The organism is Weissella sp. ESL1156 (assembly GCF_058505625.1).
Window position 1 is genome coordinate 173,015 of record NZ_CP196372.1, and the last position, 115,343, is coordinate 288,357.

105 protein-coding genes and 2 riboswitches (2 of these 107 running past the window's edge) are annotated in these 115,343 nt (G+C 37.1%); of the genes, 95 read left to right on the top strand and 10 right to left on the bottom strand.

Features of this window, described 5'->3' with window-relative positions; genetic code table 11:
- From ACSKY2_RS00910 to ACSKY2_RS01055, 30 genes are all read left to right on the top strand, one after another.
- Nucleotides 1-1,436, top strand: partial view of a beta-glucoside-specific PTS transporter subunit IIABC gene (locus tag ACSKY2_RS00910; protein ID WP_489877763.1) — the 3' portion only. 490 nt of this gene lie to the left of the window's left edge; 1,436 of the gene's 1,926 nt are visible here — the last part of the coding sequence; its start codon lies off the left edge, out of view; its stop codon occupies nt 1,434-1,436.
- A 23-nt stretch (nt 1,437-1,459) separates the two neighbouring features.
- Nucleotides 1,460-2,926, top strand: a complete 1,467-nt coding sequence (locus tag ACSKY2_RS00915) for a glycoside hydrolase family 1 protein (protein WP_489877764.1) — start codon at nt 1,460-1,462, stop codon at nt 2,924-2,926.
- Nucleotides 2,927-3,123: 197 nt separating this feature from the next.
- A complete protein-coding gene (locus tag ACSKY2_RS00920) occupies nt 3,124-3,459 on the top strand; it encodes a hypothetical protein (RefSeq protein ID WP_489877765.1) in 336 nt (111 codons plus the stop codon).
- A 275-nt stretch (nt 3,460-3,734) separates the two neighbouring features.
- Nucleotides 3,735-4,019 carry a hypothetical protein gene (locus ACSKY2_RS00925; protein WP_489877766.1) on the top strand — a complete coding sequence of 95 codons (285 nt, stop codon included), beginning with the start codon at nt 3,735-3,737 and terminating at the stop codon, nt 4,017-4,019.
- 68 nt (nt 4,020-4,087) lie between these two features.
- Nucleotides 4,088-4,492, top strand: a complete 405-nt coding sequence (locus ACSKY2_RS00930) for a hypothetical protein (protein WP_489877767.1) — start codon at nt 4,088-4,090, stop codon at nt 4,490-4,492.
- 114 nt (nt 4,493-4,606) lie between these two features.
- On the top strand, nt 4,607-5,206 hold the full coding sequence (locus tag ACSKY2_RS00935; protein WP_489877768.1) for a hypothetical protein: 600 nt from the start codon (nt 4,607-4,609) through the stop codon (nt 5,204-5,206).
- An 87-nt stretch (nt 5,207-5,293) separates the two neighbouring features.
- The gene (locus ACSKY2_RS00940; RefSeq protein WP_489877769.1) at nt 5,294-6,439 is read left to right on the top strand and encodes a CDP-glycerol glycerophosphotransferase family protein; all 1,146 of its coding nucleotides are present in this window, start codon (nt 5,294-5,296) and stop codon (nt 6,437-6,439) included.
- A 93-nt stretch (nt 6,440-6,532) separates the two neighbouring features.
- Nucleotides 6,533-8,272, top strand: a complete 1,740-nt coding sequence (locus ACSKY2_RS00945) for a hypothetical protein (protein ID WP_489877770.1) — start codon at nt 6,533-6,535, stop codon at nt 8,270-8,272.
- Between the two features lie 108 nt (nt 8,273-8,380).
- Nucleotides 8,381-9,727, top strand: coding sequence for a GH25 family lysozyme (locus ACSKY2_RS00950; protein WP_491737198.1), 1,347 nt, complete (start codon nt 8,381-8,383; stop codon nt 9,725-9,727).
- A 136-nt stretch (nt 9,728-9,863) separates the two neighbouring features.
- A complete protein-coding gene (map, locus tag ACSKY2_RS00955) occupies nt 9,864-10,646 on the top strand; it encodes a type I methionyl aminopeptidase (RefSeq protein ID WP_489877772.1) in 783 nt (260 codons plus the stop codon).
- A gap of 29 nt (nt 10,647-10,675) precedes the next feature.
- Nucleotides 10,676-11,299, top strand: coding sequence for a sugar transferase (locus ACSKY2_RS00960; protein ID WP_489839769.1), 624 nt, complete (start codon nt 10,676-10,678; stop codon nt 11,297-11,299).
- A 130-nt stretch (nt 11,300-11,429) separates the two neighbouring features.
- On the top strand, nt 11,430-12,062 hold the full coding sequence (locus ACSKY2_RS00965; RefSeq protein WP_489877773.1) for a YveK family protein: 633 nt from the start codon (nt 11,430-11,432) through the stop codon (nt 12,060-12,062).
- 13 nt (nt 12,063-12,075) lie between these two features.
- Nucleotides 12,076-13,467 carry a hypothetical protein gene (locus ACSKY2_RS00970; RefSeq protein ID WP_489877774.1) on the top strand — a complete coding sequence of 464 codons (1,392 nt, stop codon included), beginning with the start codon at nt 12,076-12,078 and terminating at the stop codon, nt 13,465-13,467.
- Nucleotides 13,442-14,215: a DUF4422 domain-containing protein gene (locus tag ACSKY2_RS00975; RefSeq protein ID WP_489877775.1), complete on the top strand. Its 774-nt coding sequence runs from the start codon at nt 13,442-13,444 to the stop codon at nt 14,213-14,215. Before ACSKY2_RS00970 ends, ACSKY2_RS00975 begins: the two co-directional genes overlap by 26 nt.
- A gap of 73 nt (nt 14,216-14,288) precedes the next feature.
- Complete coding sequence (gene glf / locus ACSKY2_RS00980; protein ID WP_489839765.1) at nt 14,289-15,467, top strand: UDP-galactopyranose mutase; 1,179 nt, start codon at nt 14,289-14,291, stop codon at nt 15,465-15,467.
- A 305-nt stretch (nt 15,468-15,772) separates the two neighbouring features.
- The gene (locus tag ACSKY2_RS00985) at nt 15,773-17,227 is read left to right on the top strand and encodes a flippase (RefSeq protein WP_489839764.1); all 1,455 of its coding nucleotides are present in this window, start codon (nt 15,773-15,775) and stop codon (nt 17,225-17,227) included.
- Between the two features lie 56 nt (nt 17,228-17,283).
- Nucleotides 17,284-18,213, top strand: a complete 930-nt coding sequence (locus ACSKY2_RS00990) for a glycosyltransferase family 2 protein (RefSeq protein WP_489877776.1) — start codon at nt 17,284-17,286, stop codon at nt 18,211-18,213.
- Nucleotides 18,214-18,308: 95 nt separating this feature from the next.
- Entirely contained in the window at nt 18,309-19,211 is a 903-nt protein-coding gene (locus ACSKY2_RS00995; RefSeq protein ID WP_489839762.1) for a glycosyltransferase family 2 protein, read from the top strand.
- A gap of 135 nt (nt 19,212-19,346) precedes the next feature.
- Entirely contained in the window at nt 19,347-21,026 is a 1,680-nt protein-coding gene (locus ACSKY2_RS01000) for a YfhO family protein (protein WP_489877777.1), read from the top strand.
- A gap of 194 nt (nt 21,027-21,220) precedes the next feature.
- A complete protein-coding gene (gene hrcA, locus ACSKY2_RS01005; protein WP_489877778.1) occupies nt 21,221-22,246 on the top strand; it encodes a heat-inducible transcriptional repressor HrcA in 1,026 nt (341 codons plus the stop codon).
- 15 nt (nt 22,247-22,261) lie between these two features.
- Nucleotides 22,262-22,828: a nucleotide exchange factor GrpE gene (gene grpE / locus ACSKY2_RS01010; RefSeq protein WP_489877779.1), complete on the top strand. Its 567-nt coding sequence runs from the start codon at nt 22,262-22,264 to the stop codon at nt 22,826-22,828.
- 64 nt (nt 22,829-22,892) lie between these two features.
- Entirely contained in the window at nt 22,893-24,737 is a 1,845-nt protein-coding gene (gene dnaK, locus ACSKY2_RS01015; RefSeq protein WP_489877780.1) for a molecular chaperone DnaK, read from the top strand.
- Nucleotides 24,738-24,841: 104 nt separating this feature from the next.
- Entirely contained in the window at nt 24,842-25,762 is a 921-nt protein-coding gene (locus ACSKY2_RS01020; protein WP_489877781.1) for a DnaJ C-terminal domain-containing protein, read from the top strand.
- 79 nt (nt 25,763-25,841) lie between these two features.
- Nucleotides 25,842-26,117, top strand: coding sequence for a hypothetical protein (locus ACSKY2_RS01025; protein ID WP_489877782.1), 276 nt, complete (start codon nt 25,842-25,844; stop codon nt 26,115-26,117).
- Nucleotides 26,118-26,134: 17 nt separating this feature from the next.
- A complete protein-coding gene (locus ACSKY2_RS01030) occupies nt 26,135-26,878 on the top strand; it encodes a hypothetical protein (protein ID WP_489839755.1) in 744 nt (247 codons plus the stop codon).
- Between the two features lie 142 nt (nt 26,879-27,020).
- A complete protein-coding gene (gene rnz, locus ACSKY2_RS01035) occupies nt 27,021-28,001 on the top strand; it encodes a ribonuclease Z (protein ID WP_489877783.1) in 981 nt (326 codons plus the stop codon).
- A gap of 16 nt (nt 28,002-28,017) precedes the next feature.
- A complete protein-coding gene (gene recJ, locus ACSKY2_RS01040; RefSeq protein ID WP_489877784.1) occupies nt 28,018-30,345 on the top strand; it encodes a single-stranded-DNA-specific exonuclease RecJ in 2,328 nt (775 codons plus the stop codon).
- Nucleotides 30,326-30,844, top strand: a complete 519-nt coding sequence (locus tag ACSKY2_RS01045) for an adenine phosphoribosyltransferase (protein WP_489840594.1) — start codon at nt 30,326-30,328, stop codon at nt 30,842-30,844. Before recJ ends, ACSKY2_RS01045 begins: the two co-directional genes overlap by 20 nt.
- 149 nt (nt 30,845-30,993) lie before the next feature.
- Complete coding sequence (locus ACSKY2_RS01050; protein ID WP_489877785.1) at nt 30,994-32,031, top strand: hypothetical protein; 1,038 nt, start codon at nt 30,994-30,996, stop codon at nt 32,029-32,031.
- On the top strand, nt 32,012-33,988 hold the full coding sequence (locus tag ACSKY2_RS01055) for an LTA synthase family protein (protein WP_489877786.1): 1,977 nt from the start codon (nt 32,012-32,014) through the stop codon (nt 33,986-33,988). Before ACSKY2_RS01050 ends, ACSKY2_RS01055 begins: the two co-directional genes overlap by 20 nt.
- Nucleotides 33,989-34,070: 82 nt before the next feature.
- Here the strand turns inward: ACSKY2_RS01055 and ACSKY2_RS01060 are convergent, their stop codons facing one another.
- Entirely contained in the window at nt 34,071-35,147 is a 1,077-nt protein-coding gene (locus ACSKY2_RS01060) for an acyltransferase family protein (RefSeq protein ID WP_489877787.1), read from the bottom strand.
- 129 nt (nt 35,148-35,276) lie between these two features.
- Between ACSKY2_RS01060 and ACSKY2_RS01065 the strand changes: the two genes are divergently transcribed.
- Nucleotides 35,277-35,897: a sugar O-acetyltransferase gene (locus tag ACSKY2_RS01065; protein ID WP_489877788.1), complete on the top strand. Its 621-nt coding sequence runs from the start codon at nt 35,277-35,279 to the stop codon at nt 35,895-35,897.
- Between the two features lie 274 nt (nt 35,898-36,171).
- On the opposite strand, the gene lexA is transcribed toward ACSKY2_RS01065, so the two are convergent.
- On the bottom strand, nt 36,172-36,768 hold the full coding sequence (gene lexA / locus ACSKY2_RS01070) for a transcriptional repressor LexA (RefSeq protein WP_489877789.1): 597 nt from the start codon (nt 36,766-36,768) through the stop codon (nt 36,172-36,174).
- Nucleotides 36,769-36,898: 130 nt separating this feature from the next.
- Here lexA and ACSKY2_RS01075 point away from each other — a divergent pair, with 130 nt between their 5' ends.
- Nucleotides 36,899-37,153, top strand: a complete 255-nt coding sequence (locus ACSKY2_RS01075; protein ID WP_489839747.1) for a DUF896 domain-containing protein — start codon at nt 36,899-36,901, stop codon at nt 37,151-37,153.
- Between the two features lie 72 nt (nt 37,154-37,225).
- The gene (locus ACSKY2_RS01080) at nt 37,226-37,462 is read left to right on the top strand and encodes a YneF family protein (RefSeq protein ID WP_489839746.1); all 237 of its coding nucleotides are present in this window, start codon (nt 37,226-37,228) and stop codon (nt 37,460-37,462) included.
- A 102-nt stretch (nt 37,463-37,564) separates the two neighbouring features.
- Here ACSKY2_RS01080 and ACSKY2_RS01085 read toward each other — a convergent pair whose 3' ends face one another.
- Nucleotides 37,565-38,197 (bottom strand): lysophospholipid acyltransferase family protein, encoded by a 633-nt coding sequence (locus ACSKY2_RS01085; RefSeq protein WP_489877790.1) that lies wholly within the window; start codon nt 38,195-38,197, stop codon nt 37,565-37,567.
- A gap of 89 nt (nt 38,198-38,286) precedes the next feature.
- Here ACSKY2_RS01085 and ACSKY2_RS01090 point away from each other — a divergent pair, with 89 nt between their 5' ends.
- The 19 genes from ACSKY2_RS01090 (at nt 38,287) to ACSKY2_RS01180 (ending at nt 60,416) form a co-directional block, all read left to right on the top strand.
- On the top strand, nt 38,287-39,051 hold the full coding sequence (locus ACSKY2_RS01090; RefSeq protein ID WP_489877791.1) for a tRNA1(Val) (adenine(37)-N6)-methyltransferase: 765 nt from the start codon (nt 38,287-38,289) through the stop codon (nt 39,049-39,051).
- The gene (locus tag ACSKY2_RS01095; RefSeq protein WP_489839743.1) at nt 39,044-39,325 is read left to right on the top strand and encodes a GIY-YIG nuclease family protein; all 282 of its coding nucleotides are present in this window, start codon (nt 39,044-39,046) and stop codon (nt 39,323-39,325) included. The genes ACSKY2_RS01090 and ACSKY2_RS01095 overlap by 8 nt, the downstream gene beginning before the upstream one ends.
- Nucleotides 39,326-39,480: 155 nt before the next feature.
- A complete protein-coding gene (gene rpsB, locus ACSKY2_RS01100) occupies nt 39,481-40,257 on the top strand; it encodes a 30S ribosomal protein S2 (protein WP_489839742.1) in 777 nt (258 codons plus the stop codon).
- 177 nt (nt 40,258-40,434) lie between these two features.
- Nucleotides 40,435-41,316, top strand: coding sequence for a translation elongation factor Ts (gene tsf, locus ACSKY2_RS01105; protein WP_489877792.1), 882 nt, complete (start codon nt 40,435-40,437; stop codon nt 41,314-41,316).
- Between the two features lie 19 nt (nt 41,317-41,335).
- Nucleotides 41,336-42,058, top strand: a complete 723-nt coding sequence (gene pyrH, locus ACSKY2_RS01110; protein ID WP_489840593.1) for a UMP kinase — start codon at nt 41,336-41,338, stop codon at nt 42,056-42,058.
- 4 nt (nt 42,059-42,062) lie between these two features.
- The gene (gene frr / locus ACSKY2_RS01115) at nt 42,063-42,620 is read left to right on the top strand and encodes a ribosome recycling factor (RefSeq protein WP_489877793.1); all 558 of its coding nucleotides are present in this window, start codon (nt 42,063-42,065) and stop codon (nt 42,618-42,620) included.
- 201 nt (nt 42,621-42,821) lie between these two features.
- Entirely contained in the window at nt 42,822-43,931 is a 1,110-nt protein-coding gene (locus tag ACSKY2_RS01120; RefSeq protein ID WP_489877794.1) for an LCP family protein, read from the top strand.
- Between the two features lie 244 nt (nt 43,932-44,175).
- A complete protein-coding gene (locus ACSKY2_RS01125) occupies nt 44,176-45,360 on the top strand; it encodes an ammonium transporter (protein WP_489878213.1) in 1,185 nt (394 codons plus the stop codon).
- A 593-nt stretch (nt 45,361-45,953) separates the two neighbouring features.
- Nucleotides 45,954-47,771, top strand: a complete 1,818-nt coding sequence (glmS, locus tag ACSKY2_RS01130; RefSeq protein ID WP_489877795.1) for a glutamine--fructose-6-phosphate transaminase (isomerizing) — start codon at nt 45,954-45,956, stop codon at nt 47,769-47,771.
- Between the two features lie 114 nt (nt 47,772-47,885).
- The gene (locus ACSKY2_RS01135; protein ID WP_489877796.1) at nt 47,886-48,707 is read left to right on the top strand and encodes an MYG1 family protein; all 822 of its coding nucleotides are present in this window, start codon (nt 47,886-47,888) and stop codon (nt 48,705-48,707) included.
- A gap of 115 nt (nt 48,708-48,822) precedes the next feature.
- On the top strand, nt 48,823-50,040 hold the full coding sequence (locus tag ACSKY2_RS01140) for a CCA tRNA nucleotidyltransferase (protein WP_489877797.1): 1,218 nt from the start codon (nt 48,823-48,825) through the stop codon (nt 50,038-50,040).
- Nucleotides 50,041-50,045: 5 nt separating this feature from the next.
- Complete coding sequence (locus tag ACSKY2_RS01145; protein WP_489877798.1) at nt 50,046-51,941, top strand: ABC-F family ATP-binding cassette domain-containing protein; 1,896 nt, start codon at nt 50,046-50,048, stop codon at nt 51,939-51,941.
- Nucleotides 51,941-52,435, top strand: a complete 495-nt coding sequence (locus ACSKY2_RS01150; RefSeq protein ID WP_489877799.1) for a dihydrofolate reductase — start codon at nt 51,941-51,943, stop codon at nt 52,433-52,435. Before ACSKY2_RS01145 ends, ACSKY2_RS01150 begins: the two co-directional genes overlap by 1 nt.
- Nucleotides 52,436-52,534: 99 nt before the next feature.
- The gene (locus ACSKY2_RS01155; protein WP_489877800.1) at nt 52,535-52,723 is read left to right on the top strand and encodes a YjzD family protein; all 189 of its coding nucleotides are present in this window, start codon (nt 52,535-52,537) and stop codon (nt 52,721-52,723) included.
- A gap of 127 nt (nt 52,724-52,850) precedes the next feature.
- Nucleotides 52,851-56,216 carry a DNA polymerase III subunit alpha gene (locus ACSKY2_RS01160; RefSeq protein ID WP_489877801.1) on the top strand — a complete coding sequence of 1,122 codons (3,366 nt, stop codon included), beginning with the start codon at nt 52,851-52,853 and terminating at the stop codon, nt 56,214-56,216.
- 157 nt (nt 56,217-56,373) lie between these two features.
- Nucleotides 56,374-58,605: a RelA/SpoT family protein gene (locus ACSKY2_RS01165; RefSeq protein ID WP_489877802.1), complete on the top strand. Its 2,232-nt coding sequence runs from the start codon at nt 56,374-56,376 to the stop codon at nt 58,603-58,605.
- Nucleotides 58,605-59,051, top strand: a complete 447-nt coding sequence (gene dtd / locus ACSKY2_RS01170) for a D-aminoacyl-tRNA deacylase (RefSeq protein WP_489839729.1) — start codon at nt 58,605-58,607, stop codon at nt 59,049-59,051. The genes ACSKY2_RS01165 and dtd overlap by 1 nt, the downstream gene beginning before the upstream one ends.
- A gap of 138 nt (nt 59,052-59,189) precedes the next feature.
- Nucleotides 59,190-59,366: a type II toxin-antitoxin system RelB/DinJ family antitoxin gene (locus tag ACSKY2_RS01175; RefSeq protein ID WP_489839728.1), complete on the top strand. Its 177-nt coding sequence runs from the start codon at nt 59,190-59,192 to the stop codon at nt 59,364-59,366.
- A gap of 84 nt (nt 59,367-59,450) precedes the next feature.
- On the top strand, nt 59,451-60,416 hold the full coding sequence (locus ACSKY2_RS01180) for a cation:proton antiporter (RefSeq protein WP_489877803.1): 966 nt from the start codon (nt 59,451-59,453) through the stop codon (nt 60,414-60,416).
- A gap of 113 nt (nt 60,417-60,529) precedes the next feature.
- On the opposite strand, the gene ACSKY2_RS01185 is transcribed toward ACSKY2_RS01180, so the two are convergent.
- Nucleotides 60,530-61,081 carry a hypothetical protein gene (locus tag ACSKY2_RS01185; RefSeq protein ID WP_489877804.1) on the bottom strand — a complete coding sequence of 184 codons (552 nt, stop codon included), beginning with the start codon at nt 61,079-61,081 and terminating at the stop codon, nt 60,530-60,532.
- A gap of 240 nt (nt 61,082-61,321) precedes the next feature.
- On the opposite strand from ACSKY2_RS01185, the gene ACSKY2_RS01190 reads away from it, so the two are divergent.
- The 18 genes from ACSKY2_RS01190 (at nt 61,322) to ACSKY2_RS01275 (ending at nt 79,831) form a co-directional block, all read left to right on the top strand.
- Nucleotides 61,322-62,194 (top strand): CvfB family protein, encoded by an 873-nt coding sequence (locus ACSKY2_RS01190; protein ID WP_489839725.1) that lies wholly within the window; start codon nt 61,322-61,324, stop codon nt 62,192-62,194.
- 1 nt (nt 62,195) lies between these two features.
- The gene (gene xerD, locus ACSKY2_RS01195; protein WP_489877805.1) at nt 62,196-63,104 is read left to right on the top strand and encodes a site-specific tyrosine recombinase XerD; all 909 of its coding nucleotides are present in this window, start codon (nt 62,196-62,198) and stop codon (nt 63,102-63,104) included.
- A 22-nt stretch (nt 63,105-63,126) separates the two neighbouring features.
- Nucleotides 63,127-63,492: a reductase gene (locus tag ACSKY2_RS01200; protein ID WP_489839723.1), complete on the top strand. Its 366-nt coding sequence runs from the start codon at nt 63,127-63,129 to the stop codon at nt 63,490-63,492.
- Entirely contained in the window at nt 63,489-64,277 is a 789-nt protein-coding gene (locus tag ACSKY2_RS01205) for a segregation and condensation protein A (protein WP_489839722.1), read from the top strand. The genes ACSKY2_RS01200 and ACSKY2_RS01205 overlap by 4 nt, the downstream gene beginning before the upstream one ends.
- Nucleotides 64,267-64,908 (top strand): SMC-Scp complex subunit ScpB, encoded by a 642-nt coding sequence (scpB, locus tag ACSKY2_RS01210; RefSeq protein WP_489877806.1) that lies wholly within the window; start codon nt 64,267-64,269, stop codon nt 64,906-64,908. The genes ACSKY2_RS01205 and scpB overlap by 11 nt, the downstream gene beginning before the upstream one ends.
- Nucleotides 64,908-65,675, top strand: coding sequence for a pseudouridine synthase (locus tag ACSKY2_RS01215; RefSeq protein WP_489877807.1), 768 nt, complete (start codon nt 64,908-64,910; stop codon nt 65,673-65,675). The genes scpB and ACSKY2_RS01215 overlap by 1 nt, the downstream gene beginning before the upstream one ends.
- A 59-nt stretch (nt 65,676-65,734) precedes the next feature.
- Nucleotides 65,735-65,869, top strand: a riboswitch (FMN riboswitch).
- A gap of 92 nt (nt 65,870-65,961) precedes the next feature.
- A complete protein-coding gene (locus tag ACSKY2_RS01220; RefSeq protein WP_489877808.1) occupies nt 65,962-66,540 on the top strand; it encodes an ECF transporter S component in 579 nt (192 codons plus the stop codon).
- 71 nt (nt 66,541-66,611) lie between these two features.
- Complete coding sequence (locus tag ACSKY2_RS01225; RefSeq protein ID WP_489877809.1) at nt 66,612-67,688, top strand: helix-turn-helix domain-containing protein; 1,077 nt, start codon at nt 66,612-66,614, stop codon at nt 67,686-67,688.
- Nucleotides 67,675-69,117 (top strand): RecQ family ATP-dependent DNA helicase, encoded by a 1,443-nt coding sequence (locus tag ACSKY2_RS01230; RefSeq protein WP_489877810.1) that lies wholly within the window; start codon nt 67,675-67,677, stop codon nt 69,115-69,117. Before ACSKY2_RS01225 ends, ACSKY2_RS01230 begins: the two co-directional genes overlap by 14 nt.
- An 85-nt stretch (nt 69,118-69,202) precedes the next feature.
- Nucleotides 69,203-69,796, top strand: coding sequence for a LysM domain-containing protein (locus tag ACSKY2_RS01235; RefSeq protein WP_489877811.1), 594 nt, complete (start codon nt 69,203-69,205; stop codon nt 69,794-69,796).
- 193 nt (nt 69,797-69,989) lie between these two features.
- A complete protein-coding gene (cmk, locus tag ACSKY2_RS01240; protein WP_489877812.1) occupies nt 69,990-70,664 on the top strand; it encodes a (d)CMP kinase in 675 nt (224 codons plus the stop codon).
- 96 nt (nt 70,665-70,760) lie between these two features.
- On the top strand, nt 70,761-71,978 hold the full coding sequence (gene rpsA, locus ACSKY2_RS01245; protein WP_489839714.1) for a 30S ribosomal protein S1: 1,218 nt from the start codon (nt 70,761-70,763) through the stop codon (nt 71,976-71,978).
- A gap of 153 nt (nt 71,979-72,131) precedes the next feature.
- The gene (gene der, locus ACSKY2_RS01250) at nt 72,132-73,442 is read left to right on the top strand and encodes a ribosome biogenesis GTPase Der (protein WP_489877813.1); all 1,311 of its coding nucleotides are present in this window, start codon (nt 72,132-72,134) and stop codon (nt 73,440-73,442) included.
- A 206-nt stretch (nt 73,443-73,648) separates the two neighbouring features.
- Nucleotides 73,649-73,924 (top strand): HU family DNA-binding protein, encoded by a 276-nt coding sequence (locus ACSKY2_RS01255; protein WP_042493879.1) that lies wholly within the window; start codon nt 73,649-73,651, stop codon nt 73,922-73,924.
- 136 nt (nt 73,925-74,060) lie between these two features.
- A complete protein-coding gene (locus tag ACSKY2_RS01260; protein WP_489877814.1) occupies nt 74,061-74,882 on the top strand; it encodes a bifunctional hydroxymethylpyrimidine kinase/phosphomethylpyrimidine kinase in 822 nt (273 codons plus the stop codon).
- The gene (locus ACSKY2_RS01265) at nt 74,872-75,378 is read left to right on the top strand and encodes an ECF transporter S component (protein WP_489877815.1); all 507 of its coding nucleotides are present in this window, start codon (nt 74,872-74,874) and stop codon (nt 75,376-75,378) included. The genes ACSKY2_RS01260 and ACSKY2_RS01265 overlap by 11 nt, the downstream gene beginning before the upstream one ends.
- A 75-nt stretch (nt 75,379-75,453) precedes the next feature.
- The gene (locus ACSKY2_RS01270) at nt 75,454-76,626 is read left to right on the top strand and encodes an exonuclease SbcCD subunit D (RefSeq protein ID WP_489877816.1); all 1,173 of its coding nucleotides are present in this window, start codon (nt 75,454-75,456) and stop codon (nt 76,624-76,626) included.
- 1 nt (nt 76,627) lies between these two features.
- A complete protein-coding gene (locus tag ACSKY2_RS01275; RefSeq protein WP_489877817.1) occupies nt 76,628-79,831 on the top strand; it encodes an AAA family ATPase in 3,204 nt (1,067 codons plus the stop codon).
- Between the two features lie 70 nt (nt 79,832-79,901).
- Here the strand turns inward: ACSKY2_RS01275 and ACSKY2_RS01280 are convergent, their stop codons facing one another.
- Nucleotides 79,902-80,378, bottom strand: a complete 477-nt coding sequence (locus ACSKY2_RS01280; RefSeq protein ID WP_489877818.1) for an NUDIX hydrolase — start codon at nt 80,376-80,378, stop codon at nt 79,902-79,904.
- 111 nt (nt 80,379-80,489) lie between these two features.
- On the opposite strand from ACSKY2_RS01280, the gene ACSKY2_RS01285 reads away from it, so the two are divergent.
- From ACSKY2_RS01285 to ACSKY2_RS01345, 13 genes are all read left to right on the top strand, one after another.
- Entirely contained in the window at nt 80,490-82,193 is a 1,704-nt protein-coding gene (locus ACSKY2_RS01285) for a hypothetical protein (RefSeq protein WP_489877819.1), read from the top strand.
- A 21-nt stretch (nt 82,194-82,214) separates the two neighbouring features.
- Nucleotides 82,215-82,355 carry a hypothetical protein gene (locus ACSKY2_RS01290; protein WP_489839706.1) on the top strand — a complete coding sequence of 47 codons (141 nt, stop codon included), beginning with the start codon at nt 82,215-82,217 and terminating at the stop codon, nt 82,353-82,355.
- A gap of 19 nt (nt 82,356-82,374) precedes the next feature.
- A complete protein-coding gene (locus ACSKY2_RS01295; protein WP_489877820.1) occupies nt 82,375-83,655 on the top strand; it encodes a tetratricopeptide repeat protein in 1,281 nt (426 codons plus the stop codon).
- Between the two features lie 154 nt (nt 83,656-83,809).
- The gene (locus tag ACSKY2_RS01300; protein WP_489877821.1) at nt 83,810-84,511 is read left to right on the top strand and encodes a tRNA (adenine(22)-N(1))-methyltransferase; all 702 of its coding nucleotides are present in this window, start codon (nt 83,810-83,812) and stop codon (nt 84,509-84,511) included.
- A complete protein-coding gene (locus ACSKY2_RS01305) occupies nt 84,498-85,295 on the top strand; it encodes a Nif3-like dinuclear metal center hexameric protein (protein ID WP_489877822.1) in 798 nt (265 codons plus the stop codon). Before ACSKY2_RS01300 ends, ACSKY2_RS01305 begins: the two co-directional genes overlap by 14 nt.
- Before the next feature lie 14 nt (nt 85,296-85,309).
- Nucleotides 85,310-86,545 carry a peptidase T gene (gene pepT, locus ACSKY2_RS01310; protein ID WP_489877823.1) on the top strand — a complete coding sequence of 412 codons (1,236 nt, stop codon included), beginning with the start codon at nt 85,310-85,312 and terminating at the stop codon, nt 86,543-86,545.
- A 60-nt stretch (nt 86,546-86,605) separates the two neighbouring features.
- A complete protein-coding gene (locus ACSKY2_RS01315) occupies nt 86,606-86,779 on the top strand; it encodes a hypothetical protein (RefSeq protein WP_489877824.1) in 174 nt (57 codons plus the stop codon).
- 181 nt (nt 86,780-86,960) lie between these two features.
- Nucleotides 86,961-90,398 carry a pyruvate carboxylase gene (locus tag ACSKY2_RS01320; protein WP_489877825.1) on the top strand — a complete coding sequence of 1,146 codons (3,438 nt, stop codon included), beginning with the start codon at nt 86,961-86,963 and terminating at the stop codon, nt 90,396-90,398.
- A 145-nt stretch (nt 90,399-90,543) separates the two neighbouring features.
- The gene (locus ACSKY2_RS01325) at nt 90,544-91,176 is read left to right on the top strand and encodes a hypothetical protein (protein WP_489877826.1); all 633 of its coding nucleotides are present in this window, start codon (nt 90,544-90,546) and stop codon (nt 91,174-91,176) included.
- Nucleotides 91,177-91,369: 193 nt separating this feature from the next.
- Entirely contained in the window at nt 91,370-91,519 is a 150-nt protein-coding gene (rpmG, locus tag ACSKY2_RS01330; RefSeq protein WP_002827335.1) for a 50S ribosomal protein L33, read from the top strand.
- 2 nt (nt 91,520-91,521) lie between these two features.
- Nucleotides 91,522-91,791: a 30S ribosomal protein S14 gene (gene rpsN / locus ACSKY2_RS01335; RefSeq protein WP_042493910.1), complete on the top strand. Its 270-nt coding sequence runs from the start codon at nt 91,522-91,524 to the stop codon at nt 91,789-91,791.
- A gap of 144 nt (nt 91,792-91,935) precedes the next feature.
- Entirely contained in the window at nt 91,936-93,126 is a 1,191-nt protein-coding gene (locus tag ACSKY2_RS01340) for a class I SAM-dependent methyltransferase (RefSeq protein WP_489877827.1), read from the top strand.
- A gap of 155 nt (nt 93,127-93,281) precedes the next feature.
- Nucleotides 93,282-94,388: an SLC13 family permease gene (locus ACSKY2_RS01345; protein ID WP_489877828.1), complete on the top strand. Its 1,107-nt coding sequence runs from the start codon at nt 93,282-93,284 to the stop codon at nt 94,386-94,388.
- A 264-nt stretch (nt 94,389-94,652) separates the two neighbouring features.
- Here ACSKY2_RS01345 and ACSKY2_RS01350 read toward each other — a convergent pair whose 3' ends face one another.
- Nucleotides 94,653-95,309 (bottom strand): NAD(P)H-binding protein, encoded by a 657-nt coding sequence (locus ACSKY2_RS01350; RefSeq protein WP_489877829.1) that lies wholly within the window; start codon nt 95,307-95,309, stop codon nt 94,653-94,655.
- Nucleotides 95,310-95,468: 159 nt separating this feature from the next.
- Here ACSKY2_RS01350 and ACSKY2_RS01355 point away from each other — a divergent pair, with 159 nt between their 5' ends.
- From ACSKY2_RS01355 to ACSKY2_RS01380, 6 genes are all read left to right on the top strand, one after another.
- The gene (locus ACSKY2_RS01355) at nt 95,469-96,284 is read left to right on the top strand and encodes an AraC family transcriptional regulator (protein WP_489877830.1); all 816 of its coding nucleotides are present in this window, start codon (nt 95,469-95,471) and stop codon (nt 96,282-96,284) included.
- A gap of 168 nt (nt 96,285-96,452) precedes the next feature.
- Entirely contained in the window at nt 96,453-97,853 is a 1,401-nt protein-coding gene (locus tag ACSKY2_RS01360; protein ID WP_489877831.1) for a glycoside-pentoside-hexuronide (GPH):cation symporter, read from the top strand.
- 29 nt (nt 97,854-97,882) lie between these two features.
- A complete protein-coding gene (locus ACSKY2_RS01365; RefSeq protein WP_489877832.1) occupies nt 97,883-99,049 on the top strand; it encodes a galactokinase in 1,167 nt (388 codons plus the stop codon).
- 17 nt (nt 99,050-99,066) lie between these two features.
- Nucleotides 99,067-100,578, top strand: coding sequence for a UDP-glucose--hexose-1-phosphate uridylyltransferase (locus ACSKY2_RS01370; RefSeq protein WP_489877833.1), 1,512 nt, complete (start codon nt 99,067-99,069; stop codon nt 100,576-100,578).
- A 79-nt stretch (nt 100,579-100,657) separates the two neighbouring features.
- Nucleotides 100,658-101,230, top strand: a complete 573-nt coding sequence (locus ACSKY2_RS01375; protein WP_489877834.1) for a TetR/AcrR family transcriptional regulator — start codon at nt 100,658-100,660, stop codon at nt 101,228-101,230.
- A gap of 130 nt (nt 101,231-101,360) precedes the next feature.
- Nucleotides 101,361-102,695 (top strand): dihydrolipoyl dehydrogenase family protein, encoded by a 1,335-nt coding sequence (locus ACSKY2_RS01380; RefSeq protein WP_489877835.1) that lies wholly within the window; start codon nt 101,361-101,363, stop codon nt 102,693-102,695.
- Nucleotides 102,696-102,852: 157 nt separating this feature from the next.
- Here the strand turns inward: ACSKY2_RS01380 and ACSKY2_RS01385 are convergent, their stop codons facing one another.
- Nucleotides 102,853-104,574, bottom strand: coding sequence for a hypothetical protein (locus ACSKY2_RS01385; protein ID WP_489877836.1), 1,722 nt, complete (start codon nt 104,572-104,574; stop codon nt 102,853-102,855).
- Between the two features lie 106 nt (nt 104,575-104,680).
- Here ACSKY2_RS01385 and ACSKY2_RS01390 point away from each other — a divergent pair, with 106 nt between their 5' ends.
- Both ACSKY2_RS01390 and ACSKY2_RS01395 read left to right on the top strand, forming a co-directional pair.
- On the top strand, nt 104,681-105,319 hold the full coding sequence (locus ACSKY2_RS01390) for a pyridoxamine 5'-phosphate oxidase family protein (protein ID WP_489877837.1): 639 nt from the start codon (nt 104,681-104,683) through the stop codon (nt 105,317-105,319).
- Between the two features lie 35 nt (nt 105,320-105,354).
- Nucleotides 105,355-105,399, top strand: a riboswitch (PreQ1 riboswitch).
- 8 nt (nt 105,400-105,407) lie between these two features.
- Nucleotides 105,408-105,908: a QueT transporter family protein gene (locus tag ACSKY2_RS01395; RefSeq protein WP_489877838.1), complete on the top strand. Its 501-nt coding sequence runs from the start codon at nt 105,408-105,410 to the stop codon at nt 105,906-105,908.
- A 71-nt stretch (nt 105,909-105,979) separates the two neighbouring features.
- Here ACSKY2_RS01395 and lepA read toward each other — a convergent pair whose 3' ends face one another.
- Nucleotides 105,980-107,761, bottom strand: a complete 1,782-nt coding sequence (gene lepA, locus ACSKY2_RS01400; protein WP_489877839.1) for a translation elongation factor 4 — start codon at nt 107,759-107,761, stop codon at nt 105,980-105,982.
- Nucleotides 107,762-108,019: 258 nt separating this feature from the next.
- Here lepA and ACSKY2_RS01405 point away from each other — a divergent pair, with 258 nt between their 5' ends.
- Complete coding sequence (locus tag ACSKY2_RS01405; protein ID WP_489839685.1) at nt 108,020-108,289, top strand: helix-turn-helix domain-containing protein; 270 nt, start codon at nt 108,020-108,022, stop codon at nt 108,287-108,289.
- Nucleotides 108,290-108,394: 105 nt separating this feature from the next.
- Here the strand turns inward: ACSKY2_RS01405 and ACSKY2_RS01410 are convergent, their stop codons facing one another.
- Entirely contained in the window at nt 108,395-110,329 is a 1,935-nt protein-coding gene (locus tag ACSKY2_RS01410; RefSeq protein WP_489839684.1) for a glycoside-pentoside-hexuronide (GPH):cation symporter, read from the bottom strand.
- 190 nt (nt 110,330-110,519) lie between these two features.
- Between ACSKY2_RS01410 and ACSKY2_RS01415 the strand changes: the two genes are divergently transcribed.
- Entirely contained in the window at nt 110,520-112,736 is a 2,217-nt protein-coding gene (locus ACSKY2_RS01415; protein WP_489877840.1) for an alpha-galactosidase, read from the top strand.
- Nucleotides 112,737-112,826: 90 nt separating this feature from the next.
- Entirely contained in the window at nt 112,827-113,780 is a 954-nt protein-coding gene (locus ACSKY2_RS01420) for a Dyp-type peroxidase (RefSeq protein ID WP_489877841.1), read from the top strand.
- Between the two features lie 74 nt (nt 113,781-113,854).
- Here the strand turns inward: ACSKY2_RS01420 and ACSKY2_RS01425 are convergent, their stop codons facing one another.
- Nucleotides 113,855-114,511: a DUF3862 domain-containing protein gene (locus tag ACSKY2_RS01425; RefSeq protein ID WP_489877842.1), complete on the bottom strand. Its 657-nt coding sequence runs from the start codon at nt 114,509-114,511 to the stop codon at nt 113,855-113,857.
- A 199-nt stretch (nt 114,512-114,710) separates the two neighbouring features.
- On the opposite strand from ACSKY2_RS01425, the gene ACSKY2_RS01430 reads away from it, so the two are divergent.
- Nucleotides 114,711-115,343: the 5' portion of a YdcF family protein gene (locus tag ACSKY2_RS01430; RefSeq protein WP_489877843.1), read on the top strand. The gene runs 447 nt beyond the window's last position; 633 of the gene's 1,080 nt are visible here — the first part of the coding sequence; its start codon is at nt 114,711-114,713; the stop codon falls past the right edge of the window.

Here is a 115,343-nt window from a genome sequence, read left to right on the forward strand (position 1 = left end):
TTTCAGCAGCTAAAAAGTTTAAAGTAGATGAATATATTGGTGCCTTGATTGGGGCAGCCTTGGTGTATCCCGATATTGTTGGAATTATGAATAGCAAAACAACATTGTATACACTATTTTCTGGCTCATTTTTGGCATCACCGGTGCATATCACTTTCTTAAAATTACCAGTTATTATGATGAATTATACATCATCAGTGATTCCAATTATTTTGGCATGTTGGTTTGCTTCTAAGGTACAAAAAGTTGCTAAACGCTATATTCCAACGGTTGTTAAGACCTTCTTAGTACCACTAGCAATCTTATTAGTAACAGTGCCAGTCACATTTTTGATTATTGGACCAGTGGCAACTTGGTTAAGTAATGGTATTTCTGCATTAGTTGTCGCAATTTATAACTTCAGTCCCGTCCTAGCGGGTGTACTGATGGGTGCTTTCTGGCAAGTGTTTGTTATTTTTGGTGTTCACTGGGGCTTTGTGGCTGTCATGATGGCCAATATTGCTGCAACAGGTTTTGATCCGTTGGTAGCACTATCATTAGCGGCCTCATTTGCACAAACTGGTGTTGTGGGTGCCATGATTATGCAGACTAAGAGTGCAAAAACACGTGCCATTGCTATTCCAGCATTTGTATCAGGTATTTTCGGGGTAACTGAACCTGCGATTTATGGATTGACGTTGCCGCGTAAGCGACCATTTATTCTGAGTTGTATTGCTTCAGGTATTGGTGGTGGTATGATTGGTTGGTTTGGGACCAAGTTGTTTATGATGGCTGGCATGGGCATTTTTTCAATTCCTGGTGCGATTGGAAAAGGTGGTATGAACATGTCTGTTTGGGGCTTGATTATTGCCATGATTGTTGCAACGATCCTTGGTTTTCTATTACAACTACTGTTTGGTAAGCAAAGTGTCGATGCTGAAGAAGTGACAACGGAAAATGATACGACCACTGCATCAGAACAAGCAGTGTCAACCAAAAAGGTGACGACAACGTTACTAGCACCATTAACTGGTGACGTTGTACCTTTGCAAGATATAAAAGATGAAGTTTTTGCTTCAGGTTCAATGGGACAAGGTGTGGCAATCCAACCAACAAAGGGTGAAGTTGTTGCACCAGCAGATGGTGAAATCATGTTGGTCTTTCCGACTGGTCATGCTGTTGGTATGAGAACAGCTGATGGTGCTGAGGTACTGATCCATATTGGGATGGATACTGTCGCACTAGATGGTCAAGGTTTCCAGATTCATGTTGAAAAAGGACAACACGTGCAAGCTGGTGAGGTGTTAGTTAACTTTGATATGGCATTTATTCAGGAAAAGGGTTACGAGATAACCACACCAATCATTGTTACGAATTCAACGGATTATCAGGCGGTTAATGTTTTGGTAGCGGGTTCAGTAACAGAACAAACGCCATTATTGTCATTAGAAGTTTAATTGATTAAGCGAGGAGAAATAAAATGTATTCAAAGAATGTTCCAACAGGATTTAAAGATGGTTTTTTGTGGGGTGGTGCAACTGCTGCCAACCAAATTGAGGGTGCCTTTAATGTTGATGGTAAGGGGATTACCACAGCAGAAGTTGTTAAAAAAGCTGAGGATCGTCGTAACTCAATGGCGATGAATGAAGTGACTAAGGAATCATTAGCGGAAGCCATTGCTGATCCTTCTGATACGCATTATCCAAAACGTCGGGGGAATGATTTTTATCATCGTTATCAAGAAGATATTAAGTTAATGGCAGAAATGGGCTTTAAAGCTTTCCGAATGTCGATTGCCTGGGGCAGAATTTTCCCAAATGGTGACGATGCCGAACCTAATGCAGCTGGGCTAGCTTTTTATGATCGTGTTTTCGACGAATGTGCCAAGTACGGTATTGAACCGGTGGTCACGTTATCACATTATGAGATGCCCATTGCATTAACGATGAAGCAAAATGGGTGGGCCAGCCGACAAACAATTGCTGCGTTTACAAAGTATACAGAAACTGTGTTCAAGCGTTATCAACATAAGGTAAAGTACTGGATGACGTTTAATGAAATTAATGCGGGTACTTGGGGCTTTAACGCAACGGGTGCGTTAGAAGATGGCTTAACTGAAGATGAAAAAATACAATTACATTATCAAGCTTTACATCATCAATTTGTTGCAAGTGCCATCGCTGTAAAACAAATTCATGAAATTGACCCAGATGCACAAATTGGTTGCATGTTAGCTCGCATGCAAAACTATCCCAATACACCAAATCCAGCGGATGTTTTAGAAACCCAAAAGCAAGATGAAATGAATTTGTTCTTTACTGACGTGCAAGTGCGTGGTGAGTATCCCGAATTTATGAATCGCTATTTTGCTGATCATCATGTCGTGATTGATATGGCTGCTGGTGATGAAGACTTGTTGCGTGAAGGAACTGTCGATTACCTATCATTTAGTTATTATATGTCAATGGTTGCTTCAGCTGATACAGATTTTGAAAAGACAAGTGGTAACTTAACATTTGGAGGCAAGAATCCTTATTTGGCATCAAGTGACTGGGGTTGGCAAATCGATCCTGTTGGTTTGCGTATTACATTAAACGAATTCTGGAGTCGTTACCATGTCCCATTGTTTGTTGTTGAGAATGGTCTAGGAGCACAAGATGAGATTGCTGCAGATGGACACATTCATGATGATTATCGCATTGATTATTTACGTCAACACATCATGCAAATGAAAGAAGCCGTTAAAGATGGCGTTGATTTGATGGGGTACACAACATGGGGACCAATCGACTTAATTAGTGCAGGCACTTCAGAGATGTCAAAGCGCTATGGTTTTGTCTATGTTGATCAAGATGATGCAGGACATGGTACGCTAGATCGAATGCCAAAAGATTCATTTTATTGGTACAAGCAAGTTATTGCGACAAATGGTGCGCAGCTTGATTAGTTGATTGTTTTTTAAATAATGTTGAACGGTTCGTGAGTCACTGGCTTCATGAGCCGTTTTTTGTGCTAATATCGTGGCTTATTAAAATGAGATATGAATAAGTTCTTACTATATAAATAGTGCCTTTTTATGTATGGCGAACAGCTGCAAGGTTGTTTTATGATATACTAAAATTAGTTAATTGGGGGCTATTTTTAATGAAACAAAATAAACAAAAGACAACAATTGTTAAGCAGCCTAAAAAAATGAAGCATTCTTGTTATTGGGGGAGTGTTTTATGGTTATTGGGTATTGTTGGCAGAAATCTTATTCATCGGCAACAGACAAAACAGTTGGTGATAAATGATGTTTTTACAGTTAGTAAGAAAATCCAAATCTCACGGAACAGGGCATTGGAACCTGGTGTTAACTATTTTGTTTGTGATGTTGATCGCATGACCTATACGTTGATGATGCTTGATCGTGCAGATTATTCGCCATTTCAAGTCACTAAAAAGGCTGTGAAAAAGGCCTTGATTCGGAAAGACCTTTGATAAAGGGTCTGCGCAAATTTGACTAATCATGATGAGATAATGAAATGATTTGAAAGAAAGGCTGAGACATAAGTCGTTATGATCAGCTGAAAAAGGCGCTAATCTATCAATTTTGATTGGTAGATTTAGCGCCTTTAAATGTTTTCCAAAAGACTGAAGTCGATTGTAACACCCTCATTTTTGTTATGAAGCGTCATTAGTAATGCTTGTGATAGAGTGTGATAAAATGAGAAAGATATTTATTAGCATTATTTGTGAGGTGATGGCAACAAGATATGAAATTTTTAAAGTATGCATTCATTCTAATTTTTGTCTGTACATTGAGTGTTGATGTGCCAATGCCTATTGTTCATGGACAAACAAATGCATTAGATCATATTAATTTAAAGCAAAATGTACAATTACAAGTTGGTAGTAACCAAGTTAAAGGGGCGATTTTGGATTCACAAATAGATCGCACAACAGCATATACGCTAGTAATAAAGAGTAAACAAGAACAATTATTAAAAAAAGTGATTATTTTGAATCAATCATTTACGGCAACCTTAGTCGAAAGTTAAACAAGCACGATCAAATAACGATACAGTTACAGAATAAATCTGGGCAGGTGGTGACGAAAACTGTCTCGATGACACTTGCAAAATGGCAAGTATTGGGTAAACCATCATTAAAAATTAAGATGGCTAATTGGTCAAATGTTTTTCAAAATAGTTGTGTGGCATTAAAAAAATATCGCGTTGTCCAAGCGCCCAAAACAGGTTTGTCTTATCTAAAAAAGCCGACGTACATATCAGCAAAAAATAAATTATCAGTTATTCGGGCGAATAAACAATCTGTTGATCCAATTGCTGGTTACCAAACAGCGTTGCTTTTGCCCACTATTTCAACAAGATTAGTCAATTGGCAGTTACCACAAGGAAGTGTCATGCATGGTCATTATTTGTATGTCATGTATGGATCGCAACAACATAAGAGTTATGGTCGGATCGTCCGCTACGATATTCAAAAATTAAAGGCGTTACATGTTTGGTAATCAAGCAGTGACGATGATTTACGTCAATTAGAAAACAGAATTAATAATCATTATTTTGCCACAAATCATGATGAACAATTAATACAAAGCGTCAAAATTGGACCAGAGTTTTATATGGGACATGGACAAGCGATTGCATATAATGCGCAAGATCATCATATATGGCTTGTGGCTTTAGCACGGCACTCAAGACAACAGCAATTGATTGATACATTGTATCCTACTGATCAACATAAATTTATATTTAGAGATATTAAAAACAAGCAATCATTTCATGGTGAACAAAATTTGAGTATTGATGCAGATGGTAATGTTGCCGTGGTTACAATGATTTCTAAGCAAACGAAACATTCATTGACTGCAAAAAATATCCAAGTGGGAGATGTCATGTTATACCATGGGAATATTAGGCATGGTCAGTTAAGAATGAGGGCATCGCAAACAATTATTCGCCAAAAGCCAGGTTATTTTGGGCAATTTTTATCTGTCAATCAACAAACGGATCAACTATTTTATTTGACTGATGGTGCTTATTATGCGATACCTGCTACGAAGTGGATTAGTGACAATTTACAATCATCTGATATGAAAAGTGGTGTTTATGCCACAAAGAAACAGGGCACTAGAGAATTCGAGTCACAATTTTGGGACGAACATGGGAAATCATACCTAATCGTTAATCGTGGCGCAGAAATCATGCACGAAATGCAATAAACGGCTAATTGTCAGATAATTGCAAAATATGAATGCCATATTTTTGTTATACTTAGAATATCTTGTTTAGGGGTAAAGGGTAATACTATGGGACGAACACAAAAAATAAAAAATCGTATAAAAAATTCAGGCTTTTTTGGTATGATGTATCTGGCAAGTGTAGGTGCCTTTATAAAGGTATTACAATTATTCATTAGACCAAATGAAAAACAAATTTTATTTATATCATATAGTGGTCGTCAATATTTAGGCACTCCAAAAGAAGCGTACAATATGCTTCGTGAAGATCCTGATTTTGCAGAATATGATCTGGTATGGGCATTTAATAAGCCCAAAATTTTTGTTCAGCCAGAATTAGGACGGAAAATATCAGCGAATTCACCATTATTTTTTTATCATTTACTGAAATCAAAATATTGGATTGCAAATTCTAGTATTGATCGTTTAATTCCATTTCACCACAAAAGACATATTTATATTCAATTTTGGCATGGTATTCCGCTAAAAACGTTAGGTCATGCTGAAATTGGACTGTCACGTTTAGTACAGTATTGGTATGATCATGTGCAATTTGATTTTATGTTTACCTACAGTGATTATGACTTAGAAAAGTTTAAGGACGTCTTTCCAAAAACGAAGCGTTTTGTAGAGCAGGGGCAGTTACGTAAAAATATTGTGATGCGCTATCAGAAAAATATGACACCAGCTCGCATTAAATATCAATTGGGTATTAAATCAGATAAACCTATTTTATTGTATGTTCCGACATTTCGAGGATATCAGCCAAAAGAGCAAACAAACCTGACGTCGGCAACGTTAGAAAAATTATCACAGACATACACGGTTGTTTATCGTGGTCATTATTTTTCTGAGGGAGTCAAACAAGGGCGCATTATTACAGCAGATAAATATTCGTTATATAAATTATTCATTGTTGCAGATACATTAATTACAGATTTTTCAAGTGTCTTTTTTGATTTTGCAATTTATGGTAAGAAAATTTGTATTTTTCAACCGGATGTGAATGAATATTGTGTTCGTCGCGGTATTTATTTGGATGCTAAAAAAGATTTAAATCTACCAGTTGCTTATTCTGAAACAGAATTGATGGCTCTACTACGTACTGATCATTATGATTACGATGTATTAGCAAATATTAGCAATACATATAACCCACATGCAGGAAAAGATGCAGCGTTGGCATTAAAAAATATTTTGATGCATTTGTCATGATACAATAATAAAGGCTTTATATCGCAAGCTAAAATTACGAGTATCATTTAGATAAGTGAACATATACATAAAAATATCATTAAGGAGTTTGTTATGAACGCTGGCGTAGTCAAAAAGATCAGCCATTATTTGATACCTGGATTAGCTTTTGCTTTAATTCTAGGTTATGTTGGCCGATTTGGATTCTTATATTCAGGTGCGGATCTACAATTTCATGCTAATCGAATTTATGAATTTTATCAGCATTTAAAGAATGGTAACTTGATACCGGTTATTTCGACATATTCGGCTAACCAAATCGGCAGTATTGTGCCAACAATGTATCCTTCTTTACCAGTATATATTGGGGCTGTCTTACAGTTTATTTTTCCACCAGTAACGGCAATGTATGTGTTGATGTGGTTACAACTGATGACGCAGTTTAGTATTGCAAAGTGGGTTGGTAAAGAATTGGGGATGGCTAGTTTTGAAAGTACAACCATGGCGTTTATTTACACTGTGGCTGTGCCAACATTATCACAAGTTATTCAGCAATGGCTGTTTGGAGAAGTCTGGGCAATGTCATTTATGCCGCTAATCGTCTTGGGGTTAGTTCGACTATCGAAAACAACGACCGATACAACAGTTAAACTTGATAAGAAAACAATTAATTTGTTAGCCATTGGGTTTACACTAATCGTCTTGTCACACGTCTTGTCGTTTGCAATTGTTCTAGGTTATGCCTTATTATATGTTGTTTATTTATTAGTATTTAAGAAAAATCGTTTAAATGTTTTCATAAACTTGTTTGTTGCTGGTGTCATTGCGGTGTTACTGTCATTAGTATTTCTCTTACCATTTATTGTTGCTATGCTAGGGAATCATCTTGTCACACCTGCAGCCACAGAATTGAGTATTTGGTCAGCACCAGATATTCATGAGTTTTTAAAAGCAACATTTGCTATCCAACCTGACGCACGGTTCAAGACAGATACGATTGGTGTGATTGCTTTCTTAGCAATTTTTGGGGTGTTGTTTACGTGGCGTAAACAAGATCACTTCACAAAGGCAGCAACCCTGATTGGAATCTTGGTTACTTTTAGCGGAATGCACTATATTTGGCAATACCTGTATGGTACGAAATTAGGTGTGATTCAATTCCCACATCGTGTTTTCATTATTGCAATTTTTTTGTTAAGTTTAGCAGCTGTCTTCGCAATTAAAAATGTTGTCCCTTCAAATCGTTTACGGCAAAGTATCTATATAATGCTCATGCTGTTTTCATTTGGATTTGCCGTCCTTAACGTGAAATATGGTTTTGTTGACCGTGTCAATGCTTCTGCAGTCCGGACAAGTCAACGATCAACGGTGAAGCAACCAGTTAGTTATACGCCAATGGCCAACTTTAAAATAAAAAATAATGATTTTTCTAACATAATGGGCTATTGGGTGACATATGGGGCGTTTGATTATATGCCTGAAAATGTTACTTTTAATAAGAATTTGCAGAATAAAAAAATTGTTCAAGATGGTAAACCAGTTAAAACCGCTGCAACGTCATTACCTAATGGTATGCAATATAAAGGCAGTTTAAAAACGAACCAATTAACGACATTACCAATGGTTGGTTATGATAGTTTACGATATGATATTACTGATCAAAATAATAAGCATTATGCTTATCGCATCAATCACAACCAGCAATTGCAAATCAAGTCAGGTAATCAACACCCTAAGGTGATAACGGTTTATGCTAAGACGCCAGTAACGACTGTCGTTGCTTGGTGTATTAGCATTGCGACAGCAATTATATTAAGCTTGTATCATTTTGTTAGTTATCGACGCAGATACTGACCAATTTTTTTGGCTTTGATAAATAACCATTCATTTTTAACTTATTAAATATAGTAAGATTATCAAGCACTTGAGAAGTGTAATCATACAATATGAGGTAAGTTTAAGATGTCTTATTTTAAACAGGTTCTGACGGTTTTGATCATTGGAATGTTGAGCACTGTCATAGCGGTAAAATGTATTTCAGCGAATGGCGTGCCGAATATATCAGCTGGTCAATCAAATATGCCTAGGATTGATTTTGTAGATGTTTCTTCGTGGAATGGTCAATTATCAGTAAATGACTTCAATAAGATGAAGGCATACGGTGTCAAAGGTGTCATTGTTAAATTAACTGAAGGCCAATATTACTTAAATCCAAATGCACGAACACAGATTAATGCTGCTCGGCAAGCTGGATTAAAAGTTGCTGTTTATCATTATTCAAAGTTCAATTCACGACTAGCCGCAAATAAAGAAGCGGATTATTTTCTGAATCAGATTAAACATTTAGGTTTATCGACTGACACAGTCTTAGTGGATGATTTAGAAGATACGGTTACTCAAAATGGCAGGGTGACTGAAAATGCGATAGCATTTCGAGATTATTTATCAGCAGCGGGTTATCATCAGCAGATGCTTTATACGTCGCCAAATTTTATCGCAGTAACGAAACTTAATGTACAAGCATTTGGCAATCGAAATATTTGGATGGCATCATATCCATATCAACCAACAAGTTATAATTTATGGCATACCCAGTATGGTGCTTGGCAATGGAATTCAAAAACGACTTTTCCAGGTGTAACAGGTTTATTCGATGTTAGTGTGGATTATGGATCGGCTTTCTTACAGCAACCGCAATCAGTTGAGATACAAAGTGCCAATATACATGGATTGCAAAATAATAAGCTGTTAACTGGTTATTATCATGATGGTACCGGCTGGTATTGGTTTGAAAACGGGCAACGTTATACTGGTTTCCGTTATTATATGGGAACGTATTATTGGTTTACGGATGGTGTCCGTCAAAACGACCAATGGCAAACTGCCTGGGGTTATCGTTACTATGTTGACAATAATGGTCGTGCTGTCCAAAAAATAAAACGAATTGGTGAGCACCTGTATTATTTTGGTGACAATGGCACGTATTTCTTACGCACGAACCAATTTATAACCGTGGATCAACAAACATATTATGCAAATGAACAAGGTATCCTGTCACCTTGGCGAGGATATATTAATGTTGGCGCAGGTTGGCGTTGGTATGAAAAAGGTCAGTTATATACTGGTTTCCGATATCACATGGGCGCTTTTTATTGGTTTGACCAAGGTGTTCGTCAGGAAAACCAATGGCGTTCCGCTTGGGGTCATCAATATTATGTTGGTCATGACGGTCGTGCAGTGCAAGGTTATCAAAAAATAGGACGTCGTTATTATTATTTTGGTAATAACGGCACATATTATCTACGTTAACAACTGAATTTTTGAGGCTGTTCTTACGAAAAATGAGAATAGCCTTTTTAGTTAATCAGAAAAATTGACAAGAATTATGTGAATAAGCGTATAATGTTTACTAGTTATATCGAATAAGAAAAGCAGGTTAAAATTAATGATTACAATTAAGTCACAACGTGAAATCGAAGGCATGAAGAAATCTGGTGAAATTATTGCCGGTATGCACAAGGGGTTACGTGAATTAATCAAGCCAGGTATTTCAACTTGGGAAATCGAAGAATTTAGTCGCAACTACATCGAGAGTCATGGTGGACGCGCAGCTCAAATTGGTTTTGAAGGTTTCAAATATGCGACAACCGTTTCGGTTAATAATGAAGTCGCACATGCTTTTCCACGAAAAAAATTGTTTTTAAAAAATGGCGATTTAGTCAAGGTAGACACTGTTGTTGATTTAGATGGCTATTATTCAGATTCTGCTTGGTCTTATGCTGTTGGTGAAGTTTCTGACGAAGTAAAGCGTTTGATGGCAGTGACTAAAAAGGCCTTGTATCTTGGTATTGATCAAGCACAAGTTGGCAATCGTATTGGTGATATCGGTGCAGCAATCGATAAATATGTGACAGATGAAAACGGTTATGGTAATGTACGTGAATATATTGGACATGGCATTCAACCAACAATGCATGAAGAACCAGCTGTACCACATTATGGTAAAGTCGGCCATGGATTACGTCTAAAAGCAGGGATGACCATTACGATTGAACCAATGGTGAATATTGGTGGTTGGAAAGTTAATACATCATCAGAAGATGGTTGGACAGTAACAACTGCTGACGGTTCTTGGTCGGCACAATATGAACATGTTGTGGCGATTACTAACAATGGTCCTAAAATTTTGACGTCACAAGATCCAATATTTGACGCAAAATATCTATAAAAATTAGCAAACAAGAAGGAAGTTTCAAAATGTCAGAAACCGGATACTTATTTACAAAACGATTTTTAGATATTTCTGTCTCACTATTTGCGTTAATCATTTTATCGCCAGTGTTTTTAATTGTTTCGATTTTTTACTTTTTTGGTGATAATCGTGGTCCTATTTTTTATCAACAAAAACGAATCGGGCAAAATCATAAAGAATTTGGTATTTACAAATTTCGGTCAATGGTTGTAGGCGCTGAGGAAAAATTGTACGCGAATAAAGATTTATACGCAAAGTTTGTCGAGAACGGTTATAAATTACCAACAGAAGAAGATCCACGTATTACGAAGTTTGGTGCTTTCTTACGTAAAACTTCTATTGATGAATTACCGCAATTTATTAATATTTTAAAAGGTGAAATGAGCATTGTTGGTCCACGACCAGTTGTCGAAAAAGAGTTGGTTGAATATGGGGAAGATGTTGATAAATTTTTATCAGTCAAACCAGGTGCAATGGGATTATGGCAAGCCAGTGGACGAAGCGAAATACAATATCCCGAACGTGCACAATTGGAGATTGCCTATGTTGATAAAGCAGACTTATGGTTTGATTTTAAAATATTATTTATGACTGTTATTGCCGTCTTTAAAGGTGAAGGGGCAATGTAAAAGTTTAAAAATTTGTGATAAAACTATAAAACTCGCGACATCTCCTGTATACTGAGATGTAGCGAGTTTTCGCATCTAACTGATTGATATTGATATCAGAATTTTTTAGACTAAGAGGAAATAGTGTACAATGGAAAATCAATTTACTATGACTGATTTAATTAAGCATATGATTCGCAATGCTTGGTGGATTATCATTTTGGGTATTATTGGTGGTGTTGCGATGTATTTTATGAATAAGCAACCAACAGCAACGAGCTTTAGTGCATCGCGAACAATGTATGTTGGGAAAAATGATAGTAATGTCAAAGATCCGAATTCACGTGTGATGGGAAATTCTTGGATGTTAAAAACCTATCGTGCAATCGGTAAGGATAGTCAAATTATCGATCCAGCAGTGAAACAACTTAAAAAAGAACATGTGAAAATTACAGCAAATGAGCTCCGTCAATCAGTTGATTTAACATCACCCGATAGTACGTTGTTAATTAATGCAAAAGTGCATGATGTGAAAAACGATCGACAAGCCGTTAAAATGGTGAAGGCTTATACAGATTCATATGCGGTTAATGCGCCAAAATTAATTTCAAATATGCCTAAACCAGAATTGATGTCAGCACCTAAGAAGGCGCATATTGCAACAATCGTTGCCGGGTCTCCTAAGAAAGCGGCCGCATTTGGTCTCGTTGCAGGGGTTGTCATTGGCATTGTCTTAGCATTTTTTACAGGTATATTTAAAAATTTTAAAACAATAAAAGCATAAAAAGGAGTGACATATGGTTAGTTGGTTAATGCCTTTTGCAATTTTGCCAAAAACTTATACCTTCTTTTTCTTTGATTTATTTTCACAAATAGCAGTATTAGTATTTGGATTATTTATCCTAGTGAAACTTTATTTACAACCGACACAACTTAACGAAATTTTACCTAAAACAAATACATTGCGTATCTGGGGTGTTTTTATTGTTGTGCAATTGATTATAATGACACACCAGTCGTTTACGGTTGGCGCAACAACGCGTGTTTATGGCTTGTTGCACGGATTAATGATGTTCATTCAAATGATTTTAGTAATTTGGATGGTCTATACGATTCAAAAGATGGTCATTCAAAATTATAATGATGTGGCAAAGTTTGTAAAATCATTAGTAATCACTTTGGCTATATATTTAATTCTTATCGTTGTACCGCAAATATTGTATTTATTTGGCATGACGCAATTAGAGCATTGGATTAATCCGATTGCCCATTTGTTTGAGCGTCATTGGCAAGGTAGAGAATTTTATGCGAATGGTAGTTATGTGACAACATCTAAACGTGTTAATGGCTTTGAGCCTGAAGCTGCCTATCTTGCATTACTAGTTGGTATCGCATTCAGTCCAATGTTGTTGATGCTGATTCAGGAACCAATTAAAAACTTCAAAAAACGTTGGGTATACTGGGCAGTATTGGGCTTGAGTTTAATGAGTATGCTGGTTTTGCTACTTGCAAAGACAACGACTGGATTTTTGTTAATTGCAGTGATTGCAGTCGTTTATTGGTTAGCTGCACCAAAACAACAAAAAATTGGCTTATTTATCCTAGGTATATTTGGCTTTTTCGGTATTGTTGCTGCTTACTACGTCATACCAAGTATTCATAGTTTGCTTAATACTTGGATCTTTGAAAAGGGTGGTACTGATAATCGTCTTGGTGGCACAATTGCGTTGATTAAAACTTGGTTGCAACATCCGTTATTTGGTGTTGGGTATGGTTACGAAGGACAATATATCATAGATAACTTGCCAGCATGGTCAAAGGATAATTTTGAATTCCAAGAAGTTTATACAAAGCAAGCTTATCCAATCTTAAATGATTTGTTTGGTTGGCTTTCTAGATATGGTGTTATTTTCTTGCTGATCTTCGTGTGGTTATTGATGGGGCTTATTAAGCGGTCTTTGATTGTTTTAAAGTCACTGCGTGGTAAGAATGACCAGCATAGTGTCCTTTATCGTGTGTCGATTAAAGCGTTCTATATGACGATTATTACAATCACCATTGTGAGTGCAGTAACACCATCAAATGTCCTTTCATGGCCGATCTTATTAATGTTATTCTTTTATTGGCGTGTTATTCATATTGCAGAGGAGGAAATGTTGAACAATGAAAATCCTAATTGCAACACATAAAAAGTACGATATTCCTCAAATGCCTGGTTATCAGCCTATTATGGTAGGATCTGCTTTAAGAGATGAAATTCCAACGACGTATTTGCGAGATGATACTGGCAAGAATATTTCAGAGTTGAACCCTTTTTTTAATGAATTAACAGCGTTATATTGGGCGAAATATAATTTAAAAGATGAGGAAATTATCGGATTAGATCATTATCGTCGTTATCTTGGGATTACTTCAGGACATGATTTGAAAAATGTGCTTAACCAGCAACAAATTGATGATGCATTATCAAAAGTAGATGTTCTTTTACCAAAACAACGTAATTATTATATTGAGTCACAAAAAGATCATTACTTGAATGCACATCAACATGAACCATATTTTGAAATGCAACGGGTGATTAAAGAAAATTTTCCAAAATATTTACCAGCATTTGAAAAAATGGAGAAGAGTAAAAAGGCGCATTTATTTAATATGAGTGTGATGAAACAGGCTGATTTTCAGTCTTATACAGACTTTTTGTTTGGTGTTTTAAATCAAGTTGCTCAAAATATTCCTTATGAGACTTATGAAGGACAAGAACGACGCGTCTTCGGCTTTTTATCTGAAAGATTGATGGACACATGGTTATATACTGAGGGAAAAACTTTCCTTGAATTTCCGGTTATTACAACAGAAAAAACAAATTGGTTAGATAAAGGGACACAGTTTTTAAAGCGTAAATTTTTAAAAAATACTAACAAGAAGGTCCACTTTTAAAACACAATATCCTGAATTTATGGTAAAGTAAATTCAGGATATTTTTATAGATATATATAGAGGAAATTAATCAATGACTTTAAACGATAAAAATTATGACTATCTCGTAGTAGGAGCTGGTCCATTTGGTGCAATTTTTGCTTATGAGGCTGCAAAGCGTGGTAAGCGTTCACTTATCATTGAAAAGCGACCACATATTGCGGGTAATACTTATACCCATACAGACCATGGCATTACGGTTCATGATTTTGGTGCGCATATTTTCCATACAGATAACAAAGAGGTCTGGGAATATATTAACCAATTTGCTGAGTTTAACGGTTATCAAAATCAAGTAGTGGCAAACTACAAGGGTGAACTTTATAATTTGCCATTCAACATGAATACCTTTTATGAGATGTGGGGAACGAAGACGCCAGCTGAAGCACAAGCTAAGATTGAAGAACAAAAAAAAGCCGCGCTCGCTGAATTAGGTGATCGTGAGCCACGCAACCTAGAGGAACAAGCAATCTCATTAATTGGTACGGATATTTATCAAAAATTAGTTAAGGGATATACTGAAAAGCAATGGGGACGCAAGGCAACGGAATTACCAGCTTTCATTATTAAGCGGCTACCCGTCCGTTTTATTTATGATAATAATTACTTTAACCACCGTTACCAAGGTATTCCGGTTGGCGGTTATACGCAAATCTTTGAAAAGATGCTGGATAATGAGTTGATCGATGTGCGTGTCAATGAAGATTTCTTTGATCACAAGGCAGAATATATTGCTGAATTCCCACGCATTGTTTATACGGGTATGATCGATCAATTCTTTGATTATAAGTATGGTGAATTAGAATACCGTTCAGTTCGTTTTGAATCAGAATTGAAGCACACGGATAATTATCAAGGTAATTCAGTCATCAATTATACAGATGCGGAGACACCTTATACACGTGTGATGGAATGGAAGCATTTTGATGGCTTATCAGATGATGGCGTAACGATTATTACCAAGGAATATCCACAGGAATGGGATCGTTCAAAGGAAGCATATTATCCTGTTAATGATGAGAAAAACACGAATTTGTATAAGCAATATGCAAAGGAAGCACGTCAACATAAAGACCAATTTATTTTTGGCGGTCGTCTAGGACAATATCGTTACTATGACATGGATCAAGTGTTTAATGCAGCATTTAATACTGTTAAGAAAGAATTTGATATCCCAGCAGATTTCAACTTTGCTCATGATGAGGAACACTAAAACATTGTTAATATAACCTGTTAATGAGGTACAATCATCCGATGAAAAGGTGCGTTGTGCCTTATTTTTCTAAGAACTTAATACTTAGATGATAAATTATTTAAGAATGGTATGGGGTATTTCAGTGGCAATAGGCATTGCTATTCAAATTTTAGTTTACTTTTTATAACTGAAATAAGCCTGACTAATTCATCTATTGGCTTTATCTCAGATAACTGAGATAATTTGTTAAGTAAAAATACCAACTATAAATAAAATCATGTCATAATAGAACTTGATTTTATTTATATATAAGGGAAGAGAACATGCAAGTTGTAAAAAATTATTTATATAATGTCTTTTATCAGTTATTAGTGGTATTAGCACCATTGATAACAATGACGTATTTGTCACATGTACTTGGTGCTAACGGTATGGGAATACAAGCATGGACAAATTCAATTGTGAGTTATTTTCTATTATTTGCGACATTAGGTATTACACTATATGGTCAACGAGAAATTGCTTATGTTCGCGATGATATTGAACTACGCAATCGACGATTCTGGGAAATTCAGATTCTACACACGCTCGTCAGTTTACTTGCTATTTTTGCCTATTTGCTTTTTGTTTATTTGATGCGCAATGTTTCGGGTGAATTTAATCAAAATACACACCAATTATATTTACAAACTTGGGTCATTGTTTCAGGTTTGCTAGATATTTCTTGGTATTTCATGGGCTTAGAAGACTTTAAAAAGACGGTTATTCGAAATTCACTAGTCAAAATAGCGATGGTCGTCCTCATCTTTTTGGTTGTGAAATCACCTGATGACGTTAACAATTATATTTTGTTACTAGCATTGACACAGGTTTTAGGTAATTTATCAATGTGGTTTTATATACCCGGACAAGTTAAATTGCCAAAGATTAAAACATTACGTTTGAAACAACATCTGATACCAACGTTAGCATTGTTTATGCCGACAATTGCAACGCAAATTTACTTACAGTTAAATAAAACAATGCTGCCTCTTTTTCAACCCGATTCAATTGGTTTGTCTGCATTCTATGAAAATGCTGACAAGATTATTAAGGTGTCATTAGCGCTTGTGACCGCATTAGGGACGGTGATGCTACCACGTGTTGCAAATTATTTTGTTAAAGGTAATTTATCAGCAGTGAATAAGGCAATTTATAAGTCAATGGATTTTGTGACCGCATTATCTGTACCATTAATGTTTGGTATGATGGCCTTGGGACCGAAAACATCTATTTGGTATATGGGTTGGTCATTTTTACCAGCCGGTTGGACAATATCAATATTATCGCCTATCATTGTTTTGATTGCTTGGAGTAATGTGCTAGGAACACAATATTTGATGCCAGTCAGCCGTACGAAGGACTACACGATGTCTGTGACGATTGGAGCAATTTTAAATGTTATTTTAAATTTCATTGCAATTCCAATGTGGAGTCTTTACGGTGCAGCAGTTGCAACAGTATTATCTGAAGCAGCAGTGACGATTTATCAATTAATTGTTGTGAGGCATGATTTATCTATTACAAGACTGTTTACTGGTGTTTGGAAGTATTTTGTTGCGGGCATAATTATGTTTGCGATCCTGATACCAATGACGTTGAAGTTACAACCTAATCCGAGTGGCACTGTTGTCAGTATAGCGGTTGGTACCGTCGTTTATTTTGCGGTGGTGATATTGCTACGTGCGAATATCGTGACAGAAGGGCTAACTTTTGTAAAAAAATTTTTTAAAAAATAAGAAATAAGGAAAATTTTGCTATAATAGAATGCAGTAAGTTTTTAAAAGGGGAAGACATGGCAAAGCTATCTTTGATTGTACCGGTTTTTAACGAACAAGATACCGTAAATTTGTTTTATAACGCAATAGAAGAAGAACACAAAAATTTTTCCGAATATGAATTGGAATATTGGTTCATTGATGATGGCTCTTCTGATAAGACAATGGCTGTCGTGGAGGAATTAATTGCAAAAGATGATCATGTGCATACAGTGTCATTTTCTAGAAATTTTGGTAAGGAATCGGCATTATACGCTGGCTTAGAACATGCAACCGGTGATTACGTTGCTGTCATGGACGTCGATTTACAAGATCCACCAGCAATGTTACCAGAAATGTTAGCCGGCGTGTCATCTGGTGAATGGGATGCTGTCGGTGCACGTCGTACGAATCGACAGGGAGAACCAATTATTCGTTCATGGTTCTCAAAGCTATTTTATAAATTGATCAATGCAATGTCCGATACACATATCGTTGAAGGTGCACGAGACTTTCGTGTCATGAGTCGACAAATGGTGGATGCTATTTTAAGCATGCAAGAATATAATCGGTTTTCAAAAGGTATTTTTTCGTGGGTAGGATTTAAACAGAAGTACTTAGACTATGAAAATAAAGATCGGGTTGCTGGACAAACATCATGGTCTTTTTGGGGATTGTTCAAATACTCTATTGAAGGCTTTATTGATTTCTCACGAGCTCCTTTGTTATTGGTTTCTTTGTTAGGTGGTTTGGCATTTCTCCTGGCAATTATTGGTGCAATTATTGTCTTTATTCGAGCAATTTTGTATCCAAGTACATCCGTATTTGGTTGGCCGTCAATGGTTGTTATCATTTTGGCTCTTGGTGGTGTACAACTGTTAAGTATTGGTATTGTTGGTCGTTATATTTCAAATATTTATTTGGAAGTTAAAAAACGACCAATTTATGTGGCTAAAAAGGTGAAATAATCTAAGCCTCTTTTTAGGTCAAATCTGTATAAGTAAGTCTGAGTAATGTTAATTAACTCAAAAATAAAGAATGAAATAGTTGGGAGACTATAAAAATGACTGTGAGTGCGGTTGTGGTAACATATAATCGACTACCTATGTTAAAAGAGGTCGTTGAGGCCTTACAAAATTCTGAAACTAAGGTAGATAATATTATTATTGTTGATAATAATAGTGAAAAAGAGACACAAGAATATTTAACCAGTTTGGGTGATGCAATTCGTTATGTCCGTTTGACAGAAAATATTGGTGGATCGGGTGGCTTTAATAAAGGTGTTCGCTACTTTATGGAAGAGACGAATGATGATTATGTTTGGTTAATGGATGATGATACCGTACCAACACCAACGGCACTAACAGAATTAGTGAATGCTGCTGATAAACTAAATAATCAATTTGGCTTTTTGGCTTCTGATGTACGATGGACGGATAATTCTCGCGCACAAATGAATTTACCAGCACCAAAAAAACGATTCCATAAAATTCCACTCGATGCAACGGCACTTGAACCATTGCGTAATGCGACTTTCGTTTCTGTTATGTTTAGTCGAGAAATCGTCGCAAATATTGGCTTGCCAATTACTGAATTCTTTATTTGGGGCGATGATATTGAATATACAGAACGTTCAGCACGGGTATTGCCAGGTTATATGGTACCGACTTCTCGAGTGATCCATAAGATGGCTAATAATATTGCCTCTAATGTCTCGCTAGATACAATTAATCGAGTGCCACGTTATTTCTATGCATTCCGTAATCAAATGTACTTTAGTCGGCAAAGAGGGTTATTGTTATACCTGCGGACCCATCTTAAGGTGTTGTACGAAATTTTTAGAGTGTTTCGTAACCACCAACCAAATATGAAGTTACGATTAAAAATGATTATTAAAGGAACGGTTACTGGATGGTTCTTCCGTCCTAAGGTTGAATTTGCAAAAAATAAAAAATTAAATGACTAGTATCGAAAGATGGTCTATGGTAAAGGTTGTTAATGCGTCATTAGCAATCTTTTTTTATTTTGAAAAAAGGGCCATTATTTCGGTGTTATCACGTACAATATAGTAAGACTATGTTTTTAAAGGAGCGATAGAGTCGTGGGTTCAAAAATTAAAGCTGTTATTAATAAGCATCCCAATATAAGCACGTTATTATTATTTGCCATATTAAGTTTTTTACTGATATTACCTTATCTGCACGGACCGGCTTACCAGCATAATCCGGGATGGGATGGTCGTTTTCATATTTCACGTATTGCCGAAAGTTATTTGAATTTAAAAGCGGGACATATGACGCAAATTAATCCAAGTATGATGACGAAAACTTTCGGATCATTTGGTTATCCTGAAAATATGTTTTATCCAATTTTTACGCTATTGCCAGAAGCTTTTTTGCAAGTCATTGTTGGCAATGCTTATTTGGCGTATCTGATTTTTGTTGCACTAATCTTCTTTTTGACTTTTACATCAATGTACGTTGTGACACTAAAATTAACTCATAATCGCTATACGGCACTATTAAGTAGCATTTTATACGGCTTTGGTCACTTTACACTAACAATTACATTGTTTTATCGGAGCTTTGGCGGATCATTTGCATTTATTTTTATACCAATTGCTTTTTTGGGTATGTATCAAATTGCAGTTGGTGATTATAAACAGTGGTGGCTTTTATCACTTGGTGTCACCGGATTGATTTTTAGTGACTTGCCAGATGCCTGTGTTGCACTTTTATTATTAATGCTATGTTTCTTTGCAACTTTAACGCTATCAGAACCGTTAAAGGTAAAATGGTTTAGACTATTGAGGCTCGTATATGCAGGTATATTAACGGGTTGTCTGACAGCCTTTTTCTTATTACCATTAATGCAAAATCTATTATTTGTGAAAAATATTTCCGTAAATAAATTGATTTTATCCAAGACAACTTATGCACTTACAAGTCTATTTATTACTAGCAATATTGCATCATATAGTTTGGGCATACTAGGAATAATTTTGTTTGTGTGTGTCGCCATTCGTTGGCACAAGTTTCAAGCACCTTTAAAATATTATGCTGTCATTATGTTATTGTCAGTGATATTGGCCTCTAATGTTTTTCCATGGCCAATTTTTGATAAATATTTTAGTTTTATTCAATTTGTTGGACGTTTTTTATATTTTGCAACGTTCTTATCTTCATTGTTAGGCGCCATTGCATTAAAGGATTTAATTACCAATAAGCATAACCGCCTAATAATAATTAGTTTGTTTGGCTTAATTGGTTTGATGACAGCAACTAGTTTAAACTTCAATATTAAACATAATCCAGAAAATAATGCAGTAACCATTGTTAAGTGGCAAGACTTTCAAAAAAGTACATTAAATAACTATGTTTATGATTATTTGCCAAAACAAAGTGTTGGATTAAAGTATCAGTTAGAGCAACATAATATTCCAGCAATTAATCCTAATCAAAATATACAACAGCTGAGCTGGTCGACAGGCTATAATGTTATTCACTATCAGATTAGTTCTAAGCAAGCAAATCAACGATTGTTACTGCCAAATATATATTATCCAGGGTTCCATACGTACGTTAATGATAAAGAAATGACTACTAAGTATACCAAGGAAAATCTAATCGCTGTTGCTATTAAAAAAGGGCATAATAAAATTGATATTAGATACAAAAACACACCAGTTAGAATTTTTGCAAACTGGCTTAGCCTAGTATCGTGGTTAATCTTGATAATCATTGGCAGTATGAAAATCATCAAAGCAAAACATAAATCATAGATGGGGCAAGTAGCGGCATAAATAGGTCACTACTTGCTTTTTTGAACAGTTAATGCTTGATATACCGGGAAAAGTAATCTAATTTAGCACTTAATAATAAAGAGTGCTAAAAAGTGTTGACAAGTAACGATAAGGCGTGTACTATAATAACTGTTAGCACGAAGTAGTTGAGAGTGCTAAGAAAGGTGGCGCGTATGTTAACGAAAAGACAGCAGCTAATATTAGCTACAATAGTTCGCGATTACGCAAAAACCGGCAAAGCTGTTGGATCAAAAACACTATTGAGTGAATTGGGTTTGACAGTAAGTTCAGCGACTGTGCGAAACGAGATGGCACTACTAGAAGAATTAGGCTTGCTACAAAAAGAGCATACTTCGTCAGGACGTGTACCTTCACAAAGAGGCTATCGTTACTATGTTGATGAATTAATGCATCAGCATCGTTTATCAAAAGTCGTTCAGGAATCTTTAGAACGTGTGTTTAATCGCAATTTTCAAGAAATTGATGATTTAATGCAAACAATGGTAAATGAGTTAGCAATTCTAACAGGTTATACGGTTGTTGCTCTAAAACCTGAATCGATTGATATTCGACTATCAGGCTTCCGTTTGGTACCAATTAATGGTCAGCAAATCATGGCGATTATAGTTACTAATGATGGACAAGTGACAAGTCAAAGTTTCAGATTACCAGAAGGTATGTCGGTGCGAAACCTTGATGATATGGTTGATTATATTAATAAGACATTAGTGAACCAACCGATTATTGATGTTTTAAAAACATTGACTGGTGATTTACCTTGGCAAATGGAACGAACGATTCGAACACCGGTTGCTTTTTTGCAACTGTTTGGTGATGTATTAGCTCGTTCGATTCATGAACAAGTATTCATTGGTGGTTATTTAAATGTTCTAGACTTCACGGTTAATTCGAGTTTGCAAGACGTTAAGCAATTGTATCAGTTGCTTGATTCGGCAAATGATATGCGTCGGGTTGTTGGAACAGCAAATGATGGCGTAATGGTACAAATTGGTGATGAGAATGGTAATAATTTATTATCACCATATAGCCTAGTATCAGCCACATACCGTGTTGCACAGTACGGTGTTGGTGCGATAGCCATACTTGGCCCAACATCAATGCGATATGCTGATATGGTTAGTTTGGTTGATGCGTTCCGTAGTGCTTTAACACAGCAGTTATTAGAATACTATCGTTAGAAAAGAGGTGTTAACATGTCAGAAGAAAAGCAGAACCCTGAAGAAGAGCTAGAAGCTACCAGTGAAGAAACAGATGTTGACGCTGAAACGCAAACGACTGAATCTGAGGAAGCCGAAGTAAAAACTGAAGTAGATCAAATTGCAGATTTGAAAGTGAAAGTTGCTGAAGCTGAAGATAATTATTTGCGTGCACATGCTGAAATGCAAAATATGCAGTCTCGTTATGCAAAAGAGCAAGTTCAAGCTGTGAAATTTGCTAATCAAAAATTGGCGGCGTCAATTTTACCAGCTGTCGATAATCTTGAACGCGCATTACAAGTTGAAGCTGACGATGGTGCAGCTGAACAAATTAAAAAAGGTGTTGAGATGGTTTATAAAACATTAATTTCAGCGCTTGAAGAGCATGATGTGAAAGCGGTTGGTGAAGCTGGTGAAGCATTTGATCCTAACTTCCACCAAGCGATTCAGTCAGTACCAGCTGATGATGATCATCCAGCTGATACAATTGCGACGGTTCTTCAAAAGGGATATGTTTTAGCTGATCGTGTTATTCGACCAGCAATGGTAGCTGTTTATAATTAACATAGCGACCGACCATTAGCACAATATAAAAATAAAAAATCTGATCAAAAAGAGGTAAATTATTATGTCAAAGATCATTGGAATTGATTTAGGAACAACAAATTCTGCTGTTGCAGTTATGGAAGGTGGCGCACCAAAGATTATTACTAATCCAAATGGTGGTCGGACAACACCATCAGCAGTTTCATTTAAGAATGGTGAAACACAAGTTGGTGATACTGCAAAGCGTCAAGCAATTACTAATCCAGACACGATTTTATCAATTAAGTCACACATGGGTGAGCCTGGTTATAAGGTTACTGTAGATGGTAAAGATTATACACCCCAAGAAATTTCAGCAATGATTTTGCAATACATTAAGAAGTATGCTGAAGATTACTTAGGTGAGACAGTTGATAAGGCAGTGATTACTGTCCCTGCATACTTTAATGACGCACAACGTCAAGCAACGAAAGATGCTGGTAAGATTGCGGGTCTACAAGTTGAACGTATTGTTAACGAGCCCACAGCTTCTTCATTGGCATATGGTCTAGATAAGTTAGATCAAGATCAAAAGATTTTGGTTTATGACTTGGGTGGTGGAACATTTGATGTTTCCGTACTAGAGTTAGGTGACGGTGTGTTCGAGGTTTTGTCAACGAATGGTGATACACATCTTGGTGGTGATGACTTTGATCAAAAGATTATTGATTGGTTAGCTGATGGCTTTAAGCAAGAACATGGTGTTGACTTGAAGAATGATAAGCTAGCATTGCAACGTTTGAAGGATGCTGCTGAGACGGCAAAGAAGACGTTATCATCAGCAACAGAAGCACAAATTGATTTGCCATTTATCACGGCAACTAATGAAGGACCATTGCACTTGCAAACAACATTGTCACGTGCACAATTCAATCAATTAACATCTGACTTGGTTAAGCGCGCTGAAGGACCAGTTCGCAATGCTTTGAAGGATGCTGGACTTTCAATGAACGATATTGACAAGGTTATTTTGAATGGTGGTTCAACTCGTATCCCTGCAGTACAAGAATCTGTTAAGGAGTTAACTGGTAAGGAACCAGATCACTCAATTAACCCTGATGAAGCTGTTGCTTTGGGTGCTGCTATTCAAGGTGGTGTTATTACCGGTGATGTTAAGGATGTGGTTTTGCTTGATGTGACACCATTATCATTGGGAATTGAAACAATGGGTGGTGTCTTCACTAAGTTGATTGATCGTAATACGACCATTCCAACATCAAAGTCACAAACATTCTCAACAGCTGCTGATAATCAACCAGCCGTTGATATTCATGTTTTGCAAGGTGAGCGTTCGATGGCTGCCGATAACAAGACATTGGGTCGTTTCCAATTAGCTGACATCCCAGCTGCACCTCGTGGTGTACCACAAATCGAAGTTAAGTTTGACATTGATCGTAATGGTATTGTTTCTGTATCTGCGAAGGATTTGGGTACAAATAAAGAGCAAAAGATTACCATTCAGAGTTCAGGATCATTGTCAGATGATGAAATTGAGCGTATGATGAATGACGCTAAGGCGAACGAAGAAGCTGATAAGAAGCGTAAAGAAGAAGCTGATTTACGTAATGAAGTTGACCAATTAATTTTCCAATCAGAAAAGACATTGGAAGAAGTTGGCGACAAGTTGCCTGAAGATGAGAAGAAGCCAGTTGAAGATGGTGTTGCTGATTTGAAGGCTGCCAAAGAAGCTGATAACTTGGAAGATATGAAGACAAAGAAGGAAGCTTTGGAGAAAGTTTCTCAAGAATTAGCTGTTAAGTTATATCAACAAGCACAACCAGCTGAAGGTGCTGAAGGTACTGAAGGTACTGCTCAAGAAGGTAAGTCAGGCGATGACAATACTGTTGATGGTGACTTCGAAGACGTCTCAGATGATGATAAGAAGTAAACTGAATTAACGATCTGAACACCCCTACGTTACAGACCGTACGCCTCTGTGAGAATAGCAGCTCACAAGGCGATACATATTGAATTTTTAGGAGGAGTTGCCTCATGAATAATACTGAATTATATGAGCGTTTAGGTGTTGATAAGAACGCCTCACAAGATGAAATTAAGAAGGCTTATCGTAAGCTGTCTAAGAAGTATCACCCAGATCTCAACCATGAGGCAGGCGCTGAAGAAAAGTATAAAGAAGTACAAGAAGCATATGAAACCTTAGGCGATGAGCAAAAGCGAGCAATGTATGATCAGTACGGTTCAACTGATGGTCAAGCTGGTGGCCAAAGTGGCTTTGGCGGTTTCGGTGGCTTCGGTGGTGGCAATGCCCAATACGGTGATTTCTCTGATCTTGGGGATATCTTTAGCCAAATGTTTGGCGGTGGGTTCCAAGATCCAAATCGACCACGCAAGGGACAAGATTTACAATACCGCATGAATCTAACATTTGAGGAGGCTGTGTTCGGAAAAGATACAACTATTTCGTATACGCGTTCTACGGATAATGGCAAGCAAGAAAATAAGGAATTAAAGGTTACTGTGCCAGCTGGTGTTGAAAATGGTCAACAAATGCGCCTGTCTGGTCAAGGTGAAGCAGGTATTAATGGTGGCCCTTATGGAGACTTATTTGTTGTCTTTCATGTTTCACCATCAAAAGATGGCTTCGAACGTGATGGTGCGACTGTTTACTCACGTATGCCAATTGATTTTACAACCGCAACGCTTGGTGGTGAAATTTCTGTTAAGACAGTTCATGGTGATGTAAAATTGAAGGTACCAGCAGGTACTGCAACTGAGACAAACTTCCGCTTGCGTGGTAAAGGTGCCCCTCATATGCGTAGTAACAGTAATGGTGATCATATTGTGACGCTGTACGTGGATGTACCAAAGAAATTGAATAAAGACCAAAAGAAAGCACTTGAAGCTTTCCGTGAAGCAATGACTGGAGAACATAAAAAAGGGTTTTTCGGTTAAATAGATAAACAAGTGACTCAATTTAAGGTTGCTTGTTTTTTTTTGTGTCATAATTAACAACATAAATTGGAGAGTATCTATGTATTTAGGAGATTTAAAAGTATCATTAGGCGGTATGCCTTTAGATCGACCAATAATGACTCGTTTATTGGTTCCTCAGTATGAACCTGTTAGAATTGTTGGTAAAGATGGTAATCTTTTGGTACTGGAAATAGATATGCAACAGCGAACAACAATTAATGATTTGCAAAAGTACCACGATAACACATTAGAAATTGTGATACGTGACAACGAACAACAATTGCACAAAATATATGGGTATCGTATTATTGATGATGTTGTTGTACTTGGTTGAGATTAAGGAAGGCTGATATGCAAAGACGAATAGGCTGGCTTGTAGCAACTATTGTGGGAATTGTTGCAATTATTGTGGTTTTAGTATTATATCGTACTAATGGACAACCTACTCGTGTCCAAACCATGGCAGAAGAAACATTGACCCACAATAAACAACCTTTTGCAAAAAAAGGTGACAAAAATAATGGTAAGTACAAGCCGACTAAGAAGGATTTAGCTAATAGTAATTATGTTAAACTTGGCCATATTAAAAAGGTTGGTCAGTACCAAATTACTGAAAGTGGCCTCGTTCAGAAATGGGCGGCTAGTAAACAAGTTAACAGTACGATTATAAATGGTGATATAAGTTACAAAATAGAACAAATCAATGTGATTGAAAACACTGCGCGTACGCAAAATGCATTGTTGTCTGCAAGACGCACGCTAAATGATCGTAAATTAGCATCTAAGTTTACGACATTAGTTATTACCTATACTGTGACTAATAATGGTGCTGTCACGGCAATTACACCAGGAATAACGGCGATTAAATATCCAAACAATGATACGATGTCGGCATTAAGTGGTATATACAATGATGGTCAATTAAATACGGCAGGAATTGTGCCTTATGATACAGTTACAACGACAGCTACGATACTAGTACCAAAACAATTAGTTGCTAATTTGTCATCGATTGACATCCAATTTGCAACGGTAAAAGATTCGTCAGGAAAAGATATTGTGAAACCATCAGCAGTTAAAACAATCACTTTTTAATATGTGAAACAACTGTATTAAATATATAAAAAATGATAATATTATAGGTAGTATCAACCGTCATTTTGGACGGTTTTCTTTTTGAATCAGTTTAAAACGTAGATTCAACGAATAATTTAAAGAAGATAAGGAGTTCCTAATCATGCAAATCGAGTTTCTAGGAACTGGAGCTGGATCGCCAGCACATTTTCGCAATGTGACAAGTATCGCATTACGACTACTTGAGGAAATTAATGAAGTTTGGTTATTTGATGTTGGTGAAGGTACACAACGACAAATGTTACAATCAACAATTCGGCCTCGTAAAGTGACAAAAATATTTATCACCCATTTACACGGTGATCATATCTACGGATTACCTGGCTTATTAGCGTCGCGATCATTTCAAGGTGGTGAAGACGAGCTAACTATTTATGGTCCGAAAGGTATTCGGCAATTCGTTGAAGTGAGCTTACAAGTGGCACAAACACATTTAACATATCCCATTAAATATGTTGAATTACCTAACTCAGGCGGTGAGGTATTACAGAATACGAAATTTACGGTAACTGCATTACCGTTAGATCACCGTATCACGTCGTTTGGTTATCGCATAACAGAGCATGCACATCCAGGCGAATTACTTGTTGATAAATTAAAGGCGTTGAACATACCTGCTGGACCACTCTACGGTGAGTTAAAACAAGGTAAAGATATTACCCTTTCAGATGGTCGTCTCATTCGTGGGGTGGATGTTATTGGTGCGCCCAAACCAGGGCGTTGTGTGGCGATTATTGGTGATACACGTAAAACTGATAATACAATTTTATTAGCTAAACATGCCGATGTTTTGGTTCATGAATCGACATATGGTAAGGGTGAAGGAAAACAGGCACGTAACCATTTCCATACAACCAGTATTCAAGCTGCCACGATTGCAGAGAAAGCACAAGTCGGTCGTTTGTTATTAACACATATATCGGCACGTTATGCTGGTAAAGCAGCAAATGAATTGGCTTATCAAGCGCGCGCAATTTTTTCGAACACACGTGTTGTTAATGATTTTGACGTGTTTGATGTGCCATTTGGCAAACAAGATAATACGAAACCGATGAAAGTGACAATGACTGATGAGGATGATTAAGTAAAGGGGGCAAGGCATGATCGATTCACGTTATCAATGGGAATATCCGGAAGTGAGTCATCAACAGGCGATTAAACAGATTAGTGAATCTTTTGGTGTTTCAAAACTAATCGCTAAAATACTGGTTAACCGTGGATATGACACTGTTGAGACTGCGAATACCTTTCTAAGACCTGAATTAACGGATTTGTATGATCCGTTCCTCTTGCATGATATGGATAAAGCTGTTGCTCGCATCATGCAAGCGATTGATACCGGTCAGAAAATTGTTGTCTATGGTGATTATGATGTTGATGGTATGACAAGTACTGCCATCATGACTTGGGCACTGGAATTAATGGGTGCAGATGTGACTTATTTTATTCCCAGCCGGTTTAAAGATGGCTATGGACCAAATCTTGAGAATTACCAACAATTAGCAGCAGAGGGTATGCAACTATTGGTGACCGTTGATAATGGTGTTTCTGGAAAAAATGAAATTGCTTGGTTAATGACTCAAGGAATTGATGTGGTGATTACTGATCATCATGAATTGCCCTCAGAACTACCAAATGCAACGGCAATTGTTCATCCGCGGCATCCAGCGGGTAATTATCCGTTTGGTGGCCTTTCAGGGGCAGGCGTTGCTTTTAAAGTTGCTTCTGCTTTGCTTGAAGAACCCGCTGATGAAGTCTTGGATTTAGCGGCACTTGGTACAGTAGCTGATGTGATGTCACTGACTGACGAAAATAGAATCATTGTGAAACATGGCCTTGCAAATATTAAATTAGATCCACGACCCGGTGTTGCTGCACTATTGTCTGCAGCAGGCGTACAATTATCGGATGTGGATTCTTCGACCATTGGGTTCACTTTAGCCCCAAGACTAAACGCTCTGGGACGTTTGGAAGATGCAACGACAGGTGTGCAATTGTTGTTAATGGATACATTAGAGAGTGCTGAACCACTGGCTGAACATGTTAATGAACTAAATCAAAAGCGGCAACAGTTAGTCAATGACATCACACAGGCAGCTGAACAACAAGTCCAACAATTATTGGATCAACCCGTTTTAGTTGTTGCGGGGGAAGGATGGCATGAAGGTGTGCTCGGAATTGTTGCTAGTAAGTTAGTTGAACAAACTGGTAAGCCAACAATTGTGCTTAATATTGATGGTGATGAGATGAAAGGATCTGGTCGTTCTATTCCAGCCTTTGATCTATTTACGGCACTTGATGGTCACCGAGATTTAATGACTAGTTTTGGGGGTCATGCAAGTGCTGCAGGTATGACCATACCTACGCAGTATTTGGCCCAAATGAGAGATGTTTTAAAAGTAGAGGCAGACCAGCAAAAATTAGCGACAGCACAGAAACCGACTATCCAAATTGCAGATGAGGTGACTGCGACTGATTTTACACAACAAAATTTTGATAATTTACAGGTATTAGCACCGTTTGGGGAAGGCAATCCCGAACCGAAGTTTATGCTTGATTTACAAAGTGTTAATCAAGTGAAAACGATGACGAATGGTAAACATTTGCGCTTCATGGCCCAGACGGATACGGGTCAATTGCCAGTTGTTGCCTTTGGATGGGGAAAGCAAGCCAACACGTTAACCGGTCATTTTTCATCCTTTCAAATTGTTGGCACAATGAGTCAAAATTCATATCGTGGTAATACAACTTATCAGCTAATGTTGCAAGATATGAAAGCTACAGGGTCAGCTTTATTAGATTGGCGTACGAGTCATTTGACAAAACAAAATTTTGATAAACCAGGCACATATGTTTTCTTTAGAGAAAAACATTATCAACAATTGTCAGCTTATATTGGTCAGGCGGGGCAAGCATTGATGTGGCAAGAAGCGCTAGGACAAGAAAATATACAAACAATGGTATTGGTTGATCTACCTGAAGAATTAGGACAATTACGATCTTTATTAAGTGAAACAACACCAAGTATATTAGCGCCAATGTTTTACGTACAGACACCAGTTTATTTACAAACAATGCCAAATAAACAAGTGTTTTCAAAGGTCTATAAATTTTTACATGTATTTAAAGATATTAATATGCGGACACAATTTGAAGCGATGGCAAAACATTTGCAGATTAATCAATTAACATTAAAACTGATATTAAAGGTGTTTTTAGATGCAAAATTTGTTATAATCGAGAATGGTGTTTTAAATGCTGTGCCGAATCCAACGCCAACAAAGTTGACTCAAACAAGGACGTTCCAAAGGTTTATGGTGCAGCGAGATCTTGAACAACAATTAATTTACAGCACAACAGCTGAATTAGAGATTTTATTAATGAATTTGAGTAAGCAGGAGAGCGAAACTGATGTTGGATTTAAATAACTATATTGCTTCTATTCCGGATTTTCCAGAGAAAGGGGTTATTTTCCGTGATCTAACGCCACTCTGGGGTAATGCAGAGGCCTATGCAGAGGCCACTCATCGTATTGCAAGTTTTGCTAAAATGCGCGATGTTAATGTTGTGGTTGGACCAGAATCACGGGGCTTTTTAGTTGGGGCACCAGTTGCAAATGAATTAGGAACTGGTATCGTTTTGGCAAGAAAGCCTGGCAAATTACCACGTGAAACGATTCGTGAGAAGTATACGTTAGAGTATGGTGAGGCTGCATTAGAGATGCATAAAGATGCCATTAAACCAGGCGAAAAAGTTTTAATTACTGACGACTTACTGGCAACGGGCGGTACGATTGCTGCAACAATCAAACTTGTCGAAGCATTAGGTGGTGAAGTCGTTGGATTGGCCTTTATGATTGAATTGAACGAATTACATGGGCGTGAGCAATTAGCTGGTTATGAAATTCTGTCATTAACGAATTTTTAAAAATATTTTTTTAAGCTTTATTTTGAAAATTTAATTTATAATTGAATATAAATGATAGGGTCGGGCTAGTAAATATCCGATCCTTTTTTATTACATATAGAGATATATAATAAAGTAGCTCAAAATTATACATAGGAGCATCTGAAACGATGATGAATGTAAAAAGTAGAACAACGTACATATTAGCTAGTTTTGCAATGATTATGTTGATTTTTATTCAAATAATTAATCCACAAGATCATAGTTTTTTATACCATTTTTTTACATGGTTAACGTGGCCAACAATCTTTTTTCTTTGTGGATACGCCATTGATGAAAAGATTAACTTAAAACAAGGGATTAAGTTGGCTGTTAAACAATATTTGGTACCATATTTTATGCTGGGTATCTTAGTCATTATTCTGAACAAAATTATTCAAATATTGTCGTTAACAAAGTGGCTCAACGCACCATTTGGATCGATGAGTGCAGGATTAAAAACGTTATTATATGGTAATGGCGTTCCAGTGACGACAATTTTTGGCTTTTTGGATACTGGTATTGGTTTATTATGGCTATTAATGGCGTTATTTGTTAGTACAATATTGATGTTGTTTCTTTCAAGAGTAAGAAGGACATCATTAATTATTTTTGTCATTACGATATTAACAGGCATTGGTTTTTATTTGGCAACTTTCATTCAGATACCCTGGGCATTTGAAGAAGCTTTCGTTGCCTTGCCATATGTATTTGTAGGTTTTCATTATCGAAAATTACGTGAATGGTCCGGTGGATTAACGACTATTATGGCATCATTAATGATAAATTTGGTCATGTCTGCATCGACAGGGTTAGATATGGCGGTTGCTTACACACCATTTTGGATTTTAGGAACGTTAACTGGATTAATCAGCTTATTGGGTTTAATTACTGTGGCACGGAGCGTTGCTAATTATGACAAATTAGCACCCTTGTTTTTAACAATTGGTAGTTATTCAATCGTTAATGTTGTTGTCTACATTTTTATTAATACAGTTACGCCTATTAATAATTATGTTGATAAAGTTTTACCAACAGGGGTAATTAATTTTGCGTTAAGTTGGTTAATAACGTTAATTTTGGTAGTCATTGGCAAGTTGTTGGTAGTCAAATTATTGAAGTTTATTGAAGGTAAAAAGGGTGCATTGAATGAAGAATCTTCTAACTAGACATAAATTGGTGAGTCCAAATCTTAATAATTGGATGAAATTGTTAATTATTGGTCTTGTTTTGAGCGTTTGTACCACGGTTGCTTTGCAATTTGCTATGTATTATCAAGTTTGGGGACGTTTTGATCAAACACTTGACCTCGGGCAAGCGATTGAAACATCGATTCATTTTTTAACGCGTCAACAAGCCATTTTTACAATTATTGCTTGCTTAATTGTTTTTATTTTTATTGTCGTATTGGTTAATCATTTATTTATTGGGACAGCCATCTATTTGACAATTTCTATTATTATATTTGTTGCTGAATATATGAAAATGAAATCAAGAAATGAACCCATTTTATTTAGTGATATGTCTGAAGTAACAGCTGTTGGTGGTTTAACGCAAATGGTTGATAAAAATTTGATGATGTTTGCAATTGGTGGCATTATTGTGCTTTTTGTTGGCGCAATACTACTAGAATTTTGGGTTCGACGGAAAAGGGCTGGACGATTTGCAGATTCAATTGTACGGATGATGGTGCAACAAACAGGGACTCGTATTGGTGTATTGGTTGTCTTATTTATCATCTTAGCAACGCCTTTTGTTGCCAATGCGGATCAAAATAGAGCTATTTTGAATCATTTTAACTATGAATGGCAGAGTTTTAATACTGGTGAAGATGCTATGCTAAATGGACCAGTGATGACATTTGTCTCGAATATATCGAGTGTCATTATGCGTCAACCGGCTGGTTATTCGCAAAAGTCGATGGTGTCTTTGCAAAAAAAGTATACAAAGTATGCAAATTCATTAAATAAAACAAGACAAGATAATTTAAAAGGACAAACGGTAGCTTACATATTAAGTGAGTCTTTAACAGACCCCGATAATGTACCTGGATTGAAGTATAAAGGTACTGATGTTTTTAAAAATATCAAACAAATTCAAAAGAAGTCAGTATTTTCTGGTAAGATGTTATCATCAGGTTATGGTGGTGGGACTGCCAATATCGAATACATGACGTTGGCTGGTTTTCCATTAGCGACTTACGCACCAGAAATGGTTGTGCCATATACACAGTTAGTGCCAGCTGCAAATGAAGTACCAACAATTACTAATCTATTCCAACAACGTGAAGTTATTCATCCTTATGTTGGGACATTTTACAATCGACGTGATGCGTATAACAAAATTGGCATTCAAAAATTCTATACAACGGATGGTAAACAATATAAATATCCAGAAAAATATTTGAAGAGTGTTGGTTCTGATAGTAATTATCCCGCTGATAAATATTCATACAAATATTTGGAAAATAAAATTGCAACAGCTGATGGTACGAAATCACAGTTCTTACAATTAATGACAATGCAGAATCATATGCCTTATTCAGCAGATCAATATCCAAATAGTCAATATAAAGTTCTAGAACCAGCAGTTTCAAAGAGCACAAAGGAAGCGGTTAAAAGTTACATTACAGGTGTTCACTATACTGATGTTGCAACAAAAGATTTGATCAATCAATTAGAAAATATGTCACGTCCAGTAACATTGATTTTTTACGGTGATCATTGGCCAGGTGTATTTACATTCGTTGATCAAGATAAGCAACTCAAGCGATCGCACGAAACTGATTATTTTATTTATCAAAATAAAGCAGCCCGGGAAAAGAGTGGCCTCAGTACAGATTTGAAGAATCGTGCTTATGCTTCACCAAGTGATTTTCCTGCATTAGCATTAGAAGCAACCAATAGTAAATTGACACCATTTTTTGCATTACAGACAAAAGTGACAGAAGAATTACCAGCATTTGCAAATTATACATGGGGAACATTTATTAATAATAAAGGGCATGAGTTAAAAACGAAAGACTTAACGAATAAGCAGAAAAAATTATTACATGATTTTAAGTTGGTCCAGTATGATCTAAGTTCAGGTAAACATTATTTATCAGAAAAGTTTACGAAACAATAAGAGTCATGTCATGAAATGAAAAGGGTCTATGAATCTGATATTTTCAGATTCATAGACCCTTTTTGATTGCTATATTGAAACATTATTTTGTTGGGACCTGTTTGATTTTAAGTGGGAAGTAACGATCGACTAATAAACGATAAATAAATGGCACTTTCAGGATAAGCCATGAGAAGACGGTTGTATAAATAATTCGTGCAAACATTAAACCTAAATAAATAAGCAAACTATATGTGATAAACCAGTCATGCGCTTGTAAAAAGTGCATTAATTCTGCATCTAATAAGCTAATATCCACTGAGTGAACTCCTAAAATAACTAAAGAATATCGCCCAACATAACTAAGAATCTTAGCCAAGTGTGTCCAGTGTTTCTCAATTAATAACGCAATACTTAGAATGACAATTGAACTACCAAAGCCACCTAAGACAGCAGCTAACATATTATCAGCTAAGCCACGATTTAATTCATATGTACCGCTAAAAGAACTAATCAACCATAAAGCGGCACCAACGATAAAAATAAGTGGATTTGAAAAAATTGTGTTTTCGGACCAATGCTTGGTAATTATTGATAACCAATGGCCAAATAAATAATATATTTGAACTTCAAGGGCAGTTTGTAAAGACCATGGGAAATAACCAAAATTTGCCAATAAACAACCTAATAAGAATAACAAACTAACGATAATGAATCGTAGATATTCTTTATTGACAGTCATTAACAAGTAAAAAATAATATTAGCAATAAACATGGTCAATAAAAACCAAATGGCGCCAACATGAGCAGTTAACGCAAAACCAAAAGGGGAATGAGCGGTTGCGCCATTACCATAAATAATTGGCATTAAAGTTTGGAAGTTTAAATAATGTTTGTGTTTAACCAAGAGACTAATAATGGCTCGTAAAATTGTATAAAAAATAATAATTATAAAAAATGGTGTTAATAATGTATTCGTACCTGTTTTAATAACATCTTTAATTTTTTTAGGATGATAGAAATATCCTGAAATAACAAAAAATATAGGTAAGTTAGCAGCAAATATTAGATTGGATTGCCAAGTTCCCCAAAGTCCTGTCATTGAATGACCAATAATGACAAGATAAATTGCAATTGCACGAGCGATATCGAACAAAAGATTACGTTTAGCGACTGTCATGTTATTACCTTCCTTAAATAAACTCAACTAGTTGTCATCTTAACATGTCATTTAAGGTTTAACAATTGGTCATGTAGTAAATTTTTATGTTAAAATGGCTAATATTGATATGTTTAGAGGGGGGATTTAATGAAAACTGAACGTGAAATAATGTTATCAGCTAAGCTATATAATTCGGCTGATAAGGAATTAGCTGCATTGCGTAAAGCGGGGAAAAGACGCGCCGCATTGTACAATCAGATGGCGCATGAAGAAGAGAAACAGGTTCAAGGCTTGTTAGAAGACATGTTGGGAAGCGTGGGTGCTAATAGTTATATTGAGCCAAGTGTGTATATTGATTATGGTAAAAATATCTATGTTGGTGAATCATTTTATGGTAATACTGGGTTGACAATTTTAGATACCTGTGAAGTACATATTGGGGATCATGTTATGATTGGCCCACGAGTTAGTATCATTACAGCCGGACATCCGATTGATGCAGGTGTGCGTACTCGTGGATTAGAATTTGGAAAGCCCATAACGATTGGCAACAATGTTTGGATTGGCGCTAATGTTTTTATTGGTCCTGGTGTAACCATTGGTGATAATTCAGTGATTGGTGGGGGCGCCGTCGTTGTGAAAGATATCCCAGCCAATTCAGTTGCTGTTGGCAATCCGGCAAAAGTTATGCGTGAGATAACCGCTGAAGATAAAGTCTATTGGGAACAGCAAGAAAAAGATTATTTTGTGAATCGAAAGAATAATTAATTTTAAACACTTTGTTCAACACGCTTAAAATACTGATAGCAAAGCCAAATAGTGATGATAAATGACTGAAGCATTGGTTATCTTTTCATTTAATTGTTGCTTAGAGTGACATTAATTTTATAGAAAAAAGTTTGGACAACAGTTGTTATGACCAGCTGAAAAGGACGTCAATCTATCAATTTGATTGGTAGATTGACGTCCTTAAGCGTGTTTCAAAAGAATAAAATTTCGGTATCACAATCGGCTTCATAACGGCTTTTGTTTCACTTACTTTTTATTTGATGTTATTGCGATAGAGTCCAATGACACGACCTATTATTTGGATATTTGTTGTTATAACAGACTTTAGATTGTTGTTTTCTGGTTGTAATCGGAAATGGTCATTTTCTTTAAAATAGCGATAAACACGTTGATGAGAGTCATTATCATCGTTCATTTGAACCACAATAATATCACCGTCTGTTGCAGTTGTTTGCTTTTTAACAATTAAATAATCATGATTTAGTATCCCAATGTTAATCATCGTGTTGCCATGATGTCTTAAGACAAACACGTCAGGTTCATGAGTAGGTATTAAATTTTGCAGTAAAAGCGGTTTTTCAGTTATTAATGAATCAGCAGCGTTGATGTTAGTATGATGTCGTAAAAAAGCGAGACCAGCATTGGTAACTTTAATAGCACGCGTTTTTTCTGCAGTTTTATCAATAAAGCCCCTTTTTTGTAAGCGTATTAAATGACCGTGTACTGTTGACGAAGAAGCTAAGTCAACGCCAGCACCAATTTCACGAATAGTAGGTGGATATCCCCGCTTTTTTTGTACATCATTAATATACTGTAAAATTTCAAATTGCTTTGTAGATTTTTGAGTCATTGTCAAATCTCCTTTAGTACTAGTCTATTGTACGATAAAACAGAGAGATATGTTAGGTAAGCTAATGGCATGATTATTAGCTAAAATATGATAAAATAGATACATTCAATTCAGAAAAGGTGGAAATGATATGACTGAAACCGATCATATAATGGCTGTTCGTTCACGAATTAACGAATTGGCAGCAAAAGCAAAATCGCCAGAAGGTTTGACTAAAGACGAAATTGCAGAACGTGCAGATTTACGTGCAGAATTTTTAGATAATTTTAGAAAATCATTCCGTTCACAAGTTGAAATGTTACAAGTTTATGATGAAAATGGAAAAGAGGTCACGCCAGAAAAAGTGAAGAAAATTCAACAAGAAAAAGGATTACGAGATAATTAGTGGTTCAGTTCGCTAGTCAAATGCCGGATAGTTCGCTATAATGATACTTGAATATATTTTTGGAGTAATAAAATGAGTACAACTATTTGGATTGTCATTGTCGTTATTGCCGCAATAGTTGGTGCTATTGCTGGTTTCTTCATTGCACGTCGTTCTATGGAGACGTACATTAAGAATAATCCCCCTATTTCAGAAGAAATGATGAAATCTATGATGTCATCGATGGGACAAAAGCCTTCACAAAAGCGTTTGAACCAAATGATGGCACAAATGAAGAATCAAGCACAAACTTCTTCAAAGAAGAAATAGTGGTTAAAGAGGTTGAGTTATTATTGCTCAGTCTTTTTTTTTCGACAAAAAAACAGGTTATTTATTAATAGCCTGTTTCATCATGCGACATTATTTATTGTCTTAATCTTTAGTCTTAGGATGTGGATCGACGTAAACCCAATTAGGATCGATTTCGTCGTCAAGTTTATCAAAAGCTGTTTGTAGCGTATCGCCAAATTCAGCAGTATTTGCCTCATTTAGTTTGATACGTTTGTCAATATAAATTGGGTCACCAAAAGCCATTGTAACGTTGTGGCGTTTGAATAATCCAGAGAACTTGACAGGACCTTGATAAACAATTGGTACTAATGGTGCACCAGATAATTTTGCAATCATTAATGCGCCACCTTTCATTTCTTCGGAATGCCGACTACCAGAGGGAAACATAATCAGACTTAATGGTGTCTTTTTTAAATTTCTAACAGGTGTTTTAATAGCCGATGGCCCTGGATGCGCACGATCAACTGAAAAAGCATTGGCATGGATCAAAATCCAGCGTAAAATAGGATTCTTGAAAAGTTCTTTTTTAGCCATAAAGCTAAATTTATGAGGCCAACCAGCTAATGCAAAGAAGATAGGCTCCCACCAAGTACGGTGTGGGGCAACTAAAATGAAGTTGCCTTGTGGTAATTTGTTTGTCCCTAATATTCGATACCGACCATTTATTAGCCAGACAATACCTACAGCGACATAACGTATGAATGAATAGAACATGTTTGTTCATCCTCCCTAATAATAACGTCTTATTATCCCACATACATGGCGTTTTTGGCAAACGAGGATGATTTCAGGAGATCAATTTTATGGAAGTTAATTTATTACCAGATGAACGCATTGATATGTTATATAATGACGACGTTCATATTATTCAAAGTAAGGATGTTTTTTCATTTTCACTAGATGCAGTTTTACTGGCAAATTTTGCAATACCGCGTAAAGGCGGTCGAGGGTTGACTGTTGATTTAGGCGCTGGTAATGGGGCTGTATCACTATTTATGGCACATAAAGTTGCTGGGAAAATTATAGGTGTTGAAATTCAAAAACGTTTAGCCGATATGGCGCAACGATCAGTTATGATGAATGATTTGACGGGAAAAATTCATATCATGAATGCAGATATGCGTGATATTTTTAATGACATTAAACCAGGTACGGCTGATATGGTCGTGTCTAATCCACCATATTTTACAGTTGATAATGATCAGACAATTATGCACGAAAATAAACATTTTGCCATTGCTCGTCATGAAATTATGGCAGATTTAGATTTAGTCACCTATACAGCCAAGAAACTATTAAAAAATAAGGCGCACTTCTTTATGGTTCATCGACCAGATCGCTTATTTGAGATTTTAGACGCTTTACAAAAAAATCATCTTGCACCGAAACGAATACAATTTGTTTATCCAAAGGCAGGGGAAACTGCGAATATTTTGCTCATCGATGCTATCAAGGATGGTCAGTTAACTGGTGCCAAAATTTTACCACCAATTGTGACTCACAATGATGATGACACCTATACGGATGCCGTTTTGTCAATTTACGAAGGTAGAAATCAACATGAATAAGCCATATTATATGTATGTGTTGTTAACGGCTGATAATATGCTTTATTGTGGGTTTACGGATGATGTTGGGAAACGCTTTGCAGTGCATGAAGCAGGAAAAGGAGCGAAATTTACTCGTCCAGCGAAGCGTCATCCATTACGAGTTATTTACGCTGAAGCTTTTCCTACAAAACATGATGCCTTACATGCTGAAGCAATGTTTAAGCAGTTAACACGACCACAAAAAGAACAATTTTTGCGTCATCACCAAGTCAAAGAGTTTTTAACGAAGTAATAACTATTGACAGGTACAGAAGAAGTGCGTAAAATTAGTTATTGGTTTTATACCAAAATACTCACTAGTACTCAATAGTTTGACGGGTGCCCCTTTATCGGGTCGCCAGGCTACATGCGAGTCTAGGTGGAAAAAACATTTGGAGGCAGATACTCATGGCAGTAATCTCAATGAAGCAATTACTTGAAGCTGGTGTACATTTTGGACACCAAACACGTCGTTGGAATCCAAAGATGTCAGATTACATCTTTACTGAACGTAACGGCATTTACATTATCGATTTGCAAAAGACAGTTAAGTTGGTTGATCAAGCATATAACTATGTACGTGATGCAGCAGCTGATGGCGCAACGGTTTTGTTTGTTGGTACTAAGAAGCAAGCACAAGACTCAATTGCTGAAGAAGCAACTCGTGCAAATATGTACTACGTTAACCACCGTTGGTTGGGTGGTACTTTGACTAACTGGAAGACAATCCAATTACGTATTGCTCGTCTAAAGGAATTGCGTGCAATGGAAGAAGACGGTACTTTTGATCGTTTGCCTAAGAAGGAAGTTTCTTTGTTAATTAAGCAACGTGAGAAGTTGGACAAGTTCTTGGGTGGTATCGCTGATATGCCTAAGATTCCTGATTTGATGTTTATCGTTGATCCACATAAGGAACAATTAGCAGTGCAAGAAGCACATAAGTTAAACATTCCAATTGTTGCAATGGTCGATACAAATGCTGATCCTGATCAAATTGATGTTAAGATTCCTTCAAATGATGACGCTATCCGTGCGGTACGTTTGATTACTTCAAAGATGGCAGATGCTATTATTGAAGGTAACCAAGGTGAAGATTCTGTTGAAGAAGCTGATTTCGCAGCTGAAGGTGACAAGCCTGCTTCAATCGAAGAATTGACTGATCTTGTTGAAGGTAAGAAGAACTAATTATCTTTTAATTTGATAGCAAAAAAGCTTGTTCTTTGTTGAGAACAAGCTTTTTTTGCGCTCTACGCAAAACTCATGTAAAATGAGTATTAGATATCTAACGTGTGTATAGAAAATCGTTATATTTTCGTGTATACTAGTTGAGATAAGATTTAGCATATACAAGGAGACCATAAAATGGCTATTACTGCTTCACAAGTTAAAGAATTACGTGAAAAGACTGGCGTTGGTATGATGGATGCCAAGAAGGCATTGGTTCAAACTGATGGTGATATGGACAAAGCAATCGATGCTTTGCGTGAAAAGGGAATGGCAAAGGCTGCTAAGAAGGCTGATGCTGTTGCTGCTGAAGGTATGACTTACGTTGTTTCAAAGGATAACAAAGCAGCTATCATCGAATTGAACTCACAAACTGACTTCGTTGCTGGTAACGCAGAATTTAATGAATTGCTACACGCTGTGTCTAACGCAATCGTTGAATATGCACCAGCAAATGTTGCTGATGCTTTGGCACTACAAGTTGCTGAAGATCAGACATTAAATGATATGATCATTCACACAACACAAATCACTGGTGAAAAGATTACATTACGTCGTTTCGCAGTTGTTGAAAAAGCAGCAGGTCAAGTATTTGGTACTTATTCACATATGGGTGGTCGTATTTCATCACTTGTATTGTTGGATGGCTCAGATGAGCAAGTGGCTAAAGATGTTGCGATGCACGTTGCAGCAATTGCGCCAAAGTATGTTTCTGCTGAAGAAGTGCCAGCTGATGTATTAGACCATGAAAAGACCGTGCAAATGAAGTCAGAAGATTTGGCAGGTAAGCCTGATAACATCAAAGAAAAGATGGTTGAAGGTCGTTTGCACAAGTTCTTGGCAGAAATTGCATTGGTTGACCAACCATTTGTTAAGGGTGATGGTAAAGAAACTGTTGCCAAGTATGTTGCAAGCAAAAACAGTAAGGTCGTTTCGTTTGTTCGCTATGAAGTTGGTGAAGGAATTGAAAAGAAGGCAAATGACTTTGCTGCTGAAGTTGCAGCTCAAATGGGTGAATAGAGACCGAGGCGATTGAATGATGGCAGATGTAAAGTACAAACGAGTATTGTTAAAGTTATCAGGTGAGGCTTTGTCTGGTGAACGTGGTTATGGTATTGATCCAGAAACGGTTAACAATATCGCAGCGGAAATCAAAGAAGTTTATGAACTAGGTGTTGAAATTGCAATCGTCGTTGGCGGTGGTAATTTATGGCGTGGTGAAGCTGGTGCGAAATTAGGTATGGAACGTGCCCAAGCTGACTACGTTGGTATGTTAGGAACAACCATGAATGCTTTAGCATTGCAAGATGCACTTGAATCACACGAAGTACCAACACGTGTACAAACTGCTATTGAAATGCGCCAAGTCGCAGAACCATATGTTCGCCGTAAAGCTGTTCGTCACTTGGAAAAGGGACGGGTCGTTATTTTTGGCGCTGGTACAGGTTCACCATATTTTTCAACGGATACAACTGCAGCTTTGCGTGCAGCTGAGATTAATGCTGAAGCAATTTTAATGGCCAAAAATGGTGTTGATGGTGTTTACAGTGATGATCCTCGTAAGAATCCAAGCGCAACAATGTTTGAAAAGTTAACCCATAAAGATATTATCGCTAAGGGCCTAAAGGTTATGGATTCAACTGCATCAACATTATCAATGGATAACAATATTAATTTAGTGATTTTTAATATGAATACATCTGGTAATATTAAGCGAGTTGTCCTTGGTGAAAATATTGGCACAACTGTGGAGGTAGATTAGTATTATGGCTAATGCAATTATTGAATCAGCAAAAACGCGTATGAGTAAGGCTGGTGACGCATTACGTCGTGAATTAGGTAATATCCGTGCGGGTGTCGCTAATCCATCAATTCTTCGTAATATTACGGTAGAATATTATGGTGCAGACACACCATTAAATCAATTAGCATCGGTTACAGTACCTGAAGCACGTGTTTTGTTAATTACACCATTTGATAAAACAGCATTAAAGGGTATTGAGCAAGCTATTTTTGCATCTGACTTAGGATTAACACCGGCTAATGATGGTTCAGTTATTCGTTTGGTAATCCCAGCTTTGACAGAAGAAAGTCGTCAGTCATTAGCAAAAGAAGTTAAGGCTGAATCAGAAAAAGCGAAAGTGGCTGTTCGTAACGTCCGTCGGGATGCAATGGATGATGCTAAAAAAGCTTTGAAGAACAACGATTTATCAGAAGATGAAGTGCATAGTATCGAAGATGACATTCAAAAAGCAACAGATGCTGCGATTAAGAATGTTGACAGCATTGCAGCTGAAAAAGAAAAAGAGTTATTAACAATTTAAGTTAATGATTTATTTTTAAAAAGAATTGAGGACATGACGTGCTCAATTCTTTTTTATATCTTAATCATTTCATTAATAATTTAGTACTTTATTTGTGTATAATATTTAAGGATGGTATATATTCTATTAAGGACATCTATTTTTAGGAGTAGTACGGTATCGTTTTTTAGATAATAACCTGATGTACAGGGAGGATGGCTCATGGATAACGAGCAAAAGTTATCACGATCAAATCGTGATAATAAAAAAAATAAAAAAAAGTCTCATAAGGTACGCAATATTATTTTGAGTATCTTATTAGTCATTATTTTAGCAGTAGCGGGCTTGTTTGGATTTGCTTATATGCAAACAAAAGGTGCGATTGATAAGTCTTATGTTGCACCAACGATGAAAAAGTCACGTGATGTTTCTAAGGTCATTAGTTCTGGTAAGCCAATTTCAATCCTACTATTGGGTACTGATACGGGTGAATTAAATCGTCATTACAAAGGTCGGACGGATTCGATGATGTTAGTGACAATTAATCCGAAAACAAATAAAACGACGATTATGTCAATTCCACGTGATACGTTGATTGCAATTGTGGGCTATGAAGATACTTTCCCACAAAAGATTAATGCGGCATATTCATACGGTTCATCAGCAACAACGATTAAGACAGTTCAAAAGTGGTTAAATGTGCCAATTGACTATTATGCACTCGTTAATATGGGTGGTATGGAGAAGGTTGTTAATAAAATTGGTGGTATCAAAGTAACATCACCATTGACCTTTAGTTTTAATCCAAATACTGCTCACGCAACTGGTAATAATCTATATAACTTTACGAAGGGTTCAAGCACCTATACGCATAATGGCAAGACTTATACAGAAATGACTGGTAAGGCCGCTTTAGCATTTTCGCGGATGCGTTATGATGATCCTCAGGGTGATTACGGTCGTCAAACACGACAACGTTTAGTGTTGCAAGGGATTATTCAAGCTGCTAAGGATAATCCAACAAAGTTATTGAATTCTGGTTTCTTAAATTCAATTTCAGATTCAACACAGACTGATTTATCATATGGTGATATGATTTCAATCGTTCGCAAGTATGCGAAAGCTGCTGGTCATGTGGAAAATGATCATATCCAAGGACAAGGTTACAGTCTATCATCTGGATCAACTGAGGTTGTGACTAGTGATGAACAACAGCGTGCGACAAATGTCTTACGTAAATCACTTGGTTTGAAAGCAGCTAAGTCAGGACCGTTATATGGTGGCAATATATCAACAGCAACCATGAGTTCAATTGGGGTACCCACAAATTAGTCTTGTTTAGTAAACAAGCGTATCATATTGTATTATCATAATGAAGTATGATAAAAATTGTTGTATTTAAAATTAATTATCTAAGACCTGTTTTCAAGATATGTTTGGAAACAGGTCTTTTATATGCTTGGTTTTGATTAGTCTAGACCACCCCATGTTAGGATTTCTAACACATTTTACCGTTCTTTTGGCACACATGATTATACTGATGTTAAGTTATTTAAAGAAAGAGCAGGTGATTCGAATGAACGGCGCAGATGTTGCATGGGTTTTGATTAGTGCTGGTTTAGTTTGGTTAATGGTTCCAGGATTGGCATTATTTTATGGTGGTTTATCAGAAACACGCACGACAGTAAATACATTGGCAATGGTCATGATTGCCATCGCGGTTGGTGGTGTTGTCTGGTTTACAGTTGGCTATTCACTAGCATTTAGTGGATCAGGGCCAATTATTGGTAACTTAGATGCTGCATTCTTACATCACGTTTCAATGACTGAGAGCACACGAAACTTAGGTATTTCCGACGGCCTGTTTGCTTTATTTCAAGGGATGTTCCCAATGATTACCATGGCTATTATTGCTGGGTCAGTTGTTGGTCGAATGAACTTTAAAGCGTTTATCTTATTTTTAGTCGCATGGATGTTATTAGTTTATGTGCCATTAGCACACATGATTTGGGGCGGTGGTATTCTTGCTCAGCATGGTGCGCTTGATTTTGCTGGTGGAGATGTTGTTCATATCTCCTCAGGTGTTTCAGGATTAGTTTTGGCATTAATGATTGGTAAGCGACGAGTTGTGCAAGATTCAAGTGGTAATAATTTGTTGGCAACGGTTATTGGTGGCGGTCTCTTGTGGTTTGGTTGGTTTGGGTTCAACGCTGGTTCTGCTTTAGCAGCAGATGGGGTTGCCATTGTTGCCTTTACAAACACAAATATTGCGGCAGCTTTTGCCATGTTAACTTGGGTGTTACTTGATTTTTCACTATTCAAACGTGTTCGTATTTCAGGAGCCATATCTGGTGGGGTCGCTGGTTTAGTGGTTATCACACCTGGTGCTGGATTTGTACAGCCAATGAGTGCCATGTTGATGGGAATCATCGTTGCAGTCGGCACATATTTTGCAACAACTGTTATTAAGTATCGTTTAGGATACGATGATACATTAGATGCATTTGGCCTCCATGGTGTTGGTGGTGTGATTGGTGGTATCTTAACTGGTTTCTTTGCTTCAAAGCCTTTGGCGGGTGAGTCAGTTAGCTGGCAGTTGATTGGCACACAAATCGGAGCTATTTTGGTAACAATTGTCCTGGTTGTTATCGTTACGTTTGTTATTGCAAAAGTGGTTAATTTGATAACACCATTGCGGGTTGATGAAGCAGTTGAAGAAGACGGACTAGATTATGACTTACATGGTGAGGTAAATGTCTAGTTTATTGACGGCTTAAGGTAAATGGGTTAGTATAAGGCAATGGATAAATATGACAATAATGTAAAGAATATCTTTACATTAGTAAAATAATAAAAAGGGAGGCAATCATATGTTTGGAATGAATATGTTGAATAAGAAAGTTGATCGCGCTGTTCGTGCATATAAGAACATGAAAATTGAGCGCCACCATAACGATTGTCAGCATACTAATGCTCACTAATTTCGCGATGATTATAACGTTGTGGTCACATTTAGGTCACTAAAATTTTTTAGAGTGAGACAAAGGGTTTCAGTCTTTTGGACCACGTTTAAGGGTGTCAATCTATCAATCAAATTGATAGATTGACACTTTTTTCATCCGGTTGTAATGACTGATGTACCAACTATTTCTTTATTAGAAAATAATCGTTATTTGATGTTATGAGATTTCACTAATTTAAAGTATACCAATTTATACCAAATTCGTAAAAAAATGGCTCATATTTATTGACCAATAAATATTAACGCGTGATAATGGTTTCTGTAATTAAAAAAACAAATAAATAATACTATACCATTTATAAAAATGATCGAGTTGTATAAGGAGAACAGATATGTTTTGTGGAATCGTTGGATTTACTGGAAATAATTACCAATCAGCCCCCATCTTGTTAAAAGGGTTACAAAAATTAGAATATCGGGGCTACGATTCCGCTGGTTTGTATGTTGCTGATGAAAAAGCTGGTACAGATCAATTAGTGAAAGAGAACGGACGTGTCTCAGAATTAGCAAAGTTGGTATCATCAAAACATGTTACTGGTAGTGCAGGTATTGCACATACACGTTGGGCAACTCATGGTGAACCATCAGTAGCCAACGCACATCCTCACGTGTCAGCAGATGGTCGTTTTTATCTCGTTCATAATGGCGTTATCGAAAATTATGCTGAGTTAAAGCAACAATATTTAGCAGGTGTTCATTTTGAATCAGATACTGATACTGAAGTTGCTGTCCAAATGATTGATAAGTTTGTTAAGGCAGGCGCCACAACGCTTGCAGCATTAAAAAAGCTAATTTCGTTGATGGATAAAAATTCTGCCTATGGCTTTTTGTTAATGGATCGTGAAGAACCAGAACGGATGTATGTTGCGAAACAAAAGTCACCACTCCTAATTGGTGTTGGTAGTGATTTTAATGTGGTGACTTCTGATGCAGTGGCTATGTTGGACCAGACACATGATTTCATTGAATTACACGATGGTGAAATTGCTATTGTTGATCCTGATCATATTCAATTATTCGATGCTGACGGTCGAGAGATTTCACGTGAAGCTTTCCATTTAGATATTGATGCAACAGAAACTGATAAAGGAACTTATCCATTCTATATGTTGAAGGAAATTGATGAGCAACCAATTGTTATTCGTCAATTGATTTCAAAATATTTACCACAGGGTGGGCAACCACAAATTGGTGAAGGTATTATTAAAGATATACTTGCATCAGATCGAATTTACATTGTTGCTGCTGGAACGTCCTATCATGCTGGCTTGGTCGGAGCACGGTTATTTGAGCAATGGGCTGGCATACCAACCGAAGTACATGTTTCATCTGAATTTGCTTACGAACAACCTTTATTATCAGATAAGCCATTTTTCATTTTCTTGTCACAATCAGGTGAGACGGCAGACTCGCGCGAAGTACTACAAAACATTAATGCACAAGGGTTTAAGTCATTGACGTTGACTAATGTTGAAAAATCAACACTCTGGCGTGAAGCAACCTACGCTTTGCCATTGCTTGCTGGTCCTGAAATTGCAGTTGCTTCAACAAAAGCTTATATTGCACAAACTGCCTTACAAGCGATTTTGGCGTATGCATTATCTGATCGTACCAAATTAGAGATTGATTTAGAACAAGAACTATCAAAAATTGCCATTGCAATTCAAGGTATTGTTGATAATAAGGAACAATTAAAGCAAGTTGCTGAAGAGATGTTAGTACCTGCTCACCATGCTTTTTATATTGGTCGTGGGGTTGATTCTGCTGTTGTGATTGAAGCAGCATTAAAGTTGAAAGAAGTGTCATATGTGCATACAGAAGGCTTTGCTGCTGGTGAATTGAAACACGGTACGTTAGCGTTAATTGAAGAAAATACACCAGTTATTGCAATAATGACGCAACCACGCTTGGCTGGCTTAGTTCGTGGTAATTTAGCAGAGACACAAGCCCGTGGTGCAAAAACGTATACGATTGTTACGCAAGCCATTGCAAAACCGGAAGATGATTTTGTATTGCCTGATATCAATGAATTATTAACGCCATTAGTTAGTGTTGTGCCAAGCCAGTTACTGGCTTATTACACATCACTTGGTCGTGGACTTGATGTTGATCATCCACGTAATTTAGCAAAATCAGTGACTGTACAATAAAGTGTGTATAAAATATTGGAACGTTAACTTGAATGATATTCAGTTAACGTTTTTTATTATTCGCAACAATGTGTACAATAGAAGATAAAAATGATTATAAAGAAGGGATGACCAATGTATAAGGAACTCGTTACTCATAATGGTAAATTTCACGCAGATGATGTTTTAGGAACGGTGGTGATGACACAGTTGCTACCGGAATTACCCATTGTACGCACACGTGATGAGACAATCACTAGTAACCGAGAAAATTTTGTTTTTGATGTTGGTGGCGGACAATTTGATCATCATGGTATTGATGATACACGGCAACATAAAAATGGGGTGCCAATGGCTGCCTTTGGTTTAATTTGGGAACAATTTGGTGAACAATATATAAAATCACTAGTACCAAATACATCTGCTAATATTGTGAATGCTGTTAAACAGCACGTCATGACAAGTTTTGTGATTGGTATTGATGCACTAGATAATGGTGTGTCAGAGTACCAGAGTGATGTGTTCACAGTACCTGATGTCATTAATGATTTTTACGATGATAAGCATGAGACAGCTAGTTTTCATGAGGCTGTTGCATGTGCGCGCTTGATTTTGGAAAATCGCGTTAAAAAAACTGTTGCAAAAGAAATGGCGCAACAAGAAGTCATTGCGCATGCAAAATTTATTTCAGATCAAATTTTATTGTTACCAATTTCAGGACCTTGGAAAGATTATGCTGAACAATTTGAAAAGTTGATCTTTGTTATCATGCCTCGTCGAGATGGCAACTGGATGATTCAAGGGGTTCCTGTTGCACATGGTAGCTTTGAAGTTAAAAAGCCAGTGCCGCAAATTAATGCGCCAGGTGTTGTTTTTATTCATCGTACAGGATTTATGGCTGTTGTGAATACGCAAGAACAGGCGGTAAAGCTGGCTAAAGACGTTATTAATGGTTGATGTATAAAAATGAACATTCATTTATATAACATGGTGTCATCTGTTAGCGTGGTCGTGAAAAAATGTCGGCTGGTCTGGTATACTAAATATTAGAAATAACATTGAGGAGGCCAGTATGAAAATTAATCAGATGCCTGTAGAATTTGTTGATGCGTTACCAATTTTAGAAACAATTGAGGCAGCAGGATATGAAGCATATTTTGTCGGTGGCTCTGTGCGTGATACATTACTAGACAAGCCAATTCATGATGTTGATATTGCAACCTCAGCTTATCCTGAGGAAATCAAAAAAATATTTAAACGTACCATTGACACAGGAATTGAACACGGTACTGTTATGATTTTAGACCATGGTAAAGGCTATGAAACGACAACTTTTAGGACAGAATCAACTTATACAGATTTTCGACGCCCTGATGAAGTGACTTTTGTGAGATCTTTAAATGAAGATTTGAAACGTCGTGATTTTACAATTAATGCGTTGGCTTTGAAAAAAGATGGTGAAGTCATTGATTTGTTTGGTGGCATTCAGGATATGTCTGCAAAAATATTGCGAGCTGTTGGTCGAGCTGAAGAGCGATTTCATGAAGATGCCCTTCGTATGATGCGAGCAGTTCGGTTTGCTGCGCAATTAGATTTTCAAATTGCACCTGAAACAGAAACAGCAATCATGGATAATGCGCATCTATTAGCCAATATTGCCATTGAACGTGTCAATATTGAATTGACAAAATTAATGCAGGGTACTTCAGCTAGTTATGGATTAGTGGCCATGATCAAAACAAAATTAAATCATTTTATGCCGGGATTAGCCAATGCTGATCAAGATTTAGCAGCGTATGCAGAATTATTACGCTTAGATCAACCAAAAAATGCGACTCAAGCATGGACATTATTAGCTTTTGAGTTGGGATTAAGTCCACAAGATACGAGCAAATTTTTAAAGTCGTGGAAGCAACCCAATGACATGATTCAAGAGGCAAAAGCTGCTGTGAACTTAATGAATAAGTTGCGCTTGGGTGAAGTAAGCGATTGGGACTTATATGAAACAAAGAGTGCCATTCAAACGGCATTAGCAACAATAAAATTAAGTGAAATTAATGCAAATGTTTCTGAATTGGCAATGCGTTATGAAGCATTAGCGATTAAAGATAAAAAAGATTTGGCGATTAACGGTGGTGAATTGGTAAAAGAATTACAATTGCAGCCTGGACCATTATTCGGCAAAATCTTAGCCGATTTAGAAAAACGTGTTGTGATGGGTCACTTAACAAATGAAAAATCGGTTTTGCTAGCAGCAGCAACTGCGATTGTAGAGAAAGAGAAGAAATAGTATAAATGAAACAATTGCGAGCAGTAAACTTACATAGTGTCTATGGTGAAAAAACTTTACTGGATAATGTATCATTCTTGATTGAAACTGGTGATCGTGTTGGTATCGTTGGGGTCAATGGTACGGGTAAAACAACTTTGTTAAATGCTATTTCACAGGTAGTACCAGCAGATAGTGGGGATGTCGACACACCAAATGATTACACGATTGGTTATTTACAACAAGAACCACCACTTGACGAAGATAAAAAGGTCATGGATGCCATTTTCAATGGCGCACAACCGGTTTTTCAATTGATTAGAGATTACCAAGCAGCCTTAGCAGCATACTCAGAAAATCCTGCAGATGAGAAATTGTTGTCTCGTTATACAAAACTTGAACAGCAAATGACACAACAAGATGCCTGGTTAGCTGAATCTGAAGTGAAAAATATTTTAACGCAATTACATTTGCCTAATTTAGAATTACAAATTTCAGCGTTGTCTGGTGGTCAACGTAAGCGTGTTGGGTTAGCGCAAGTGCTTATTCAGGCGCCTGATCTATTGTTATTAGATGAGCCAACGAATCATTTAGATTTCGATTCAATTGCCTGGTTAGAAAAATATTTGGCAAATTACAAAGGTGCTGTTATGACAGTGACCCATGATCGTTATTTCTTGGATAATGTGACTAATCGAATATTCGAATTGTCTTTTGGCCAATTGTATGAATATCATGGCAATTATGAAAAATATGTCACGGCAAAAGCAGAACGAGTAGCTGCTGAGGCGGTTGCTGAACACAAATCAGCACAGTTATATAAAAAAGAATTAGCTTGGATGCATGCAGGGGCTAAAGCACGGTTAACGAAACAAAAAGCACGTGAAAATGCTTTTGCTGATCTTGAGGCGCAACAAGGGACACGTCAAGTCGAAGGTGAAGTTTCAGTTAATTTAGGGCAAACACGTTTAGGTAAAAAGGTCATCAATATTCAGCAGGCTAATCTAACCTTTGATCAGTTGGTTATCTTGAAAGACTTTAGTGAACTTGTGCAAGGTAATGAGCGAATTGGTATCACTGGACCAAACGGTTCTGGAAAATCAACCTTATTGAATGCCATTGCTGGTGAGCAACCGTTAGATAGTGGCCTTATTGAAATTGGTGAGACGGTCAAGATGGCTTATTATACCCAAATAACAGAGCCGATTCCAGAAGATAAGCGCGTGATTGCTTACTTGAGTGAAGTTGCTGAAGAAGTGATCGACCGTGATGGCAATCATATTTCGGCGGCTGAATTACTAGAACAATTTTTGTTTCCACCATTTATGCATGGGACACTGATTCGCCAACTATCAGGTGGTGAAAAGCGCCGGCTGTACTTACTAAAGTTATTGATTCAACAACCAAATGTTTTGTTACTGGATGAACCGACAAATGATTTAGATATTGGGACATTAACGATATTGGAAGATTATCTAAACACTTTTGCTGGGACTGTGATCACGGTATCACATGATCGTTATTTCTTAGATAAAGTGGCAGAAAAATTGTGGATCTTTAAAGGAAATGGCGAGATTACTAGATATAATGGTCGTTTCAGTGACTATTTGGCAACGTATGGTGCGCCAACATTAGCAATAAAAACGGATAAATCAGTAACGCCAACTACTGTTAAAGAATCATCAGTACCAAAAAAGAAAAAGTTGACTTGGTCAGAGAAACAAGAATGGACAACAATTGAAGATGATATGGCAGCGTTAGAAACGACCATTGATCATATTGAGACAGAAATGAATGATAATGCAGCTGATTTTACCAAACTAGGTGACTTACAAATAAAATTAGATGAAACAAATCAAAAATTAGAAGAAAAAATGAATCGTTGGGAAGAATTATCGGAACGCGTGGAAGGCGGTGCGTAATGGCTGAAAAGAATTTGATTTGGGCGCAAACATCAGACGGTACGATTGCCATGAATGGGCGCATTCCTTGGCATCAAAAAGCAGACATGCATTTTTTTAAACAAGCAACGATCCATCAGGCAACATTGATGGGACGTCATACGATGGCTAGTTTCAATGGTCGGCCGTTACCAGAGCGTTTGAACTTGGTATTAACGCATGATAGATCGTTAGTTGTACCCAGTGGCTTTCAAAAGGTTTATAGTGTCCAAGAAGCTGAAGAGATTGCAGATCAAGCGGGTGTTAAGTTACAAATTATTGGTGGTAAGCCAATTTATGAGAGCTTTTTGAATCAAGCAGACGCATTGTATGTGACTTATTTAGACTCAGGTTTTGCCGGAGATGTCAAGATGCCAGCTGTTGATACGACCATTTGGCACCCAGAAGAAATTGACAGTGGTACCGTAGATGCTGAAAATGATTACGATTGGCGATTAGTAAAGTATACGCGTTAAACATAAATGGCTGTGAACTAATTAACATGTGACAAATGAGAATGTGAAGCGTAAAATGAAACTGTAAAACATTTTGGCAATATGCTAAGAGGTAACGATATGAAGTACATTGTAGCGTTTGTTTGGACGTTTGTTTTAGGTGAAGTGCTTGGTTATATTGGTAGTGCGCTAGAAAGTGCATCTTATAATGCAACGGCAACTTCTTTGTTTTCTGTAGTTATCGGTATGGTTGGTACGATTGCATATCTTGCTATCTCAAAGTCAGCTGCACCACATGCAGACAAATAGGACCTAGTTAACAAACGGAATATTAAGAGATCACTGTCACAGGTGGTCTTTTTTATTTGTAATCGCTATAATAAAATTAAGTTAAATTGAATATTAGTCAATGACATATCTCAAGAAGGAGGCTATTATGGTACCACTACAAACCATGACAGCATTTAGTTTGTTGCGGAGCCCAATGACCCCTCAGCAATTAGTAACCGCCGCACAAGAAAAGGGTTATCAAGCAGTTGCAATGACAGATGAAAATGTTTTGTATGGCATGTATGACTTTTATCAAGCAGCAACACGTGCAGGTATGCAACCAATTTTAGGATTAACTGTCACCCTCATTGGTTTGAAATCTTCACAAACATATCCATTGATTTTATTAGTGGAAAATCAAACAGGGTATCATCATTTGTTGCGTATCAGTAGTCTGATTAACACAACAAATGATAAGCTGTCAATCAACGATTTAAGAGAGGATTTAGAGGGGTTATACGTTATTTTACCAAGTGTTGGTGAACTGTCGGTCATTTTAGGGACAAAACCAGACCAAGCACAGGCATTAGTACAAAAATTAATTCAGATGACTGATGCGAATCATGTTTTTTTAGGCGTAAATGCAGAGATGCGTACTGAACTTGTACAAGCAATCAAAAACATTGCACAACAGACAAATACGCGAATAGTCGCTAATGAAAAAGTGGTTTATCCTAACGCTACTGATCAATTTTCTGCACAGGTCATTCAAAAAATCGGTCAAGGTGAAATCATTGCTAACGTTGGCTTGGCACAAAAGCAACCGGCCACAGCGTACTTGAAAGAGGTGCATGATTGGGTTGCTGAATATGAAAGTCATGATTTAAAAGAGGCGATTACCAATACTGATTGGATTGCTGCGCATACAACGTTTGAAATGGAGCAATCATCAGTGACTGTCCCACGTTATGAAACACCGCAGGGACAATCATCAGCGGACTATTTAGCTGAATTATCTGAAACTGGTTTAAAAAATCGGTTACATGATTTAGATGTTGATCCAATACCATATCAAACCCGTTTAGCAGAAGAATTGCGAATTATTAATGAATTGGGATTTGCAGATTATTTCTTGATTATATGGGATGTTTTAAACTACGCCCATAAACAATCGATTCGAACTGGACCAGGACGTGGTTCAGCTGCCGGTTCACTGGTTGCCTATGTACTTTGGATTACGGATGTCGATCCAATTGCCTATGATTTATTGTTTGAACGTTTTTTAAATCCAGAACGACGACAAATGCCCGATATTGATATCGATATCCCTGATAATCGACGGGAAGAAATTTTGGATTACTTACATGAACATTATGGCCATGAACGGGTTGCTCAAATTATTACTTTTTCAACAATGGCGCAGCGTGCAGTTATCCGTGATGTGGCTCGTGTCTTTGGTTTGAATCCGACTCAAATTGATCATTTATCAAAAGCAATGCCTCGAGGGACAGCCAATTTGAAAGCCTCATATGAAGAGTCACTACCCTTTCGTAATGCGTTGATCGATTTACCTGTTGACGGTGAATTACTTTATCAAACAGCTTTAAAGTTGGAAGGATTGCCACGAAACGCTTCTTTGCATGCTGCAGGAGTGGTCTTATCAGCTGAACCGTTAGTGAATCACATGCCTGTCCAACTGGGTGAAGATGGTCGGTTGGTGACACAATTGCCAAAGGGTCCAGTTGAAGCATTAGGTTTGTTAAAAATGGATTTCTTGGCATTATCAAATTTAAATATTTTAGACATTGCCGTTCGTGAAATTCAAAAGTTACCAGACCATGAATCATTTAATATTGCCAATGTGCCTTTAGATGATGCGGCAACATTAAGGCTATTTCAGAATGGTCTAACAAATGGCGTGTTTCAGTTTGAATCGGGGGGGATGAAGAATATTTTACGGCAGCTACTACCCGACAGCTTTGAAGATATCGTTGCAGCCAATGCTTTATTTCGACCAGGTCCAATGCAAAATATTCCACATTTTGTGGCCCGTAAACATCATCAAGAGGCTCAAGTTGTCCCAGATGATAGTATGGCCGACATCTTAGCACCAACTTACGGTATTATTGTTTATCAAGAGCAAGTCATGCGTGTGGCAGAAAAATTTGCAGGCTTTTCATTAGGGGAAGCGGACTTATTGCGACGTGCCATGTCAAAAAAAGATCATGATAAGATTGCTGCGATGAAATCAAAGTTTGTCAATGGTGCAGTAAATCTTGGACATCAACAACAAGTTGCAGAAGAAGTCTTTAGTTATATTGAAACCTTTGCACAATATGGATTTAATCGGTCACATGCGGTTGCTTATTCAAAATTAGCGTTCCAATTAGCGTATATTAAAGCCCATTATCCAGCAGCCTTTTATAAGGCAGTCTTAAATGATGCGATTGCTGATCGTCAAAAAATAAGTATTTATATTTCAGAAGCAAAATTAAGTCAAGTCACTATTCTGCGCCCAAGCATAAACCATTCTTGGCAAGGGTATAGTATGAATAAACAAGGTGAGTTGCAAATGGGCTTAGCATCAATTAGTGGTTTACGACGTGATTTTCGTGAAGCTGTTATTCAAGAGCGCCAAGAAGGTGGCCAATATCGTGATTTGAGTAATTTTATTGGTCGACTCCCCAGTAAATATCGTAAAGTATCACAATTAGAGCCATTGGTTTATTCAGGTGCAATGGATGAATTTGGCTTTAACCGTCGAACCCTGCTAGGATCCCTTCAAGGTTATATTGATGCAATTGGTCTAGCAGGTGAGTCAATTTCTTTGTTTGAAACATTGACACCCAAGATGCGTGAGGTAAGTGAATTTTCATTAAATGAAAAATTAGCCTATGAGCATGACTATTTAGGTGTCTATTTAAGTGGGCACCCAATCGAACCTTATTTAGCTGCGATGCCAGAAACGCAGCACACTGATATCGCAAATTTGACCGTTGGTATGGCCAAAGTAACGGTTGTTATTTATTTGCAAACAATCAAAAAAATTCGGACAAAAAAAGGTGATCCAATGGCCTTCATTGATGGCATTGATCTGACAGGCACTTTATCAATTACGATTTTTCCAAATCTCTTTAAAAAAGTTGCACCTTTACTAACAAATGAAAAAGTGTTGATCATTACAGGTAAAATTGAACAACAACGTGGTCGTGATGCATTGCAACTAATTGCCAACCAGATAGTGGATGGCGACCAGTTTTTACAACAAACTAATCATGAACAAACGCAGCAAACGACAGGACAATGGTACTTACGAATTATGTCATTAGCTGAGGATGCGGGTGTCCTGCCCGTCCTACAACAAACGTTACAACAACATCAAGGATCAAATCCTGTTTTAATTGTGTTTGAACGTGATCATCGAAAAGTTGCTTTGAATGAAACATATTGGTTGAATGATGATGATGAAACCATGCGTGCGTTACGTGCCGTATTAGGTGAAAATAACGTCATTTTTCAACTTAAGCATTGATTTTTTTAGCAATTATCGAAATTAAGCGCAAAATACAATACAAACACCTATGAAATGCGTTAGAATAAATTAACTATTCAGAGTGATAGACAACAGATGCGATGCTGCGGGTATGAATCCCAATCGGCGTGAATCTAAAAATAGAGGATGATTTCTTATGGCAGAAGTAAAAAATTTGACAGCACAAGATGTGCATGACTTAGTCGCAGATTATATGAATGATGAGCATGTCAAAAAAGTTGATAAGGCCTATCATTTTGCAGCCCATTTACATGAGGAACAAAGGCGCAAATCTGGTGAACCATATATTATTCACCCTATTCAGGTAGCTGGTATTTTGGCCGAATTACATATGGACCCAGATACGGTCGTTGCTGGATATTTACATGATGTTGTTGAAGATACAACGGCCACACTGACTGATGTTGAAGAAGCATTTGGCCATGATGTCGCAGTAATTGTCGATGGTGTGTCAAAATTATCGAGAATCAAGTATAAGTCGTCCCGTGAACAATTGGCAGAAAATCATCGTAAATTATTATTAGCAATGTCACATGATATTCGTGTCATTATTGTCAAATTGGCAGATCGTTTGCATAATATGCGGACGTTATCTGCACTTAGAGAAGAAAAGCAGCGTCGTATTGCGTCTGAAACGCTGGAAATATATGCACCGCTAGCAGATCGTTTAGGTATCATGACAATCAAATGGGAACTCGAGGATATGTCATTACGATATCTGAATCCAGAAGCTTATCATGATATTGCCAAGTCAATGAATCTACGTCGTCAAGAACGTTTAGAAATTGTTGATCAAGCAGTCAATGACATTGAACATGCTATCACTGATTTACATTTGAAACATACAGAAGTCTATGGTCGTCCAAAACATATCTATTCCATTTATCGTAAAATGGTTGATAAGAATAAACGTTTCGAAGAAATATATGACCTATTAGCAATTCGTGTTTTAGTTGACACGATTCCAGAAACGTATGCTGTTCTTGGTGCTATTCATGCACGTTGGACACCAATGCCGGGTCGATTTAAAGATTATATTGCTTTACCAAAAGCCAATGGGTATCAGTCACTACATACATCTGTTATTGGTCCAGGTGGTCGACCTTTAGAGGTACAAATTCGTACATATCAAATGCACGAAATTGCTGAGTTTGGTATCGCGGCACACTGGGCATACAAGGAAGGTAATTTTGCCGGAGCAGATGTTCAAAATGCTGATCAACAAAAGTTGAATGTGATTCAAGGTATTTTAGAATTACAAGCTGATGCCCAAGATGCCGATGATTTTATGGAATCTGTCAAAGGTGATTTATTTACAGATCGTATCTTTGTCTTCACGCCGAAAGGTGATGTTATCGAAATGCCAAAGGGTGCTGGTCCATTGGATATGGCTTATACCATCCATACAAACGTTGGTAATCATACAGTGGGTGCTAAAGTGAATGATCGCATGGTACCGCTTGATTTTCCAATTAAAACGGGTGACATTGTGGAAATATTAACATCCCCTAATGCCCAACCCAATCGAGATTGGCTAACTATGGTTTCAACGCGTCGTGCGCGCAATAAGATCAAGCAATATTTCCGCAAACAAGATAAAGCCGATAATATTGAGGCCGGGAAAAAGATGGTTGCTGACTGGTTGGATAGTGAAGGTTATAATATTGAAGAGTTGATGCAACCTGAAAATGAAGAGCGTGCCGCTGAGAAGATGCATTATCAAGCTGTTGATGATATGTATGCTTCATTAGGATTTGGTGATATCAAACCACAAGGGGTTGCGAATCGCTTTACAGAAGAAAAACGTGCTGAAATTGAAACAGCACGGCAAGAAGCAGAACAAAAGGCGATTCTTGAGCACCATCAAACAATTGAAAATAACCCCAAAAACACAAAGCCCAATAGTCATCGTGAAGATCGAATCGTGATTCAAGGTGTTGACAATATGTTGGTGCGCTTAGGGCGTTGTTGTACGCCAGTGCCAGGTGATGAAGTCATTGGTTATGTCACAAAAGGGCGTGGTGTTTCAGTTCACCGGTTGGGTTGTCCTAATTTGAAAGCTGCTGAGGTAGAAGGTAATCGCTTAGTTGATGTTGCTTGGGAAAATCCTAATGGCAATAATAAAACAGAGTATGATGCTGATTTACAAGTTTCGGCGACCAATCGCAACCGCTTATTAAATGATGTGATTCGCATGGTCAATAACACAACGCGTTCATTGAATTCGGTCAACGGTCGGACAGATCATAATAATGATGTGCGTATTTCTTTAAGTATTGGTATAAAGAATTTGGAACAACTCGAGGCGTTGATGGTAAATATTCGGAATGTTAAGGATGTCTATGAAGTAAAGCGAGCATTTAAGTAATGAAAATCATTTTACAAAGAGTAACATCGGCAAGTGTCACCATTAGTGAAAAAATTGTCGGACAAATTGGTATAGGTTATGTGCTATTAGTTGGCATTGCAGATAGTGATACTGATGCTGATTTAGATTATTTAGTGAGAAAAATTACAAGATTAAGAGTTTTTGAAGATTCAGTGGGTAAGCTTAATCTATCCATCAATGATGTTGCTGGTCAAATTTTGTCAATTTCACAATTTACATTATATGCAGATACGAAGAAGGGCAATCGACCAAGCTTTACTAAAGCTGGTCAACCTGATTATGCCAATCAAATGTATCAACGGTTTAATGAGAAATTACGTGAGACTGGATTGACAGTGGCAACTGGTAAGTTTGGGGCTAATATGCAAGTTCAATTAACCAATGATGGACCAGTAACCATTATTTTTGATACTGAAAATAAGTGAAAGATTCATATTTAAGTAGCAATAACTAGCAAAATTGTATAAAAACTGCTAGTATTTTATTCATATTTAAGGTACATGTAAACTGTACTATGATATAATATTGTCATACAAAGTAACTAATGTGAAGGGAGTAGCATTATGGCAGAAAAGTTAATTCAATTGCGCGTTGAGGACAGTGTCAAAGACAAAGCAGATGAAATTTTTAAGTCACAAGGGTTAACCACGCAGACAGCAATCAAGATTTTCTTGACACAAGTTGCGAATACTGGTGAGTCACCATTTAGCAACTTATTTTCACGTAATTTATCAAAGTAAATAATATTTCGGTTGGGCGTATGCTTCAAGTTTCTGGGTGGGTAACCAGTAGAAATTGAAGTGTACGCTTTTTTGGAGGTTTTAATGGGGATTATTGGGCAGGTCATTATTTTAATCATTATCACATTACTGATTGGATATATTGGGAAAAAACTAGGCTTTGCTGAGGTTGTTGGCCAATTAATTGCAGGAATTATTGTCGGGCCGGCTTTATTACATTGGGTTACGACTGGACCAACAATTGCAACACTGTCAGAATTAGGGGTGTGGCTGTTGATGTTTACAGCTGGCTTGGAGACAGACGTCAGTCAATTAAAGCGCAATCTAACAGGCGCAACTTTAACAGCTGTTTTAGGTGTTATTGTGCCATTACTTCTTTTTTCAGCGACAGCACTGATATTGGGCTATGAGTTTCATGTTGCCATCTTTTGGGGCATTGTGTTTGCCGCAACTTCTATTTCAATTACGATTAGTGTGTTGGGTGAAGCGGGTCGTTTAGGTTCACAGGTAGGTGCTGTTGTCCTAGGTGCAGCCGTATTGGACGACATATTAGCATTATTATTAGTTGGTGCCTATGTTCTAATTCTTGGTGGTCAAGGACTAAGTATGACGACATTACTACCAATTGTGTTTTTTATTTTAGGAATTTTGATGAATCGTTTGTCTAAATCTGGACAAATTTTAAAAATGGCAAATTTAGTTGGTACTTGGACCTTATTTCCAGTTTTCTTTGGTTCGATTGGTTTGCATATTTCTTTGAATGGGTTACAAAAAACGTGGCCACTGATTATTATTTTGACGATTTTAGCAGTGATAACAAAATACTATGGTGCGCAATGGGGCGCACGCTTAGCGAAATTGAATAAACCTGCCGCTCAGGCAATTGGTGCAGGCATGGTGTCACGAGGTGAGATGGCGTTAGTTGTTGCACAAATTGGTTTGAATGCAGCGTTGATTTCGAAAAATATTTTTGGTGATATGGTTATTGTCATTATCATGTCAACGATTATTGCGCCTATTCTATTACGTCCATTATTGAAAAAAGTGTAGTCGATCTATATGATCATTTAATCAAAAAAGGTACCAAGTTGCGCCCGCTTAAACTTCACGCCAATTTTTTGGGTTCAGTTTAACTTTGCGTTGCTTCGGTACCTTTTTTTGTTTTATAGAGGATCAATATCGTAACGTTTCATTCTGAGTTCACGTTTTTGACCTTTAGTGGGTTTGTATAAGAAATTAAAATAAGCTGCTCGCCAATCATCAAAAGAAGCGGCCAATGATGCAATATCCTCAGGAATCTCGGTACGAGGAATATGTGTTATGTCTGGATGTGCTGTAAAATACTCATCTAACCAAGCACCGATTTTCGCATGTCCAGCATTTTCTTCATCAACGTTAAACCAGTTTGTTGGTTCAGGATGAATTAATTGATCATCAACGCCAAATAAATCCATTGTGCCATGCACTTTAAATGGCCGAATTAACGTTATTTTTGGATTAAATTGCCAAACAAAATTTCCTGGCGCAGTTTCTTCAACATTTTCTAATTGCACAACAGCACCAGCCATGTTGGAAGGTAAGCCACTTTGTTTCAATGCGTACGATGTAATAACTAAATCACCACGATGCTCTGTATTGAATGGATACACCACACCAACTTTGGCACCAACTAAGATATCAATTAATACCTGTGGTTCCATACCAATTGCTTTCATAAATATAAACCCGCTTTCAAGATAATATTAACCATTTTAGCAAAAATTCATGTTTTTGCCGAGATATATGAGAGAATTTGGTTTACATATATCATATCCAATGCATATCTGTTAAGATAATTAAATATAGTGAACAAGATTACTGGCGCTATGATGCTGGTTATAAATAACCTTTACCAGTGCTGTGGCATCGGACTGTTATAACAACGGATGCAACTGATGTAAAAGGATGGAGATAGAATGACACATAAACTTGGTGATGTGATTACGGCTAAAGTAACTGACGAAAATGATCGTTATTACTATGCGCAAATTAACGGTGAAACTTATGAAATTGCAAAAGAAGAACTGATTAAACCATTAAAAATTGGTGGACTTGTTTCCGGTTTTGCCTATGAAAATGAGAAACACCAACTAGAGATAACGAAAAATATCCCTGATGTTCGGGTAGGACATTATGCTTGGGGAACAGTGACGGATATTCGTCGAGACTTAGGTGTCTTTGTTGATATTGGTTTGCCAAATAAAGATGTTGTTGTGTCATTAGATGAATTGCCAACAATTAAAGAATTGTGGCCACAACGCGGTGACAAATTGATGATAACATTGCGTATCGATAAAAAAGACCGTTTATGGGGTGAATTAGTGACACCAGAAATTTTGCAAGCTGTGCGAATTCCTGCTAAAACAAATATGCATAACAAACAAGTGCAAGCAACCGTGTATCGCTTAAAAATGGTGGGTACATTAGTGATTACGTCTGATTATCACTTTGGCTTTATCCATCCCGATGAACGTCAAAGAGAACCTCGTTTAGGTGAAGTATTATCAGCACGTGTTATTGGTGTGCGACCTGATGGTGTGCTGAATTTGTCGTTGCGTCCAAGAGCATACGAAGCTATTCCTGAAGATGCGCAAATGCTGTTAACTTTGTTGGAGCGATCAGCAACACACAGTTTGCCATTTACGGACAAGTCAGACCCAAAGGCTATAAAAAAATACTTTGGCATGTCAAAGTCACAATTTAAGCGAGCTGTTGGTAGATTGTATAAGGAACGTCGCATTACACAAAATGAAAAAGGACTCTTTTTAGTAGAAAGCGAAGGCGAATAATATGAAAGTGCAGGTAGGACCATTTGAGGACGTTTTGGTTGACTACCTTCATTATTTGACTGTGGAGCGCGGCTTATCAGCTAATACAAAATATTCTTATCAACAAGATTTGACACAATTTTTTCAATATTTGATGACTGAAAAATACAACAGTTTAACAAACGTTGATCGTTTTACAATTATGGCCTTTTTAGGTGTTTTAGAACAAAAAGGTAAGTCGCGTAATACAGTGATTCGCATGGTGTCAACTTTACGAAAATTTTTTGAATTTTTGCAAATGAACCATATGATTGATCATAATCCGATGTTACAAGTTGATTCCCCTAAAAAAGCACAACATTTGCCAGCAGTTTTAACTTTATCTGAGGTAGAAGCTTTGTTACGTGTGCCGGATACAAAAACACCTCTGGGATTGCGTAATCGGACGATTCTAGAAGTGATGTATGCAACTGGTCTGCGCGTTAGTGAGTTAGTTAATTTAAGATTAGACAATCTGCATTTAGATTTAGGGTTAATTCAGACGATTGGAAAAGGGGACAAAGAACGGATCGTGCCCATTGGTGACGTGGCAGCAAAGTGGTTGAGACAATATTTAAGTGACGGACGACCATTGTTAGGTAAACAGCAAGATCCCCATATTATTTTTTTGAATGATCGTGGTCATCAGTTGACACGTCAGGGTATTTGGAAATTAATCAAACAATGGGTCAAACAAGCAGGCATTACCAAAGATGTATCACCCCATACTTTACGTCATTCTTTTGCAACCCATATTTTAGAAAATGGGGCGGACTTACGTATTGTACAAGAATTATTGGGGCATGCTGACATATCAACCACACAGATTTATACGCATATTTCAAATAAACGGTTAACTGAAGTTTATGAAAAAGCGCATCCTCGAGCCTAGTTCGGATTGATTGGAGGAAAATATGTTAATTATCGTACGTAAAGATCAATCAAAAATTGTCATGGGCTTATTATCATATAGCCCAAACTTACCAGATATTGCTGCTGTGCAGCGAGAGTATGACTGGTACCAAACAGATGATAGTCGTCATATTTTGTTATGGCGTGATGAAGATACGCATCACTTTACGGTGTTACTTGGCATTTTACAAATTTATAATTCGGTTGTTATTCGACGAATTGTTTTTAGTCCTGAAGTACAACGTCGCCAACAACTAAGACTTGGTCATGAAATTTATCAAGCTTTAAAGTCTCAATATCCAGACAGAGTGATTATGGGATCAATTGCGACGCAGAAATATGTTACGAAATGGCGAGAAACAAAATGAGTGAAGAATTAACGTATCATTTAGATGATTTTGATGGTCCATTGGATTTATTGTTACACCTCATTCGGGTCAATGAGATGGACATTATGGACATACCAATTGTTGCAATTACTGCACAATACTTAGATTTCTTACACGCAGAACAAGAGAGAGATTTAGATGTTGCTGGTGAATTTTTAGTGATGGCTGCAACGTTGATGTCGATTAAAGCCAACTATTTATTACCTAAAAATGATAATTTTGAGTATGATGAAGATCTGGCTGAGTTCGTAACGGAAGAGGCAGATCCTCGCGAAACATTGATGATGCAATTATTGGAGTACCAACGTTACCAACAAGCTGCGGGAGATTTACGTGAACGTGAAGAAGAACGACAATTACAATTTTCACGTGCGCCAATGCCAATTCCTGACGATATTCATGGTGCACCTTTACCTGAAGGATTGACTTTAGCTGATTTACAAACAGCATTTGATCAGTTAGTTAAAAAAAGATTTCAAAAGCAAGTACAGCCGCGATCATTACGAAATGACAACTGGTCTATTCACCAACAAATGTCACATATCATGGACCGCATGACGACAGTCGATACGTTGACTTTTGAAGAATTGTTTTCTGAAAAAAAGAGTCGCGATGAGCTCGTGACAACATTTATGGCGATGCTTGAATTGGTCAGACATCAGCATTTGCAAGTGAAGCAGGATAAATTATTTGATACAATTAATCTTTCATGTGGTCAAATACCGTATGAACAAGGAGAGGAAGAAACGGCCAATGCAGAATAGCTTACAACAAATTGAAGGATTGTTATTTGTTGCAGGGGATGAAGGCATTACGCTGGGCGAACTGGCAGCAGCAACACAATTTTTAAAGCCGGCTGTTAATGGGCTACTAGACGATTTAGCAGTAAAATATTCGTCGGATGAGAGTTGTGCTTTTGAAATACTCAAGACAGATGATCGTTATCAACTAGTCACGAAGACAACCTTGTCTGAAACAATTCATCGATTTTTTACAGCACCATTAACAACTGCTTTGTCACAAGCATCTCTTGAAGTACTGGCAATTATTGCCTATAAACAACCAGTGACTAGGATTGAGGTGGATGAAATTCGGGGAGTGCAATCTCAATCAACGATTCAAAAGTTAGTCTTACGCAATTTGGTGACTAGCAAGGGACGTTCTACCGAACCGGGGCGACCTATCTTATATGGGACAACGTCGTATTTTTTGAATTACTTTGGTTTAACAAATTTGGACGAATTACCACCTTTGGTTACAGCAAAAGCATTAAAAGATTTGCAAAATAATCAAGAGACAGTCATCCCGTTAATGCCAACAGGTAATGAGCAATCTTCATTTGATGTGACGATTGCTGAATTGACGAACGACTTAGAAAATAACGAGGAAAAATAATGGCAGAACGATTACAAAAAGTGATGGCACAAGCGGGGGTGGCTTCACGTCGTGCATCTGAAAAAATGATTACCGCAGGCCAAGTCACAGTTAATGGCCAAGTAAAAACAGAGCTGGGGACAAAAGTAGAACCTAGTGATCATATCGAAGTTAATGGGACACCCATTGAAGCAAAAGAAAAATTAGTCTATTTTTTGTTAAACAAGCCGCGCGGGGTGGTAACGACCAATTCTGATGATAAAGGGCGACAAACAGTGATGGATATTGTTGATGAACCTGAGCGTGTTTACCCAGTTGGTCGTTTGGATTATGATACGACTGGTGCATTGTTATTGACGAACGACGGTGATTTAGCGAATAAATTAATGCATCCTAAATATCGTATAGATAAGGTGTATGTGGCTAAAGTGAATGGCATTCCAACAAATGAGTCCTTAGAAAAATTACGTCATGGTGTGACTGTTAAAACAGTCCAAAAAGGACGCCATTATACATTTAGTGCAGCCCCAGCACATGCTGAAATTTTATCAACAGATAAGAAAAAGCATACAGCAATCGTTAAGTTGACGATTCATGAAGGTAAGTATCATCAAGTCAAAGAGATGTTACGTACGGTTGGCTATGAGGTTATTAAATTAACGCGTGAACGTTATGGTATGCTAGATTTAACTGGTTTGACGGCTGGTGAATATCGACCATTGCGTCACGAAGAGGTACAAACATTAAAATCAGGTCGCCAGTTCCGTAAATCAGCTGGACGTTGGTAAGCAATACCAAATGACTATTGACTTTTAGTAACAGGAAAGCTACTATAAATATGATAATTAAATATCTTCAGGGCAGGGTGTAATTCCCGACCGGCGGTAATCTGATTTTTTAGAAAGTCCGCGACCCACGATGTTGTGGTTGATATGGTGTGAATCCATAACCGACAGTAAAGTCTGGTATGCAGAAGAATTAATGAATTGACTGATATAGTCGGTTTTATTTGTGTCGCCCTGACACGAATGAGACCGACTTTTTTATTATCAGTGTGGAGGGATATATTGTATCATGAATAGAACACGTCATTTAACGATTATTGCACTGTTATCAGCAATTGCTTTTGTTTTGATGGTATTTCCACAATTTCCGTTATTACCGGGAGCAAGTTTTTTAAAAATTGATTTTTCAATTGTACCAGTTTTGTTTGGTGCCTTATTATTAGGTTTGAAGCAAGGCTATGTTATTTTAATTTTAAGATCTGTTTTAAAATTATTGTTAAATAATGAAGGACCAGGTGATTTGATTGGTTTGCCAATGAACATTATTGGGATGGCTGTTTTGATGACAATTATTATCATGGTAATGAAACGAAATGATGTATCAAAAAAACAATTTATGATTGGCACATTAATGGGAACGATTGGATTAACGATTGCCATGGTTATTCTTAATTATGTTTACGCTGTACCGCTGTATGCCGTGTTTGCTAATTTTGATATTAAAGCCACGATTGGACTAGGACATTATTTGCTTTGGATGGTCGTGCCGTTTAACCTAATTGAAGGAGTTATTCTAGGTGCCGTATCTGGTGTCGTCTTTTTCTCTTTCCAACGTGTTTTGGCACGAATGCATTCACAACTAAATTAAATCAAGTGACTTGCACTTCGTTCACTAATTTCTTAAACTAATGATTAGTATGTGGAAAGGTGGACAGTGTGGTGACAGATAATTTTTTGATTACCCTATTTTCGTCAACACAAGCACGACGACATCGGGTAATTTTTAGTTTATTGAAACGTCGATTAACTGTGTCGACTGAGTACTGGGGATTACGTTATCAATTGTTGCCATATGTTGGCCTGATGCCACAATTAGAAAAGACAGCTTTTGATGAACAAATAAAGCGATTTATTCAAACGGGTTTATTAATTGAAAAGCAATCTGAAACAGGTCAGTTATTATTGACACAAAAGGGCATTTTGGCGCAACAAAAGTTTGCTAAGCAACACTATCAATTGCAGTATGTCACGTTGGCAACCCAGCCTTTAGCTAATGTTCGTCATTTTCGAGAAACATTCTTACTCGCCAATCAGATTATTTCGGAAGCGTCATATCAAAATAACCATTATTATCCATTGCAAGTTGATTTAAAAACGAAATTATTAGTGAAGCAATGGTATCGACAGATAACGAATAAACAGACATTAGGTGTTACTTGGTCAGCCGACATCCAGCAATTCCTTGAACAGTTACCTGAAAAAACTGCCAATCAATTTATTGCAACGTGGGTGGGGCATCAAATAGCAGGGAAAAATATTGCGCAATTAGGACACCCAACAACTTGGGGAGCAATTGATTTTTATTTATGGGAATTAGATTTGTTTGCTTTGTGGAGTACAACGATTTCAAAAAGGTCGCGTCCAAGTATATTAAAAACCTTATGGCAGTTAACACAAACACAAAGCAATCTTTCCAATAGTATGCAATTAACATGTCGACAGGTTAGCCAAGGATTGTCAATTGCGCAAATTAGTCAACGACGTCATTTAAAAATAGGAACCGTGCGAGAACATTTATTATCGGCGGCAATTTGGTTACCGCAACAGAATTTTCCTTACGATTTGTTTTTAACATCCCAAATAGTGAGTTACTTAAAAGAAAATCTCAGTGGTGCCATTGATGACTGGCAATTTTCAAGTGTTAGAAGATCAGACGATCCAAACGAATTTTTTTTATTTCGCTTATATGAAATTTATTTAACCAAGCAAGAGGAAACAAAAGATGCCAGGTTCTAATTTAGAAAATGTTTTACATCATAAATTTGGTTTTGAAACATTTAAAACGGGTCAACAGGAAATTTTAACAGCTTTATTGGCTAAAAAATCAACCATGGCTGTGTTACCAACTGGTGGGGGGAAAACATTAATTTATCAAATGATGGGTGCGTTACGACCAGGATTGATTCTCATTGTAACACCTTTATTATCGTTAATGCAGGATCAAGTTGCTCGTTTGAATTATCTTGGTGAAAAAAAAGTCGTTGCTTTAAATTCAACTTTATCGTACGAAAATAAAAAAATGGTGTTAAAAAACCTCGCAAGTTATCATTTCTTGTTTATTTCGCCAGAAATGCTTCATCAAGAACCAGTACAAGCTGCTTTGACACGAATTACCATTAACTTAATGGTGGTTGACGAAGTACATACCATGGTGACGTGGGGACAAGATTTTCGACCAGATTATTTGGCATTGCCACGAATTCATGAGCAGTTACATAAACCACAGTTACTATTATTAACGGCGACGGCCACGCCACATATGATTCATGAAATTATTGATAGCTTTGGTATGGCTGAGACAGATTGGTTTATTTATAAACATGCAGTCGATCGTCCCAATATTTATTTACATACAGAACAGTTGGCTAATGACGCTGAAAAGAGACAGCGCTTAAAAGAATTAGTTATGACCACGACAGGTCCAGGGATTATTTACTTTACGTCACGAAAATTAGCAACAAGTATGGCTGAATGGCTACATGAAGAAACCCAGCAAAATGTGGTTGCTTATCACGGTGGGATGGATACAATTTCACGATATCGTGTCCAACAACAGTTTATGCATGGTGATATTGATGTGATTACAGCAACTTCCGCATTTGGTATGGGAATAGATAAAGATAATATTCGTTTTGTTATTCATTATCATTTAAGTAATGATTTATCTAATTATTTACAAGAAATTGGGCGTGCTGGTCGTGATAACCAGCAAGCTGTTGCAATATTATTATATGTCCCCGGGGATGAACTGATTCAATTTAATTTAATTGATCAAACGATTCCAAATTCTGCTGCAATCAAAATTTACTTAGAACACCCTAATGCAGATGTTTTAACTGCTGATCAAGTAAAATTATTAAACTTTTATCGCAACAGTGGTCTGTCAATTGCTGATATTATTCAAATTTTTGAACAAAGAAAATATAGTCGTCAAGAAAATTTGTGGTCAATGATCAATTACGCTAAGTCGCCAGGTCAATTGCGCAAACAAATTAGTGAATATTTTGGTAATGATACGACGACGCTATCTTTGACAGATGAAAGCGTGGGTGTGACAGACTGGCCACCTGCAGAATTGGCACTGGCAAGAAAAGAAAACGTACCACGACCTGAAATGGTGGCAGATTGGTCACAACAGTTAAAAAAACTGTTTAATTTACAATAAAGTTTGGGTGTGACACTAACTATTTTAAGGTACTTAGTGTATGATTAAAGATAATAAAAAAAGAGAGTAAGGAGAGCCACCAATCATGACCGAAAAGAAGAATGAACAACAGCCATGGGAGGCATCTTTCAAAGATGAAACGACCAAACAGTATTCAAGAACACAAAACCGACGTAAGTCACAACGTGTTAGTATGGTTGTCGGAATTTTGGTATTGATTGTCATTGCTTTGTCGTTTGTTCCTGTCTATAAATATTTACAGGAATTGAATAAACCTGCTGATGCCACAACAAATACTGAATTGCCTGTTGCTTCATCTACGAAAACAACCACCTCAACCAATAAAGTGACAGATGCTGCGAAGTCAGAATCAAAGGCAAAGGTGGCTGCATCGAAATCTTCTGTCGCAGCTGCCAAAAAGTCAAGCGAGGCTGCAGCTAAATCGTCTTCAGAAGCCGCCGCTTCTTCTGAGGCAGCTGCATCTTCTGAAGCAGCCTCTTCATCAGCAGCGTCATCTTCTTCAGAAGAAGCTTCAAAGACTGTTAATTTTGAGTCAGGAACGCTTTATAGTTTTGCTGTTGCAAATGGGACAACACCAGAAGAATTGTATACGTTAAATCCAGGCTTAACGGCAAGTAATTATGCTACTTATTATGGCAAAGGCTTAAAAGTTAAGTAAAAATTTATCGTTGTTGTTGAAACGTCAGTTTGTGATAGGGGTCGTTAATCTTACCATTTTATGTTGGTAGATTAACGTTTTTTTTGCGTATACTTCAAATAATGTCAAATCATTTTTTAAACTAGTCGTACTAGTGTTTCTAGGCAATTAAGCGTAGAATAAGACAGTAATAAATTGAATAAGGATGTGAATCATGAACCCAATTCAGATTGCAATTGATGGCCCAGCTTCTGCAGGTAAGTCGACAATTGCTAAAATTTTGGCTACGGACTTAAACTTTGTCTATGTTGACACAGGGGCAATGTATCGGACAGTAACTTTAGCAGCAATTAAATCAGGCGTTACATTAACTGATGAACAAGCTGTGACAGCCCTACTACCTGACATTAAAATTTCATTTCAGCCGGGTAACCCAGTACAACACGTTTTTCTAAATAGTGAGGAAGTGACTGAAGAGATTCGTTCGGTTGCAGTCACAGCAAATGTATCCGTTGTTTCTGCTTATGGTGAAGTGCGCAATGCGATGACCACGTTGCAACGAGAAATTGCTGCTGCTGGTGGTGTCGTGATGGATGGTCGTGACATTGGGACAACTGTGCTACCAGATGCTGAAGTGAAAATATTTTTAATTGCATCTGTTCATGAACGTGCAGTACGTCGCTTTAAAGAAAATCAAGCCAAGGGAATGGCAACTACTTTGACTGAACTTGAAACAGCAATTGAGAAGCGAGATTATCTTGATTCTCATCGTGAAATTTCACCACTAAAGAAAGCAATTGATGCAACTGAATTGGATACGACAGGTCTCTCAATTAACGAAGTAGTGAGTGAAGTGAAGCATATTATTGAAAATAAATTACAAAAATAATAATTACGGCTAAAAAAGTGCAAAAAGTACTAGTAAAATATACCAATATTAGGTATAATATTCATTAGAGTCGTGTGACCAGGAGGATATATTGTAATGAACGAAGAGAACAACGAGCTATTGGCAGCTCTTGACAGCGTAGCCGAAGTTAAAGTTGGCGATGTAGTTAAGGGTGAAGTCTTGGCAATTGATGATAATCGTCAAGTTATCGTAGGTATTGAAGGTGCCGGCGTTGAAGGTGTGATTCCTTTGCGTGAATTGACAACTGACCGCGATGCGGACGTAAATGACCTTGTCAAGGTTGGAGACGTGTTGGATTTGGTAGTTGTATCAACTATCGGTTCTGACAAGGAAGGTGGATCATACCTATTGTCAAAGCGTCGTCTTGAAGCTCGTCGTGCTTGGGAAGAAATCGCAAGCAAGCACAGTGTTGACGACATTGTGGAAGCACCAGTAACACAAGCTGTTAAGGGTGGTTTGGTTGTTGACGTTGAAGGTGTACGTGGATTCGTACCTGCTTCAATGATTGAGAACCGTTTCGTGCAAGATTTGAACCAATACAAAGGTCAAACTATCCGTGCAAAGATTATCGAAATCAATGCAGCAGACAGTCGTTTGATCTTGTCACGTCGTGATGTATTGAACGAAGAGCGTAAAGCTGCTTTGGCACGTATTTTTGACGAACTATCAGTTGGTGATGTTATTGAAGGTAAAGTTGCTCGTATGACTAACTTTGGTGCATTTATTGACCTTGGTGGTGTTGATGGATTGGTACACGTATCTGAAATCTCACACGAACGCGTTTCACAACCTTCAGACGTTTTGTCAGTTGGTGAAGAAGTTAAGGTTAAGGTTTTGGGCTTGGATCCAGAACGTGAGCGTATCTCATTGTCAATCAAGGCTACTCAACCTGGACCTTGGGACGAAGCTGCTGAGAAGGCACCTGCTGGTACAGTTCTAGAGGGGACTGTTAAGCGTGTGGTTGACTTCGGTGCATTCGTTGAAGTGTTCCCAGGTGTCGAAGGTTTGGTTCACGTTTCACAAATCTCACACAAGCACATTGCTAACCCAAGTGATGTTTTGAAGGCTGGAGACAAGGTTAAGGTTAAGGTTTTGGATGTTAATCCAGAGCGTCAACGTTTATCATTGTCAATCAAGGCTTTGGAAGAGGCACCTGCACACGAGGAAAATGATCGTCCTCGTCGTTCACGTCGCCCACGTCAATCAGCACCTACTAACTATTCAACTTCAGAAGAAGAAGGATCAGCAACACTAGGTGATGCATTTGGTGATATTTTTAAAGATTTTAACTAAGCATTAGAATAGCTTAAAACAGTTAGAGGCTGGGACAAGAGTTGTCTCAGCCTCTAATTTTTGTTTCGTCTTAATTCATGTTAAGATTATATGTAACAGTGACAAATTAAATTGAGGTAGCAAAAAATTTAATACCTCAGAAAAGAGGATAATATGGGATTCCCTGTTGTGGCAGTTGTTGGTCGCCCAAATGTGGGTAAATCAACAATCTTTAACCGCATTGCGGGTGATCGAATTTCAATTGTTGAGGACACACCTGGTGTAACGCGTGATCGTATTTATACACGTGCAGAATGGCTGACTCATGAATTTCGATTAATCGATACTGGTGGTATTGATATGGGTGATGAACCATTCATGTCACAAATTGTACAGCAAGCTGAAATCGCAATTGATGAAGCGGATGTCATTATTTTTATGGTGTCTGCACGGGAAGGATTGACTGAAGCTGATGAGCGCGTAGCCAAAATTTTGTATCAATCAAAGAAACCAGTTGTATTGGCCGTGAATAAAGTTGATAATATTGAATTACGATCAGAAATTTATGAGTTCTATGCTTTGGGATTTGGTGATCCATACCCTATTTCAGGTGCCCATGGTACTGGTTTAGGTGATTTATTAGACCAAGTTGTGGCTAATTTTCCTGAATCTGACGTACAAGAAGATGATGAAGCCGTTCGCTTCTCATTTATTGGACGCCCAAATGTGGGTAAATCATCGTTAGTTAATGCAATGTTAGGTGAAGAGCGGGTGATCGTTTCAGATATCTCTGGTACGACGCGTGATGCAATTGATACGCGTTTCACCTCTGCAGAAGGTGATGAATTTGTGATGGTTGATACGGCTGGTATTCGTAAGCGTGGTAAAGTGTATGAATCAACAGAAAAATACTCTGTTATGCGTGCTATGCGTGCTATTGATGATTCAAATGTTGTTCTTGTCGTTTTGAATGCAGAAGAAGGTATTCGTGAACAGGATAAGCATGTTGCTGGGTATGCACATGAAGCCGGTCGTGCCGTTATTATTGTGGTTAACAAGTGGGATACGCTTGAAAAAGACAACCACACGATGGCAGATTTTGAAAATCAAATCCGTGAAGAATTTCAGTATCTGTCATACGCACCAATTGTCTTTGTTTCAGCAGTAACTAAGCAAAGACTAAACAAATTACCTGCGTTAATTAAGCAAGTTAATGAAAATCATCAAAAGCGTATTCAATCAGCTACGTTGAATGAAGTGATTATGGATGCTTTGGCACTAAATCCAACCTCAACGGTGAATGGTAAGCGTCTAAGAGTTTATTACGCAACACAGGTTGCTATTCAGCCACCGACATTTGTGGTCTTTGTCAATGACCCAGAATTAATGCACTTTTCATATGAACGTTTCTTAGAAAATCAAATCCGTAAATCATTTGATTTTACAGGAACGCCAATTCACTTAATTAAACGTGCGCGCAAGTAAAAATAAACTTAATTTGACATTCCTTAAACAATTTTTTATATAAATGTTTAAGGATATGACAAAAAGCCTGTTGTATCAACGTTTTAAGACAGATTTTACTTGTAAGATGGCGTTAATTATGATATTCTAATTATCGAAATCTAATTACAGATTCGATCTAAATTTATTGGCAAATTGCCAATATACCTATCCAGGAGGAAAGTTAAATGGCTAACAAGCAAGAATTAGTAACTGATGTTGCAACTGCAACTGGTTTGACAAAGAAGGATGCAACTGCAGCAGTTGATGCTGTATTTGCTTCAATTCAAGATACTTTGGCAAAAGGTGAAAAAGTACAATTAATTGGCTTTGGTAACTTTGAAGTACGTTCTCGTGCCGCTCGCAAGGGTCGCAACCCACAAACTGGTGAGGAAATCGAGATTGCTGCATCAAAGATTCCTGCATTCAAGCCTGGTAAGGCTTTGAAAGACGCCATCAAGTAATTTTTCAAAAAAGAAGTTGTGTTCCATAGCTTCTTTTTTTATTGCCAAAATTTTTGATGTATCTGTCAACTAGATATGTTTACCAGTCATAATTTGTGCTAAACTTAAATTTAATTATTGTAAGGGAGGTGTCGCAATGGTGGTTGGTAAAATTGTAACGATTGCTGGTTCTGATATTTTGGCTGGTGGGGGAATTCAAGCCGACTTAGCGACGTTTAATGAGTATGGCTTGTTTGGTTTGAGCGCATTAACAAGTATTGTTACGGTCGATCAAACAGATTTTGATATATATGCGATACCAATTCCTGTACTAAAAAAACAATTAATTTCGCTTAGTCAGTTAACAAATATTACAGGCATTAAGGTTGGTTTATTGCCATCGATAGATCATATGACAGTTGTTAGTGAATTTATACGACAATATGGCACAAATATACCTGTTGTAATTGATCCAGTAATGGTATTTAAGGAAACAGATACAATAAATGCTAGTTTGTTAGCAAAATCAATGAAAGAACAATTGTTGCCACTAGCAACGGTTATAACCCCCAATTTAACGGAAGCAGAATTATTGACCCAACAAACAATTAAAACTGAGGCAGATTTATTATCTGTGGCAGAAAAGTTAAAACAACTAGGACCACAAGTCGTTGTGGTTAAAGGTGGTACACGGTTAACGGGTGAGATGGCAGTCGATGCCGTTGTATCTGATCATGATAAAAAGTTGATTAGATTACCAAAAATTAAGCAACCATTTAATAATGGTGCTGGATGTACTTTTTCAGCAGCAATTACTAGTCAACTTGCTCAAGGTATTGCGCCTATGGTGGCAATTAATGATGCGAAAGACTTTGTTCACCAAGGTATTTTACATGGTATTAATTTAAATAATGATTTTCGGGTTGGGAATGTGTGGCAAGCTGCACGTCGGTATGAGGAAAAGATACATGAAAACTAAGCAAATAACGATTGGTGCGGTGTTAGTCGCAATTAATATTGTTTTGAGTTATGTCGCAAAATTACCAACACCTACTGGTTTTGTTTCGCTAGTAGAAACAGGCATTTTTATTGGTGCCTGGCATTTTGGCCCTAAAATGGGTCTCGCAGTTGGTGGGTTAACAGGATTTTTACTAGATTTATTTGCTGGTTATCCACAGTGGATGTTTTTTTCACTAATTATTCATGGTCTTGAAGGTTGGATAATCGGTCATTATAATGTCAACAAAACAGTTGCTGTTCGTTTATTGGGTAATTTTGTTGGTGGTGTCGTGATGGTTGTTGGTTATTGGCTCGCTGGTAGTTTCTTATTATGGGTGACTGGTGGTGCAAAGATGTCAGTGCAAGCAGCATTTATTGCAGGTTTGGCTGACGTACCGGCCAATATTTTCCAAGTTTTAGTGGGCTTTATCTTAGCATTGATTATTAGTGTCCCACTGCGGAAGTGGATTCGATAATTAGCGATTCAAGAGCTGTCAGGCATGGCAGTTCTTTCTTTTTTATATCGTTCAAAAAATAGAGGGATAACACACATGAAATTTTTACATACAGCTGATTGGCATATTGGTAAAGAGCTTGGTGGCTATTCATTGTTAACTGAGCAACAAACAGCTTATCAACAAATTAAAGATATTGCCCTTGCTGAAAAAGTTGATGGCGTTATTATTGCGGGTGATTTATATGATCGTGGTATTGCACCAATTGAAGCCGTTAATGGGTTAGAAAGTATGCTAAAGGATTTAAATATAACGCATCACATGCCAATTTTTGCTGTTTCTGGTAATCATGATGGGGCAACACGTTTAGGTGCTGGTCGTGAATGGCGTCAACAAAATCATTTTTATTTGAATACGACGTTGGCAGATGCATTTGTGCCAATAGAGACATCAGATACACAGATATTTTTACTGCCTTTTATCGAACCATCAATGGCACGAGTGTATTATCATATTCCAGAAGATGATGCACAACAGTATCAAACGATTAATCAAGTCATGCCACAGATTATTGCTGATATGACTGATCAGTTTGATCCTGACAAAAATCATATCTTAGTGACTCATTATTATGTCGTTGGTAGTAAAAATAAAGATTATGAGTTTACTAGTGAAACAAATTCACAGGTTGGTGGGCTTCGTGGCTTAGATGATTCATTATTTAAAGACTTTGATTATGTTGCATTAGGTCACTTACATTTAAAGCAAGCTAGTCCAAGTGAAAAAGTAAAATATGCTGGTTCTCCAATTAAATTTAACACAAAAGAAGCCCAAACACAGAAAGGCGTCTTTATAGTTGAAATCAACGATCACCAAGTAACGACGACATGGTGCCCATTGATACCGAAAAAAGATTTGATATTGTTAACAGGATCTTTTGAAGAACTAACAACACCAGCGTTTTATCAACAATTTGAACGAGCACATAAAAATTATTTTAGTATCAAAATTCAGGGACGAGTCACAGCAGTTAACGCACGGGCAACTTTAGCTGACATTTATGGAGATGTTGTCGAAGTGCAGTATGAATTACCACGACAACTATTTAATCAGAAACAAATGTCCAAGATAAAAGTTGACCAACAAGAAGCGGATGATGAATTAATTGCTAATTTCTATCAATATGTGACTAATGAATCATTAAATCAACATCAATTACAAATTGTTGAACAAACACTAAGCGAGCTGCACAAAGAGGAGGAAGAATAGCATGCGACCTTTAAAATTACAGTTAAGTAATTTTGGCCCTTATGAGCAGACTGCCGTTGATTTTTCAAAATTTACGGAATCAAAGTTATTTTTGATTACTGGTGATACTGGTGCGGGTAAAACAACGATTTTCGATGGTATGACCTATGCGCTATTTGGTGAAGGAACCGGTGAACGACGGCCAGAAGACATGCGTAGTGAGTTTGCTGATGCTTCGTCAGAAACAAGGGTTAAATTTTGGTTTGAACACAATGGTCATTTTTATGTGATTACGAGAACACCTACGCAACAATTAAAAAAGAAGCGTGGTGCAAAATCGGATATGGATACGACTGAGCATAAAGCAACGGTGTCATTGATCGAGGTTGATGATACATTACAGACACCGTTAACGGCACTAGGTGATAAAACGACCGTTGTTAATGATCAGATTAAGGAATTATTGCACCTTAATGCAGCACAGTTTCGCAAAATTATTTTATTGCCACAAGATAAATTTCGCGAATTTTTGAGTGCTCAAAGTGATGAGAAGATGATCATTTTACGACAATTGTTTGGGACGACCATCTTTGACCAATTAACAACCAATCTAAAACAACAACAAAAGTCATTGGGAGATCAGTTAGAAAAAATTGCCTATCAACGTGACGAAAAATTAGCACAGGTGCACTGGTTGCAAGATGACGTTGAGGCAAAAGCACCAACTGCAACAGAAAAAATAGCATTATTGCAGCAACTGAATAGTAAATATAAACAATTGCTAGAAAATGATGAGCAAAAATTAAAGGTTGCTCGTGACCAGCTAAAAAAGGGACAACAAGCGTATCAAATCGGTCAAAAACTTGCAAATCAATTTGATCAATTAGCACAAAAACAAGCGTTATTACAAACGTACGATACACAATCAGCTGATATTGCAAAAAAACGACATGACTTACAACAAGTATCATGGGGGTTAGCGCAACGCGAGCATATTGAGGCGCAAAAAAGGCTACAAACAAGTTATACCCAAGAATTAGACAGACAACAAACCTTATCTGATCAGTTGCGACAATTAGTTCAGAAAAATAATGACTTGCAGCAAATAAAGCAACAATTAGATGCACAACAAGAGTCCATTGATAACAAGCGCCAACGTATTGAAAATATTCAAAATGATTGGCTACCAAAAGCACGCCAGTTAACAAGTCTAGACCAGAAAATCGACCAACTTATCAATGATATAGCGACGACCAAAGATGATGGTCAAAAATTGGCAGCACAACAAGTAACAGTACAAGCTGAGCTCAAAGCATTAGAAAACCAGCAACAGCAAGTACAAACTATTATTGATTGCGATCAGCCATTGCGTAATTTGTTGGCACGCTTTAGTCAGTTAAAAGAACGTTATCAACAATATATAACAAAAAAAGCAGCATTAGTTGACAAACAACAGGAAATGACAAAGTTAGCGGAACAGGTTGACCTTGCCAAAAAGAATCTGACTTTACAACAAAAACAATTGAAAGAAAAGGAGCAGTTGCGCCGTGAAATTTTAATGCATCAGTTACAACAAGAACTGGTGATTGGTGAACCTTGTGTGATTTGTGGTCATATTTATGATGGTGAAGATCAACAGGCGATGATCGTAACCAGTACTTATGATGATTTAAAAGCAGCAATTCAATCTGTTGAAGAAACAGAAAAAGCAACACAATTAGCTAGTGGTCAATTATCAAGAGTACAAACTAATTGGCAAAATTACCAATTTGATATTGTTGAAGAAACAAAGTGGTTGCAAGCAGAAAATGATGAATTAACGGCTAAATATGCGTCTTTCCGTCAAGACTGGCAGCAAATGTTTACAACATTTGATGAAACATTTGTTGTATTACCCATCCAGTTAGACCTTCAGCAAATAACAAAACAGCTGACAGCAGCAAGTACATTTATTACCTCAGCAAAAAAGCGTTTACAGAGCTTAGAGAATGATATCGTACAACAACGACAATTAGAGCAAACGTTAAATGAGCGCTTAGTTGCAAATAAAAATACCTTCTCTTTACAAAAGAAAAGTCAGACCGATCTTGATATTGAACGACAACAACTTAATCATTCTTTGGTGGGACGTCAGTCGGTTGCTGATTATGAAAAAGAACGGCAGGTATTAAAGACAGCATGTGAAAATTATGATCAACAACGAACGACAGTGCATGAACAATTATTAACTAATGAAAACAGTCAACGTGAACAAACACAACAATTGCAAACGGTGCAACAAAAATGTCAACATCTACAGGATGATCTAGCAAACGTCAAACGGTTGCTTGATCATGCGATTCAGCATGGTCCAGTAAATGATCACACGGCCTTCGATCAATTAATGCAACATGTGCAAACACATCCTGAAGAGCGTGATCAGTTAGCAAAAGAAATCACAACTTATGAAACAGTTGTTACCCAATTACAAACAGATATCAAGGCTTTGCAACACCAATTACATGAACACCAGCAACCTGATTTGAAAGCATTAGAAGCTACTGTAAACCAACGACAGCAAATCGTTGAAGAGCTATACGAGTTGGTCGTGACAAAACAAAATCAATATCAGCAACACGTTAAGATTAGTGAAGAAGTAACAAATTTACAAAAGCAATGGCTTGACCAACAAACGGCCAGTCGAAATCTTTTCACTTTGGTGCAAGCAGTTGATGGTCATAATGAGAAAAAATTACGATTAGAACCATTTATTTTGCGACGATTTTTGTTTGATGTCTTAGATTATGCAAACCAACATTATATTGGGGTACTATCTGCGGGACGCTATCAGTTTATACTATCAGATCGACAAGGTGGGCGTGCAAATCAAAATGGCTTAGACATCGACATTTATGATCAAGACGGCGATAAAATTAGGGCAACAAGTACGTTGTCTGGTGGTGAATCATTTATTGCCGCATTATCGATTGCGCTTTCGATGGCTGAAATCGTGCAACATCGTGCAGGTGGCGCTAAAATTGATGCGCTGTTTATTGATGAAGGTTTTGGGTCATTAGATGAACAGACACTTGCACAAGCGATGGAAGCATTGCATATGGTTGAACAAAGTGGGCGCTTAGTTGGTATCATTTCACATGTCACATCAATGAAACAACAAATACCACAACAATTAGCGGTTAAAAAATTAGGTGATGGTCATAGTCAAATAACGATGCATATTTTATAACTGATATTAGACGATTAAGCGCATGCAACCACAACCATGAATGGGGATTGGGAGCATGCGCTTTTATTTTTTAGAAATACCAACCATATGGGACACCATTAATGAGTTGATCGATAGCTAATTGATGTTGTTGATTATACATTTGGGGATGGTCAGCAAGGGGAACATAGGTGAGTGAGAGGGTTTCATCACCATCAGCTGTCAAAGTACCACCAATTTGTGTCACTTCAAATAAAAACATGGGAATCTGTGCTTTGTCACCAGAAGGAAAGATATGATGAAAGTTGGTGTCAACACCAATTAAAGATGTTATTTTAACATCAAGACCTGTTTCTTCTTTGTATTCTCTGATGAGTGAAGTCATTGCAGATTCACCCAAATTTTGCATACCACCAACAAGACTCCAGCCAATCTCGCCATCCCCACGTTGTTCCATCAACACTTTTTGTCGGCTCTTATCAAATAAAATACCAGCAACACCAGGCATGATGATTTCGTCATGCCCAATTTTTTGCCGGAGTTGTTTAAAATATTGTTCCATTACCATAATGATTGATGTCTCCTTTTTTTTATACCAATGATAGCATAACGAAGGTAAACTTAAAAAAAGCCTAGATTATGGTACAATATGGGTATCTATTTTTATGAGGAGAATGATATGATTACATCATTTTTGGTCCTTGAAATAACTGCTATTGCAACGTTTTTATGGGCAAAAAAATTGAATTTACATAAGTTAGACTGGTTAGCAATCATTATTGTGACAGTCTTAAACTTAATATTTGTGTACTGGTGGATGCCAGTACCAACCTTATCACAATTAGTCATACCAGTTGCTATTGAAACAACACTCATTAGTATTTGGTCATTAATTATCGGTGCATCGTCTGTCATAGTTGAGAGAGTGACAAATGGTAAACGTTCATATAGTTTACAGGGTATTAGTTTATGGCCGTTTATTATACCATTGTTGGCGATTGGTATTTCAGTAGCTGCTGGTGTTTCAAAAGCAGTTACTGTGCGACCAATGTATCATTCTGTACAAGCAAAGAAGCAACAGGAAGCACCTCTAACAAAGGATGATCAACCAATTGCATTATCAGCTCAAGCGGCAAAAAATATGATGAAAAAGGCGTTCTCGCAAGTGCCAGATTCATCAATGTATGAATTAGGTGATTTATCTGCACAATATATTAAAGGTAAGCCATACTATGTTGCACCTGTCGAATTTAACGGGTTTGTTTCATGGTTTATGAATCGTAAATTACCCGGATATTTTGTGGTATCAGCAACGGATATTAATGATACAGCCCATTTTGTAAAAAGAGATATGGCTTATTCTGAAACGAGCTGGTTTTCACATAGTATTGCTCGTAAAATTTATATTGCAAATCCAAGTTATCAACAAGTTGGTGAACCAATCTTGGAAGTTAATAATCATGGGCAAACTTATTGGGTACAAACATTACTACGTGTGAGATGGGCTGGTCAATTGTTGTTTGATAACATTCATGTTGCTGTTACCAACGCCGATACTGGGAAAACAACGGTCTACAAAACGAGTAACTTACCAAAGTGGGTAGACGTTGGTGTTTCACCCGAAGCTGCCACGTTAATGAATCGTACTTATGGTAATCCATATGCCTTTAATTTCCGACATAAAAATCAAATCAAACCAACTGAAAATGGCTCTGAAAGTGGTGTAACACCAACGTTTAATGCTAATGGTTCATTAGCTTACTTTGATGATTTTACAACGGTGCGTTCAAATGCCGATTCAGACAAAGGATATTCATTGGTAGATACTCGGACCGGACAATTACGTTTCTATACAGGTAAAAATGTTGGTATTATGGATTCTGAAGGTGCCATGAAAGTTGCCAAGCAATTACATCCGCAAAATAAGTGGCATGGTTCGAATCCAGTTATTATGAATATTGATGGGACACCAACATGGGTTGTGTCAATGATGGATAATAATGAACGATTCCGTGAATATGCTTATATTAAAGGGGCTGATCAAAATGTGATTGGAGAAGGAGCGAATGCTTCAGATGCCTTAGCATCATATCGTAATGCGTTGGCTGGGAGTGCGCAATCAGCTGCTGCTAGTGATCAAAAGGTAAAAATTAAAACAGTTCGTGGTAAAGTTGTGCGAGTCAATACGAATGCAACTTTAAATAGTAAACAAGTTGTTGTCTTTAAATTAGCTAATGATGACACATTATATACATTGGATCCATCCCAAAAGCAAACTGCTTTGTTGATGCAAGCAGGCGATCAAGTTGACTTAAAGGTTAAATCAATCAAAGGTGCTGCTGTAGCCAATGTTGTGTCAATTAAAAACGAATCGTTAGAATGAAATAAATCATAGGAAGTTTGTATGGGTAAAGGAACAATAAAATCAAACGATTTTGCTCGGGGTGCCGCAAAAAAGGGTCAAGTTAGTGTTGATCAAAAGAAATCAGCTCGCCAAGCATTACTTGAAAAAGCAAAACAAAAATTCCAACAACAGAAAGATTAATTTTGAAACAGGAGGCGTTATGGCAAGTTTTGCAGAACGCATGCTTGATGAACTATCAAGTGGACAATTAGAAGCAGCTAAAAAATCGTTTGCATCATCTTTACGATATGACGATGATGATACGATTTATTCATTAGCAGAGGAACTATATGGCTTGGGATTCTCAAATCAAGCAAAACGAGCTTATCAAAAATTATTAAGTAAATTTCCAGAAGAAGATCAACTACGGACAGCATTAGCGGATATTGCGATTGATGAAGACAATACTGATCAAGCATTGATGTATTTATCAGAAATATCCAGTGAATCACCTGCCTATGTTGAATCATTGTTAGTTGCTGCTGACCTATATCAGTCTGAGGGCATAAATGAAGCAGCTGAAGACAAACTATTAACAGCTTATCGATTAGATAGTGCAGAGCCGATTATTCAATTTGCTTTGGCGGAATTTTATTTTTCAACAGCTAAGTATCAAGTTGCAATCCCTTATTATCGAGAACTCCTTAAACAAGGTGAGCGATATTTTTCTGGCTTAGATATTGTGTCACGAATTGGTGTGGCCTATGCTTTGGTAGGAAATTTTGATAATGCCTTGGGGTATTTGGAACAGATTCAAGAGACTGACATGACGCCAGATGTGCGTTTCCAACTGGGATTAACTTATGCAACAAATCCAGATAACTGGCAAAAAGCGATAAAAGTATTTACACAATTACGTGATCTTGATGCTTCATATGTTGGTTTATATGATCCTTTAGCGCAATTATATTTAGAAACACATCAACCTAAATTAGCATTATTGACTTATCAGGAAGGAATTGCAGTTGATCCTTTCAATGTGAAGTTTTATCAAGCAGGTGCCAAAATAGCAGCTGAATTAAATGAACCAGAGCAAGCTAATTCGTTATACCAAGCAGGGTTGTCTAATAATCCTAATGATAGTGTCTTGGTAACAAGTTATTCTGCTTTTTTGGTACAAACAGAAGACTATGTAGGTGATATTAATTTACTAAATACTTACTTTAAAGATGATGATACAGACAGTAATCCTGAGTTGTATTGGCACCTGGCACAAAGTTACACGGCGTTAGAAGATTTTAATATGGCGACAAAGTATTGGCATGCAGCATTACCATTTTTAATGGATCAACCAGACTTTTTGAAACCAGCTTATTACTATTTCAGAGATGAAGGTGATCATCAATTGGCATTACAAGCACTACAACAATATGTCAAATTAGTTCCTGAAGATTTTGATATGATGGCAGTTTTGCAAGAAGAACTTGATAAAGATAAATAGATAAATAAAACATATTATTTTGACAGTCATTTTTTGCTATCAAAATAATATGTTTTTTTAATATCGCGAATATTTTGGTCGTTTGTCACGGTGAATTTAAAACTGTATAATATGTTTATTAGAAAATAATAAGATATAGAAATGAGGATGGATAATGGACGCTTGGCACTTGTCAAAACGTTTAGCAGCAGTTGCTGACTTTGTGCCAGATGGGGCACGGATGGCAGATATTGGGTCAGACCATGCCTATCTACCAGCTAATTTATTATTAAATAATCATATTTCATTTGCGATTGCGGGCGAAGTTGCACCTGGTCCATTTGCTAATGTTGAAGCAGAAATAACGCGTCATCGATTAAATGATGTCTTGCGCCCACGTTTAGCTGATGGGCTAGCAGCAATTAGAACCAGTGATTTAATTGATACTGTCGTTATTGCTGGTATGGGTGGTCGTTTAATTTGTCAAATTCTTGCTGAAGGGCAGTTAGATGTTCATCGTTACCGTCGCTTAATTTTACAGCCCAATATTGATATCGATTTAGTTCGTAGTTGGCTTGCAGAAAATGGCTATCAACTTGCTGATGAAGCAGTTGTTGAAGATGATGGACATTACTATGAAATTTTGGTTGCCGAACCGGGAAATGTGACGTATTCAGCTCGGGAAATTAAATTTGGTCCATATAATTTAACAGAACCATCATCAGTTTGGTTTGAAAAATGGCAGCGTGAAGCAAATCGAATTCAAAAAATTATGCAGACTTTAATTAAAAATAATCAAGCTGATAGTGACGCCTACCAAGCGTATGCAAAAGAATTACAGATGATTATGGAGGCAATTGCTTATGCTAGCATGTGATTTAATGACCATGATTGAAGATTACGCGCCAAAATCTTTAGCTTGGGAAAAAGATCCGATTGGCTTACAGTTGGGGGATCCACAACAAGAAGTGCAGCGGGTGATGACAACATTAGATGTCCGGCCAGAGGTCGTTCAAGAAGCGATTGATCAGCAAGTTGATTTTATTTTTGCACATCACCCGATGATGTTTCATCCAGCCAAAAATTTAGATCTGTCAATTCCACAAAATCGGATGTATGCAGATTTGATTAAGCACAATATTGTCGTTTATGCCGCACATACTAATCTGGATGCAGCAATCAATGGTATGAATGATTGGTTGGCGGCTGCTTTACAATTAAAGCAAGTCGTCCCACTTATTCCGAATGCAGATGGTCAAACAGGTATGGGGCGTATTGGTCAGTTAGCACAGCCGCAAACAGTGACAGCATATGCCAAGTTTGTACGTGATCTATTTCAAGTAAAAGCGGTGCGGGTCATTGCAAATGATTTACAGCGACCAATACAAAAAATTGCAGTCCTTGGTGGTGATGGTGGTGATGAATATGCTGCTGCAATTGCAGCTGGCGCTGATGCTTATGTTACAGCAGATCTTTATTATCATACGGCCCATGATATACTGGCAGACGATTTTGTGGTGATTGATCCAGATCATCATATGGAAGCCATTGCAAAACCACATATGGTGTCTTTGATCAAAACATGGCAAAAAGAGAATCATTGGTCATTACAAAAAGTTTTTGCATCAACAATTAATACAGATCCTTATAGTTACATTTAAAAAAGAGGTATAACATGACAGAAGAACTTTATCCTAATTTAATCAATCGTTTCATTGATTACGTTAAAATCAATACACGGTCTAACGAAAATGCCACAACAGTCCCTTCAGACCCAAAAGAAGTTACCTTTTTAAAGGATTTAGCAGCTGATCTTAAAAAATTGGGTCTAGATAATGTCAGAACAATGTCCGATGGGTATGTTTTTGCGGAGTTAGCTTCAAATATTGATAAGGATGTCCCAACGATTGGATTTATCTCACATGTTGATACGGCTGACTTCAATGCTGAAAATGTGCAGCCACAGTTTGTTCCGAATTATGATGGAGAGTCTGACATTAAGCTAAATGAAGATTACGCATTAACAACAGCAGATTTTCCTTCATTAAAAAAATATGCTGGTCATACGTTGATTGTCACTGACGGAACGACTTTATTAGGTGCTGATGATAAAGCTGGTGTGGCAGAAATTGTATCAGCAGCTGAATACTTTATAACGCATCCTGAAGTTAAACATGGTAAATTAGTCTTTGGCTTTGGACCTGATGAAGAAATTGGTATTGGGGCAGATAACTTCCATGTTGCTGAGTTTGGGGCAGATTTTGCTTACACTGTTGATGGTGGTCCATTAGGTGAATTAGAGTGGGAAACTTTCTCAGCAGCTTCAGCAACGATTGAGATTCAAGGACGTAATGTTCATCCTGGAACTGCCAAAAATACGATGGTTAATGCCTTACAAGTCGCCATTGATGTGCATAATGCACTACCAGCTAATGAACGGCCAGAATTGACAGAGGGTCGTGAAGGATTCTTCCATTTATTGAGTTTGACTGGTACGCCTGAAGATGCGCGCATGGATTATATTATTCGTGATCACGATCGTCAACAATTTGAGGCACGTAAGACATTAATGACCGAAATTGTTGATCGTTTGAATAAAAAATTAGGTGTTGATCGTATTAAATTAACACTGAAAGATCAGTATTATAACATGGGTGAAATCTTGAAAGATGATATGACACCAGTTGAACTAGCTGCTGAAGCAATGCGTGATTTAGATATTGAACCAATTATTGAACCCGTACGTGGTGGGACAGATGGTTCAAAGATTACATTCTTAGGGTTGCCAACACCTAACTTATTTGCAGGTGGTGAAAACATGCATGGGCGTTATGAGTATGTGTCAACTAAGGTGATGGCACAGGCAACAGATACAATTATTAAAATTGCAACTTTAAATACAGAAAAATAGCCGAGGTTGTTTTAAGCTATAATTGTTAGTATACACATTAATTAAATGGGGGGAAAAAATATGCTTTTTCTAATTATTATGTTGCTAATCGGTGTCTGGTGGTGGCGTCGTTCTCAACGCTTAAAGCGTCTAGCAGTCAAGATTCAAAATGCTGAGTTTTCTAATGATTATCAAAGTGATCAAAAAAATAATCAAGTTTTTGATGGCGAATTTGAGGAAATTAAGCGTCACTAATTGCAATGATGTATTAAAATTGGATTAATGATCGTTTAGTTTATAAAATATGTTACAGTTTAGCGTTATGTACGAAATTTTTTGTCGTATGTAACGCTTTTTCTGATAAAATAAATGAAAGCATTATTATTTAAATGAGATGTTTTTCATAAAGTAAGTCATAAGGGGAGAATAAAAGCAAATGGAAAAGTTGTTGATTGCAAATCGAGGTGAAATAGCTGTCCGTATTATTCGTGCAGCAAAAGAACTCGGTATTAAAACGGTTGCTATCTTTGCAAAAGAAGATGAATTTGCTGTACATCGATTTAAAGCTGATGAAGCTTATCAAGTCGGTGCTGGTAAAGCACCCATTGCTGCTTATTTGGATATTGCGGATATCATTCGCATTGCAAAAGAAGCTGGTGCCGATGCAATCCATCCAGGCTATGGTTTTTTATCTGAAAATGATGAATTTGCAGCTGCTGTCACTGCTGCTGGTATCAAGTTTGTTGGGCCAACAGTTGCACATTTAAAGATGTTTGGGGACAAAATTACTGCAAAACAAATTGCAATGAAAGCAGATGTACCAACCGTGCCAGGAACTGATCATCCAGTGGCAGATGTGGCAGAAGCATTGGCTTTTGGTAAAACGCATGGTTATCCATTATTTGTAAAGTCAGCTGCTGGTGGCGGTGGCCGTGGTATGCGTGTTGTTGAACATGAAGCAGAGTTAAAAGAAGCCTTCGAACGTGCAGCATCAGAAGCAAAGCAAAGTTTTGGTAAACCTGATATTTATTTAGAGAAATATTTGCGTGATCCCAAGCATGTTGAGATTCAGATATTGGCAGATGAGCAAGGCGAAGTGATGCATCTCTTTGAACGTGATTCATCGATTCAACGACGTCATCAAAAAATCATTGAGTTTGCACCAGCAGTATCTGTTTCTGTCGAGATGCGTCAAAGAATTCAAGCGGCTGCTTTACGTTTAATGCGTAGTGTGGCTTACCAAAGTGCTGGTACGGTAGAATTTTTGGTCGAAGGGGATGATTTTTACTTTATTGAAGTTAATCCACGTGTGCAAGTTGAACATACTGTTACCGAAGAAGTAACAGGTGTTGATATTGTGAAGTCACAACTATTGATTGCACAAGGATATAGCTTACACGAGGCACCACTAAATATTCCTGAGCAAGAACAATTACAAGCTGTGGGTGTGGCAATTCAATCACGTATTACAACTGAAGATCCAGCAAATAACTTTATGCCTGATACGGGTAAAATTGATTGGTATCGTTCACCGGGTGGAACCGGTGTACGTTTAGATGCTGGTAATGTATACGCTGGGGCAACAGTAACGCCTTATTTTGATTCATTATTAGTGAAACTGATTACACATGGTTCTGATTTCACAGCAGCCGTGGATAAAATGCAGCGTGCATTGAATGAGTTTGCGATTCGAGGTGTTAAGACCAATATTCCATTTTTGAAGAATGTCTATGCTCATCCAACCTTTAGAGCAGCTGACGCACCAACAACTTTTGTTGATAATCATGCTGAATTGTTTGAAATTTTACCTGATAAGGATCCAGAACGTAAAGTACTTCGTTATGTTGCTGAAACAACAGTCAATGGTTTTCCTGGATTAGACCATGACCGGCCAAAGGTTTATACGGCCAGTCATTACGAGTCAACGCCTGCAGTACCACTTGATGATAATCTGGTTACAGCTAAGGATGTGCTCGATGCACAAGGACCAGATGGTGTTGTTGACTGGTTAAAACAACAAGACAAAGTATTGTTAACAGATACGACAATGCGTGATGCGCATCAGTCATTATTTGCGACACGTTTACGAACAAAGGATATGACAGCAATTGCTGCCGATGTGCAACAAGCTTTGCCAAATTTGTTTTCTAGTGAGATGTGGGGTGGCGCCACTTTTGATACAGCCTACCGATTCTTAGGTGAAGATCCTTGGGAACGATTGCGTGTGTTACGAAAGCAAATGCCACGAACATTAACGCAAATGTTGTTCCGTGGTTCAAATGCGGTTGGTTATCAAAATTATCCAGACAATGTTTTAGAAGAGTTTATTAAACTATCTGCTACGAATGGTATGGATGTGTTCCGTATCTTTGATAGTTTGAATTGGTTACCACAAATGGAAAAGTCGATTCAATACGTACGCGATAATAATAAATTAGCAGAAGTTGCTATGGCCTATACAGGTGATATTTTAGATCCATCTAGAACAAAATATAACTTGAAATATTATACGGACTTTGCTCAAGAACTAGTGGCGGCAGGCGCACATATTATCGCAATTAAGGATATGGCTGCATTATTAAAGCCGGAAGCTGCTTATCAATTGGTGAGTGCACTAAAAGATAAAGTGGATGTACCCATTCATTTACACACACATGATACTACTGGTAATGGTGTTTATACCTATGCTCGCGCAGTTGATGCTGGTGTTGATGTTATTGATGTTGCCATGTCAGCCTTTTCAGGCGCAACATCACAACCATCAATGGGGGCAGTCTATTATGCTCTAACCGGCCATGATCGACAACCAGAGTTAGATATTCATGCGGCAAATCGAATTAATGATTATTGGGCAGGTGTAAAACCATACTACCGTGACTTTATGAGTGAAACATCAGGGACGCAAACAGACATTTTTGAAGTAGAAATGCCAGGTGGTCAATACTCTAACTTACAACAACAAGCACAAGCATTACGTCTTGGTGATCGTTGGAACGATGTTAAAAAAATGTACGTGACGGTTAACCAAATGTTTGGTGATATTATCAAGGTAACACCTTCATCGAAGGTCGTTGGTGATATGGCATTGTTTATGGTACAAAATGATTTGACTCCTGAACGAGTATTGGCAGAAGGTAAGACCATTGATTTCCCACAATCAGTTATTGACTTCTTTGCTGGTGATTTAGGTCAGCCTGTTGGTGGTTTTCCTAAGGCATTGCAGGCAGTTGTCCTGAAAGGGCAGCAACCTATCACGGTACGTCCGGGTGAACTGAGTGAACCAGCTGATTTTGTTGCTGAAAAAACAGATTTGCAAGCATTGTTGCATCGCGAACCAACGGATGAAGAAGTTATTTCATATATTCTTTATCCGAAGGTATTCATGGACTATATTGCGAATTATGAAAAGTTTGGCCCAATGACTGTACTTGATACACCAACGTTCTTCCAAGGTATGCGTGTTGGTGAACGCGTAGATGTACAAATGGGTGTTGGTAAAACAGTTGTTTTCCAGTTAGAAGAAATTGGTGAGCCGAATGTTGATGGTGTACGCACGCTTTACTTTGATGTTAATGGCACACCTCTAGAAGTAGATGTTCAAGATACGAGTATACAAACAACCACGGTTGTTCGTCGTAAAGCAGAACCATCGAATGAAAATGAAATTGGGGCAACCATGGCTGGTAGTGTCTTATCGGTTGCGGTTACTAATGGACAATCAGTTAAGCAAGGAGATACATTACTTGTTACTGAAGCAATGAAGATGGAAACAACGGTTCAAGCACCATTCGATGGCGTCGTGAAGCAAGTGCACGTCGTCGCGTCAGATGTTGTTGATGGTGGTGATTTATTGCTAGAAATTGAACCAAAATAATGACAATTGTAATGGAGTAAAAAGATTTGCTCAATATAACAGACCTATTTTAAAACTTGCTGACGAAGCAGTTTTTCGTTATATTGGTGTTGGAGCTTTTTGCTCTTTTTGTTTATAAAAATCATTGATGAATGAGGAGAAAAACATGCAACCGTGGTGGCAGAAAAAGATTATTGTTGGTGCAGGGATGGTTGGTAGTGCACTATTGCTATTACAAAGTATTTTAGGGACCATTGTTTGGCCAACGTATAAAATTGGACCATATCCATTAGCGATGTTGACAGCAACGGGGACGCCTTATGAATATGTTTTTAAAACCTTACAATTCATTGCTGACGGTTTAATCTTAATGACGATGGTTGCTTTAATAAAATATGCAATTGCAACAAAAAAAGATGACTTTAATCGTGATATGCGTGTATTAGCGTTAGTTTGGGTCGTTTGGTTGGCCTTTCAATTTGTCTGGTCAATCTCATTAGATGTTGCAATCACAGTTACGCCGATTTCCTTTCATGATATTATTTCTGGATTAATTATTCTTGGACTAGCTTATGCGATGATTCGTTTAGGGCAATCAGCCCGTAAAAATGGGTTTGAATCATTGAGGAATGCACTAACACTTTTGGCTATTTTATATGTTTTGTTTCACATATTAATGTTTATTGTTGAACGAGTGGGCTGGCCAATTAATGGCTTTTTGGATGTGATTGCTAATGATATTTTGGCAGTAGCGATGGGCTTTTTAAGTTGGTATTTTATGCGTTTGACAGAAGCTTAACATTGCCAAGAAAAACCAATGTTTTTGAGTTAAAAAGCTTGCTATTTATTGAAAAAGTGTGTAATATAAATATTTGTAATTTACTAGCTATATTGTAACGGCGCAAGCTTGGGGATTAGCCCAATGCAGCTAATCCTGTCGTTCAAATTAGTGGTGAGGGGCACCTCACAAATAAATTCAAGGAGTTATGTTAATGCGCATTAACATTTTATTAGAAGCCGCCGAGACCGGTGAGCGTATCTATTTGACTTCTAAGAACCGTCGTAACACGCCAGACCGTTTGGAGTTAAAGAAGTATTCTCCAAAGTTGCGTCGCGTTACTGTGTTCAAGGAGGTAAAGTAATCATGGCCAAAAAGTCAAAGATCGCTAAGGAAAAGAAGATTGAAGCAACTGTAGAGAAGTATGCTGCAAAGCGTGCAGAACTAAAGGCTGCTGGTGATTACGTTGGGTTGTCAAAGTTGCCTCGCAACGCTTCACCTGTTCGTATCCATCGTCGTGATAAGATTGATGGACGTCCACGTGCATACATGCGTGAGTTTGGTATGTCACGTTTGAACTTCCGTGAATTGGCACACAAGGGTCAAATTCCTGGTGTTAAGAAGGCTTCATGGTAAAATTTTTATCATAAGGCAAAAAAGGACAACCGCTATTTGTGGTTGTCTTTTTTTTGAAAAAAATTTAAAAATCATCTATCGCACTACTTGACAATATGGTTTACAATGGACATATATATTTTTTATTGTGAGGTGGTATAAGGAATGTTACAAAAAAGAGTTTTGAATAAGCTTCTTGCAAATGCGTTTGACTTACCTATTTCAGTGACTTATTGGGATGGTAAGACCGAAAAGTATGGTGAAGGGTTACCAAAAGTTCACGTGACTTTTAACAAGAAACTTGACTTGAAACGGATGGCAAAAGTGCCAACTTTGGAGTTAGCAGAAGCTTATATGAGACGAGATATTGAGATTGATGGTAGTATTCAAGAATTAGTGAGTGCTGCATATCGTCAATCTGATAGCTTTTTAACAGACCAAAGTGGTTTCAAAGGGGCAGTCATGAGTAAGTTTACTTCTTCTCATGACAAAGAGACTTCTAAGGAAGATATTCAAAGTCATTACGATATTGGTAATGATTTTTATAAAAAGTGGTTAGATGAAACGATGACTTATTCATGTGCTTATTGGGCAAATGATGATATGACATTGAAAGATGCACAAATCGCGAAAGTTCATCATATTCTAGATAAATTACACAGTGAACCTGGTAAAAAATTACTTGATATTGGCTCTGGTTGGGGTACATTGATTATTACGGCTGCGCAAGAATACGGCCTTGAAAGTTATGGTGTGACACTCTCTGAAGAACAATATGCTTATACTATGCAACGCGTACAAGAATTAGGTTTGACAGATAAAGTTCATGTTATGTTGAAAGATTATCGTGATATTGATCAACAATTTGACTATGTAACATCAGTTGGTATGTTTGAACATGTTGGTAAAGAAAACCTTGGTGAATACTTTAAAGACGTAGCCAAATATCTTGTACCAAATGGTCGTGCTTTAATTCATGGTATTACTGGTCAACATTATGGTGCAGGTGTAGATCCATTTATCGAGAAGTATATCTTCCCAGGTGGTTATATTCCAAATATTGCTGAGAATGTGACCCATGTTTTGGATGCTAATTTACAGCTGGATGATATTGAGCCTTTACGACGTCATTATCAGAAGACACTAGAGCATTGGTCAACAAACTATCATAAAGTTTATGATGAGACCGTCAGTGAGTACGGTGACCAATTTGCTCGCATGTGGGATTTGTACTTGCAAGCTTGTGCAGCATCCTTTGAGAGTGGTAATATCGATGTTATGCAGTTCTTAATGACAAAAGGTGCTTCAGGTCATGATTTGCCAATGAATCGTGCCTTTATGACTGCACGTGACTAATAATTAATCGTTTCATATAACATAGTCTCTTATTGCAAGGTGACTATGGTTAGGTATTTAGGGGATCAAAGCTTTCCTATATGTAGGGTTGCTTTGATCCTTTCGTTTACAATTTAATAACAGCAGTATGTGATAAGTAAGGTGAAAGGGAATTAATGATGCAAACACTGATTTCTAAAATATGTCATGACCGGACATTATGGGTGACAACCAGTCTATTAATGCTAACCATAGTTTTTGGATCAATTAACTATCAAGATATCGACACACAAACGATTCTTGCATTGTTATCATTGATGATTTTGATTAGTTTGTATGAACATGAAGGATTGCTAAAATTTATTGCTGTGACAATTATCAATAAGTGTCAATCTACCCGGCAAGTCCAACTGACAATCTTTTTATTGGTGTTTGTGAGTGCTATGTTTTTAACAAATGATGTCGCAATACTAACTTTTATTCCGATATATGTTGTCATTGCACAAAAAATGAATACAGAAGCTTCTTTACCGATTATTTTATTAACGATATTTGCCAACTTAGGTAGTTCAGTGACACCTTTTGGTAATCCACAGAATATTTATTTAACGAGTCATTATCATGTCACATTAAGTCAATTTTTTAAAATGTCATTACCGCTTGGCCTCATTAGCTGTGTCATCTTATTTTTAAGTAGCTTTTTATTCCGCTCTGAACCATTAACAAAGTTAACATTAGAGCCACCAAAGATTAAAATCAAGACAACAATTATTTTGTTAATTGGTAGTTGCATCGTTTTAGCAGGGTTGTTGCATGTGGTGCCAATCATGATATCGTTGATAACGAGTATTTTGCTAACCTTGTTTATTGATCGTAAAAGCTTTTTAACGGTTGATTACGGAATTATTATTCTATTTATCGAGCTATTCTTAATTGTTGGTGCTTTAAGTCGGGTGGCCTTTGTGACTAATTTATTTGAAAAATTGACAACGACAGCAATGGGAACTTTTTTTTCTGGTACAATATTGAGCCAATTAATTAGTAATGTGCCAGCAACGGTATTATTAAGTACGTTTACAAACCAAACTTATGCAGTCTATTTGGGTGTTTCGATTGGCGGGTTGGGAACAATTATTGCGTCATTAGCTAATTTATTAGCATGGCGTCAATACCAACGTGTTGATCGTGTGTCATTATCTTTTCCGATACGATTAATGGTTATTAATTTATTGTTTCTAGTCGTCTTTGTTGCGATTGGTATTGGTTTATTAGTCTTTCGTTAACTGATTAAATACAATACTGTACTAAAAAGGGATTGGAAAATCAGTCATTATGACCAGAAAAAAAGGCATTAATCTATCAATTTGATTGGTAGGTTGATGCCTTTAAACGTGTTCCAAAAGACTGAAGCCTTACTGTAATAACAATAGCCTTACTGTAATAACAATTACAATTAGGCAATTTCGGTTCTTCGTTGTACAACGAACCAAAATTACCTAATCATCGTGTTACAATCGGCTTCAAACCGTCTTTTGTCATACTCTGTTTTAACCATTGGTAACAATAAAACGTTCTTGCTTATGAGTAGGTGTGACAATTTCGTCAACAATTGCTTTTGCCATTGTATCACTAGTTGTTTGTGAATGACCTGCGTCATCAAATAGCATATCATCTTGACCGTACAAGATTTTGTCAGCTAGTTTACCAGGTACAAATAATTGACCGGGTGAAACACCAACCCAATTGACATTTTTAACATCCTTCAAGAAATTCAATTCATATAATTGATTTTCAGGGATGTTTTGCCAAGCAGCATTATTGGGATCAGCTTTAATATCGTCATATGAGTAATGACGATCTACTCCAGTACCTACAAATGTACTACCAGCCCCTAAAATAAAGATAACACGTGGTGCTTCTGTTTCACGTAATTCAGCAACTAGATGAGCAGCTAAATCTGTATGTTGATAGGCAATTTCAGGTGCTGTTGCAAAGGCATCGATAACAACATCAAATGCGGTTAAATCAGATTTCGTTAACTTGAATGCATCAGTTTCAATAATTGCAATATCCGAACCAAGTGTTTGCTTTGCTTTAGCAGCATTGCGGACGATGGCGGTTACATCTAAACCTGCAGCCTGAGCGGCTTGAAAGATGGCCGATCCAGCCATCCCCGTTGCACCAATAATACCAACTTTTGTCATGAGAAACCTCCAAATAACTTTTATTTTAATTACATTTTATAAGTAAATAATCAAAAAAGCAAACGGTATGGCAAACAATTAGGCAAAGAATCTATAATAGACTAGAATAAAAGAGAAATTATTATTTTCAATAATATAAAAATGAAGTGAGGAAAATTTATGCGTGCATATTTTAATTTAGATGCAAATGATTTTCCAGTAACCGTTGAACATATCGGTGCAGAGTGGCAACAAGATCAAATTATTCGTTATCAGGGATTTCCCCATTTCCATTGGTTACAAACACAAAAAGGTGTTGGTAATTTTTGGATTGGCAATACACGCTTGACTTTGCCAGAAAAAGCTGGTGTTTTAGTATCTCCTGGTGTGCCACATCGTTATGAATCAATGCAAAAAAATGAACCTTGGGAAGTCATGTTTGTAACATTTCAGGGAAAGTTTGCAGATGATTTTAATCAACAGATGTTAAATCATGAATATGTGTATATTCCTGCTGAAAGAGGAGATGAATTCGTTCAACAAGTCGAAAAAATCATCAGTTGTTTAAATGAAAATCCACTAGACAAAGAATGGGTATCGGCCCTGTCATACTATTTATTGTTATCACTTGGTCGTGAAGAGGCACATCATGTTAATAGTCAGCATCCAGATTTTGAGCGATACGTCAAACCAGCCATGGATTATATGTCAACAAATTTTGCGGGTCACTTGACAATTACGTCAGTTGCGAAATATTTAAATGTGACGCCACAATATTTAGACCGTGTGTTTCAAAAAATTATGAATTTAAGCCCACAAGAATACTTATTACAAGTGAGATTAAGTAATGCTAAGAAATTATTAGTTTCACAAAAACATCTACGTATTATGGCCGTTGCGAATGAAAGTGGCTTTCGTGACGCTGCTTATTTTAGTCGGGTCTTTAAGCGAGAAACTGGCGTGACCCCGTTAAATTTCCGTAAATGGCAAACGTAATTTTGAAGTCACCATATTGCGATAAATTGAACATAATTTCAATTTGTCCTTTTTTTTGGTTTAAATTGCGCAAATTTAAACCTAAAAGCGCTTTATCATTGTAAGAGTAGATAGTTCACAATTTGTGTTTTGGAGGTTTTTTTTAAGATGAAATAGGTAAAACAGTACTTGTCCTATGCGGCGGGTGCTTTTGGTCACGATGCGTTTTATGCAACATTGAGTACGTATTTTATGATGTTTGTGACGAGTCAGTTGTTTAACACATCTGATTCAGCGTTTAATGATAAGATGATTGGTTGGGTAACAACTTTAATCGTGGTATTACGAATAGTTGAAATTATTTTTGACCCAGTGATTGGGGGAATTGTTGATAATACCCGTACACGTTGGGGAAAGTTTAAGCCATGGTTGGTCGTTGCCGGATTAATTAGTTCAATCTTATTAGTTGTCATCTTTACTAATTTTGGTGGTTTAAATGTTAGTCATCCAGTGTTGTACATTGTGCTATTTGGGATTGTCTTTATTACGTTAGATGGATTTTACTCGTTTAAAGACGTGGCATTTTGGTCAATGTTGCCAGCGCTATCATTGGATAGTAAGAAACGTGAAAAGTTTGGTACGATTGCACGATTTGGGTCAACGCTTGGTCAACAAGGGGTCCAAATCGTTGTGATTCCTTTGGTAACATTCTTTTCATTAGCCTTTGTTGGTTCACATGCTGAAACAAAAACAGGTTGGTTTTGGTTTGCTGTTGTCATTGCCATTGTTGCTTATGCTGGCGCCTTGTTAACTGTTTGGGGTACCAAAGAAGAAGATAATATTGTGCGTAAGAATACTGAGAAATCAGGGATTAAAGCAATCTTTACGGCTGTTGCCAAAAACGATCAATTGATGTGGCAAGCGTTATCTTATTTCTTGTTTGCGTTAGCTTATGTTTCAACAAATTCAATGTTGTTGTATTACTTTAAGTATGTAATGGGTGCTGGTGATAAATTCTACTTGGTTGGTATTTTTACGGCCGTTGAAGGAATCATCGCTGTTGCCATCTTCCCAACGTTATCAAAGTTTTTCTCACGTCGTACAATTTTCTTATCAGGTGCGATTATTATGTTGGTCGGCTACGCTTTGTTCTTATTCGCATCAAGTAGTTTGCCACTTGTTATTTTAGCTATTACGTTATTCTTCTCACCATATCCTATTTTGTTCTTGGTCGTCTTAATGACGATTACTGATTCAGTTGAGTATGGTCAGTGGAAGTTAGGGATTCGTAATGAGTCAGTCACCTTATCACTTCGTCCATTAATTGACAAATTAGCTGGTGCTTTTGCCAATGGTATTGTTGGTGTTGCTGCTGTAGCTGCCGGTATGACCGGATCAGCAAAACCAGAAGATATTACAGCCAGTGGATTACAATCATTTAATTTATTTATGTTCTACATTCCCATTGTATTGATTGTTATCTCGGTTATTATCTATTGGTTCAAAGTAACCTTAACTGAAAAAAAGCACGCAGAAATAGTTCGTCAACTTGAGGAACGATTAGTTAAAGAAGAAGTAGAAAAAAATTAATTGAAAAGGATTAAACAAGGTAATTTATCATGACACTTACAAAAGAATTAGGTGAGTCATTCCAACGTCGTTTCGGTCACCCTGCAGAAAAGTTTTTCTTTTCACCTGGTCGTGTTAATTTGATTGGTGAACATACGGATTATAATGGTGGTCACGTCTTTCCAGCAGCAATTAGTGTTGGAACATATGCAGCTGTTTCATTACGTGATGATAATGAAATTCATGCTGTTTCGGCAAATTTTAAAGATGCTGGTATGGTCACCTTTGATAAAGGTGATTTAGCACTACGTCAATATGATAGTTGGGTAAAGTATGTTCGTGGTGTGATTAGTGAATTAAGTAAATTAGGCCACGAAGTACCACGTGGCTTTAATTTGGCTATCGTTGGTGATATGCCAACAGCTTCAGGATTATCATCATCTGCTTCATTGGAATTGCTAATTGGTGTCATGTTGAATGATTTATTCGATTATGGCATGGACACACTGTCATTAGTTAAGTTAGGTCAAGCGGTTGAAAATGACTATTTGGGTTTGCAAACAGGCATCATGGATCAATTTGCTGTTGCCTTTGGTCAAAAAAAGCAGGCGATTTTCCTAGATACAAATACGATGGATTATGAAATGGTGCCAGCTGATTTTGGTGACTATGACTTAGTAATCATGACCACGAATAAAAAGCGAGAATTGGTTGATTCAAAGTATAACGAGCGCCGTGCGGAGACACAGCAGGCACTTGAAGATCTACAGACAGTGGCAGATATTAAAACACTAGGTGATTTAACTTCTGAAGAGTTTGAAAAGATTGTTGATCACATTAGTAGCCCAGTTAACCAACGGCGTGCGCGTCATGCTGTGACAGAAAATGAACGGACCGTTTTGGCAAAGGCAGCTTTGTCTGACCACGATATGCAACGCTTTGGTGAGTTGTTAACAGCCTCACACAATTCACTGCGTGATGATTATGAAGTAACGGGTGTTGAGTTGGATACGTTAGTTTCTGCAGCAATGGCACAACCTGGTGTGTTAGGTGCGCGTATGACTGGTGCAGGTTTCGGTGGTAGTGCCATTGCGCTTGTAGCTAAGTCAGAATCTGAAAACTTTGCTGCAGCAGTTGGCAAGGCATATGCTGATAAAATTGGTTACCAAGCATCGTTCTTTGTTGCAGATATTGTTGATGGGACACATGCCTTGTAGGAGGCGGAGCTGTTAAAATGAAGTCATTAAATGCAGAACAAAGTCAAATCGTTATGGATTTCGTTGCATGGGGTGTAGCCATGCATGCTTATTCAGAAAATGAGATTGTATATCGAACAAATCTAGTGTTAGCAAAAATAGGTGCCACAAGTCTTGTACAAGGTTTGACTGGGCAAACAGATACTAATTTAAGCGACTTAACTGACCAATTAGTCGCTATGCAAGCAGTTGATTTTGATATGAGTTGGCAACAAGCAATTAATCGCACAGAACTGTTAAATATTGTGACACCAACGCCGGATGTCTTAGCAAGTGAATTTAAGCGTTTATATGCGGTTGATCCTGAGCAAGCTGTTAAATACTACTACTTTATTAGTGAATCAGTTGAAAATGTGAAAGTGAAAGATATTGCACGTAATATTGCCTTTACGCATCAATCTAAGTATGGTGATATTGAGATTACGATCAATTTATCAAAACCTGAAAAAACAACTGCAGAAATTAAAGCAGCTGCGAGTGCACCAAAGTCAACATATCCACCAACCGCTTTAGATTATACGAATGAGGGTTATTTGGGAACAGTGACAGCTGCACCACGTTTAACTCATCGATTCATTCGAGATAATTTTAGCAATGAAACTTGGGGTTGGCACTATTCTCCATATGCTTATTTTGAAGAACATGCGATTTTCGTTAACTTTAAGCGTCAACCGATGCAAATGGGGCGGCGAACATTTACACGATTAATGCAAATTGTGACGCGTTATCCAATGTATATGGTCGGGTCTAATGCTGATTTACCAATTGTTGGTGGTTCAATTTTGTCACAAGAACACTATCAAGGCGGTCGTCATGAATTTCCAATGATGAAAGCCACTGTTAAGCAAGTGGTCGCACTGCCTGACTATGAAAATGTTGAAGTGGCTGTCCTAAATTGGCCAATGACAGCATTTCGTATTTCATCAGCTGATGCGGCAGACGTGGTTGCTGCTGGCGAATTTATTCGTCGAGCTTGGGAAAAGTATTCTGATGACAAACTAATGATTCAAGCAACGAGTGAATCTGGTGATCGGCAACATACAGTAACACCAATTGCACGATTTAAGAATGGACGTTATGAATTGTATTGTGTTCTTCGTGATAATGGTACTTCAGATGAATATCCGATGGGTATTTTTCATCCGCATGCGGATGTACAACATATCAAACAAGAAAACATTGGTTTAATTGAAGTAATGGGACTTGCAATTCTACCAGCACGTTTGTTAAAAGAATTGCAACAAGTTGAAGCATATTTAATTGACCGTGCATCACTTGAAGAAGTTGCTGAAAGCCATCGTCTCTGGGCAGAAGAAATCAAGCAAAACCATCAAGCTACTCCGGCCAATGTTACGGACATTGTGCATGAAGAGGTTGGTAAAGTCTTTGTTCGTGTCTTAGAAGATGCGGGTGTTTATAAAGACGATCTGAATGGTCAAGCTGGCTTAGACAGATTTATTACTTATCTCACGAGTGCTAAATTAAGTTAATTGATATTTTGTCACTAGAGTAAACACAAAATACGTGTTTACTCTTATTTTTTTTAGGAAAACAGGCTAAAATAAGAGTATGAGACAACGAGATGAAAATAAAATATCAGCTTTATCAAATGCAGCATTGGATCTAGTGTCAGAACAAGGTATTATCAACTTAAGTATTAATAAAATGGCAAAGCGAGCAGGTGTGTCTGTAGCAACAGCATATGTTTATTATGATAATAAGGCTGATTTACTTGGTAAATTATTCCAGCAAGTTCAACATCTTTTAATTAATGACATGGACATACCAGATGAAACCTTACCAATTAAAGAACAATTTGCGGCTATTTTACGACAGTATGCAAATCGTTTTAGAAACAATGTGAAGGAGGTTGAATTTCTAGCAGCAATGTTAGCAAATCCACAATTTTTACCAGCAGACTTACAAAACAGTGGGTCATTGTTAAATGAAGAATTACTGACGATCATTACAGCAGCTTATCGACAAAAATTATTAGTGACGGGGAGTGTTGATTTAATTGTTGCGCAAACAATTCAACCAATGCAATGGTTACTGCAATCGCGTATTCAAAATGGTTTAACTGTTTCGGATGCCGAGGTTGCAGACTTCATAACGATGGCTGTACGAGCTATTTTTAAGTAAGTGATTTTTATTTTTAAGTTAAAATGAATGCATCAGTGATACTTTTCTTATATACTAAGTGTAGTGGTTGATTTAAGAGATATCGGCCGATTGAGATTTTTTGTAGAAGTCCACGGGAGGAAGAAATAGAATGACAGCATATGATTATGATGTGTTATATATTGGTAGTGGTCATGGAACGTTTGATGGGGCAGCCCCATTAGCAGCTAAAGGTAAGAAAGTAGCTGTTGTTGAACAAGACCTTATTGGGGGAACTTGCCCAAATCGTGGATGCAATGCCAAAATTGCTTTAGATTCACCAGTTGCTTTGAAGCGCCATTTAGAAGAAGTTCATGGTATTGTTGTGACAGGTGATATTGACATCAACTGGGCAGCAAATGAAGCACACAAACAAGAAATTATTGCCGGTTTACCAGACTTTATCAAGGGATTATTGGTATCTTCAGATATTGATATTTTATTTGGTCGGGGTACCTTAGTTGATAATCACACTGTTAAGGTTAATGGTGAAGAAAAAACAGCTGAAAATATTGTCTTATCAACGGGTCTGCAACCTAATCGCCTAGATATTCCTGGAGGTGATTTGGCACATGATTCCGAAGAGTTCATGAATTTAACAGAAATGCCCGCTCGTATCACCGTGATTGGTGCTGGTTATATTGCCATGGAATTCGCATCAATGGCTGTGGCAGCCGGTTCAAAAGTCACAGTGATTATGCACGGTGATCAAGCCTTGAGAGCCTATCACCAACCATACGTTGAAATGATTATTAAAGACCTTGAGTCACAAGGTGTGCAATTTGTCCGTGAAGTAGAAGTAGAAGCCATTGTGGGTGGTGCGGACGGTTTAGTTGTCCGAGGTACTGATTTAAATGTTGAAACTGACTGGGTTCTTGACGCAACTGGTCGTGTACCTAACGTAGCTGATTTAGGATTAGATGAAGTTGGTGTTAAGTATAACGAACACGGCATTGAAGTTGATGATCATTTGCGGACATCTGTGCCTAATATTTATGCTTCAGGTGATGTCATCGATAAGCAGCAACCTAAGTTAACGCCAACAGCAATTTTTGAGTCAACATACTTGATGCACACGTTTGCTGGTGAGACAACCGATGCTATTCAATATCCGGTGATTCCGTCAGTTGTCTTTACGACACCACGTATTGCCAAAGCAGGTGTGTCCGTTGCTGAGGCACAAGCAAACCCAGATAAGTATACGATTGTTGAAAATGATTTGGCGGGTGACTGGTATCGTCAAGTTGATAAAGAAAAAATTGGTAAGAATACATTGATTTTTGACCAAGATCACAAGTTGGTTGGTGCAACTGAAGTGTCAAATAAGGCGGATGATGTCATTAATGCGTTGTTACCAGCAATTGAATTTAAGTTTGGCCCTGCAGAATTAGAGCGCATGGTTTACTTATTCCCATCAATTGCGTCACAAGCATGGGGACAATTATAATTAATGATTAAACCATAAAACAAAAAAGAGAATGCGATTAAAGACTTGTTGAAACCGACTGTAACAACAATGCTTCAATAAGGCTTTTAGAACACGTTTAAGGGCGTCAATCTATCAATGTGAAAGATTGACGCCCTTTTTAGCTGGTCATAACGATTTATGACTGTTTTGAAAAATTTTGTTGCTGATAACTTAAACGTAAACCAATAAGGTAACAGATAAAGAGTAACCAAGAGATTTTGGTAATATTCATTAAAAATGTAAACCATTGTGCTGGTTGATAAGATAACTGTAGGACGTTATCACCAATTTTACTGTGAACTTTTACAGTCCCAATATCAGTTAATTCATAGTCTGATGGCTTTAAGAAATGATTGTTTAGTCTTAAATGAGTGTGCGCATATTTAATAACGCTAATTGTTTTTAATCGGTTTGAATGTGCATGCCAAGCAACATATAATTGACCATTTTCAGTGTATTTAATAAATGTGTACTGTTTTGATGCAATCTGTTGACCATATTGTTCATATGGATTTTTAACTTTTTCTTTTTGATTATCTTGAATTGGTAAGTAGTCAGGGGTGGGTTTCCAAACACTATCCAGTAACACATGGAGTCGTTTATTGGCATAAAAACTTTGTCGCAAATGTGTACTGCTGGTGTCTTGATGAATTTTATTATTATCAGCGAGTACTTGCGGTGTTTCCCAAATTAAAGCTTTTTTGTTAACAATACTCATATTATTAGCCATAACCAATATGACGGCACAGAGTAGTATGGGACGCCAATATTGATTTTTTTGAAACGATCCTTGCAGATCAGTCAAAGTCATTCCTAAACCAAGTAGCAAGAGTACAGTTGCTGTAGGTAGTAAACGATATGGAAATTGTAACATACTGATAAAAGGTAATTTAAATATTGTATCCCAAGGGATAATTGAGAGCGTTAATACTAAGGAAACACTCCCAATAATCGTCACAATGCGATTGGTTAGGCTAGATTGTCGCCAATGACGAAGAACAACAATGATTTGGTAACCATATAATAAAACATATGGGAAGAAAAGTTTTAAATTATCAATCGGGAATGTGACACTACCGCGCGTTTGCGGCGTGTGGTTTCGGAAGGGCGGGAGTATTTTATTACTAGTGTAGACTTCAATAAATCCTCCCCAAACATTTGCTGTTAATAAAATTGTCAACAATGCAGCTATTAACGTTTTATAGGTTAAAATTTGTCGTTGGTTTGTTTGAAAAAATGCAATAATGAAGAAAATCATGAGTAGGACAACAAGTAATATCGAAGATAACATATGTGTTTGAATCATCAACGTCACAGCTAAAGTCATTTCAATAATGTTAACAGGATCAGTTTTATTTCTGACAAGCCTCGTCGCGACAGAAACACCAATGGGTAGTAGCGCTGCACCCCAACTTAAGAATTGTTGTGAAATAGTCCAAGTAAAAATACCATAACTTAACATATAAAGTGCTGCAATTGGTACTAAATAGCATTGTTTAATTTTATTTTGAATGAGCAGATAATACATTGAAATACCAGCAATAAGCATGACAATGAAATCTGAAATAATTTGGTAAAAAAACCAAGAACGTGTTAACCATAAAATAAAGCCATTGAAATAAGCTAGAACGGGACCATAAATGGCATTCACGATACGTCCAGACTGTGAAAAACCATACATAGAAACAAAATATTGCCAATTTTGATTGTTTATTTGTGAGGCCATATCGTAAAAACGATTAAAATGAAAAAGTGAATCTGCCCCCATAATGAGACTATGATGCAAAATCTGTGGTGAAATTATTAATAATGCACATAAAGCTAGCAACAATATGTTTTTAAAATGCCGATTAAACATAAAAACCTCTCAATTATAATAATCATTTAACTACTAGTCTAACAATAAAATTGGTGAAGTAAAAAGGGAAAATCATGGTAAAATTATTTTGTGAAGGAGGAAACAAATGTATCCTAAAAGATTTATTCAACTATTTTTAATATTTTTAATAACCATATTTATCTCGCTTTTTATTGTCGATTTATTTCACATTACTGGCTTTTTACCACAAGCAGTTGTTTTAACAGTTGTTGGTTATATTATTTTGATTATTCCTTTAACGATTTTGACGATTTTAAAGCAAAAGAAAAAATTTCGTGGTGTTGAGAAGGGTAGTCAGACGGATGTTTTCCAAAGTGCCCTGACAAAAATGGAAAATGTATTGGTTCTAGCAACGCAATCAGAAAAGGGGCATTTGACTGCTAGTATTATCACCTTTAAACAATCAGCTAGTCAAGAAAATATTTTTTACCTTGTCACAGGAGCAGAAACTGAACGAGTCGCAAATATTATTCATAATGGCATTGTCGCGTTTACGACTTGGTATAATAAAGAAGATGGTTTGAGAGTTAGTTCAAAAGAAGTAACGGCAAAAATTATTCGTGATCATCAACAAATACAGGAAACTGTGCAACAACATCCCGAAATTAAAATGCTAAGTGATAATTTTAGTAATCAAGTGATCATTCAGTTAACAATCAATGCAGCATTAATTGAATCATTTCGAGATAATCCACAAGCAGTATCGTTTCAAGTGAATGACTAGTTAGTTGCATTTCTTAAGTGTTAGTGATAGTTTTATTGTCAGTGGTTCGTAACCATCCCACTCAAAAAAACTAGGAGTAGATAATAAAATGGCACAAAAAATAAATCAGTTTCGTTCAGCTAGAAATATAGCAGTTACTGCGGTGATTGCTGCGCTATATGTTGTTGCGACTATTGCATTACCGTTTGCATCATATGGGCCGGTACAATTACGTTTTTCAGAAGCATTTAATCATTTAGCAGTCTTTAATAAACGCTATATTGTTGCAATAACAGTGGGGGTCTTCATAGCGAATATTTGGTCACCCTATGGTATCGTTGATATGATTGTCGGTACACTTCAAACAGGTGCCATGCTATCGATTTCGTATTATTTAGCGAAGCATGTTAAGCATATTGTGACTCGCTTAGTGATTAGCACAATTGTTGATACGTTAATGATGTGGGTGATTGCTGCGGAACTATATTACATGGCTAAAACGCCATTTTGGGCAACTTATGCATGGACGGCATTAGGAGAATTTGCTGCATTAGTTATTGGTGCAATTATTGTTTATATTATTAGTCGGACAGTTGATTTAGAAAAGTAAAGTGAAAAAAGATTGTATCTTAATCTTGTAACGTTAAACACGTCATGATAAAGATACAATCTTTTTTATTATTAGTTGCTATTCATTTCTAAAATGGCATCAAAGACAGATTGGGGTAGTTCAATATTACTTTTCTTAAGTCCTTGTCTACGCATTTGTTGTTGCTTTTTAGATACCTTAGTGCCTGAAGCCTGTGCTTTACGTAATGGCGGTACATCTGCACGTGCGATGGCACGACCTTCAACAATTGCTTGTACGGGCATTGCTTGCAATTTTCTTGGAATTAAATCTTTTAAACGATCAACTAATTCAATCCCCATGCGATTTGCTTTCATCCGATGCACGACGAAAGTTAATGCATCAATTTTTGCATAATCAATCGCAATATCTATTCTAACCAAATCAGATGGCTGGTACTGATCAAAGGTTGTTGATAGTGTTGCAAATCCATGCGAAACAGATTTTAGCTCATTAAAGAAGTCATAGGCAATTTCAGATATGGGCATGCGATATGTCACTAATAACATCGTGCCAATTGTTTCTAAGTCAACTAATTCGCCACGACGTGATTCAGCGAGACGCATGACGTCATTTAACATGTCATTAGGCATTGTCATTTTTGCTAACATATAGGGTTCTTCAACTTGAACGATTTGCCCATAGTCAGGAAATTGTGTTGGATTTTCAACGTAAATGGGCGTATCTTCATTTTTAATCGTGACACGATACGTTGAATTTGGCATAGTCGTTAATACATCTAATCCAAACTCTTCCTTTAAACGTTCTCGAATGATCTGTAAGTGAAAAATACCAAGAAAACCACCACGAAAGCCCATGCCTAAGGCTTCTGATTGTTCAGGCTCATACTGGAAAGCAGCATCGTTTAAGGCTAGTTTTTCAATACCAACTTTCAAATCTTTGAAGTCACTACCACGAGGATAAAGTCCAGCGTATACCATTGGTTCAACTTCTTGATAACCGGGTAATGCGACTGAAACTGGGTTTTTAGATAATGTAATCGTATCACCAACTTTAACAGCTTCAGGATCTTTGATACCAGTGACAATAAAACCAACATCACCCGTTTTTAATTGTTTGACAGGTGTCATTAAAGGTGTAAAAACACCCATTTCTTTAATATCTGATTTCACATGATTTGCCATGAATAGAATTTGATCATTGTTATTTAGTGTACCGGCAAATAATCGAGCTTGCACAATAACACCTTTATATGGATCAAATTTGGAATCAAAAACGAGTGCTTGTAGGTTATCATTTTCATTGCCAACGGGTGCTGGCACACGATCACGAATGGCAGTTAAGACACGATCAACATTTAAACCGCTTTTAGCCGATATTTTAATAATTTTATCTGATGTAAATGATGAATCCAAATCTGCTAACTGATCAATTGTTGCATGGACCTCAGCCGCAGCAGTATCAATTTTGTTAATGATTGGTACAATGACCAAATTGGCTTCTTTTGCTAACCGATAATTCGCCACAGTTTGCGCTTGGACACCTTTTGTTGCATCCACTAATAAAAGGACACCATCAGTTGCAGAAAGGCTACGTGATACCTCATAATTAAAATCAACATGACCAGGCGTATCGATTAAATTATATTGATATTCATCGCCATTCTCATCAGTATAGTAGTTACGAACGGTTCTTGACTTTACGGTCACACCATGGGCTTTTTCGACACTTAGATCATCGAGTAATTGATCTTGAGTTTCTCGTTTTGAAATGGTATTTGTCATTTCCATGATACGATCGGCTAACGTTGACTTACCATGATCAATATGGGCGATAATGGCAAAGTTACGAATGTATTTTTGACGTGTAGACATGTTGACTCCTTAAAATTGTTGTGTTCATATTATACCATTTTCATAAAAATGAATACGGCTCTAGTCAGATATTTACTTAATATACGAACTATCTAATTTTTTAAAGGGATTTAAAAGCACCATTAATATTTAAAAACGAATGAATTAATTACTTATTTGTTATAAAGTTAACTTTATTTTCGACTTTAAAAGTGTTAATATAAATCTCATAGTAGTTGGTGTTGATATTTTTAGCCTATAATTTAGGGGGAAAGAACAATGGATTTTGCAACTGGAGCAATGGGACCAAGCAGTTTACATTACAGTTTTGAAAAGTCTAATGTTACTGATTTTGTTGCTGGCGGAACACAAACAAATAAGCAACCTAAAGTGAATGAAAAGTTGATTGCACATTTTCATGACTTATGTGAGCGTCATCCAACTTGGACTTTTGGACAAATCGCTAGTGGGTTACATGTTGATGCAGCAACTTTACGACAGATAGAGATGATGACAAATAGTAAACTTCGTTCAGCTAAGGCACGTTAACGAGAAAACAATTTTTTGACGTTATTAAAAGGTCGTTGTCTACCAATAAATTTGGTGGATAACGACCTTTTTAGTTATTCAGTTATATAGATAAAACGTTTTTAATTAGTGACGGCCAAGCTTTAGAATAGGGGTTGACTGCTCTATCAAAGTATTTGGTTCTTCTAGTAATTCAAAGGTCGACAAATTATCTGAATTTGTGATTGTTACAATAACAGTATCATCCAAACCGGCATCAGTGATTGATTTATCCCAGAATTCGATCAATAAATCACCTTTATTAACATGCTGACCACGTTCAAAGTATGATACAAAACCAGTTCCTTGCAGTGTGACAGTATCTAATCCAATATGAATTAATGTCACAATACCAGTATCAGATACTAAGCCAACCGCATGGCGGGTTGAGAAAGCAATACGAATTGTTCCATCAAATGGCGCATAAACACGACCATCAGTTGGTTTGATTGCAAATCCTTTACCTAAGTCACCAGAAGCGAATGCTTTATCATTAACGGCACTTAATGGTAATAATGTACCACTGATTGGTGCGTAATAGACTGATTCACCATCTGCAAGGGTTGGCAATACTTCAGTAACTGTTTCATTAGTATCATTGAATTGCTTACCCCAAGTACGCTCTAGTTCATCAACAATTTCAGCGTGCTTTTGTTCGGTTAAGGTAACTTTCTTGAAGAAGACAAAGACACCAGCAAGAATAATCACAATTGGAATACCAAACATAATTGCTTTGAAAGTAGCTGAGTTAGCAGGTGTAATTGATGCAGCAGTGGCGCCACTTGTCATACCAGCAACAACAGCAGTTAATCCAACAACACCGTTAGAAATAGCACCAGCTAATTTATCAAGTAGAGGACGAATTGACAGTGTTAATGATTCGTCACGATGACCTAATTTTAATTGACCATATTCAACCGAATCAGAAATTGTCATCAACACAACTAAGAATACGAGTGGTTGTGGGATGGCAAATAATTCAGCAGCAACTAGGACAACAGGTAATGACTTACCGGCAAATACAAAGACAACTAAACCGACTAGCATAATGCCGACACTCCAGAAAAATAACTTACGACGGTTAAGTTTGTCAGCTAACTTAGGGAATAGTGACACAGAGATAAGACCAGTAATGACATTTAAACTTGCTAAGATAGAGAATGATTTTGAATCCCCCATGATGAAAGTAAAGTAGTAAAGTTCAAGTGAATTAACTAATGTCATACCAGTCGTGTAGAGACCGTAAGCAACAGCAGTCCACATTAATTGGTCATTTTTAAGCAAAATTTTGATAACTTGCTTAAATGTTGTTTTTTCTTTATTTTGACGAAGTTCTGAATCAACTTCCTTTGTACCAACACCAACAGCAATGGCACTAATCCAAGCAACAAAAGAGATAATAATGGCAAACCATAGCCAACCACGTGTATCCCCAGTACCACCATTGCTCTTAACAGAGAAGAAGAGTACTAACGGCATCACAACAACACCAACAAGGTTTGCGCCTAACGTTGAGCCAATTCGCGCAAAAGTAGCCGTCTTTTCACGTTCACGTGAATCAAAGGTCAAAGCGGGAATCATTGACCAAAATCCAATGTCTTTAAATGAATAAAAAATATCCATTGTAATGTAGATAATAGCAAATAGAATTAGATAAGCCATTGGATTTGATTTGTTCAAACCACCCATGCTAGTAAATAAAATGATTAGAGCAATTGAACCAATTGTTCCACCAATAACGACCCAAGGTTTAAATTTACCCCAACGAGTTCTGGTGTTGTCAATCGCATTTCCAATGAATGGATCAATAGCTAATTCGACAAAACGAAGTAAGAAAATGATTAATGTAATAGCACTAATCATTTTATTGTTGGTTGCAGAGTCACCACCACTGAACAAGTGGGTGGTGACGAACATGATGAAGTAAGTTGATAAGGTGGCAAAAAAGACATCATTACCAAAAGCTCCAAAGGAATACGACCAACGTGATAATGCGGACTGTTTATTATTTTCAGCCTTCATGATACAAAGTCTCCTTATAAAATTATAAAATTGTCAACCGCCTAATTGTAAGCGCTTTCAGATAATAAAGCAAGCTTTTCTATTTATTATAAATCTTTTACACTTTATTGGTAAGCGGTTACAATATTAGTGTGGTAACTATTTTGAGAACGTTACAATACAGGATTTCGAACATCTTATGGAGGAACATATGGCAAAAGCAGTCATTACATTCGATAAGGCACAACAAACATTTCACCTGAGAAATGGTGAAATTTCATATTTAATGGCCATCGAAGAGGGAAATATTCTGAGTCATTTATATTTTGGAAAGCATGTCAGTGGTTATCATGGGTTACGTCACTATCCAAGATACGAACGTGGTCTGTCACCTAATTTAGCTGGCATTCCTGGTGAGGTAGACCGTCACTATTCAAAAGACGTGTTACCACAAGAATATGCAGGTAATCAGACCGGTGATTTTCGTTGCCCAGCTATCGTTATTAAGGCAAAAAACGGGGCTTTAGCAACTGATTTTCGTTATGAATCATATGAAATTTTTGCTGGTAAGCCTGAGTTATCAGGTTTACCACAATCATACGTTAAGGAAGCAGACGAAGCACAAACTTTAGCAATTACATTAAAAGATACAACATTAGCTGCCTCAGTCATCTTATACTATACAATTTATGCTGATCGGGCAGTGATTACTCGTTCAACTAAAATTGTCAATAATAGTGATGTTGATTTTCAGATTGAAAAAATTGCATCATTAGAATTGGATGTTCCAAAACAAAATATGGCAGTGATTTCATTTCCAGGCTCACAATTTCATGAACGACAAGTCGAACGTGAATCGCTAAGACAGGGTATTACGGAATTTAGTAGTAGACGTGGCGCTAGTTCTCATCAAATGAATCCATTTGTTGTTATGGTTGACCCAGCAACTACCGAGCAAACGGGTGAAGCAGTGGGTGTGCAATTAGTTTATTCAGGTAATCATCAATTTACATTTGAAAAAGATTATATTGATCAAGTCCGTTTGGTGACGGGAATCAACGAAGATGGTTTTAGTTGGCAGTTGAATCCGACAGAGAGTTTTCAATCACCAGAAGCAATTATGGTATATTCTGATGAAGGTCTAAACGGTATGTCACAAACTTTCCATCACTTACTCCGTGAACGTGTGGCACGTGGTAATCATCAATTTAAGGATCGTCCAATTGTGATTAACAATTGGGAAGCGACTTATTTTGACTTTAATGCGGAGAAAATTGAAGCCATTTTGAATGAGGCTGCACCATTAGGGATTGAAATGTTTGTACTTGATGATGGTTGGTTTGGTGATCGTGATGATGACAAGCGTGCATTAGGTGATTGGTATGAATATACAAGTAAATTAGCGAGTGGTGGTGGTTTGCGTGGCTTAGCAGAGAAGGTACATGCAAAAAACATGCAGTTTGGTTTATGGTTTGAACCAGAAATGATTTCTGAAGATTCTGATTTATATCGTGCCCATCCTGATTATGCCATTCAAATTCCTAATCGGCCAAAGTCGCTTTCACGCGATCAATATATTCTTGATTTCTCACGTTCGGAAGTTGTTGATAATATTTATGAGCAGATGACAGCTATTTTAGATCGTGTGCCAATTGATTATATTAAATGGGACATGAATCGTCATATGACAGAGGTTTATTCAGCTGTGTTGTCAGCCGAACAACAAGGAGAAGTAGCACATCGTTATATCTTAGGTGTTTATGACTTAGTTGATCGTCTAACCAAGCGTTATCCGGATATCTTATTTGAAGGTTGTTCTAGTGGTGGTGGCCGCTTTGATGCAGGAATGTTGTATTACTTCCCACAAACATGGACATCAGATAGTACTGATGCTGCTGAAAGAATTAAAATTCAATATGGGACGACTTTTGGTTACCCTGTTTCAAGTATGACAGCGCATGTGGCAGCGGTTCCTAATCCACAAACACAACGTTGGACGAGTTTAAAGACCAGAGGAGATGTTGCAAGTTCGGGTGTCTTTGGTTATGAACTTGACGTGCAACAGCTGTCGGATAAAGAAAAAACACTTGTTAAAGAGCAAGTAGCTTTTTATAAAAAATACCGTCATCTGATTCAATACGGTGATTTCTATCGTCTAAAAGATCCATTTACGACTAATGAAGCTGCGTGGGAGTTTATTAGTCCAGATAGTTCTGATGTATTGGTCTATCACTTTAGATTACTAGCATCTGCACAACAACCGTTTACAGTGACAAAACCGGTTCATTTGATACCAGATGGTGTCTATATTGATCAAGTCACTGGAGAAAAATGCTTTGGTGATGAGTTAATGCAATTAGGATTTTATGATGATCCAGCCCAAGCGGGTGATTTTGTCTCACAAGTGCACGTTTATTCTTTGGAATAGTAAATAAAATTTTTTCACGGGACTTTTTTAAAAAAGTAATTAGATGTATCATTAGTTTGTATATATAATATTTTAAGAGGTAAGGTTAACATGTTAAACGCACGATTAGCACAAGATGTTTGGAAAGATCCTGGAAAAAATGTTTCATTTATTGTACTAGCATTGAATCATCAGAATTTAAATGATGAGCGAGAAGGTATTGCTGAATTTGCGGATAAATCGCAAGCTATTATTAGATCAATGCGTATTCGTAATCCGGAATCTGGCTTACAAGTTGCGATTGGATTTAGTAACTATGCTTGGAATTATTTATTTCCAAATGCAAATAAACCCAAGGAATTAGAGACGTATCAAACATTGCATGGCCCAGAATACACGATGCCCGCTAGCGATGGCGATATTTTCTTGCATATTCGTGCAAGTGAAGAAGCAGTTGTTTACGAGATCGTCCGTCAATTTATGAAATTGTTATCACCAATAACGAGTGTCATTGATGAGACAAAAGGATTCCGCTATTTAGAGGGGCGTGCCATCATTGGTTTTATTGATGGTACTGAAGCACCAGCGATTGAAGATGCGGCCGATTATGCCATTATTGGTGATGAAGATCCAAATTTTGAAAATGGTTCGTATGCCTTTGCTCAAAAGTGGCAGCATGATATGGCATTCTGGGAAAATCTAACGGTTGAACATCAAGAAAAAGCAGTCGGTCGTCATAAATTTGATGATATGGAATTAGATGATGATGATAAACTAGCAAATGCTCACAATGTTGCTTCAAAGATTGAAATAGATGGTGAAGAACAGAAAATCATTCGTATGAATGTGCCCTTCTCTGACCCAGCTTTAGATTATACAGGCACATATTTTATTGGTTATTCACGCCATTGGCGAGTAACAAAGCTCATGTTAGAACAGATGTTAGAAAAATCAGATTTTCTACTAAAGTTCTCAACTATTTTAAGTGGACAATTGTTTTTCATTCCATCACGAGAGACACTCGCAGATATAGCTGATGGTGTTTTCTTTGATGAAACAGATTGATAACTTAATACTTTCAGAGACAAAAAAGGTTTGATACAGGCACAAATAATTTTGCTTGCTCAAACCTTTTTATGTTATCGTAATTTATCTTGTTCCTTATCAGTAGCAGTTTGTTGTTCAGAAAAATCAACAGATACAGTACCATTTGCACCACCATTTGTATTATGCCAAACAGCATTCGTTTGTATAGCGCCATTAACACGGGCTAAAGTCAATATTGCTGGCTTACCATATTTACTGGTTAAGCTTTTTAAAGAATCACCTTCATGAGTGGGATCGTCACTCTTATCTAAGGCAATGGCATTGTATGCTGATAGTGTCCATTTCTTCGCTAGGTTAATGGTCTTTGTATCTAAGATTGTTTTTGAAGTTAATCTGGCACGATTGGTATTATTATTCGCGCTCATGAAAGTTAAGGTAACACCGGTATAATCACCAGACACATTCTTCCATGAGACAACAGTTAAGATGTGGCCATTTGCTTTTGATTTTGACTTTTTATCTGGTCGACCATAGGTGGCAACAACTTTTTCATAAGAAGTGCCGTTTTTACCAGCTTTATTAAAATCGCCGAGTGTTAATTGATCAAATGATTTTTTGGACCATTTATGAGCAGCTAATGATTGTTGATGATTAGATTGTGTTTGTGAATTTTGGTCATGTTGAGAAACAGTAACAATCAAGATAATAGCAATGATTCCCAATACAACAGTTATAATTTTCTTTTTCATTGATTTATATGTCTTTCTATAGATTGAATAATCTCAATTAAGAATAGCATAAAAAAACGTTAGTGTAACTGACTATATTCATTAATGTTGGATACAACTTGGTAGAGAATTATTCATTATGCATTATAGTGGTCAGTAACAGGTAGGTTTTGTATAATCTTAGTATGAGTAAATACCGTTAAAGGAGAGGTTATTTTAAATGTCTATTATGAAAGACACGAGTAATTTACCAATTATCATCTGTTTCGTTTTAACAGTTATTTGTATCACGATGTTGGTGATCAGCCTAAAGCAAAATAAATTCCGCTTATTAAACGGCGTCCTAGCAAATTTTTCAGTCCTATTAGGTGGCATAACATTAATGATGTTTATAGAATTGATAAACATACATTGGTTATCTTTGATTTTCTATACCATAATGATTATTGTTTCAATTCCATTAGCAATTTTGTATTCACTGTTGGGAATTTTACTATTATGGAATGCATTTACGGTTTGGCGTCGTGAAAGTCATACACTTGGTAATATGTTGACATTAGCTTTAGGTGTTTTAATTGTCGTTATCTTACCACTGTTACGAGCATTGGACAGTCGACTATTAAGTCATCAAGCAATTGGGTTATACATGGCATTCGTTGAGCCGGTTATTTTATATTTTGTTTTCTGGTTCTTAGCATTTATTACATCATTTATTATTACCCGTTTATATCGACCAAAGTATAACAAGGATTATATTATCGTTTTGGGAGCAGGCTTATTGAATGGTAAAGACGTTTCACCATTATTAGCCTCACGAATTCAAGTCGCATTAGATTTTGCTGTCAAGCAAAAT

Coding starts and splice junctions, on each gene's coding strand:
- ACSKY2_RS01160 (WP_489877801.1), top strand. CDS start 52,851: ATGGTACCACTACAAACCATGACAGCATTTAGTTTGTTGCGGAGCCCA.
- rnz (WP_489877783.1), top strand. CDS start 27,021: ATGCAAATCGAGTTTCTAGGAACTGGAGCTGGATCGCCAGCACATTTT.
- ACSKY2_RS00990 (WP_489877776.1), top strand. CDS start 17,284: ATGGCAAAGCTATCTTTGATTGTACCGGTTTTTAACGAACAAGATACC.
- ACSKY2_RS01180 (WP_489877803.1), top strand. CDS start 59,451: ATGGGGATTATTGGGCAGGTCATTATTTTAATCATTATCACATTACTG.
- dtd (WP_489839729.1), top strand. CDS start 58,605: ATGAAAATCATTTTACAAAGAGTAACATCGGCAAGTGTCACCATTAGT.
- lexA (WP_489877789.1), bottom strand. CDS start 36,768: ATGACTCAAAAATCTACAAAGCAATTTGAAATTTTACAGTATATTAAT.
- ACSKY2_RS00950 (WP_491737198.1), top strand. CDS start 8,381: ATGTCTTATTTTAAACAGGTTCTGACGGTTTTGATCATTGGAATGTTG.
- ACSKY2_RS01030 (WP_489839755.1), top strand. CDS start 26,135: ATGCAAAGACGAATAGGCTGGCTTGTAGCAACTATTGTGGGAATTGTT.
- ACSKY2_RS00915 (WP_489877764.1), top strand. CDS start 1,460: ATGTATTCAAAGAATGTTCCAACAGGATTTAAAGATGGTTTTTTGTGG.
- grpE (WP_489877779.1), top strand. CDS start 22,262: ATGTCAGAAGAAAAGCAGAACCCTGAAGAAGAGCTAGAAGCTACCAGT.
- rpmG (WP_002827335.1), top strand. CDS start 91,370: ATGCGCATTAACATTTTATTAGAAGCCGCCGAGACCGGTGAGCGTATC.
- ACSKY2_RS01315 (WP_489877824.1), top strand. CDS start 86,606: ATGCTTTTTCTAATTATTATGTTGCTAATCGGTGTCTGGTGGTGGCGT.
- glmS (WP_489877795.1), top strand. CDS start 45,954: ATGTTTTGTGGAATCGTTGGATTTACTGGAAATAATTACCAATCAGCC.
- ACSKY2_RS01295 (WP_489877820.1), top strand. CDS start 82,375: ATGGCAAGTTTTGCAGAACGCATGCTTGATGAACTATCAAGTGGACAA.
- ACSKY2_RS01185 (WP_489877804.1), bottom strand. CDS start 61,081: ATGAAAGCAATTGGTATGGAACCACAGGTATTAATTGATATCTTAGTT.
- ACSKY2_RS01350 (WP_489877829.1), bottom strand. CDS start 95,309: ATGACAAAAGTTGGTATTATTGGTGCAACGGGGATGGCTGGATCGGCC.
- scpB (WP_489877806.1), top strand. CDS start 64,267: ATGCAGAATAGCTTACAACAAATTGAAGGATTGTTATTTGTTGCAGGG.
- ACSKY2_RS01085 (WP_489877790.1), bottom strand. CDS start 38,197: ATGTTCTATTCATTCATACGTTATGTCGCTGTAGGTATTGTCTGGCTA.
- pyrH (WP_489840593.1), top strand. CDS start 41,336: ATGGCAGATGTAAAGTACAAACGAGTATTGTTAAAGTTATCAGGTGAG.
- ACSKY2_RS01145 (WP_489877798.1), top strand. CDS start 50,046: ATGAAACAATTGCGAGCAGTAAACTTACATAGTGTCTATGGTGAAAAA.
- ACSKY2_RS01125 (WP_489878213.1), top strand. CDS start 44,176: ATGAACGGCGCAGATGTTGCATGGGTTTTGATTAGTGCTGGTTTAGTT.
- ACSKY2_RS01190 (WP_489839725.1), top strand. CDS start 61,322: ATGACACATAAACTTGGTGATGTGATTACGGCTAAAGTAACTGACGAA.
- ACSKY2_RS01390 (WP_489877837.1), top strand. CDS start 104,681: ATGTATCCTAAAAGATTTATTCAACTATTTTTAATATTTTTAATAACC.
- ACSKY2_RS01415 (WP_489877840.1), top strand. CDS start 110,520: ATGGCAAAAGCAGTCATTACATTCGATAAGGCACAACAAACATTTCAC.
- ACSKY2_RS01065 (WP_489877788.1), top strand. CDS start 35,277: ATGAAAACTGAACGTGAAATAATGTTATCAGCTAAGCTATATAATTCG.
- ACSKY2_RS01290 (WP_489839706.1), top strand. CDS start 82,215: ATGGGTAAAGGAACAATAAAATCAAACGATTTTGCTCGGGGTGCCGCA.
- ACSKY2_RS01215 (WP_489877807.1), top strand. CDS start 64,908: ATGGCAGAACGATTACAAAAAGTGATGGCACAAGCGGGGGTGGCTTCA.
- ACSKY2_RS01345 (WP_489877828.1), top strand. CDS start 93,282: ATGATGCAAACACTGATTTCTAAAATATGTCATGACCGGACATTATGG.
- ACSKY2_RS01260 (WP_489877814.1), top strand. CDS start 74,061: ATGGTGGTTGGTAAAATTGTAACGATTGCTGGTTCTGATATTTTGGCT.
- der (WP_489877813.1), top strand. CDS start 72,132: ATGGGATTCCCTGTTGTGGCAGTTGTTGGTCGCCCAAATGTGGGTAAA.
- ACSKY2_RS01285 (WP_489877819.1), top strand. CDS start 80,490: ATGATTACATCATTTTTGGTCCTTGAAATAACTGCTATTGCAACGTTT.
- tsf (WP_489877792.1), top strand. CDS start 40,435: ATGGCTATTACTGCTTCACAAGTTAAAGAATTACGTGAAAAGACTGGC.
- ACSKY2_RS00945 (WP_489877770.1), top strand. CDS start 6,533: ATGAACGCTGGCGTAGTCAAAAAGATCAGCCATTATTTGATACCTGGA.
- ACSKY2_RS01425 (WP_489877842.1), bottom strand. CDS start 114,511: ATGAAAAAGAAAATTATAACTGTTGTATTGGGAATCATTGCTATTATC.
- ACSKY2_RS01270 (WP_489877816.1), top strand. CDS start 75,454: ATGAAATTTTTACATACAGCTGATTGGCATATTGGTAAAGAGCTTGGT.
- ACSKY2_RS00925 (WP_489877766.1), top strand. CDS start 3,735: ATGAAATTTTTAAAGTATGCATTCATTCTAATTTTTGTCTGTACATTG.
- ACSKY2_RS01275 (WP_489877817.1), top strand. CDS start 76,628: ATGCGACCTTTAAAATTACAGTTAAGTAATTTTGGCCCTTATGAGCAG.
- ACSKY2_RS01405 (WP_489839685.1), top strand. CDS start 108,020: ATGGATTTTGCAACTGGAGCAATGGGACCAAGCAGTTTACATTACAGT.
- ACSKY2_RS00965 (WP_489877773.1), top strand. CDS start 11,430: ATGGAAAATCAATTTACTATGACTGATTTAATTAAGCATATGATTCGC.
- ACSKY2_RS00985 (WP_489839764.1), top strand. CDS start 15,773: ATGCAAGTTGTAAAAAATTATTTATATAATGTCTTTTATCAGTTATTA.
- map (WP_489877772.1), top strand. CDS start 9,864: ATGATTACAATTAAGTCACAACGTGAAATCGAAGGCATGAAGAAATCT.
- ACSKY2_RS01340 (WP_489877827.1), top strand. CDS start 91,936: ATGTTACAAAAAAGAGTTTTGAATAAGCTTCTTGCAAATGCGTTTGAC.
- ACSKY2_RS01230 (WP_489877810.1), top strand. CDS start 67,675: ATGCCAGGTTCTAATTTAGAAAATGTTTTACATCATAAATTTGGTTTT.
- ACSKY2_RS01060 (WP_489877787.1), bottom strand. CDS start 35,147: ATGACAGTCGCTAAACGTAATCTTTTGTTCGATATCGCTCGTGCAATT.
- ACSKY2_RS01365 (WP_489877832.1), top strand. CDS start 97,883: ATGACACTTACAAAAGAATTAGGTGAGTCATTCCAACGTCGTTTCGGT.
- ACSKY2_RS01150 (WP_489877799.1), top strand. CDS start 51,941: ATGGCTGAAAAGAATTTGATTTGGGCGCAAACATCAGACGGTACGATT.
- pepT (WP_489877823.1), top strand. CDS start 85,310: ATGACAGAAGAACTTTATCCTAATTTAATCAATCGTTTCATTGATTAC.
- ACSKY2_RS01135 (WP_489877796.1), top strand. CDS start 47,886: ATGTATAAGGAACTCGTTACTCATAATGGTAAATTTCACGCAGATGAT.
- ACSKY2_RS00930 (WP_489877767.1), top strand. CDS start 4,088: ATGACACTTGCAAAATGGCAAGTATTGGGTAAACCATCATTAAAAATT.
- ACSKY2_RS01370 (WP_489877833.1), top strand. CDS start 99,067: ATGAAGTCATTAAATGCAGAACAAAGTCAAATCGTTATGGATTTCGTT.
- cmk (WP_489877812.1), top strand. CDS start 69,990: ATGAACCCAATTCAGATTGCAATTGATGGCCCAGCTTCTGCAGGTAAG.
- ACSKY2_RS01375 (WP_489877834.1), top strand. CDS start 100,658: ATGAGACAACGAGATGAAAATAAAATATCAGCTTTATCAAATGCAGCA.
- ACSKY2_RS00970 (WP_489877774.1), top strand. CDS start 12,076: ATGGTTAGTTGGTTAATGCCTTTTGCAATTTTGCCAAAAACTTATACC.
- ACSKY2_RS01025 (WP_489877782.1), top strand. CDS start 25,842: ATGTATTTAGGAGATTTAAAAGTATCATTAGGCGGTATGCCTTTAGAT.
- ACSKY2_RS01255 (WP_042493879.1), top strand. CDS start 73,649: ATGGCTAACAAGCAAGAATTAGTAACTGATGTTGCAACTGCAACTGGT.
- ACSKY2_RS01050 (WP_489877785.1), top strand. CDS start 30,994: ATGATGAATGTAAAAAGTAGAACAACGTACATATTAGCTAGTTTTGCA.
- ACSKY2_RS01055 (WP_489877786.1), top strand. CDS start 32,012: ATGAAGAATCTTCTAACTAGACATAAATTGGTGAGTCCAAATCTTAAT.
- recJ (WP_489877784.1), top strand. CDS start 28,018: ATGATCGATTCACGTTATCAATGGGAATATCCGGAAGTGAGTCATCAA.
- ACSKY2_RS01075 (WP_489839747.1), top strand. CDS start 36,899: ATGACTGAAACCGATCATATAATGGCTGTTCGTTCACGAATTAACGAA.
- ACSKY2_RS01305 (WP_489877822.1), top strand. CDS start 84,498: ATGCTAGCATGTGATTTAATGACCATGATTGAAGATTACGCGCCAAAA.
- ACSKY2_RS01320 (WP_489877825.1), top strand. CDS start 86,961: ATGGAAAAGTTGTTGATTGCAAATCGAGGTGAAATAGCTGTCCGTATT.
- hrcA (WP_489877778.1), top strand. CDS start 21,221: ATGTTAACGAAAAGACAGCAGCTAATATTAGCTACAATAGTTCGCGAT.
- ACSKY2_RS01380 (WP_489877835.1), top strand. CDS start 101,361: ATGACAGCATATGATTATGATGTGTTATATATTGGTAGTGGTCATGGA.
- ACSKY2_RS01220 (WP_489877808.1), top strand. CDS start 65,962: ATGAATAGAACACGTCATTTAACGATTATTGCACTGTTATCAGCAATT.
- ACSKY2_RS00975 (WP_489877775.1), top strand. CDS start 13,442: ATGAAAATCCTAATTGCAACACATAAAAAGTACGATATTCCTCAAATG.
- ACSKY2_RS01385 (WP_489877836.1), bottom strand. CDS start 104,574: ATGTTTAATCGGCATTTTAAAAACATATTGTTGCTAGCTTTATGTGCA.
- ACSKY2_RS01165 (WP_489877802.1), top strand. CDS start 56,374: ATGGCAGAAGTAAAAAATTTGACAGCACAAGATGTGCATGACTTAGTC.
- ACSKY2_RS00920 (WP_489877765.1), top strand. CDS start 3,124: ATGAAACAAAATAAACAAAAGACAACAATTGTTAAGCAGCCTAAAAAA.
- rpsA (WP_489839714.1), top strand. CDS start 70,761: ATGAACGAAGAGAACAACGAGCTATTGGCAGCTCTTGACAGCGTAGCC.
- ACSKY2_RS01095 (WP_489839743.1), top strand. CDS start 39,044: ATGAATAAGCCATATTATATGTATGTGTTGTTAACGGCTGATAATATG.
- lepA (WP_489877839.1), bottom strand. CDS start 107,761: ATGTCTACACGTCAAAAATACATTCGTAACTTTGCCATTATCGCCCAT.
- ACSKY2_RS01410 (WP_489839684.1), bottom strand. CDS start 110,329: ATGAAGGCTGAAAATAATAAACAGTCCGCATTATCACGTTGGTCGTAT.
- ACSKY2_RS01355 (WP_489877830.1), top strand. CDS start 95,469: ATGCGTGCATATTTTAATTTAGATGCAAATGATTTTCCAGTAACCGTT.
- ACSKY2_RS01325 (WP_489877826.1), top strand. CDS start 90,544: ATGCAACCGTGGTGGCAGAAAAAGATTATTGTTGGTGCAGGGATGGTT.
- ACSKY2_RS01395 (WP_489877838.1), top strand. CDS start 105,408: ATGGCACAAAAAATAAATCAGTTTCGTTCAGCTAGAAATATAGCAGTT.
- ACSKY2_RS01420 (WP_489877841.1), top strand. CDS start 112,827: ATGTTAAACGCACGATTAGCACAAGATGTTTGGAAAGATCCTGGAAAA.
- rpsB (WP_489839742.1), top strand. CDS start 39,481: ATGGCAGTAATCTCAATGAAGCAATTACTTGAAGCTGGTGTACATTTT.
- ACSKY2_RS00940 (WP_489877769.1), top strand. CDS start 5,294: ATGGGACGAACACAAAAAATAAAAAATCGTATAAAAAATTCAGGCTTT.
- ACSKY2_RS00960 (WP_489839769.1), top strand. CDS start 10,676: ATGTCAGAAACCGGATACTTATTTACAAAACGATTTTTAGATATTTCT.
- ACSKY2_RS01090 (WP_489877791.1), top strand. CDS start 38,287: ATGGAAGTTAATTTATTACCAGATGAACGCATTGATATGTTATATAAT.
- ACSKY2_RS01080 (WP_489839746.1), top strand. CDS start 37,226: ATGAGTACAACTATTTGGATTGTCATTGTCGTTATTGCCGCAATAGTT.
- xerD (WP_489877805.1), top strand. CDS start 62,196: ATGAAAGTGCAGGTAGGACCATTTGAGGACGTTTTGGTTGACTACCTT.
- rpsN (WP_042493910.1), top strand. CDS start 91,522: ATGGCCAAAAAGTCAAAGATCGCTAAGGAAAAGAAGATTGAAGCAACT.
- ACSKY2_RS01175 (WP_489839728.1), top strand. CDS start 59,190: ATGGCAGAAAAGTTAATTCAATTGCGCGTTGAGGACAGTGTCAAAGAC.
- ACSKY2_RS01205 (WP_489839722.1), top strand. CDS start 63,489: ATGAGTGAAGAATTAACGTATCATTTAGATGATTTTGATGGTCCATTG.
- ACSKY2_RS01155 (WP_489877800.1), top strand. CDS start 52,535: ATGAAGTACATTGTAGCGTTTGTTTGGACGTTTGTTTTAGGTGAAGTG.
- ACSKY2_RS01265 (WP_489877815.1), top strand. CDS start 74,872: ATGAAAACTAAGCAAATAACGATTGGTGCGGTGTTAGTCGCAATTAAT.
- ACSKY2_RS00935 (WP_489877768.1), top strand. CDS start 4,607: ATGGGACATGGACAAGCGATTGCATATAATGCGCAAGATCATCATATA.
- ACSKY2_RS01200 (WP_489839723.1), top strand. CDS start 63,127: ATGTTAATTATCGTACGTAAAGATCAATCAAAAATTGTCATGGGCTTA.
- ACSKY2_RS01120 (WP_489877794.1), top strand. CDS start 42,822: ATGGATAACGAGCAAAAGTTATCACGATCAAATCGTGATAATAAAAAA.
- ACSKY2_RS01235 (WP_489877811.1), top strand. CDS start 69,203: ATGACCGAAAAGAAGAATGAACAACAGCCATGGGAGGCATCTTTCAAA.
- ACSKY2_RS01020 (WP_489877781.1), top strand. CDS start 24,842: ATGAATAATACTGAATTATATGAGCGTTTAGGTGTTGATAAGAACGCC.
- frr (WP_489877793.1), top strand. CDS start 42,063: ATGGCTAATGCAATTATTGAATCAGCAAAAACGCGTATGAGTAAGGCT.
- ACSKY2_RS00995 (WP_489839762.1), top strand. CDS start 18,309: ATGACTGTGAGTGCGGTTGTGGTAACATATAATCGACTACCTATGTTA.
- ACSKY2_RS01280 (WP_489877818.1), bottom strand. CDS start 80,378: ATGGTAATGGAACAATATTTTAAACAACTCCGGCAAAAAATTGGGCAT.
- ACSKY2_RS01140 (WP_489877797.1), top strand. CDS start 48,823: ATGAAAATTAATCAGATGCCTGTAGAATTTGTTGATGCGTTACCAATT.
- dnaK (WP_489877780.1), top strand. CDS start 22,893: ATGTCAAAGATCATTGGAATTGATTTAGGAACAACAAATTCTGCTGTT.
- ACSKY2_RS01300 (WP_489877821.1), top strand. CDS start 83,810: ATGGACGCTTGGCACTTGTCAAAACGTTTAGCAGCAGTTGCTGACTTT.
- glf (WP_489839765.1), top strand. CDS start 14,289: ATGACTTTAAACGATAAAAATTATGACTATCTCGTAGTAGGAGCTGGT.